This is a genomic window from Corynebacterium ulcerans (assembly GCF_900187135.1).
GTDB lineage: Bacteria > Actinomycetota > Actinomycetes > Mycobacteriales > Mycobacteriaceae > Corynebacterium > Corynebacterium ulcerans.
This window is the reverse complement of the sequence record NZ_LT906443.1, coordinates 1,211,099-1,326,441: the sequence shown is the minus strand read 5'-3', so window position 1 is coordinate 1,326,441 and position 115,343 is coordinate 1,211,099. Positions and strand designations below refer to the sequence as shown.

Below are 115,343 nucleotides of genomic sequence, written 5' to 3'. Positions count from 1 at the left end.
AGAAGTACTGCAAAAATACAGGGAAAAAAGACCCTGTTGATGATGAGTGCTCGCTCGACCTCTCCATGAAGAACCCTAAGGTGGTCATTGCTCCAGAGGGGTCCTACATGGAAGCCACTGTGCGCTCGAAGCAATACACCACGGGCCAGTACTTCTCCCCTGAAGGGCCTGTCCGAATTGCAAACCTGTATACGTCGGGAGCGCAATTTACGGATAGCGAGGGCAAAATCAGCTGGTCTGATATCGCTACTGCGCTGACTCCCGACGGTGTGAAAATGTTCTCTGATTTTTATAACGAGAATGAAGGCCTAGACCCTCTTGGTTTCACTTACAAAGGCAAGGGTGTGCGCCCGGCCGGTGATCAAGGTGGTCTGCGAACCGCGGCCCAAAAATGGACAGCACCAAAGGACTACGATCACATCTCCCGCCCATTCCTCTACGGCGAGAAGATCGTGGTTGTGACTGCTGAATACGGAGTGACGCTTCTCGACGCAGAACTGCGACCCATAGCTACAAAAGAACTACCCATAGATAAGCTGGCCACGGTCGCTTTTAATGACGCGACGGGCGAGCTCTTCTACGCAGCATCGGAGGGTGCCTCTGATGCGAAGACACTCATGAAAGTCGCTGTCTCTGGAGACGCGATTGGTGAGCCTATCAGCGTGGGAACCGTTTCTGAGCCTATTCGGGGAATCGGCGTGGATCCAGATTCCGGCAAGTTCTTTGCAATTAGTGCTGAAGCAGGCGACGACTCAGCCAGGGACAATGGTGGTCATCTCACCATTTTTGATAAGTCTGAGAAACAGCGCTCGATAGCTCTTCCGAAGACGGAAAAAATTCTTGGGGCGAAGGTTGTCGATGGCGAGTCGGTGTACGCCAAGATCTTTAATATTGATGACTTTGCCGAAGTTGCGAAGATGAACGATGGAACCTTTATCTTCCATCCAGGTGCTGCCATAGTTCTGAACGAAGAAGACAGCGTTGCTACCAAGGGCTTCCTCTTCTCTATTGATCTGAATGCCTCCGATGAAGAAGCTTTCAAGTACATGAAGGGGTCTCAGTACCTAGAGCGTACGGCTCTTTTTGGGGTGTCTACTGATGGCGAAACTATCCTGCGATCTACCCACTTTGGCCGAGGTGGCGCACAAATGTTGAAGTACGCCAACCGGGATGTTTCTGTAGTGACAGAATCCATACAGCTTTCTGGAGGAGAGCTTTGGGCAGGTTCAGTTTTCCATGACGGAAAAATTGTTCAGTTAGACGGCAAGAACGGCAATCTGAACTGGCTCGATCCCGCAGATTTGAAAGTAGAAAAGTCGCTTCCCATCACTAATGGCAGAGAGACGTCCAACCGGCGACACGGTGACTTTTTAATCAACAAAAACGGTGACGTTTATGTGCAGACCTTGGATGAATCGACTGGCGATCTCAAGGAATATTACGTGCTCACTCGTATGACAGACATGTCCAAACCGCCTGCGGCTAAGCCTGACAATGAAAACCGCCTTAAAGAAATCGAGCGGCTTGAGTCAGACAAAACAAAGCCTTCAACCAGCGGGAAAGCTGAGCAAATAGGAAAGATCATCGGCATTGTCCTGGGAGTCTTGGGTGGACTTTCCGTTCTTTCTTTCTTCTTCCAAAACCATATTCGTAGCTTCTTGGGTCTCTAAAGGATATAAACATGAAAAACAACCGCATACTTTCTCTCACCATCAGCGCTTTGGCTACAGCTTCTGTGTTCACTGCATCTTCGCTGGCAGCGACGTCGCCATTAGTCACTGCGGTGGCTAGTGCACAGACGCACGATGCGATGCCTGGGAACTACATGATTAATAAAGCTGAGGACGGTTCTCAGTACCTTCCCGAGTTAAATTCTCTGGTTTCCGTGGCAAAGGTTCGCCATTTGTATCACGCAGCATCGGGGGACCAAAAATTTGAGGATTATAAAAATGCTACCGATGAAATGAGAAGGGCTCACGAAGAATCTGAGAATGCCTGCTATCTGGCAAAAGCACGGGTGGCACTAGCGATACTTAAAGTAGAGGGCAATACAGAAGCTAGAGCTCTGGATTTAACTCGTGTAGGCATTGAGCTGCAAGAATCTGAGAAAGCTCTTCCTGTTCTCAAGAAAATGGAAGAGAAGTACCGGAAAGATGCTCTGTTTGCTGAATCGACAAACCCAGATAAATCCAAGATCAGCAATACTCATAAGATTGCAACGAATGGTGTAGATGGTCTTGAGCGAGTGATCAAAAAGCTAAAAGCTCAGAAAGAAACGTACGAGTTTGATGCATATTCCATCTTGAATTGGAATGTCCAAGATCGTTTTATTGAAAATATTAAATCAGGGCATCATATGGGAGAAGCAGAGGATCAGCTCGTTGCTTCTAAGCTTGACAAGCCTGAAGACATTAAAAAAGACGAAATTCTCAAGGTAGCTCAGGAGAATAAGGCAAAGTTAGTTGCGCTCAACGGCCCTTTAGCAGAGGCAGAACCAAAGCCTCAAGAAAAGCCAGAGACGCCCAAAGAAGATGCGAAGCCGGCTCCCGAGAAGCCTAAAGCAGACGCAGAGAAGCCTAAAGCAGAATCGGATAAGCCCAAGGTAGATACAGAGAATAAGGCTCCTGAGACGAAGGATCAGGATAAGGATAAGGTTCCGCCTGCTAAGTCACCGCAGATTTCTTGGTCTCCCACCACGTGGCCTGCATGGTTGAAGGCGATTGTGTCTTTGGGTGGCGTGGGCTTGCTTGCTGGTTTGGTGCATATACTGTTGCCGTTCTTGCCTCGTTAAAGGCACCCCAAAACCTGAGCCAAAGGTTCACTAGGATGCTGTAAATGCAGCAATGCCGTTGTGATTAGAACAGTCACAACGGCATTATGCGTAGGGCGATGATTATCGCAAAGAGCTGAATAGCTGTTCAGCTGCTGCTTCGTCCCACAGGACCACGCTTCCTACGTCGTAGTTGGCAAATCCTGAGTAAGGGACAGTGACGGTGTCTACTCCTTCACGCATCGCTAGGGCGACGCGGAAAAGATGCCAGACGTGGTCATTACTGCCTACGGTGAAGCTTCCTGCCACGCTGGTTATGGTGGGGAAGAACCGGAATGGATTGGCAAAGGTGCTGGTGGACGTGAGTTTATTAACCAGTGCGGCGAAAAATTCTCGTTGGCGTTGTACGCGATCAAGATCGCCTAGGGGAGTAGCACGCGTGCGGACATATCCGAGGGCTGTTGGACCGTTGACTTTCTGGCATCCAGCATTAATGGAAAGTGCCGCTAGGGGGTCTGTGATGGGTTCTGCCGGGCAGACTTCGATGCCGCCAACCGCATCGACAACGTTGGCTAATCCGCCCATGCCGATTTCTGCGTAGTGGTCCACGCGCAGTCCGGTGGCTCCTTCGACAGTTTGGGTGAGCAGCGGTGCGCCACCATAGGTGAAAGCCGCATTGATTTTATCCATTCCATACCCAGGAATACTGACGTAGGAGTCGCGGGGGAGGGACAGCAGAGTTGCTTTGCCGCTGGTGGGTATGTGGAGCAGCATGATGGTGTCGGTTCGCATGGAGCCGAGGTCGCCGCCGGTGCCTAGTCGTTGGGCGTCGGCTTCGCTGAGTCCTGTGCGGGAATCTGAGCCGACGAGTAGCCAGTTTGTTCCAGCAGTGTTAGCGACGCGATTCGCGGGGCGGGCATCGGTGCGGTTGAGCTTGGTATCCATCCAGAGCGTGCCGGCGACACTGAGGACCATAACGATAACTACTAGCCACGTTAAGCTGGACAAACAACCACGTGGGCGCAGAATCCGCCGGCGACGTCGGGGTGCTTTGGGCTGCTGGATAGCGGCCTGGTGGCGTTCAAAGTGGCGGTTGGGTTGGAAATTCTGGGATTGGTGCCCACGGGGGTCGGCGTAGCCCTGGGATAGTTGTTGCTGCCGCAGCTGCTGTTGTTCGTGTTCCGACGGGAAATATTGTTGGGGGCGCTGCGGTTGCGCGGGGGCGTCGAAACGCGTTGCCTCCGGCTGGGGAGCCTGAGCGTTACGACGCGGCCGTCGTTGCGGTGCGCTCCTACCTCGGCGGCGTACGGGGCGCCCGTAGCGATCGAGCAGGGGATTTCCTTGGGAGTCGCGCATGAACTCGTCACGCGATCCGTGTCCTGCCTGTGGCTCCTGTGGGTTCATGAGAATAAGCGTAGTAAGCCAAAGCCGATTGCGGCTAACTCATCGCAGATTTAAAGGCCCAAGAACTGCAGATTTCCACCGATGAGGGAGTAACCGACAAAGGCGACGGCGTCAATAAGGAAGTGCCCGACGATGAGCGGCCAGACGTGTCGTGGGCGCCATCTGAGGTAGAACCACGTGAAGAGGAACCCCATAATCATATTGCCGACTCCTGCGGAAAAGCCCTGGTAGAGATGATAAGAGCCGCGCAATAAGGAGGACGTCAGGAGGATAAAGCCGGTCGATTTACCGAGTTGTTGCAGTCGCGTGCTCAGCCATCCGACCACTACGATTTCCTCTGCAAAGGCGTTGGCAAACGAATAAAGCAGCAAAATGGGAATCGCCCACCAGATGTCGAGCGAACTCGGAATAACCTGCTTGGATAATCCCAGGTGTACCGCCGTGACGTAGAAGGCAAGGCCAGGTACTCCGATAGCAAGCGCAAGCACAGCTCCCCATCCGACCTCTGTGAGCCATGTCTTTGCAGATGTGAGTCGAAGCAGCGGGCCAGGAATGCGGCGCTCGGGGGCATTGGCAGCCAGGAGGAATAAGGAGAGTAACCCCCACGCGATGAGAGTTCCTGCGCCACACAGCTGCAGCGCGAGGTCGAGCCAGGGGGAATCTGCCCGGGAAGAATTAAGAGTGGTGCTCTGCTCGTTGAGGGCTATGGGGGAGAGGGTGGCGTCGATAAGCCTTAAAAGCGAACGCAATCCGGACATGCCGAACGTGATAGCAAGAACCAACCAGATCTCTACGTGAATGCGGCGACTCATAATGCCTCCGCCACGCCAAAAAGCTCTGACACGGTCGCGCGGATGGCGCCGAGCTGAATTCCCACCCCACGGTGCGGCACCGAGAGCGCGGCGCCACCAGACATGTTGAACATGGTTCCCCACGGGGTCCAACGGGTCTGCGCTGCAAAATCTTCCTCCGGCGTCATCGCGGAGAAATGCCCCACGGGTGGTGGATCAAACGCCAGGGTGGGGGTGAGTACGACGTCGATGTCCCAAGCATCGAGCAGAAGCTTGTCGACGCCCACGAAAGTCCGCATAGCCTCCGCCTTCCGGGATAGAGACACACGGCGCCCGCAATCGCGTAGCCACTCCACGATCGGAGACGCCGGCCCATGAATTTTTGTAGATTTTAGCGCCAGAATGTCATGAAAAGCCGCAAACGGCTCGTCGCCATAAGGCCTGCTCACTGCGCTTACCGTATGGCCAGCAGCGGACAGCCGCGCGGCTGCATCCTCTACTGCGGCAAGAATATGGGGTGCAACATCTACCTCTGCATGGACAGGTTGCGTGAGCACACCAATGCGCAACGGGCGTTGTAGTGGACGGATGTTATGGAGGTAGGCGGCGTCGGCAAGCGTACGGGTGAGGAATCCCTGCGTCACCGGGTTGGCTCGCGACGCATCGTGGGGTGGCTTGAAGCCCACGATCCCGGTGCACGCCGCCGGAACGCGGATCGAACCACCACCATCAGAAGCATGAGCGGCTCGCACCAATCCACGAGCGACCATTACCGCGGCGCCTCCTGAAGAACCACCGGGCGTATGACCATGAAAAACTGGGGCAGCTAATCCCACAGGTTCTGTGTACGCAGTGAGTCCCAGCTCTGGAACCAGCGATTTACCAGGGACTATCGCACCCTGCGCCATATATCTGGCTATAAAGGGATCGGTTTCCGCCGCCATAACTCTGCGATGGATCGAGCCATAACTGGTAGGCATGCCTGCCACATCGGAGAGATCCTTGGCCGGGATGATCCACCCGGAGAGCCGCTGCGGTGGTAGGGGCGCGCGCATGTCTGCCTGACGATGTGCCGCATCAGCATCGAAATGAGCGAAGCCATGCTCTTGCGCGGATAAGCCGGCTACCTGCGTTGCGAGTGCGTCGATTCGCTCATGAATTGCCATGACGAACACACTACTAGGCAGATAAACTAGCGCTCATGAAGATCGCCTATTTAGGCCCTGAGGGCACATTCACCGAGGCCGCACTATGGAAACTCGCAGAGCGGCAGGATTTTGTGGATGTTCGGGCGATTCCTATGCGCAGTCCGCGCGAGGCTGTGGATGCGGTTCGTGCCGGTGAAGCAGAATACGCATGCGTAGCCATAGAAAATTCCGTCGACGGTGCTGTGACCCCCACCTTTGACGCGCTCGCAGTGGCCGACGACGTGCAGATTTTTGAAGAAATCGACCTTCCCATCGCCTTTGCCATCATGGGACTCGCAGACATAGACCTCTCCACGGTAAAGACCATAGCCACGCATCCGGTGGCCTACCAGCAAGTCAAAGGTTGGCTTGCGCGGCATGCCCCGCACGCAGAATTTGTAGCTGCCACCTCCAACGCTGCCGCGGCACAGCTGGTATCCGAAGGAAAAGCAGATCTTGCCGCCGCTCCGTTACGCGCAGCCGAGGTTTATGGTCTTTCCGTGATCAGCGACAACGTTGCTGATGTGGCCGGTGCTCGCACCCGGTTTGTTCTGATTGGTCAACCTGCGCGATCAACGCCACGAACCGGCACAGACCGCACGGCGATCATGTTTATCCTGAAAAACGAGCCAGGGAGCTTGGTAGCAGCGCTCTCCGAATTTGCTTTGCGAGGAGTCGACCTATCGCGCATTGAATCTCGTCCCATTGAAAGCGGTCTTGGCTATTACCGTTTCCACGTGGACGTTAACGGACATATCGACGACGCCCCCGTCGCAGAAGCACTGCGCGCCCTCTACCTGCGTTGTTCCGTACTCCAGTTCCTAGGATCCTGGCCTGCGCACCAAGCCAATCCGAGGGAAGCCGCCCTCTCCGCTGATACTGAACTCATCGATCAAGCTGCTCAGTGGGTAATCAGCATTAAGGAAGGGCGTCTCTAGAGGATGGGAACCATGGGCCGAATTATTCTGATGCGCCATGCGCGCACTTTTGCTAACGCTGCTCGCATATTTGATACGCGGCCACCAGGGGCGGAACTGACTGTTCTGGGCCGGCTCCAAGCCGCAGAAGCGGGCGTGCATTTGGCCCAGATCACCCAGAATCTTGGCGGGGTGGTGTCTTCTGTCGCAATCCGCACTCAGCAGACAGCTGTTGCCGTGGTCAAGGCGTATGAGGAAACCTTGGGGCTTCCGGCGGATACCTACCCCATCGACGTGGATCCTCACCTGCGGGAAGTCTTTTCAGGGGCTTTAGAAGGAAGCTCAGCCCCTGAGGCGCATGAGGCATATGTCCGTGCTCTCGACGCCTGGATGAGCGGGGACCTTCACGCCGCAATGCCGGAAGGGGAAACTGCGCATGAGGTGATTACCCGGATGCGTCCGCCCTTAGAAAGCCTTGCGGCGTTATGCCGGGAGACAGGAAAAGACTATCTCGCTGTGAGCCACGGGGCTGCGATCCGTATTGCCACTCGATATTCTTCCGACGTGCCTGAAAGCGTGGCTCAGAATACCTACGTGGGGAATACCTCTCTTATGGTCATTGAACCTCGAGGAGAATTTGGTCAATGGCATTGCGAGATGTGGGGCAGCACGCTTCTGGATCAGCCATGAAATAAGGATGAGCCTGCATTTCCATAGACATTAGCCGCTCAGAGGTCTCCACATCATGCTTATGTCTATGGAAATGCAGGCTAGGCCCGGCTAGACCGGTCTAGGCATAGCCCAATCGATGCAGATCTTCTTCTTCGAGCCCAAAATAGTGGCCGATCTCGTGCATAACGGTGATACGAACCTGTTCTACAAGTTCTTCCTCGGAGGAACAGTACTTTTTGAGGGCTTCTCTATAAATAGTGATGGTGTCGGGGAGGAACCCGGCGTGATCAAAACTGCGCTCGGTGAGTGCCACACCGTGGTAGAGGCCGAGGATATAGGGGGAGTCCTCGGCATAATCTTCGATGAGGATGGCAAGGTTGGTGATGTGTTCAGTGATGGACTCGGGGATAGCAGATAACGCTTGGTCTACGAGTTCTTCAAAGTGCTCATCGCTGATCTGAATCATTAGCGTGCCGGTTCTGGGTGAGGGCCAATGAGAGCCTCTGGATTCACGATAGGTGCGCGTACCGGACGGGAAGCCGGGGGTTGACCGTTAATAGTGAAACCGGTTTTAGCGCTGCCGGCGAGTGTGGCAAATTTACGATCCTGCCCAAAGACCAGCGCGCAGTTAACACTGCGGGAGCCGCCCGCCCACGAGTTTTCGGGGAGAGTTGTCCAGAAGGGTTGCAGCGTGGAGAAGTAGAGAGGGTCGTCACCTCCCAAGTAGTCTTGGGCTGCTTGAGTACACACTTGCTGGAGATGTTTGTCTTGTTGCTCAAGGGAGGGGGTTCCCTCTGGGAAGACCGGCTGCAAATCTACGATGGAGGTGATTTCCAGCTGGTGCTCGGCACCACAATCGACGACTCGGGTGGCGCTGGCGGCGTCGACAAGCACACATTCATTGGGGCGGAATATGCGGGATTGGTCTTGCTCAGCGGCGCGGCCAGATGTCGGGATGAGAGCGCCTTTGTCATCAGTTGCCTGAATACCGCAGAGCAAGGTCCTATCGCCCTTTGACCAGGCATCTTGCGGTGGCAAGATCGAGGCAACCGAATACTTGCCCATCTGGTCGAAGGTGCCTTTCAAATATTGGATCGTGGGGTTAAGACATAACTCCTCACGCAGCTGAGCTTGGCGGGTGAGATCTGGCATGGGGGCTTCGTCGCCAAACTCAGATGCCGGGTAAGCCCGGAGGTCTTCGCGAGAAGAGACCTCAAAGCGGTGCTCGCCTGCGCAGTCGGCCTGCTCAAAGTTAGTGATCTTTCCCGCGCCGTCTTTCCATGTGAGGCATGACCCCGAGTCAGCAGTGGTAAAAGACGCCGCAGACGCTTTGCTGTCAGAGGAAGGACGTGACTGAGACTGCTTGGACGAGCCCTCATTCTGGGAAGAAAAAGAGTACGCGCCGACGCCTGCTGTGGAGACCAAAGCTCCGACAAGCAGGATACGAACTGCTGTAGCACTGCGCCAAGATTGAGTCATAGTGACCTCAGTCTACTTACTTACTTTGAAATAAAGGTCCGCAACGCAAATCTATCTGTGCGATAAAGGGAGGAACACCACTCGATGGGATGGTTGCCTGCACTGGCATGACGCTCAACTTTGAGAAGAGGTTCTCCCACTTCAACGTCGAGAATTCGGGCTGTTTCAGCTGTCGCGGCGACCGCTGTGGTGATTTGTTCCGCGCCGGTAATGGAAATGTTGTAAGAATTTTCCAGAATCTGATAAACGGACTTATACACGTCGTTTTCTAGTAAATCTGGCGCGAAGTTTGAGTTGTACCATGCGTCGTTGAGACAGAAAGGTTTGCCGTTTCCTAGGCGGAGACGCACGAGGTGGGTATGCGGCGTAGTGGCGTCTGTACGGAAGAACTCTTGGACCACAGAATTGGGTGCGGACCAAGCGGACGCCAAAATCTTGCTGGAAGGCTCAATACGCCGCGCAGACATCTCATCTGTAAAAGAAGCGAGTTGTAGGCGAGTGACCATAGGAGATTGCGCCACAAAGGTGCCTTTGCCTCGGCTACGGCGGAGCTGGCCGGTGGCTACGAGGTCGCCGATGGCACGTCTTACGGTGATCCTGCTGACCCCATAGGCCTCTTCTAAAACGCGCTCACCAGGCAGCATGTCGCCAGGTTTGAGCTCGGTGCGGCAGAGTTCTTCAAGTATTTCCCTGAGCTGTTGATGCTTTGGCGTGCTGGTTCCGTCAGTTAGGGTTCTGGCGGGCAACCCCAATCGAGTGTCGACCATAGGTATCAGTGTAGCCGTGCTGGTCATAACCAGCCATGATTTTGGTCATGTTGTGACCTACTAGTTAATGGAAGGCGGTAAGGTCGGATGTGTGATTGATCTGAAATTCCTCCGCGAGAACCCCGATATTGTCCGCGAATCCCAGCGTATCCGCGGCGAAGACCCTGAATTGGTAGACAAGCTTCTGGTTGCCGATGAAGAACGACGTGCTGCAATCCAGGTTGCAGATGAGCTGCGTTCCGAGCACAAGGCTTTTGGCAAGAAGATTGGCCAGGCCGCTCCGGAAGAGCGCGCCGCCCTGCTTGAAGGCTCAAATGAGTTGAAGGCAAAGGTAAAAGAAGCTGAGGAAGCGCAGTCTGCCTCAGAGTCAAAGGTAGACGAGCTCCAAATGCTCTTTAGCAATGTGGTCACCGACGCCCCTGCTGGTGGAGAAGATGACTTCATTGTTTTGGAACATGTTGGTGAGCCGCGCACCTTTGACTTTGAACCCAAAGACCACCTTGAGCTTGGTGAGTCCCTGGGGCTGATCGATACCAAGCGTGGCACGAAGGTAGGCGGCGCCCGTTTCTACTACCTCACCGGCGATGGCGCATTCTTGCAGCTGGGGATGCTCAACCTTGCTGCTCAGAAGGCCCGCGACAACGGCTTCCAGCTGATGATTCCACCAGTGTTGGTACGACCCGAGATCATGCAGGGAACCGGCTTCCTGGGTGCTCACTCCGATGAGATCTACTATCTTGAGCGCGATGATCTTTACCTAGTAGGAACCTCTGAGGTGGCCTTGGCTGGCTACCACAAGGATGAAATCATTGACCTCAACAAAGGTCCGATTAAGTACGCTGGTTGGTCTTCCTGCTTCCGTCGTGAGGCCGGCTCCTATGGCAAAGATACCCGCGGTATCCTGCGCGTTCACCAGTTTGACAAGCTTGAGATGTTCGTTTTCTGCAAGCCAGAAGACGCTGTCGAGCAACACCAAGCGCTCCTTAAGATGGAACGCGACATGCTCGCAGCCGTGGAGGTTCCATACCGCGTTATCGACGTCGCCGGAGGCGACCTAGGCTCCTCTGCAGCTCGTAAGTTTGATACTGAGGCATGGATCCCTACCCAGAACACCTACCGTGAGCTGACATCTACCTCAAACTGCACCACGTTCCAGGCACGGCGCCTACAGACTCGCTACCGTGATGAGTCCGGAAAAGCTCAGACGTGTGCCACCCTTAACGGAACTCTTGCCACCACGCGTTGGTTGGTTGCAATCCTTGAGAACAACCAGCAAGCAGATGGCTCAGTTATCGTTCCTGAAGCTCTGCGCCCATTCGTGGGTAAGGACGTTTTGGAGCCAATCAAGTAAGAGGTATTTGGGTAAACCATGAACACCGGATGGGAAAAGCAGGGCATTTGCTGGGTGCCAAAGGGCTTGCATAAAGTCCCGAGGCATCCAGAGAGCCGAGAGTGGTTTTACGGCCGAATCGTGGCAAAGCTCGTAAAAGGCCTTCTCCGCGCCCAAGCTATCGAACTCACGGTAGAGGGCTCGGAACATGTTCCAGCTCAGGGATCGGCGCTGTTGGCGATCAATCACACAGGCTATTACGACTTCATCTTTAGCGGCGCTGCGGCCAATCTTCGTGGTGGGCGACTGACCCGATTCATGGCTAAGAAGGAAATCTTCGATGTACCTGTAGTGGGCACACTGGTGCGGATGATGAAGCACATTCCGGTTAACCGTGCTGCAGGTGCAGGGGCTCTTGATGAGGCAATTAAGCATCTTCAACAAGGGCAACTTGTGGGCATTTTCCCAGAGGCCACGATCTCTCGGAGTTTTGAGGTCAAAGAGCTAAAGAGCGGTGCCGTGCGTATCGCTCAGCAAGCGGACGCCCCCCTCATTCCCGTCGCGGTCTGGGGTAGTCAACGCGTATGGACTAAGGGGCTGAAGCGTGACATCGGGCGCAGCCACATTCCCGTGTGGATTCGGATCGGTGAACCAGTGTCGCTCGAAGGCACCGTAGAAGAAGCTACGCAACGCCTCCGCGAAGCGATGATCGAGCTACTCGACGGAGTACGCACGGAATATGAAAAGGCCTATGGGCCCTTTGCTGGCGGTGAGTCATGGCGTCCTGCGTCCATGGGAGGTTCTGCGCCTACCGTGGAAGAAGCTGAACGTATCGACGCAGAACAGCGGCGTATTCGCGCTGAGAAAAAGGCTAAGAAACAGAAATAAGAGATTTTTAGCGCTTGACGCCCATGGCAGTAGCTTATCGACGCTACCGTCGTGGGCGTCATCTTTATGCTGCCCCCGTAGGCGTCTCTGCCCTAGACATTTGTCACGTCAGGACGGGACAATGATAGGTGACGTATTCACTTTCCCCTGGAACCGGAGGACCGCATTGTGACGTGGGAACCCAAGCTCATCGTGAGCGACGTAGACGGAACGTTCCTCGATTCTCGGGAGCGAGTGTCGCTGGAGCTACGCGAGGTTGTTGAGCGCGCCGGGGCTCAGGGAGTCTTCTTTGCTTTGGCTACTGGGCGTCCTCCACGGTGGATTTACCATGTGTTGGATCAGCTGAGCGTTCGGCCTATTTGCGTGTGTGCCAATGGCGCTGTTCTTTATGATTCGGCGAGCGATCGTGTTCTGCGCGCGCATACGCTCAGCCCCGAGGTTCTGCGTACTGTGGTCAGCGCAGTGAGGGAAAATCTTGATTGTGGAATTGCCGTTGAACGTTCGGGGGCTTCTGCCTTTGACCACCCTGCGGAACTGTTCGCGGTGACACCGGGCTATGTCCATGCGTGGGAGAGCGATGAGCACGGGATGGAGACAGAGAATGAACTCTTGTCGCGCCCTGCTATGAAGCTTCTTTTGCGTAACGACGCCCTCACCGCCAACGAAATGTACGCGCTGGCTGCGCCAGCTATCCCCGAAGAGCTAGCGCATGTCACCTTTTCTATTGACCATGGGCTTTTAGAAGTTTCTGCGCCAGGCGTGAACAAAGCGGCGGGACTGCAGGACCTGGCTGAGCTGCTGGGTGTGGACCCCGCGGATGCAGTGGCCTTTGGTGATATGCCTAATGACGTGGAAATGTTGCAGTGGGCGGGGCACGGTGTGGCTATGGGCAACGCTCACGAGGCGCTTAAGCAGGTCGCAGATGAGATAACCACGAGCAACAATGATGCCGGTGTGGCGAGGATCCTTCAACGTTGGTTCTAGAAGAAAACGACGGGGACAAGCCGTGAGTAGCTTGTCCCCGTCGTTAAGCATTTTCTTTAAGACGCACCTGGAGCACTAGTTTGTGTGAATATTTACTGCTCCGGTAGCTGGGTTGAACGTGATGTAGCCGTGCTGGAAATCTACGCGGTATTCCTCGCCAGACTGGTACTGCGTTCCGGTGGGAAGACCCAGAGGGCCGGCGTCGAAGCCCTGTTGAGCCCACGCATCGCCGATCGCACCCCACAGGGCGTTTGTGCCGGTAGACGGGGTGGAGACAATGATGCCGTTGTCAAAGAGGGCGTATTCAACCTCTTCTCCGGTCTTGGAGGCATAGGTTGCTACGCCGGAGCGGGGATTGCCTAATACCGGGCCAAAGACAGTTTTAATGTCATTCCATGCACGCGTGATCTGAGAGTTGCTGAGCAGGTCAACCACGCGAGTGATGATCGGCGGGATTTGTGAAAGCTTCAGTCCGTTGATCACCGGTACATTGCCTATGGTGCCCAGGTTTCCAGGGATGAGTCCTTGGGTGGAGGCAATGGTTGCAGCGAGGAGCAACAAGGAACCGCCTGCGGCCACAGCAGAATTAAGATCCTTAGGCATCGACGATCCAGCTAATTTGTTTACTAGCTCGGCGATGTTTGCGATTTGAGCATTCGGCTGAGCAGGTGCTGGATGATGAGGCGCCGGTGCATCCCCACGTGGTGGGGTGTTTTGTATTCCGCCAGATTGAGCGGTGCCTCTTTTGATGGAATCGTACTTCTGCTTGGCGGTTGTTCGGATGTTGCCCATTTGAGCGTAGGCGTGCTGGCCTGGGCATGCGGTGTTACCAACGTCGCGGTGAGCGAAGATATTCGGCAGATTTACAGCTTGGCCCTTGGGGTAAGGGGTGTAGCTGGTTCCCTCGGAGTAATGCGTTCCGGAGCCGGTGGGGTCGATGCCTGCGACGGCTGAGCGCCAACCTGCGAGCTCTCCGACAGATTTGATCATTGCCGGTGTCGTAGGAGCGGTGTCGTAGTTACCCAGCATGGAGATAGCCCAGGTATTTTCGTTGAATCCGCCAGCGTGAGCACCCCATACGTTGCGGTTAAGTCCACCGTAGCGTCCCTCATACAGGTTGCCGTACTTGTCCGCTAGTGACTGGTATCCCACGTCGCACCATCCCAAGGTCTGAGCGTGGTACTGGTAGATGCCTCGGACAATTCCGGGTGCTTGCGACTCGGTGTAGTTGTTGGAGCCCGCGGTGTGGTGAATCGTAATGCCTTTGACGCCGTCAAAGTAGCTTGGCTGCTGGCATCGGATGGACTCATTAGCGCCCCAGCCCTTGCGGGAAATAACGCGGGGCATGCCATCGGAATCGGCGGTCATTTGGATGCCGTTTTCTGGCAGCTGAGATTCGCCGCCCTCGATAAAGACGACATCGAATTCTGAGACATCGTTGGTAGCCGTGATATTTGTTGTCTCTGCTACGGGTTTGATGTCACCAAAGTTGGAGGGCAAAGGTGCCATGCCATGCACTTCTGGGTTCTCAACGGGAGCCGCTGGCTGGGCATCTGCTGCTGGTTGCTCGGCTGCCGGCTGAGGTGCTGCCTCAGCATTTGGTGGTGTTGCTGGAGCGCCGCCGGTGATATCCACACCGGACATAGAGACTTGGATCGTATTGGTTGGCTCGATGTAGATCAGGTCGGTGCCGCGTTTTTCTGTGTCGCCTGCGCCGTAATCGAGCGGCTCGGTGTCGTACCACTCGGACCAGGTTCCGTCGGCACGCTGAGCGCGGACGAAAGCTGCGATGTCCTTTTCGCCGTTCCATGTGATCGCAAACTGGGAGAATGGCTGGTCGCGGTGGAACTGCTTGACGGTGCGGGCACCTGTCTCGCCTTGGGCGGAAATGGCTGCGTCGTTAACGGTGACGCTCTGGCCAGAGGCGAGGCTGTCTGTGCTCACGCTGGCTTCGATGGGGTCGATACCGGTGTTATCGGTATGCAAGATCTGGTTGGCGCCAATGCCAACGACTGCGGAGGCCAAAAGTGCCACTGCAGAGACGATGGCAGTGACTGGCCGAGTCGGTGTGGGGACTAGGCGACGTCGTTGCTGCACGATAGTGAACTCCCTAATGAGGTGCGTCTGGGAATGTTGCGAACTGTTGAGAAAATGCAAAATCCCTGTTCACTCTAGTGCACTTATGTGAAAGTTGGAACACTTGTGATAGGTGTGGCGGAATTTTTATCAAGGAATTGTGCAAAAAGAGAGTCATATGCGCTGCCTGGACTGAACAAATGGCTAGACAAAACCCGAATGAAATGCGCCGTATTCCGAAGCTTTCATTGTGGAAAACTTCACGGGAACTCAAAAAAATAGCTCTTAACTAAAGCGATAAAACAGCAGCTAGTGGCGGGTAAAAATGATTTTTCTTTCGTGTGTGGACCGTATCGTGAACCCCAGCACATTGCCGGCGCTGGGTCTTCTAGATAGGGCACGGTAGTCACGTCCCTATCTCATAAAAGGAAGTCCCTCGGGTACGGAGATAGCTTCACGTACCCCAAAAGAAAAAAAGAAGGCAGCACGTCCATAATGATGTCGCACAAGAACTCGTTAGCTCGCACTATAGGAAGCGCCCTTTGTGGGATTGCTATCGCTGCAGCAGCATTAGTTGGCTGCAGTTCTAACGACGGCGGAACCACATCGAACAACATACACAATGCGGATGCATCGCAGAATTTTCCCGTCACTGTGAAATCAGGAGTTTCCGGCGAAGGCGAGAGCGTCACCTTGGAACAAGAACCCACAAGGATCGTGAGTTTGTCGCCGACGGCCACTGAAGTTCTCTATGCGATCGGCGCTGGAGAGCGTGTGGTTGCGGTAGATAAACACTCCACTTATCCAGCGGGAACCCCTATCGTGGAAGGGCTATCAGGATTTAAGCCCAACCTTGAGGCAGTAGTATCCCACGACCCGGATCTTGTGGTGGTCTCGCGGGAAGACGACACCTTTGTGGCTGGGCTAAACGCGGCAGAGATCCCCGTGTTGGTGCTGCCTGCTGCAAAGAAAATCGACGATGCGTACTCACAGATTGAAAGGCTAGGGGCAGCTACTGGCCATATTGCAGACGCTACCCTGCGGGTTTCGGAGATGCAGTCCGATATTGAGGCAGCGGTGAAAACCGTGCCAGAGTCCATTACGAGTGCCCGTCTCTCTTATTATCACGAGATCAGCAGCAAGCTCTATGCTGCGGCCGATAGCTCGTTTATCGGTCAGGTCTATGCACTTTTTGGTATGAAGTCCATCGCGTCGGGCACAAAAGACTACCCGCAGCTCACAAACGAGGCTGTTATCGACGCCAACCCGGACGTTATCTTCCAAGCCAACCAAGGATCGGAAAAGATCACTCCGCAGGATCTGGCTGCTCGGCCTGGTTGGAACACAATCAAGGCTATAAAACACGACGCGATAGTGCAGCTCGACCAGGATCTGGCTGCTCGTTGGGGCACTCGGTTGCCGCTGCTGGTCAAGCAGATTGCAGAACAACTCGTGGCGCTTCCGCAGGAAGCACGTGCCCATGAGCCTGCATCGTCGACGGTCCACTAGCGTCCTAGCCCATGAGAGAGCGAAACGTAACGCTATTTTCAGCGATCATAGTGTTGAGCATGATCGTGCTGGGATGCGTGGTTATCGCCGCGGCTCTTGTGGGCGCGGTCGGCATCGGGCCTGACGATGTTCTCCGTGAGCTTCTTGGCGGACACGTGTTGAGCGAACGTCATCGTGCGATAGTGCTCAACGTTCGGTTGCCCAGGATCGTGCTGGCCGTGATTGTGGGAGCCATGCTTTCTATAGCGGGTGCTGCATACCAGGCGGTGTTTCATAATCCCCTCGCAGATCCCTATCTTTTGGGAGTAAGCGCTGGTGCGGGCCTTGGAGTCACTCTGGCAGTGGTCTTTGGGGCCACCATAGGCTTTAGTCTTGGTGGCGCGGGAATCATTGGTGCGGCTTTTATGGGTGGCGTAGCTGCGGTTGCTGTGACGTGCGTTTGCGCTGGCGTGGTGGGCGGCCAGGCAACGTCGAGCGACGCTACGACCGTTGTTCTCGCAGGAGTAGCAGTGGCGGCATGTGCGTCTGCGGCGCAGACTTTTGTGCAGCAGCGCAACATAGACACCATTCAACGTATCTACGCGTGGATGCTGGGAAGCCTTAATACAGCTGGCTGGTCAACGGTGGGATTGGTGATACTGCCAGTGGCGGCATGCGTGGTACTGCTGTGCTTGAGTGTTCGTCTGCTCGACGTGATGACTTTGGGCGATGAGGAAGCAGCAGCATTGGGCGTGCACCCGCAACGCGCACGGTTAATGCTGGTAGGAGTGGCCACGCTGGGAACCTCTGTGGTTGTCGCAGTATCCGGTCTCATCGGGTTTGTGGGAATTATTGTTCCGCATGCGGTTCGCTTGGTGGTGGGGCCTGCCCACCGGCGTCTTATCCCGGTCAGTGTGATCTGGGGAGGTATTTTTCTTCTTGCCGCTGATACCGCGGGGAGAACCGCGATGGCCCCGGCAGAACTGCCAGTGGGCGTGGTCACGGCTTTCGTCGGAGCGCCTTTCTTCCTTGTCGTACTCCACCGCCATCGTCGCGGAAGGTCGTAGCATGCTTGACGTACGCAACCTCAGTGTTTCTTATGCCAGGGTGCAGCGGGCGGCCTTGGAACACGTGAGTGTGTCGTGTTCTAGAGGACGATGGCTGTCCCTCGTTGGGCCTAACGGGTGCGGAAAATCTACGTTGCTGAGCGTGATCGCGGGGGTGCGTCGGCAAGCATCGGGTGACGTGTACGTGGATGGTGCGTCTGTGCGAGGCCGGAACCGGAAAGAATGGGCACGCACGGTAGCTCTTATGCCACAACACCCCACGCTCCCTGAGGGGATGGGCGTGATCGACTACATCAAGCTTGGTCGTTATCCTCATCGCACCAGCAACAATGAGCTGATAGAGCGCACTATTCGTGACCTCGATCTGGAGTCCTTTGTGACTTCGCGTGTGACTGAGTTATCGGGAGGGGAGCTGCAGCGGGTGGCCTTAGCGCGTGCTTTAGTGCAAGAGCCTGACGTCTTGCTTCTCGACGAACCCACGTCAGCCCTGGACATTGGACATGCTCAAGAAGTGCTTGAGCTTGTCGACGCGCTCCGCATCACCCGACGGCTTACCGTCGTTGCAGCCATGCATGATCTGACGTTGGCAGCGGAGTACAGCGACGAGGTGGCGTTGCTGGATCAAGGTCGAATAGTCGCGCACGGAACACCAGCGGAAGTGCTGACCGAAGAAACTATAGAAAATATCTATGAGGCCACTGTAGACGTGACCTCTATTGGCGGGACGCCGGCCGTGATTCCGCGAAGACCATGCTTTCGTCTGGAAGAATCGCCCTAAGCTGCGGCTTTATATTTGAAGTTAGCTGTTATGAGATTCATGTGCGCTTAAACAAGTAACCCGGATGTTCATAATGTGCAAAACTCCGATAGGCTTTTGCATCATGAAGGAATTTGATCTCATTGTCGTAGGCTCAGGTCTCTTTGGCCTCACCATTGCAGAGCGCGCCGCCAGCCAGCTCAACAAAAAGGTGCTCATTGTTGAACGCCGCAGTCACATGGGTGGAAACGCCTATTCTGAAGCAGAACCTGAGACTGGCATCGAGATCCACAAATACGGTGCACATCTCTTCCACACTTCTAACAAGCGCGTGTGGGAGTACGTCAATCAATTCACGGATTTCACCGGCTACCAGCACCGCGTGTTTGCCATGCACAAGGGCACCGCATACCAGTTCCCCATGGGTTTGGGTTTGATCAACCAGTTCTTTGGCAAGTACTACTCGCCAGACGAAGCTCGCGCGTTGATTGCCGAGCAGGCTTCTGAGATCGATTCCGATAAAGCAGCGAACCTGGAAGAGAAGGCGATTTCCCTCATCGGTCGTCCGCTCTATGAGGCGTTTATCCGCGATTACACGGCTAAACAGTGGCAGACGGATCCCAAGGAACTTCCTGCCGGAAACATCACTCGTTTGCCTGTCCGCTATACCTTTGACAACCGCTACTTCAACGATGATTACGAGGGTCTGCCTGTCGACGGTTATGCCGCATGGTTGGAGCGCATGGCAGACAGCGAGAACATCGAGATCCTTTTGGACACGGATTGGTTTGAAGTCCGCGATGAGATTCGTGCTGCAAGCCCCGATGCGCCCGTGGTTTACACGGGGCCACTGGATCGCTACTTTGATTTCGCGGAAGGCGATCTGGGCTGGCGCACCCTCGATTTTGAGACCGAAGTTCTAGAAACTGGTGATTTCCAAGGCACACCGGTGATGAACTACAACGATGCTGAGTTCCCTTACACCCGCATCCACGAGTTCCGTCACTTCCACCCAGAGCGTGCTAAACAGTATCCTTCAGACAAAACCGTGATTATGAAGGAATTCTCTCGCTTTGCAGAGGAAGGCGACGAGCCTTATTACCCGATCAACACTCCTGAGGACCGGGCAAAGCTTGAGGCATATCGCAAACTAGCTGCAGCGGAAGCACGGGATAACAAGGTCCTGTTTGGTGGGCGCCTAGGAACCTACCAGTACCTGGATATGCACATGGCCATCGGTGCTGCTCTGAGCATGTTTGATAACAAACTCGTCCCTTACTTCAATGAGGGACAGCCGCTTGAACAAGAGCGCGGACACTAGACGACCATAAAAATTGGAGCCGTAAGGTGTACTAAATTGTGCGCCTTACGGCTCTTTTATGCTTTTCGACGTGCACAACCCACAAACACGCTCAACATACGCGTGTGTGCCATGTGCTTAGGGGGGAACCGAGAAGACCTTGGGGGTACACAACTGTGGGGAGCTTGTCATAAAGCGCTTCGGTTGAGATGAGAAATTTTTCACATTCTCACTGAATGCAGCTACCTACGGTGCAGTAGGAAATGATTGTAGGCCTGGGAAAACTTCACTAACTAGGCAATACGCTTGTTGGTGTTGTGGGATTTTTTGAGAAAAGCACCCCCGCCGCTAGCTAATATGGATGGTAATCCTATGCTTTGTATTCCCTCATGTACTGGCGGGCGTCGAGTAGCTCAAGCATTGTCATGCGCTACCAACCTCGCATGAAAGGAACAGAAATGAACCTTGGATGGCTAGCTGCGCCTCCTGCGGCACCTCGTCGTAGCGAGGAGGAGGTTGCGCGGCTTTACCCACGCCTGCGGTTGCAGGTATTTATGGGTATTTTCATCGGATACGCGGGTTTTTATCTGATCCGCAACAACATCTCGCTTATCGCGCCGCTGCTGATCAGCGACACTGGCATTGACAAAGTAGGCATTGGTCTTATCGCTAATGCCGTTCTTTTTGCCTACGGCCTGTCCAAGTTCTTCTCTGCGATGATCTCGGATCAATCCAATGCCCGGTACTTTATGCCCTTGGGTCTTGCGTTGTCTGCGCTGGTCAACCTGGGCATTGCTTTTGTGCCGTGGCTCTCGGCTTCGGTTGGGGTGTTTGCCATCGCAATGTTTATCAATGGCTGGGTGCAGGGCATGGGGTGGCCACCGGCAGGTCGCGTGCTCGTTTATTGGTACTCCACCAATGAGCGCGGCTGGAAGACCTCGTTGTGGAATACGGCGCACAATGTTGGCGGTGCCGCATTGCCGTTCCTCGTTGGTATCGGTTTGGCGCACATGAGCAATTCTTGGCAAGTAGCGTTTTGGCTTCCGGCGCTGGTAGCACTGCTCGTTGCGGCTCTTGGCTTTATCCTGATTCGGGATACGCCGCAGTCGCAGGGCCTGCCACCTATCGAGGAATACCGCGATGATCCAGCGAAAGTGGAAGTTGACCTTCAAGACGGCTTGACCACTTTCCAACGCATCCGCAAGCATGTGTTGACCAACCGCACCATCGTGATGCTCGCCGTGGCAAACGTCTTTGTCTATGCGCTTCGTTATGGCGTTCTCAACTGGATCACCGTGTTCCTGCACGAGAAGCATCATGCAGAAATTGGTGCAGGACTTACCGGCTTTGCAGCCTTTGAGCTCGCCGGCATCCTGGGAACAATCCTCTGTGGCTGGATGTCCGACAAGATCTTCAAGGGGTATCGTTCGGGCGTTGGCATGCTGTTTACAGTTCTCGTAGCCGTGTGCATATTCGTGTACTGGCAGCTTCCTGTGGGGGCGCCGATGTGGATGCTGATTCTGCTGGTTGGCCTTATTGGCGGCTTAATCTACGGTCCGGTGATGTTGATTGGCCTGCAGGCCATTGACCTCTCCCCGCACAACGTTGCTGGCACAGCTGCAGGTTTCACCGGTTTGTTCGGCTACTTGCTGGGAGCCACCCTGGCATCAAGTGGCGTGGGCTTCCTCGTACAGCACTACGGTTGGGACGTTACCTTCATCGTGTTCGTAGCGTTCTCCGTTGTTACCGTGATTCTCTTCGCCGTGGTCGGACGCGATGAGCGTGAGCTTATGCGCAGCCACAATGAAAAAGCACAGTCGCGTGCTTAACCACTAAAGCGGGTCCTGCCGGGCCCGCTTTTTCACTACCCATCTGCCGCTATTTATTTGGAGGAACCGTAATAATGCGTTTAGTTGGAAAATACACAAAGTCTGCAAGTGCGCTTGTGCTTTCAGGAGCTCTAGTTCTCACAGCATGTGGTACGTCGCAGGAATCTGATAAGGGGGCGTCGAGTAGCTCTGCTGCGGCGACAAAGGAATCAGCCGTGGTAAACCCAGTGGTTAAGCACCTAGATATGCAAGCACATCGGGGCGGGCGCGGGGAGCATACTGAGGAGTCGCTCACTGCTTTTGAACATGCGCTTTCGCTTGGCGTAAGTACTCTGGAATTTGACATTGTGATGTCCAAAGATGGGGTTCCCGTGGTCTGGCATGACCCGGATGTTCAGGAAGAGAAATGCCGCGACACTGAGCCTGCCACCCCCAATGACCCGCAGTTTCCGTATGTGGGCAAGTTGCTCCATGACCTCACCTGGGATCAGCTGAGCACTCTGCGCTGCGACAAAAAGTTGGATAAATTCCCCAACGCGGAACCGGCTAAAGATAATCAGATGATCCGGTTGGAAAGGGTCTTCCAGCTCACTCAAGAGCGTGGCGCAGATGTGATGTACAACATCGAAACCAAAATTGAGGCGGACCATCCGGAGAAGTCGGCCAGCCCACAAGAATTTGTCGACGCCATCCTCAACGCCTCAGATAAAGCTGGCGTGACAGACAAAGTAATGCTCCAAAGCTTTGATTGGCGCTCACTTCCGTTGGCAAAGAAACACAATCCCAAGATCCGTACCGTAGCGCTTTACGATGAAACCACATGGCTTGAGGGCTCCCCATGGCTCGGCGACATCGACTACAAGTCCGTCAATGGCGACGCGCTCGAAGCAGTAAAGAAACTCGGCGCAGACATCGTAAGTCCTGGTTATGCAGTCCCATACGGCAAGACTGTCGCAGATGCAGACTACAAGCCCGTAACCACTCCTGAGTATGTGAAGAAGGCCCATGATCTGGGGCTCAAAGTGGTTCCATGGACAGTCAATGACAAAGCTACGATGAAATCCCAGATTGAAGCCGGTATCGACGGCATCATCACTGACTATCCCACCACCTTGCGTGAACTCGCAGAAGAAATGAAACTCGATCTTCCAGCGAAGTATCCAGCGAAATAGGTGAGAGGTTATTTGAAGGCGTGCTCCAAGTCGGAGCACGCCTTATTTTTATGTGTTGGGTGAGTGATTATTGTCGCTTTTGTCGTTTTTGAGAACGCTAGAAATCGCGACCTGGGGGTCTATTGGGAGAACCTTTGCTAGCGTTCTCAAAAACGACAAATCAGCTGAAGGCCGACAAGTCCGCGCCCTTGCTTTCCTTTATGGTGCCGTAGGCTCGCTGGGGTGGACGCGTACCTTTTAGATTTTGTAATTCAGCAGCGCAATGAGGCTGTGACGCCGTGGGTGGTGGCATTGACCACGGCGACGCGACCGGCGTTTGTTATGGTTGCGGCGCTGGTAGCGTCGGCAATGCTTGTTCTTAGACACCGCGCAATGCCGTTGTTTCCCGCGGTGGCGATGGGGCTTGCGTGGGTGAGCAGCAGTGCGTTGAAGTATGTGTGCGGCCGAGAACGCCCAGGTAGGGAGCTACAGCTTCTTTATGAGTACAACCCGTCATTCCCCTCGGGCCATGCGACGGCAGCCTTCGCTGCGGCTATGGTCTTCACGCTTCTGTGTCGTCGATGGTGGGTGCTCACCGCATGGATCGTGGCGGCAGCAGTGGGTCTGAGCAGGCTGTATGTGGGCGTGCATTGGCCTAGCGACGTGCTGGCAGGCGCGCTACTGGGCTCTATGGTTGTAGCCGCCACCTTCGCAGTGATGCGGAAAGTGGCGGCGAAGAGAGCACGCTAGAAGCTTCCCGACGAGCCCGCGCCGGAGAAGCCGCCGGAGTATGTGGCGGTGGACGAGGAACTAGAGGCATTGGCGGCGCTGACTGCGTCGTTATGCCAGGAGCTCATGAGAACGAACGGCACGTAGTTGCCGTAGCCAGGGTGCCAATCGCTAGCGCCGAGACTTGGGGTGTGATTGTTCTCAAGGTCGGCTTGGGAGAATTGCTTCTGGGCCAACGCTTGAGTCACTGCCCCGTATTCGGAGATGATGAGCGCGTATTCATCCATAAAGTTCGCTGCAGAAGGATTAGTGATGAGTGCCTGGCAACGGGTGCTGAGCTCGCCGATGCGCGCTTGGATGGCGGCGTCGTTAGCCTCAACCTGGGCTTTGACTATATCTTCGTGTAAGGCTGTGAGCTCCTTTAATCGCACATCGGTGTTGCCTTTTTCCATTCGGAAGAGAGTGTCGATGTTGTTCTCAGCGTTGCGGAGCTGGGTGACGCTAGCGGCGGCTGTAGCTAGTTCTTTGCGCCGCGCATAAATAGCTTTCGCATCGGCGTTTTCCGGAAGCTGCATCATGGCGTCGTGCTGAGCCAGGAAACCATTCTTAATGTCATCCCACTCGCGGCGCAGAGTGGCATCAGCGATGGGGGAGGTAAGGGAATGTGCACGAATATCGATGCTGTCTAAGTTGTTAGCAAGATGCGTGTAGTTGGTGGCTACCGTTTGGTAATCCTCCATTGCACGCTTCCGGTTCCGTTTGCGGTAATAGAAGGAGAAAAACCCCACTATCGCAGCAAAAACTGCGCCAGCAGCGGCGAAGAGGCCGCCGAATATCTTGCTGCTGTTGTCGGTAGCGTTCGGATCATACTTAGCCACAGTCGTGGCACCTGTGAGCAAACCACCTACCCAGTCGCCGTTTTTAAAGGACTTCTGCATAGAATCGGAATAACGCGTGGAATGCTTGGTGTATCCGAGAGGTCCCTTGAGATCTTCACCCACGTAGGTGCCCATTTTTCGGAGATTAACATCCACGGTGAACAACACGTGTCCGTCAGCCCATTTGTTTCCTTCTTGATTAATGAGTTCTCTGTGCTGGTGTAGACCAAAGTCCTTCACCCAATCGTCATAAGGCGTGGTGGCGGTAGCACTGATGACGTAGTCGACGTTGGGAACTTGGGTAGGGAAATTCAAGGCCCGGGTTTTCTCGGTAAGCTCGGCTTCTTCCTCGGGGGATAAGACGTTGTCTTGATCATAAATCGTCACGTTCAGGGGAGCGTCGGCACGCGCGGTTGCTAGCACTCCGGAAGGCAGCAAGAGCAGCGACAATACTACTGCCGTAATCAAGCTCGAAAACTTCATGACAACACGCATACGCGCACCTTTCAGCAAACGTTGATGACGATACTGCCGAGTATAAAGCCTTTTTGCGTGCTTGTTAGGTCATGGAGTTACCCCGAGAAGCATAAGGAGACTACAGTACAACGGGTTCACAAACGTGAGAAGGAACCGACTGAGAAATCCGGATGGTGCGCGCGTTATTTAAAGAAGGGCGTACTCAGTAGCATTATGCTAGACCGGGTGAACTGTGCCCTTCGAGAGCGGGGCAACATCAAAACTTTTAGAAAGGTTTGGCGTCAATGAGCGCTGATAAGAGCACGGCTACTAAGGCAGTGGAAAAGCTGCAGCGATTCCTGCTACCGCGAGCAGGCGAGCCTTATGACGTGCGGATGTTGTACCTCATCGAGGCAGAACACAACACTGCGCGTGCGACGTGGGAGGACCGCGGTTCGGTCTCGCTTGCTGCCGGCAACGAGCTGAGCTTCTTGACGTATTTCAACGCATTCCCCGCAAGCTATTGGCGCCGCTGGTCTCAGCTGGATTCTGTGATCCTCAAGGTTGAGGTCGCCGGCACCGCACGCGTAGACGTGTACCGCTCCAAGATCGACGGCGCCCGCATCGCTGTGGAAGGCCAAGTGGTCACTGACGGAACCGCTGAATTTGAGCTTTCTTTGCAGCCTTTCGAGGACGGCGGCTGGCTGTGGTTCGACCTCACCGCAGAGACCGACACCACCGTTCTAGAAGCTGGTTGGTACGCAGCGCAGGCGCCGGGCCCCCAGACGCTTCCCGACGGAACCCAGGTGGGACCTTTCGAGCCGCGCGTGACCGTGGGTATCCCCACCTTTAACCGTCCAGCAGACGCAGTGGCGGCGCTAGAAGCCCTGGCCTCTGACCCAGAGGTGGATGCGGTCATCGATACGATGATCATGCCGGATCAAGGCACCAAGCACCCTGCTGATGAACCAGGTTACAAAGCAGCAACTGAGCACTTCGGAGAGCGTTTCTTTGAGTTCCGCCAGGGCAACCTCGGCGGCTCGGGTGGCTATTCCCGCATCATGTATGAGGCGCTCGGTGGCGTGGACGGAACCGGTGAGGCTGGCGCCAAGAAGAGCCCTTACATCCTGTACATGGATGATGACATCGCCATTGAGCCCGATTCAGTGCTGCGTGCTCTTCAGGTGGCTCGTTATGCTAAGTCTCCGATGCTGGTTGGCGGCCAGATGCTTAACCTTCAGGAGCGTAGCCACCTGCACACGATGGGCGAGGTCATCGGGCGCCACGACTTTATGTGGACCTCCGCGCCCCACGTGCACTACGACCATGACTTTGCCAAGCATCCGCTTTCAGATCGCGGAAAACCAGGCGACAAGCCAGATATGCCCAACTCCGTTGACCTGCACCGTCGTATTGACGCAGAGTTCAACGGCTGGTGGATGTGCATGATTCCGCGCGTTGTCGCAGAAGAAATCGGACAGCCACTGCCGCTGTTTATCAAGTGGGATGACGCTGAATTCGGCCTTCGCGCCGGGCGTCATGGCTATCCGACGGCCACCTGGCCAGGCATCGCGATCTGGCACATGGCATGGTCTGACAAGGACGATGCGATTGACTGGCAGGCTTATTTCCACCTGCGCAATCGCCTCGTCGTGGCTGCTAACTATCACGACGGCCCTGTCGAGGGCATCATCAAGTCGATGCAAAAGGCCACGATTAAGCACCTGATGTGCCTGGAGTACTCGACCGTGGCTATCCAAAACGAAGCCATGAAGGACTTCCTCGCTGGCCCGGATCAGCTCTTTGACATCCTAGAGTCTTCGTTGCCCCGTATCGCGGCGATTCGTAAGACCTACTCGGATGCTGTTGTGTTGCCCACCGCTGCGGACCTGCCTAAGCCCACTGGTATCCCCGGTGTTCCAATCCGAGATATCGGAGGCCGTTTGGCGCCGATCAAGAAGGCCGTGTGGCTGGCTAAGGGACTCAAGCACTCGCTGTCCAAGGAAAACAAAGATCATCACGAGGTTCCGCAGGCAAATCTTTCTCCCATCGAGGCGCGCTGGTTTAGCCTCTCTCGTCTTGACGGTGCCACGGTGACCACTGCTGATGGTCGCGGAGTGGTGTACCGCAAGCGTGACCTGGAACAGGCAAAGGAACTGCTTAAGGAGTCGCGTCGTCTGCAAAAGGAAGTTGCAGAGAACTTTGATCGACTGCGTAGCGAATACCGCGCCGCCCACACGCGCCTGACCAGCCGCGAGGCATGGTCCGAGATTTTTGCAGGTGGTGTGGATGAGTAAAGTGGAATCAGACGTTCTCGTTGGAATTCAATCGCTTTTAGCTTCTCGACGCGGCGTTCTGCCCACCGCACGCGCGCTTAGCCATTTCGGTGAGCACGCTCTGGGGTGGATGGGATTGGCCGCCCTGGGGGCTTGCGTGGATAAGGGAAGGCGCCGGCAGTGGATACATGTTGGTGTGTCTGCCTTTGTAAGCCATGCTGCTAGCGTTGTGATCAAGCGCATTGTGCGGCGGAAGCGCCCTCATGATGAGCGGATCACTATTGGGGTGGGAACGCCCTCTAAGCTGAGCTTTCCTAGTTCACATGCGACGTCGACAAGCGCTGCTTTGGTGAGTCTTGCTAAGCTCACGCGCAGTCCTCTCCCGCTGCTCGGTATCCCTGTGATGATGACATCGCGTATGGTGCTCGGAGTGCATTACCCAACCGACGTGACCGTCGGCGCGCTTCTCGGCGCAGCTACCGCGCAAGCAGTATCGCGAATGGATAAGAAGGAAAAGTAAGTGACCGAGCAAAACAAGAGCTTCCTTGAGCCTGAGCCCCACACACGTGGCGTGGAGGACAATAAGAAGCGTCGTCCGCCGAAGAACCTCCCTGACGCGATGATCAAAGCGCTGCGTCCTAAGCAATGGGTGAAGAATGTTCTGGTTCTTGCAGCACCTGCTGCGGCTGGAACGGAAGCGCTCTTCGCGCCTCGTACCCTCGTGGACATTCTTATCGCTTTTGTTGCTTTTTGTATGTCGGCATCTGCGATTTATCTAATTAATGATGCCCGCGATGTTGAGGCAGACAGGCAGCATCCGACCAAGCGTTTTAGGCCGATTGCTGCTGGTGTCTTGCCCATCAACCTGGCTTATGCCATGGCGGTATTCCTGATGTTTGCGGCTGTGTTCATCAGCTATTTTGCTTCCTCAGGCCATGGGCTTGTCATTGTGGTAGTGGTCTATATCGCGCTGCAGTTGGGTTATTGCTTTGGTTGGAAGCACCAACCGGTGATCGATATTGCCCTGGTTTCCTCGGGCTTTATGTTGCGGGCCATGGCTGGAGGCGTAGCAGCCGGTATCAACCTTTCGCAGTGGTTCTTGCTGGTTGCGGCGTTTGGTTCGTTGTTCATGGCATCAGGTAAGCGTTATGCGGAAATTCTGCTGGCCCAGAAGTCGGGTGCGAAGATCCGCAAGTCACTTGAGGGATACACACCCACGTATCTTCGCTTTGTATGGACGCTTTCTGCGACCGCTGTGGTGATTGCGTATTCGCTGTGGGGCTTTGAAATGGCTGCGTTGTCTTCCGGAACTGCTTCAGTGTGGTACCAGGTATCGATGGTTCCGTTTACCGTTGCTATCTTGCGCTACGCAGCGGACGTTGACCGTGGTGATGGTGGCGCGCCTGATGAACTTGCGCTGTCAGATCGCGCTTTGCAGGTTCTTGCTATTGCCTGGGTAGTGTGCATCGGCATTGCGGTGTACATAGTCCCGGCGTTGTAGGTTTATTCGACCTACGTGCAAACCACCACAGGACAGTTTTCTAGAGCTGTTCAGTGGTGGTTTTAATGGTGAACGGGAAAATTGTGAGAACAAAGACTAATGGTGCACCATGCATCACTCGGATTCACAATAGCCCCGTCTTCAGTGTTAGCATGAGCAATCATGAATAAGGCTCGGTCGTTGTCAGTGACCACTGCGTTTGTGTCTACCACGGCTATCGCGGTGATTGCATTTGTAGGAGGCTGGCGACGCCGGTGGATTAGCGATGATGGTCTGATCGTTTTGCGGACCGTTCGCAATCTTCTTGCTGGTAACGGGCCAGTGTTCAACGCCGGTGAGCGAGTAGAAGCCAACACCTCCACTCTGTGGCAGTACCTCATTTTTGCGGTTGCCAAAGTAACGGGTGGAGACCTTGCCATTATCGCATTGTGGCTTGCTCTGCTCCTGACCACAGCTGCGCTTGCTATAGCTGCGCTTGCAACTGCGCGCCTCCATATGGAGCGCAATGCACTGATTCTTCCCTTTGGTGCTCTCATCTATATCGCGCTGCCTCCCGCGCGAGACTTTGCTACATCTGGGCTGGAGTGGGGGCTGTCGCTTTTCTGGCTTGCGCTGCTGTGGTGGTTTGTTGTTGCTTGGGTCAATGTTGTTCGCCTGCCGGCAACAGAAGCGCGCGCCGGCCAGCGAGTAGATCGGGCATTCCAAGCAACGCTCTTCTTAGCTTTCTGGTGTGGCCTGAGCTGGCTCATACGCCCAGAGATGGCGCTTTATGGTGGCGTGGTCGGGCTGGTTATTTTTATTAATGCTGAGACGTGGCGTCGGCGCGGACTTATTCTCTTGGTCGCTCTTCCGTTCCCATTGGGATACGAGATCTTCCGGATGGGTTACTACGGCCTGATTGTTCCACAAACCGCTGTGGCCAAGTCCGCAAAGCTCAGTGATTGGGCAAGTGGTTGGATGTATTTGAGGGACTTTAATGACCCTTATGGAATGATCATCGCTGCGTTGCTTGTGCTCGCCGTGGGGTACACGGTGTTTGTTCATGGTGGATTTTTCCAGGGTCCGTGGGGGATCAGTGCGCAGTCTGACGCTGCATTGACTCAGAAGTTTGCCGCCATGCGCTCAGAGCTGCGGACAGCGCGCGTGATAGTCGTGGTGTTGTTGGGTTGTGCCTTTTTGCATGTTCTTTATGTGACTCGCGTTGGCGGCGACTTTATGCATGGCAGGATGCTGCTGCTTCCACTATTTGTACTGTTACTGCCTGTTATTGTTATTCCGATTCGAGCCACGAGTGAGGGGAAGCTTCACGAGCTGGCTAGCTTTGGGATTTTCTGTGGTGCGGTGACCTGGTCCTTCTTAGTGGTGGCTGGCGGTCATAGCTATGAACGTCCCGGAAGTGGGGATGCCCAGAAGGAAATCGGCATCGTGGATGAGCGGGCGTATTGGACGCAGTCGATGGGACGTGAGCCTAATAACGCACCAAAGACAGCAGAGGACTTCCTTGAGGTGCCAGTGATGCGAACATTCAAGGAACGTCTGGCGCAGGCTCAGGCAAACAATGACGCGCTCATGCTCGACTTTGTGATTGATGACAAACAAGAGCTCTATGATTGGCAGCCAATCCCTCGGGATAACTCCGCCAAGGAAAAAGACATTCCGCTTACCATTACTCGCATTAATCTGGGCATGACCTCAATGAATGCTCCTTTGGACGTACGCGTTGTGGACTCGGTGGGCCTATCCAACCCGTTAGGTGCACGCCAGCCACGTATTGAGGGCTCGCGGGTCGGTCACAATAAGCATCTTCCTTTGTCCTGGCAGGCTGCGGATTCCGCGGCCAAGCTCGACGACCTGCCTGTGTGGGTTGATAGCCCTGAGGCGATGAGTGTGCGGAAGATCCTGTACACAGAAGAGGTGGCCGAGTTCATTGCCACTTATCGGGAACCGATGAGCGTCTCGCGATTCTTTAAAAATATTGCTTTTGCACTAGGCCAAGGACGTTCGCTGGAACTTAACCCAGATCCTGCCCACTATGGGGCTACCGTAGACCCAGCGGCTCGTATTTCGTGGCCGGTTAGTGCCCGTACTGACTAGTCACGCTTTGCCTTGATTGCATATATCCCCCGCAAAAGTGGGTAGTAAAGAGTGCTGGTAAGGCAGGGAACTTTCTAAAAACTAAGTTCCAACTATGAAAAAGAGCATAAGCGAGTTAATCTAGCTTGGATTATATCGGTTCTGTAACGGCCCGGACGTCCTGCGCGATACGTAAGCAGGAATGAGACGGGGCGTTTGCGTGCACATAATAACTGCGACGCCGCATACTTAGTTCGAGGAGATTTATGACGATCGCGTCCCGATTGAAAAAGGTGGGCAAGAAAGCCACCGCCACACTTACGGCTGTGGCTACGGCAGCAGCCCTGACCGTTGTAGGCACAGGCGTTGCCTCCGCAGGCCCTCGCGACTGGCTGCGACCAGATGCGACCGGCCACTGTGAGTGGGATGCTGCAAACTACTGGGTACAGCGTTGCGACGTTGCCTCCCCGGCTATGGGGCATAACGTTACAGTGCAGATTCAGCCTGCAGGTCGTGGCGGCAACGCTGCGCTCTATCTGCTCGATGGTGCACGTGCTTCCGATGCGGCTAACGCTTGGACTTTTGATGCTTCCGCACAGACCATGTTCGTGGATAACAACATTACCTTGGTCATGCCTGTCGGTGGTGCCGGCAGCTTCTACACTGACTGGGCAGCGCCGTCCGGAATCGGTTCTGTTGGACAAGTCTTCAAATGGGAGACCTTCCTTACTCAAGAGCTTCCTGCGTACCTCGAAGCGCATTTTGGTGTTGCTCGCAATAACAACTCCATTGGCGGCCTCTCCATGGGTGCTACTGCCGCAATGAACCTTGCTGCTTTGCACCCAGAGCAGTTCCGTCAGGTGCTGAGCTACTCCGGTTACCTCGCGATGACCGCTCCTGGCATGTACAGCCTGCTGGGTCTGGCTCTCCTTGAAGTTGGTGGACTGAGCATTAACTCCATGTACGGCAGCTTCTTCAGCCCGCGTCGTGTTCAGCTCGATCCTCTGTTTAACATGCGTGGCCTTGATGGTAAGGACGTCTATGTTTCTGCTGCTAGCGGCGCATGGGGTGGTCCGGACATCGAAAATTATTCTTTCAAGGACCGTGTCAATGGCTCTATCCTTGAGGTCGCATCCCGCCTTTCCACCAAGATTTGGGAAGCTAAGGCAAAGGGCTTTGGCTTGAACTACACTGCGGACTACCCAGCTGTTGGTATCCACAACTGGTTGCAGTGGAACTACCAGTTGGCTATCACCAAGGAACGCATCCTGAACGTGATGAACGCCTGGTAAACTTCGCGCACTGTGTTGTGCATCCCCAGAGGGCTTTGTACCTCTGGGGATTTTTATGCTCTTGCTGCGCCTGGCCATTACATTGGTCTACGACTGTCCTCATTGTTCATTACTGTTTTCTGCTTCCAAGGTGATCGCATGTGCCCTATGTCTGAGAAGTCTCAGCCATTCTTGACTCCACTTGGGTGGTTGCTGGCGCTCTTTGCAGGGTGGGCTGCGTGGTGGCAAGGTTCGCGCAATTCTCAACCTGATGACTGGGGAAGCTTGTGGGTCGGTGGACAGATTGTTGCGGATGGGCATGTGGATAGCCTTTATTCCATTGATCCCACAGATTTTGGCAATCCTATAGGGCCGGTGTGGGCAGCGTATGCGGAGCAAGTGAGTGACCTTGCTCCTTTTGTGCATCCCTTTGTTCACAACCCGCTGGTAGCCTATGCGCTGGCGCCGGCAACGCATCTGATGAGCTTTGCCACGAGTGCTTCGGTGCTGTTAGTGCTGAGCGGTGTATCGGTGGTCTTATTCAGTGCCGGTTGCATTAATTTATGGACGCGGCGGACTCCTCAGATAGTCCCTCTTGTTGTTTTGTCGGTGGCAGTGTGGGTGTCTGCGGCGACACAACTCAGCTTTTGGATCGGGCAGACCACCCCGATCATTATGATGCTAATTGCTGTAGGCCTTTCTATGAGCGTGCGCCGACCGTGGTTATCGGGACTGCTTTTATCGATTGCTGTTCTGATTAAACTCACGCCTGTGCTCATTGTGGTGATAATGCTGAGCTTTGCGGGGCGCAGGCGTGCCGGTGCGTGGGCTGCGGGTCTAAGTCTGCTTTGGGGTGCGCTTACGCTAGCGGTGGCACCATGGTCTGTTATTAGCGCATGGTGGCAGGCTTTGGGGTGGCTGGGGTCAAAGACGTTGGTTTCTGCGATCAATCAGTCGTTGGCATCGCTCTTGGCGTGGGGTCAACAGCCAGAGGGGAGCATCGTTGCCGTTATCGACGAGGCTCCCGCAGCCGTGATGTGGTGGAGCATGGGGATAGTGCTGGTTACTGTTGCCTTTTTCCTGGTGAGCCTGATCAAACTGAAGGATTTTCGGTTTGAGATTTGTGCGGTTATCGCATTTGTCGGCGTCACAGCATTATCGGGAATCGTATGGACTCACTATACGATGGTGGCATTTTTGGTTGTGACGGGATTAGTGGCACTGTCTGATAGGTCCTCCTGGTGGCCAGTACTAGGAGTTCTTCCTGCTGTCTTACTATTCCCACCGTTCGGAGAGGCATTCGTTTCTGTGGAAAGAACGCCTAATTCCCTCATGTGGGCGGGCTTTCTGTCGCTGATTCTCCCGATGATTGCGTTGGCTGGGATTGGGCTGGGGGCGCGTCCGGAGATTCGCGCTGACAGGAAAATTCGGTGGAGTTCTCTGGTGGAAGCGGTGGTGGAAACGACGGGTGGGCGCGGATAAGCAACGGCTTGGGCACCCTGATATTGGTGTGAAAATAGCGTATTAGAGCTAAAGAAGAGCAGAAAGTGCCGGTGTGTCACTGGCCAAAGTCTCAAGTTGAACTTAAACTTGAGAAACGACCTTGTGGCTCTATTGTCTTCGTGCCCACACACGATACGCCAGAGTCACTGCGGCGAGAACAAGTCAATAACTCGGTTGCATCGAGGCGTCTGTAACGGCGATCGGGGTAAGCGCAGATAGTATTAGGGAATTTCCGGAGGCGGGGAACCTCCGGAGATGCCCCGTCTGCATCATGCTTGCCTTTGGCATGTCGTGGTTGGCGCTGAAACACAATCAACCGTAACTACTAGAAGGACAAAGACTCTATGCGCGACACCGCATCCCGTCTCAGTAAACGTGGTTCCCTCTGGATCGCTGCGGCTGCTGTACCTGCTGCTTTGGCAGTAGGCGCTGCAGTTATCGTTCCAGCCACGACGACGGCTCAGAGCTCCCACATTGGTGGGCTTATCGACGACCAAACTGGCTATCTCAAAAACGAGGGAGTTCGCCGGACTCCGATTCGTACCGACCACCCGAAGATCGAAGGCCTGCCAGAGGGCGTGTCTATCGACCGTGTCGAGTGGATCACCAACCGCCGCATAGCGCTGTTTATCAAGTCGGCTGCGATGCCCGGCAACCCCATCCAGGTTCAGGTTCTTCTAGCCCGCGACTGGCATCAGGATCCCAACCGTACCTTCCCGTCTGTGTGGGCGCTTGACGGCCTGCGCGCTGTGGAAAACGAGAGCGGCTGGACTATCAACACCAATATTGAGCAGTTCTACGCAGACAAGAACGTCAACGTAGTCATGCCAGTTGGCGGCGAGTCCTCCTTCTACTCAGATTGGCAACGAGAGAACAACGGTAAGCACTACAAGTGGGAGACCTTCCTTACTCAGGAACTCGTGCCTGTGTTGTCTCATGGCTACCGCACCAATGACTCCCGCGCTGTTGTCGGCCTTTCCATGGGTGGAACCGCCGCAGTTAACTTGGCTGAGCGTCGCCCTGACCTGTTCAAGTTTGTTGGATCCTTCTCGGGTTACCTAGACACCACCTCTATCGGTATGCCTACGGCGATCCGAGCAGCACAGCAGGATGCTGGCGGATATGACACCACTGCGATGTGGGGACCGGACGGCTCTCAAGACTGGATTGACCACGATCCTAAGCTGGGCATCGAGGCCCTCAAAGGCATTAAGACCTATGTCTCTGCTGGCTCTGGACGCGATGACTATGGTCAGCCCGGTTCGGTTGCTAAGAACCAGGGAACCTATGCCGGCATTGGCCTTGAAGTTATCTCCCGCATGACTACCCAGACCTTTGTGGATTATGCCAAGCGCGCAGGAGTGGACGTAGTATCGCACTTCCGTCCTTCCGGCGTCCATGATTGGCCTTACTGGCAGTTTGAAATGACCCAGGCATGGCCGTACATGGCTGATGCACTTGGGCTTTCTTCTGAAGACCGCGGCGCATCCTGTGCAGCTATCGGTGCCATTGCTGAGGCAACCAAGGGCGGACAGGTGGGAGCCTGCGTAAATAACGAGTACGACATCGCTGGTGGCAAGGCTGAAGATTTTGTCGATGGCCGCGCTTACTGGTCGCCAGCAACTGGGGCGCATGCACTCAGTGGCCGCGTCGGGGCTCGTTATTCTGAGATTGGTGGCCCTAACTCTTGGTTGGGCTTCCCGGTTTCCAGTGACTTTAAGATCAAGGACAACGTCGTAGTTGCACTTTTTGAGCGAGGAAACATCTATTGGTCTCCAGAACGCGGCGCTTTTGAGGTTCCTAAGGACCTCGTGGATAAGTGGGGCGAGCTGAAATGGGAGAACGGATCTCTGGGATATCCGGTAGAGGATGCGAAGGAAATCAATGGCGGCCTGGTTCAGAAGTTCCAGGGCGGCTACGTTACCCGCGATAAAGACCATAAGAACCACTGGGTCCGTGGCGAGATCGCCAAGAAGTATGGCGAAATGGACACCGCGAAGTCCAAGCTGGGCTTCCCGACCTCCGACGAATACCTCATCCCAGGTGGTGCTTTCCAGCAGTTTGAGCACGGTAACATCTACTGGTCCGCAACAACTGGTGCGCACGTGATCTACAAGGGTGCGATCTTTGACGCTTGGGGTGCTAAGAAGTGGGAACAGGGAGAATATGGTTGGCCGACCTCTGACCAGACATCGATCCCCGCTGGCGGCGAAGAAATTTCCTTCCAACACGGCAAGATCAGTGAAATAAACGGACGCGTAGTGGAGGACCGTCGATAATGCGTAGCAACCGCCTCCTTGTTGGAGCTCTTCTGGCTTCCGTCGGCGTAACTCTTGCCGCCTGTGGCGGGGGAGCTACCGTTGAGGATTCTGGCACGAACACGAGTATCGCCCCGCTGACGCGGGAGGCTAAATCCTCTGAGTCTACGTCGGCTAAGAGCTCGGCTTCTGAGACAACGTCTGCGCAAGATTCGGGCTCTGCCCCGAATGGTGGCGGGCGCGTCGACGAGCCCTTCAAGGATGGCGCGGGCCAGGAAATTACCGCTAAACCGACTCCAGGAGAATCCTTCTCTGCAAAAGAAAAAGCATTTTTGGATTCCTTAACCAAGAGCGGCGTGAACATTGCTGGGGTAGAAAACCAGATGATCGGCGCTGCCGGAGTTGTATGCCAAGGAAATAGCCAATCGTTGAGTCCTGCCACTGTTCAGGCAGTTGCAGGGCAGCTTTTAGAGCAGCAACGATCAAAGCTTTCCTTTGACGAGCTGACCAAGCTCATTGATTCTTCGGCCCGATCCGCGTACTGCTAGAGCTTATGAAAAAACTGCTCACGGTCATAGCGACCATCGTGGTGTTGATGCTGATTCTTATGGGCATCGTTCGGTGGATGAACAATACGGATAACAACCCTCTCGATCCCGGTGATAAGGGTGCTGCACCCAAACCGGGAGAGACATCCGAGCCTGTTCAGCCCGATCATTGCCCAGCTGTGGAGTTTATTGCTGCACCAGGTACGTGGGAGTCGGCTAAGGATGATGATCCCATCAATCCAATGGCCAATCCCGCATCGTTTATGTTGTCGATTTCTCGACCGTTGCAAGAACAGTATTCTGCTGATCATGTCAAAGTCTGGACTCTGCCGTATACGGCACAGTTTAGGAACATTAATGCTCAGCATGAGTTGAGCTACGACGCGTCAAGGCAAGAAGGAACGTCCACTCTTGAGGGTGAGTTGATTCGTACCCACCAGGAGTGTCCGCTGACAGACTTCATCCTCGCTGGTTTCTCCCAGGGGGCAGTGATTGCTGGAGACATTGCTAACAAGATTGGTACCGGGCAGGGAGTTATTCCTGCCGAGCGTGTGAGGGGTGTCGCCCTCATCGCCGATGGTAGAAGGCAGCCAGGTGTGGGCCAGGCTGTAGGAAATCCGGTAGGCGGAGTTGGTGCAGAAGTTGCCCTCCAGCCACTCAATCTTGTAGTTCAGCCCATTGTTCCGGGAGCTACCATGCGTGGTCCACGTGCGAATGGCTTCGGTGAGCTGGATGCAAAGACTTTTGAGATCTGTGCACCAGACGACACGATTTGCGATGCTCCAGCGGATGTTGGAAACGCATTGGCGCGGGCTCAAGCACTGGTGGAGGCAAACGGCGTTCATGCGCTTTATGCCACCAATCCCCACGTGATCCCTGGAACTACTGCCAACCAATGGACAGTAGAATGGGCAAAAGGCCTGATCGGCTAAACGAGAATTATGAAAAAAGCTGGAAACTTTACAGGGGTTTCCAGCTTTTGCTTTTGAGGAGTAAGGGGCGGTGAGCTTTGGTGCCTACTGAGTGCGTCGTCGTGCTGCATGGCACGAGGATTGGTAGCCTATACCTGAAGATTTCCCCTAGATATCTACTTTTTTGATTATTGTGTAACACTTTCGCAATCAAAACTAATAGAGTAGATGGAACATTAAGCACTTTCGGTGCGGACGGACGGCTCTGCAATGGCCCCGCGCCAGGAACCCCTCAAGGAGACTTATGGATCTGAATCAGGCTATGCGCCAGTTCTTTGACGAGAAGGGCGAGATTAACCTTCGGCCCGAGCTGACCCTCGCTGGCCTTGGCGAGGTTCTCTTCCAAGCTGATGCTGCAATGGGTGGAGCTGACCGCCACTGCATCCGCTTCTGGGATTTCTCTTCCTCTCGGGAAGGCGAGGCCCGCGACTTTAACCGAACTGAGGTTAACACCCGAATTAAAGTTGTCGCAGCACGTCTTCAGCAAGTAGGCAGCATCGGCGACCGCGTGGCAATTTTGGCTAACAACAGCCCGGAGTACCTCTTTGGCTTCCTTGGCTCGCTCTACGCCGGTATGGTTCCAGTTCCGCTGTATGACCCCACAGAGCCGGGGCACGCAGACCACCTCACTGCAGTCATGGGAGACGCCAAGCCGACCATCGTGTTGACCAATAACACGTCCGCTACGGCTGTTCGTCGTTTCTTTGCGGAGATCCCAGGCGCAGAACGCCCACGCATCATTTCTATTGACTCCTTGCCTGATTCCGGCGCGCAGAGCTTTGTTAATCCGTTGCTCACCGAGGAGGGGCAGGCTTTCGCTGCAGCATTGAAGACGGCGCCGGTCGATCTTCCTGCATTCTTGCAGTACACCTCGGGATCCACACGCACTCCCGCGGGCGTTATGCTGACTAACCGTTCCATCTTGACCAACGTCTTGCAGATTTTTACGGCCATTCAGCTTAAGACACCACTGCGTCTTGTTTCTTGGCTTCCACTGCACCATGACATGGGCATCATCTTGGCCGCGTTTGTGACCTTGCTAGGCCTGGAGTTTGAGCTGATGGCTCCACGCGACTTCATCCAGCAGCCGTCACGCTGGGTAAACCAGCTTAAGCGCCGAGAAGGCGACAATGCGGTGTACACCGTCGTTCCTAACTTCGCACTGGAGTTGGCTGCTCGTTATGCTGCTCCTGAGGCCGGCTCGGATGCGGATTTCTCAAAGGTTGATGGTCTGATCGTAGGCTCCGAGCCTGTCACAGAAAAGGCAGTGAACGCCTTTGTGGAAGCATTTGGCCCCTTTGGCCTTAATCGTTCCGCAATCCGTCCTTCCTACGGTCTGGCAGAGGCTTCCCTCCTGGTGACCACGCCGCAGACTCCAGAACGCCCGAGCATTGCGTACTTTGATCGTGATGAACTCGCTGCAAACAAGGCCGTACGCGTTGATTCCGATTCTCCTGCAGCAGTGTCCATGATGGGCTGTGGCCAGGCAGTTGCTCCGCAGAAGCTTGTGATCGTAGACCCCGAGACCAAGCAGGAGCTTGCCGACGGCTCCATCGGTGAGATCTGGGTTCATGGAGATAACGTGGCTGCTGGTTACCTAGACCGCGATGCGGACACGGCGGAAACCTTCCGCAACACGTTGGCGGGCCGCTTGGCTGAGAACTCTCGTGCAGAGGGTGCTCCTGAGGACGACCGCTGGATGGCTACCGGCGACCTTGGCACGATGGTTGATGGAGATCTGTTTATTACGGGTCGTCTCAAGGACCTGGTCATTATCGCTGGACGTAACCACTATCCGCAGGATATTGAGTACACCGTGGATCACGCTTCTGAGCATATTCGTCCGGCAGCCGTCGCTGCTTTTGCTATTGAAGGCGACGACGTAGAGAAGCTGATCATCCTGGCTGAGCGTGACCTTGAGCGCGACGCTTCCGGTGATGCTGAAGCTATAGAGGCAATCCGTGCAGCAGTGACCGAGTCTCATGGCGTGGTGCCTACCGACATTCGTGTGGTTGCCCCTGGTGAGATTCTTCGTTCATCCTCCGGAAAGATCGCACGCCGCGTGAACAAGAAGGCATACCTAGAGCAGTAGTTGCTTGTGGAAAGAGAGGGGCGTCGAAAAGCTTAGTGCTCGACGGCCCCTCTTGTGCTTTGTAGTGCAGCTTTGTCGAATTGCACCGGATGAAACACTTGGTGCCTCAGTGACGATATAGAATAGAACGACTGTCGTAGGTAAATCTTATCGGCACCCCTCCCTTAGAGGTGCCGATATTTCGCCGATCACTGAGAAGGTTTTATACGTATGGATTCTCGCCAGGGTGCCAAAAATGCGATGACCACCGAGCAACTGCGAGCGTGGTTGCGAGACTGGGTTATTGCTACCACTGGGCTACCGGCCGAAGAGATCACAGATGACAAGCCGATGCAGTCTTTCGGTCTGTCATCTCGTGATGTTGTGCTGCTGTCCGGCGAGTTGGAGAACCTCCTTGGTGTTCAGCTTGATGCAACAATTGCCTATGAATATCCGACTATCACGGCGTTGTCTAAGCGCTTGGTAGAGGGCGCTCCTCGCGAGCAATCTGCACGTTTGCAGAAGCTCACTCGCACCTCGAACACCCCAGGTAACCACGACATTGCGATCGTGGGCATGGCGGCTCGTTACCCAGGTGCGCACAATATCGATGAGATGTGGTCCATGCTCGTTGAGGGGCGTGACGGCATCACCGATCTTCCCATCGGACGTTGGTCGGAATACGCAGCCGATGAGGTTACGACCAAAAAGATGGCTGACATCGATTTCCGGGGCGGTTACCTGGACGATATTTCCAGCTTTGACGCCGAGTTTTTTGGGCTGTCACCGTTAGAGACCGTGAACATTGACCCGCAGCAGCGCATCATGCTTGAGCTGACGTGGGAGGCATTGGAGCACGCGCACATTGCGCCCTCCAGCCTGCGCGGGGAGCCGGTAGGCGTGTTCGTTGGTTCTTCCAGCAACGACTACGGCATGCTGATCAGCGCCGATCCCTCCGAGTCTCATCCTTATGCGCTCACGGGAACTGCCAGCTCGATTATTCCTAACCGCATCTCCTATGCGTTTGACTTCCGTGGCCCATCGGTCAACGTGGACACTGCGTGTTCCTCCTCGTTGGTGTCTGTGCACCAAGCTGTTCGTGCGCTGCGTGAGGGAGAAGCCTCCGTCGCTGTGGCTGGCGGTGTGAACATCCTCGCTGCGCCTTTTGTGTCCACAGGCTTTGGCGAGTTGGGCGTTTTTAGCCCCACCGGAAAGATCCATGCTTTCTCCGATGACGCAGACGGCTTTGTGCGTTCCGACGGCGCCGGCGTACTCATTTTGAAGCGCGTCCAGGACGCCATTACGGACGGCGACACTATCCTCGCCGTGATCAAGGGTTCCGCAGTCAACTCTGACGGGCACTCCAATGGCCTAACTGCACCCAACCCTGACGCGCAGGTAGATGTCCTCCATCGCGCATATAATGATGCCGGCGTGGACCCCGCGACTGTGGACTATGTAGAGGCACACGGCACCGGCACGATCCTCGGTGATCCCATTGAGGCCACCTCTCTGGGCAAGGTTTTGGGCCCCGGACGTGATTTTGCCACGCCCACGTTGCTCGGTTCAGCTAAGACAAACTTCGGGCACACCGAGTCTGCTGCGGGCGCTGCAGGTCTGATCAAGGTCGTGCTTTCTATGACTAACGACGTGCTGCCGCCGTCGCTCAACTACACGGCGCCGAACCGCTATGTTGACTTTGATGCGGAGCACCTTGAGGTCATCGAAGATCCTCGCGAATGGCCACAGTACTCAGGTCACAAGATCGCAGGCGTGTCCGGATTCGGCTTTGGTGGCACCAACGCTCACGTGGTTGTGTCCTCCTTCGAGCCTGAGGAATACACCACTCAGCACCAGCCCACCCCGCAGCTTATAGATCCTGAGAACCCGCATGCGGTCACCCTTGAGGTATCGGGGCTGTTGCCGTCGCGACGCAGGGAGGTCGCTGCACAGCTTGCAGACTTCTTGGAAGGCCGTGCAGATGAGGACCTGATTAAAGTTGCGCGTAGCGTGGCTAAGCGTAACCATGGGCGCTCTCGTGCCGTGGTCCACGCGGATACCACTGCTGATGCTGTGAAGCGTCTGCGTCAGGTTGCGGAAGGCAAGATCAGTGCCGGTATCGCCGCCGCAGATTCGCCGGCTACCGTTGGCCCCGTTTTTGTGTACTCCGGTTTCGGTTCCCAGCATCGCAAGATGGTGAAGAACCTGGTGGCTATGTCCTCCGAGTTCCGGGCGCGACTGGAAGAACTTAATCAGCTGGTAGCTTTTGAATCGGGCTGGTCCATCCTGGACATCGTTGCTGACGATGAACAGACCTATGACACGGAAACCGCGCAGGTGGCTATCACCGCAATCCAGATCGCGCTGACCGATCTTCTGGCTTCCTACGGGGCGCGTCCGGCCGCCGTGATGGGCATGTCTATGGGCGAGATCGCTGCGGCCTATGCAGCCGGCGGGCTTAGCGCTGAGGATGCTATGCGCATTGCTTGCCACCGCTCCAGACTCATGGGTGAGGGCGAGAAGTCTCTTCCTGAGGACGAGCTCGGCGCGATGGCCGTGGTGGAGTTCTCTGTAGAGGCACTCGACGAGTTTATTGCCACCCACCCAGACTTCGCAGGTATTGAGCCTGCCGTTTATGCAGGACCAGGCATGACCACAGTGGGCGGCCCACGAGAAGCAGTGGTGCGCCTTGTGGAGAAGCTGGAGTCGGAAGAGAAATTCGCTCGACTTCTTAACGTTAAGGGTGCTGGTCATACGAGTGCCGTCGAACCGCTCCTTGGCGAACTCGCCGCGGAGACCTCAGACATCACTCCGTTGCCGATCACCATTCCGCTGTTTAGCTCCGTGGATCGGGGAGTCACATACCCTGTGGGATCTGTGGTGCACGACTCGGACTATTGGCTGCGCTGTACCCGTCAGGCTGTATGGTTCCAGGATGCCACTGAGCAGGCATTTGCGGCAGGGCATACGATGCTGGTGGAAATTTCGCCAAACCCGGTTGCCTTGATGGGCATGATGAACACGGCGTTTAGTGTAGGCAGAGGCGACGCTCAACTCCTGTTCGCGCTCAAGCGCAAGGTGAGCGAGGCCGAGTCGATCCGGGACCTCCTAGGCAAGATGTATGTCCAGGGTGCCCCGATAGATTTCAGCCGTCTCTACGGGGAAGGCGAAACTATTCACGCTCCCCATATCCCGTGGAAGCGCCAACGGTATTGGACCGCTGCACGCCCGTCATCGGGCAACCATGCAGCATTGCCTGGCACAAAGGTGACTCTGCCCAAGGGGGCGGTGGCTTTCTCCACCACGGCTGACCTCGTTCCTTCCGCAGCAGCACTACTGGAAGCCGCCGTTGAGGCTGTTCTTCCAGGCGCCACGCTTATCGCCGTCGAGGAGACGGGCACGTTGCCGCCGTCGGGTGATCTGACCACTGTGGTCACCCGCAATATCGGTGGCGTGAGCGTCGAGATTCACCGCGTTATGGGTGACACCACCGTTGCCGTTGCAGAGGGTTTTGCCACCGCTGTGGCACTAGCAGCTGATTCTTTTGAGACTCCTGCGCCGCTGACTCAGGATATTCCGGTAAAGCAGCCGGAACAGCCTTCTGATTTTGTGGGCGAGTCCCTGCGCTGGGATCCCACGAGCGGGGAAACCGTGGAGCAGCGGATGCGCGCTATCGTCTCCGAGGCAATGGGGTATGACGTGGAAGATCTTCCGCTTGAACTTCCTCTTATTGACTTGGGCCTGGACTCCTTGATGGGTATGCGCATCAAGAACCGCATTGAGTATGACTTCCAGATTCCACCGTTGCAGGTGCAGGCGCTTCGCGACGCTTCCGCGGCCGAGGTAGTCACCCTGGTAGAAGGATTGGTTGCGGCCAAACCAGCTGGCGACGGTACTGCGTCCGCGGTCACCGCCGACGCAGAGAGCACGCCGTCGCCGGTACCCACTGTTGTAGAGAAGAGCGAACCTCGTGACGGTGCTAAAGGCGTCGGAGTGGCTCCGCGTGACGCGTCGGAACGCCTCGTCTTTGCTACCTGGGCGGGAATCACAGGTGCTGCTGCAGCGGGAGTGACCAGCGAGCTTCCATCAATCACCGAGGAACAGGCCAAGGACATTGCTGAGCGCCTCACCGAGCGCGGTGGCATTGAAGTGACTACAGAGCAGGTTTTTGCAGCTGAGACTCTAGAGCCGCTGGCCAACATTGTCCGCGAGGGACTGGAAACCGACGTGGAAGGCAACATCCGCGTGCTGCGCGCGCGTCCGGAAGGCTCGACCGCCCCGGCCGTGTTCATGTTCCACCCGGCCGGAGGATCTTCGGTTGTGTACCAACCACTGATGCGACGACTTCCGGCAGAGGTACCCGTTTATGGTGTGGAGCGCCTTGAGGGTGCTTTGGAGGACCGTGCTGCTCAATACCTCGATGAGATTAAGCGCTACTCAGATGGGCTTCCTGTCATTTTGGGTGGTTGGAGCTTTGGTGGAGCGCTGGCCTATGAGGTTGCTCATCAGCTACAAGGCAGTGGCGTAGAGATCGCCACGATTGCTCTCCTGGATACGGTTCAGCCAAAGAACCCCGCGCCAGACACAATGGAAGAGACCAAGAAGCGGTGGGAACGGTACTCGGCGTTTGCCAAGAAGACCTACGGCCTTGACTTCCCGGTTCCCTATGAGCTCTTGGAAACCGCTGGTGAAGACGCTCTTCTGACCATGATGAGTGAGTTCTTGGCCAACACAGATGCCTCTGAGCACGGCCTTTCTGCTGGTGTGCTAGAACACCAGCGCGCCTCCTTTGTGGATAACCGAATTCTGGACAAGATGGATATGCAGCGTTGGGCTGGTGTGAAGGCTCCTGTGATCCTGTTCCGCGCAGAACGTATGCACGATGGGGCGATTGAACTTGAGCCGGCGTACGCTGAGATTAATCAGGATGGTGGTTGGTCGGCTATCGTGGAGCAGTTGGACATTGTGCAACTGCGCGGTGATCACCTTGCGGTGGTCGATGAGCCGGAAATCGCTACGGTGGGCCTTGAGCTGACCAAGCGAATTGCAGAACTGCACAGTAAATAATCCCCAAGCAGGTGACTGACTAAGTGAGCATGAAGACAACTGCGGAAAAGCTAGCTGACCTACGCGCGCGCCTTGAGAAGGCTCAAGACCCGGGCAGCGAGCGTGCCCGAGCGAAGCGCGACGAGGCAGGTTTTACGACCCCCCGTCAGCGTATTCAGCGACTCCTTGATGACGGCTCTTTCGTAGAAATCGGCGCACTTGGCCGTACCCCCGACGAAAAAGATGCTCCTTACGGTGACGGCGTGGTTACCGGATACGGGCGTATCGACGGCCGTCCCGTGGCCATTTACGCACACGATAAGACGGTATATGGCGGTTCCGTGGGCGTGACCTTTGGTCGTAAGGTCTGTGAGGTCATGGACATGGCCATCAAAATTGGTTGCCCGGTGATCGGCATTCAGGATTCTGGCGGCGCTCGTATCCAAGATGCCGTGACCTCGCTAGCCATGTATTCGGAGATTTCCCGCAGGCAGCTTCCGCTGTCTGGCCGTAGCCCGCAGATCTCCATCATGATGGGTAAGTCCGCCGGCGGTGCCGTATACGCTCCGGTGACCACTGACTTTGTGGTGGCTGTCGATGGGCGTGCAGAGCTCTACGTTACTGGCCCTGCCGTGATCAAGGAGGTCACTGGCGAGGACATTAGCTCCCATGATCTGGGCTCGGCTCGTCAGCAGGAACTCAACGGCAACGTCTCCTATGTCGCTGCCGATGAGGAGGATGCATTCAATTATGTCCATGATCTTTTGCAGCACCTTCCGTTGACATGTCAGGATCCCAACCCTGAGTATTGGGCCCCCGCGGACGAGGATCTCACCGGCGACGAAGCCTTGGATACCTTCATGCCGGATGACACCAACGCCGGCTATGACATGCACGATCTGCTCAAGCGTCTTTTTGACTCCGATGATTTCCTTGAGGTGCAGCCGAACTTCGCGCCTAACTTGATCACGGGTTTTGCGCGTATCGATGGCAAATCTGTGGGTGTGGTGGCCAACCAGCCACTAGAGTTTGCCGGCTGCATCGACGCTGATGCGGCCGACAAGGGTGCTCGTTTTATCCGCATTTGCGACGCCTACAACATCCCTGTTCTGTTCGTGGTCGATACCCCCGGCTACCTACCAGGCGTGGACCAGGAGAAAGCCGGACTGATCCACCGTGGTGCCAAACTAGCCTTTGCTCTGGTGGAAGCTACGGTTCCTAAGATCTCGTTGATCGTGCGCAAGGCTTATGGCGGAGCGTATGCGGTGATGGGGTCCAAGAACCTCACTGGTGACATCAACCTGGCATGGCCAACCGCTCAGATCGCTGTGATGGGCGCTGCGGCGGCGTCCGTGATGATCCAGGGCAAGCAGCTGGCCATGATCGAGGATGAGACTCAGCGGACGTACATGAAGAAGGTCTTCATGGATTTCTACGACGAGAACATGACCAGCCCCTATGTCGCTGCTGAACGTGGCTATATTGACGCGATGATCCAGCCTCATGAGACTCGTATTGCTTTGCGACGCGCACTGCGTCAGCTAGAAACTAAAGATCTGCACGATCTGCCTAAGAAGCACACCATTTCTCCTATGTAGTGCGACTGGGCACTCTATGGCACGTGAAAATCCCCTGGCTCTAGAACCAGGGGATTTTCACGTATTAGCTACTGCGCTGCGCGTATTCTTCTGCCTTTTTATCCAGCCAGCGTCCTGTTACCTTGCCAAAGAGAATGGCGGCGATCGCCATGGCCAGAACAGCTCCGCCGAGCACCCAGGAAATATCGTTGATCCAGGTATGTGCAGCTTTGCCTAAAAGTCCAACCATAAGGGTGACAGTTCCCGCCCAGGCTATAGCTCCCGCAACGTTGGCAAAAAAGAAGTGACTATAGGGCATACGCGTTACGCCTGAGAGTGGTCCTGCGAGAATGCGAAGCAGCGCTATGAAACGGCCGCCGAGGACGACAGGAACTCCTTTAGTACGCATAAGGTGTTCCGCGTAACGCATTCTGTTGGGTGATAAATGGCGAGGGAAGCGCTTTTCTAACCAAGAGGTGAGGTGATGTCCGTAGCGATGCCCTAGGGAATAACCTATGTTATCGCCGATCACTGCCCCGATGCATGCTGCAGCAAAGACCCACTGCAGATGAATATTCGCGGTGTGAGTGGTGGATAGGAGAGACGCGGCGATTACTGCGGTTTCACCGGGGATGGGGATTCCGATGCTTTCAATCAACACTCCGAATCCTACGATTGCATACACAATTACTGGGCTAAGCCCCGTAAGAAAAGTCTCCACTGTCATTGTGTTTAGGTTAGTCGAATACGCTGACAAGAGAGAGCTGTGTGAGTGATGAGTTCCCCCTTAAGCCCCTGGGGGTGGCATACGAATATCATGTATGCCACCCCCAGGCGATATTGAAGACCTACGCGTTTGGGGTGAAAGCGTCTTTAATACCGTCTGTTGGCACGTTGAAGTGCGTTGCGACCTTCTGCATAATGGCCAGCCATTCCGCGGAGAGCTTGAGATTGCTTATGGCGCTTTGTACCTTCTGGGCGGCCTGGATAAAGGCTTCTTCCTTGGATGTTTGGGCGTCGGAGTACTGCTCAGTCAGTGTGTCCAGCATATCCGTGATGTGCTTTTTAGCTATGGTGGCGTCTTCGCGAGTGGCGTCGATTGCTTCCCGAAGCTGCTCTTCGGAGTGCTTTCTATCGGCGCTTTGGATGAAAGACTCAATCTCACCCTCACCTGGGGTGTAGTTGTTGAGTACTTCCCTCCCCTCATGCTGGATATAAGCAACGGCCCCGCCCTGGGAAGTGATCTTGGTGAGCAGCTCTGTTGCCTCTTGGAGCTTTTCCTCGTGGGTCTTGGGGGCTTCTTCGGCGTCTTGCGCGGCGGTCACCGCGTTCACAAGGCCAGCATCTGCTGCTAGTGCAGGGGCGGCGGGGGCGATAATGGCTGTGGCGAGGATGCCGCTGACGATAAGGGAAATCCGGCGTGAAGACGTAGACATAGAAGACCTCTTTGCTGTGTTGTTCTGGATGTTGTGTTGAATCAAGATTCATTTCCAAAGCCGCACAGGGCCCTGGTAGCGGAACCTAAAGTATGCGATTACTTCCAGAAGTTAACATAACAAAAAGTATACGTTAAGGGAATACTTATTTTCTGGGGATTTGGTTAACCCTTTACCTTTGTACTGTGTAGCTTGCCAGCCACAACACGCCAGCCTAAGAGCAAGATTCCGCTCATCACTGTAGCGACGATCATGAAGGACCAATGGGGAACCTGACCGTGACGGATACCCCATACAGTGAGGCCGGCTGCTGCCGTAGCGACCCAAACGATAGCGCCATTACCGAGGGCCAGAGGGTTGCGGGCGCGTATGAGAAGCCAGCCCAAGGCTGTGCCGATGAGGAATGGCCACCAGGTATCGAGGATTTGGAGTATGCCCAGGCCGCCATGCGCAGCGCGGGCGAAGATGGCGAATGCGAGGACGGCGATAACGTCGTACCAGAAGTACTTCATGAGGTTGCGGTCTCCTTATAAGGTTCGTTGTCCTGATCACCATAGCTTGCGCGTATCCCGCCACGGGCGACGGTGATGAAGTAGATGATCCAGCCGATGGCTGTGATGAGCGCAAAGGACACAATGCGGTAGACAAAGACTGCGCCAAAGGCTGTGGACACGGTCATACCCACCGCCACGAGGCTCGCTGTCATGGCGGCCTCGACGGGGCCCACACCTGCCGGGGTGATCTGCGCAGTGCCCACGATTTTTGCGGTGACAAAGGCGAGAGTCACACCCAGGAATGAGGGGATCTCGCCGACGCGTTCCAACCCGGGGAGATTGCCCGTAACGGCCCAGATGCACAGCCAGAGGCTGGCGACGTCGAAAAGCCAGTTGGAGAGCGAGAGTAATGAAACCACGCGAAAACGACTAGGAGTGAGGCGTACGGCGTCGAGTTGGGAGATCTGCCCCTTGATGGTGGGGATCCAGCGTTCGGGGTCCTTGCGCATGAGGCGGTTAAAGGCGCGGACGATGCCGGTGGCGTAGCGGCTGGTCGTGCGTGGATTATTGGTTGCTGCGTAGAGCAAGACGGAGACGCCGATCATAACGCTAGCGGTTCCTAGCAGGGGCCATATGCTGAACTGGGCCCCCATGAATAAGACGCCGACAATTCCCAAGGCCACCAGCCAGAGCGTGGACAGAGCGCCGGAGACTACGATAAACCACGAGCTCACGAGGATACTCACGCCCCAGTTACGCATGGTTTTGAATTGATACACCGTGGAAATCGCTGCGCCTCCTGGGAACGTGCCCGACCAGGAGTTAGCGATGAACACCAGCTGAGTGGTGTGCAGCAGGCTGACCTTGGAGCCGCCAGCTCGGAGGAGCTGCCGCATGACTTCGGCCATCGCGATCAAAGAGATAAGAACTGCGACAACGGACAGAACGAGCCCAGTGTTGTTTGCCTCTAGCACCTCGCGGTATCCCTCGGCGAGGAACGGCATTTTATCGCGTAGCAAGAAGGCGGCGATCGCAAGGATCACCAGCGGTCCTAAAAACCGCACCCACTTGTTATGCCACCATCGGGCTCTAATGTTCTTCACGCAGACGCTTCACCAGCTCAGAGAAGGGGACGAGCTCGTTATCCTCGGAGGCAATACGTCCGGATCGACCTGCGGTCCGGGGATCCACCACTGTTGTGTCGGACACGAGGGTTTCGCGTCGCGAGTGATGGAGTTTGCGCTTCGGGGTATGTGAGCCTTGCCCCTCCACTGTATCGGCGGCTCCTGAATCGTGCGTTGTAGCAGCAGTGCTGCCCCATGTGCGCTTTGGGTTAAAAGCAGGTGCTGCAGCGTGCGGAGGAGTGCGCGGAGGCGCAGGTCGCGGAGGTATAGGCCGTGGGGAAGTGGGTTGCTGGGGAGCGGGCTGCTGCTGAGCAGGGCGAGGTGGGTAAGGGTGTTCCTTCACTGGGGCCATGGTGCTCGTGTCGTCCATATAGGCGGATACTGGGACGCGAGGTTGCACGGGCTCGACGCGCCTCACAGGCGTATCGACGCTCTCCACCAGTGGAGAAGCAACAGGTAGTGGTTCAGGGGCAGAGTTATGGCCCATGGCTTCGGAGGCTCGCTTGACCCATCGGGGCGCCCACCAGTTGTCTTCACGCAGCAGGTGCATGACCGCGGGAACTAGAAGCATGCGGATGATGGTGGCGTCGAAAAGCAACGCTACGACCATGCCAAACGCGATGTACTTCATCATCACGATCTCGGAGAACCCAAACGCACCACAGACCACGATCATGATCAGCGCGGCAGCCGTAATAATGCCGCCGGTGTGGGCAGTGCCGTACTTGATGGCTTCGTCGGTGGACTCACCGTTGTCGCGTGCCTCCACCATGCGGGAGACCAAGAACACCTCGTAGTCCGTGGATAGGCCGTAGACAATCGCCATGATGAGAACCAAGACGGGACTCATCAATGGGCCGGCGGAGAAGTTAAAGAGGCTGGAGCCGATGCCGTCGACGAACATTGCGGTGAGAATGCCCAGGGTGGCGCCCATGCCCAGGATCGTCATGATGATGGCTTTTGCCGGCAGGATCATCGAGCCGAACACCAGAGACATCAAAATGAATGTGGCTAGCACGATGTAGATTGCCATCCACGGCAGCTTGCCAAAGAGCGCCTCAATGGATTCAACCTCCATTGCCGGGGTGCCGCCGATGTGCACGCTGACGCCTTCAGGAACCTCGATTGCTCGGAGCTGTTTTACCACTGACTCGTTGTCTTTGCGCTCGGCGATGCCAGCAGAAAGAACGGTGGTGCCTTCTTTAGTAGCGGTCGACGGCTTAAACCTATCGGTGAGGCCCGTGATCGCGTTTGCCTGTTGGTATACCTTGATCAGCTGATCGTTAGTGGCATTAGAAACTACCAGCTTGATGGGTTCTGTACGGAAGGCAGGGAACTCTTGGTCAAAGGTGGACTGAGCCTTACGGACATCGCTGTTAGGCGGCAGGTATGTCTCATTGATTCCGCCGAACGTGATTCCCGCGAGCGGAACCGTCAACGCGATCAAAAGGAAGACGAGAGAGACAACGACGGTTTTGGAACGCTTCATGGCCCAGGCGGGTAGCTTGTACCACCAGGTATCGGAAAGCGTGCGAGCGCTGCGATTAGTTCGGCGCAATGTCCACTTGTCGATCTTTGTCCCCAGCATCGCAAAGATCGAGGGCAGTACCGTGATGGACAGTAAAGCAGCAAGACCGACGGCGCTGATGGCGCCGTAGGCTACCGACTTAAGGAAGGCCTGCGGGAAGACCAACAGTCCGGAAAGGGCCACGGCCACCATGGCTGCAGAGAAGACCACGGTCTTTCCAGCGGTAGACGTGGTTATGCGCACCGCGTCACGGATATCTCGGCCCTGGTCCATCTCCTCACGGAAGCGAGACACCATGAAAAGCCCGTAGTCAATGGCTAAGCCCAAACCAAGCAGCGTGACCACGGATTGTGCGAACACATTCACTTGAGCGAAACCGGCGAGAATGGACAGCACGCCAAGGGAACCCAAAATGGAGAGAATGCCCACGATGAGAGGCATAAAGGCGGCTACTACTGAGCCGAAAACAAACAGCAGCAAAATAGCCACGAGCGGAAGTGCTACCACTTCCGCACGTTTGATATCGCCCGCCATACCGGAATCCAAGGCATCAGCGACCGCAGTAGCTCCGGCTACTTGGACAGTCACACCGTCAAATTTCGGCTTCAGATTTCCTTTGATCGCTCGGAAATCTTTCAAGGTTTGCTCGTGGTCACCTTTGAGGGAGACCGCGGCAAAGGCCGTTTTCCCGTCCTTGGATAGCAACTGAGCATTGCGGTTATCAAAGTACGATGTGACGTCCGCGATCTGGTCGGGATGCAAAGCTTTGAGGTCGCCCAGATACTGCTTGATCTCATCGAAGTTCTTGTTCTTAGCTATTCCGTCTTCAGAAGAGAAGAGGAGCACAACGTCGCCGGAGTTGTCGCGACCAAAGACTTCTTGCTCAATATTGGCAGCCTGAGTCGAGGAAGAACCGGGATCATCCCAGCCTTCTTGGCTCATGCGTTCGGCAAGGCGGATGCCAAAGATACCGTAGATCGCCACGATAAACACGACGATTGCTACGGGCACCACGCGACGGTGGCGGTAAGCGAAGTCTCCCCAGCGTGAGAACATGTGTATTGATCCTAGCGATTAGACAATAAGGCAGTAAGTGGGCGGAATGGCTGTAGCCATGCGCCTTCGTCGGGAAGCTTGTCCAGGCTGACACGAGGTAGCGGGTCACGGAATACTCCGGGCACTTCCTCTAAGTCTACGAACGTCAATGCTTCATCGGCTACTGCCCAAGCTGCGTGTTCGTGGAATCCTAGGACGGTGACGGCGACTCCCTCGGCGGCTAGCTCATCGAGGAGGTCTTTAAAATTCTGTCCGTCTGCGCTGGCTACCACTAAGCCTTTGAGCTTGCCGGCCTGGTGACGTAGGCGAATATGGGCGAGCATGTCCGGATCTACGTCGGTTTCCTCGGACAGCTTGGGCTTGGCAAACACCGCGAATCCGATGTTGCGCAATGCTTCAACCCAAGGGCGAACATTATCTGCGCCACCGGGGGTGATGTTGGCAAAGACGGTTGCCTCAGCCTCGACCTTGATGCCGGTGGTATGGCTGAGTTCGCCTGCTTTGGCTAGCAGCCACTTACCTACGGCGTCGAAACGCGGACGGTGGGCCGCATTAGGGCGTCCGCCAAGGATGGCGCCCAGTCCCATGTCTAGATTGGGGGCATCCCACACCAGAAGAAGCTCGTTATCGGGTGCTACGGGGATGTGGAGAGGGATATCAAAGGAAGTCATTTATTTCTTCCTCCACAGGAATTCCGTGATGGTGTGATCCTTGTCCAGGCCCTTACCTTCAAATTTGGTGATGACCTGGCGATCTGTGAGCTGTGGACACTCAGGCCACGGCCAGCCCATGTACTCCAGCATGGGTTCTACATGGACAAGCTCGGTAATCCACTCGGCATAGTCAGCGTGATCGGTGGCTACATGGAGAACACCGCCAGGCTTAAGACGGGTGGCAATCAGGTTAAGCACGCCCGACTGGATGATGCGACGTTTATGGTGACGCGCTTTGGGCCAGGGATCCGGGAAATAGATACGGACTCCGTCGAGGGAGGATTCGCCGAACATGCGGGTGAGAACTTCCACCCCGTCGCCCCGGACCATGCGAATGTTATTGATGTCGTTGCGGACGATCGCGCCGAGGAGCTTGGCAAGACCAGGTTTATAGAGCTCGACGGCAATAACATTGGTGTCGGCCTCAAGCGGCGCCATCGCGGCGGTAGAGGTTCCGGTTCCAGATCCGATTTCTAAGATCGTGCGGGCATCGTCACGCCCGAACCATTCCGTGACGTTTATACGCTCGTCGGACAGGACTGTGCCCAGCTTGGGCCAGTATTCCTCCCACATACTCTCTTGATTATCGGTGAGCGTTCCGCGACGGAAACTGACGGATCCGAGACGGGGATAATCAAGGTCGTTGTTGAACTGGTTATTGAAATCGGTTTGCAAAGGACGCCCGGAGGGGAGGTCTCCGAGCGCATTTTGAGAATTATCAGAATTAGACATCCCTGCTATTTTGCCCCTCCGCTGGAATTTGTTCAATGTGTAAGCCCCAGCGCAGGGTAAAAAATAGTGAATTAAAGTGAAAAATGTGACCAAAGTGGTTGCTGGGGGAGCGATTTTTAGCTGATATTCCCCTATGCGTTGCCTAGACGTCAGACCTCTTTGTGTTGCCTGGGGTGCGGGGGTGTGGAGATTTTCCGGGGGAGGTGGATGTGTAGCGCGGGCTCATGACGGGCGTTGAGAGTTTGATGATGGTCCCTGTTTTGCATGTGGCGTTGTGCACATTACTGGTTGGTAAAACTGCAGCGCGTGCGATTATTTGCAGCACCCTATGAATATTTTGCACACTTTTGCCCCCGAAAGGGGTGGGTGTGTGAGGGGGAATTTTCAAAGATTTTCCCTCGGTCTGGTGCGAATATCGGGGGTGGAGCTGCGAATGGGCGCTTTTTGTGATGCGCATCTCTGGGTTAGTGTTCCTTTCCTCGCGCCTTAATGGCTACTGTGTGGTGAGGAAGAACAGTCAATTGACACGCGCAACTATGTCAGGAGAAGCGATGTCCACCGTGTCCATTAAGGGCCTTAAGGGTGAAGCCCCTACAAAGAATGAAGTATTGCTGAATTGGATTGCGGAGAATGTAGAGCTTTTCCAGCCGGAGCAAGTCGTCTTTGCAGACGGCTCTCAAGAAGAGTGGGATCGACTTACCTCGGAGCTTGTTGAATCAGGCACGCTTATTCGCCTCAACGATGAGAAGCGCCCAAATAGCTTCCTTGCACGTTCCAACCCTGCGGACGTTGCACGCGTTGAGTCTCGTACCTTTATCTGCACCTCCACTCCGGAGGGCGCCGGCCCAACCAATAACTGGGCCGATCCGGTAGAGATGAAAGCCGAGATGACGGAACAATACCGTGGTGCCATGAAGGGGCGCACCATGTACGTCGTTCCGTTCTGCATGGGGCCTATCGACGACCCCGCTCCCAAGCTTGGCGTCCAGCTCACGGATTCTGCCTATGTGGTGCTTTCCATGCGCGTGATGACCCGCATGGGTGCTGAGGCACTCGCCAAGATTGGCGACAACGGTTCTTTCGTTCCGTGTCTCCACTCTGTGGGCGCGCCATTAGAGCCGGGCCAGGAAGATGTTGCGTGGCCTTGCAATGAAACCAAGTACATTACGCAGTTCCCGGAGACCAAGGAGATCTGGTCCTTTGGATCCGGTTACGGCGGAAACGCCATCTTGGCCAAGAAGTGCTACGCACTGCGTATTGCTTCTGTCATGGCTAAGGAAGAAGGCTGGATGGCTGAGCACATGCTCATCCTCAAGCTCACCTCTCCAGAAGACAAGGTCTATTACATTGCCGCCGCCTTCCCATCGGCATGTGGCAAGACCAACCTGGCGATGCTGCAGCCGACCATCGAAGGATGGAAGGCCGAGGTCGTTGGCGATGATATCGCATGGCTGCGCTTTGGCGAGGACGGACGCCTTTACGCCATCAACCCGGAGAACGGATTCTTTGGTGTGGCACCGGGAACCAACTATTCCTCTAACCCCAACGCCATGAAGACCATGGAGCCGGGCAACACCCTGTTCACCAACGTTGCGCTTACCGACGACGGCGACATCTGGTGGGAGGAACTGGAAAACCAGCCGGAGCACCTTATCGACTGGAAGGGCAACGACTGGACCCCGGAGAGCGATCAGCCTTCCAGCCACCCGAACTCTCGTTACTGTGTGCCACTAGAGCAGTGCCCCGTTGCCGCCGCAGAGTTCAACAACCCAGAAGGCGTTCCGATCTCCGCGATCCTTTTCGGTGGACGTCGCCCAGACACGGTGCCGCTGGTGTCTCAGGCTCACGATTGGAACCACGCCACCATGATCGGTGCGCTGCTATCCTCCGGCCAGACGGCCGCTGCCGAGGGCACCGTGGGCGCTTTGCGTCACGACCCCATGGCTATGCTGCCGTTCATCGGCTACAACGCTGCTGATTACTTGCAGCACTGGGTCGACATGGGCAAGAAGGGCGGCGACAAGATGCCGGCTGTCTTCCTCGTGAACTGGTTCCGCCGTGGCGACGATGGCCGCTTCCTGTGGCCTGGCTTCGGAGACAACAGCCGTGTTCTCAAGTGGATTGTGGACCGCATTGAAGGCCGCGTAGAAGCCGATGAGACCATCGCTGGCTACACCGCACGCGTAGAGGACCTCGACCTTACTGGTCTGGACACCCCGATTGAAGACGTCAAGGAGGCACTCTCTGCCCCTGCCGCTCAATGGAAGGGCGACCTTGAGGATAACGAGCAGTACCTTGAGTTCCTTGGCTCCAAGGGATCCGCAGTGCCTGCAGAAGTGCTTGAGCAGTTTGAGGCTCTGAAGCAGCGCGTGGCTGCCGCAGAATAACACGCTCTGTTAAAGCCGGAGTTCCCCTTTACCTTTAAGGGAGCTCCGGCTTTTTCAGAACTACCACGAGGTTACTCACAAGAAATTCACGGAGGATCGGGATCCGTACTAGCCACCATGCCCAGCGCGGGTGGTAACGCGGAAAAGCCAGAACCAGCTGCGCGTTGGATACACTACGAGCCCAGCGCAATCCCGCGGCGCACGAGACGTTAAATAAGGATGTCCCAAAAACATTTTTGGGTAGATGCCCGTGGCGGCGGCTGTAATAATCCCGGGCGAAATCGCCGCCAATATAGTGTTGCCATAGGCCGGTTTCGTGCCCGCCAAAGGGCCCGAGCCACACGGTATAACTGAGGATTGTTAGACCACCTGGCCGTGTTACTCGCAGCATTTCTTCACCCATGCGCCAAGGGTCAGCGATGTGTTCAGCCACGTTAGAGGAATACACAACGTCAAAAGCACCTGGACTAAAAGGCAAGGCAGTTCCGCTAGCGCGGACAGCATTCGCGATGCTAATACCTGCAGCTGACATTTCCCCAGCGTCGGGTTCAACGCTGACGTAATGAATCCCGCGACTCTCAAACTCGTTAGCAAAATATCCGGGACCACCCCCAACGTCTAAGACACTGCCTATGGGCGATTGAGTGTCTCTGCACAGACTTGTTATGAGATGCGCCGTGTCTGCTGCGAGTGGGGCATAGAATTTATCAGGCGCGGTTTGCTCATGACGAAAACTCCTCAGAAGGGTGAGGGATCGACGCAGGGTGGCAAGTTTTGCAGTATGCTGTGGTGGTTTCGCCATGGAGTTTATCTTTTCATGCTCTAGGGTGGGTTGTGATATGAAGATTCTCTTATTATGTTGGCGTGATACGACGCATCCGCAAGGTGGCGGGAGTGAACGTTACCTCGAACGGGTTGCGGAATATTGTGCACGCCACGGACACGAGGTCATCTTCCGTACATCTTCGTATACAGATGCTCCCCGCCGCAGCATGCGCGAGGGCGTGAGGTTTTCTCGCAGCGGCGGCAAGTTTGGGGTGTATCCTAAAGCCGCATTGGGGATGATTGCTGGACGCTTGGGGTTGGGCACTATGCGTGGAGTTGACGTTGTAGTGGATACCCAAAACGGAATTCCCTTCTTTGCTGCACTGTTTTCTGGCAAGCCCACCATCTTGCTCACTCACCATTGCCATCGTGAGCAATGGCCGGTGGCAGGAAAGCTCCTGGCCAAGATCGGCTGGTTTTTGGAATCTCAAGTATCGCCGTGGTTGCATCAGTCGCTGCGCTATGTCACGGTCTCTCAACCCAGCAAGGATGAACTCGTCGGGCTCGGAGTGCATCCCGAACGTGTGGACATCATTCGTAATGGGGTGGATCATCCACCCACGCATATGCGATTGGAAGACGATGGCCTACTGCACCTGGTCACACTTTCGCGCCTGGTGCCTCACAAACAGATTGAAGACGCCATCGAGGTGGTGCGCTCGCTTGACGGCGTAGTGTTAGACATCATCGGTTCTGGTTGGTGGGGACAACAATTACGGGATAAAGCAGCGGATATTGCAGATCGGGTTGTGTTCCACGGACAGGTCTCCGAGGAATACAAGCACGCCCTGTTGGACCGTGCAGCGATACACCTCATGCCTTCCCGCAAGGAGGGTTGGGGGCTGGCGGTGATTGAGGCGGCTCAGCATCGGGTGCCAACGATCGGTTATCGCTCCTCGGGCGGGCTTGTAGACTCCGTCCGGGAAGGTGGCGTGCTGGTCGGGGATCGGGAAGAGTTTGTTGCGGAGACCCGCCGGTTGTTGGCGGACTCGGATCGTCGAGAAGCTTTAGGTGCGCTTGCTTATGAAGCGGCACAGAGCTACTCCTGGGACGATACTGGCCGCCGCTTCCTCGATCTCATGGAACGCGTCGCCCATGCCCCGGCAACGCCCACGCCTCCCGCCAGCCACAACGAGGCAAGCGATACACCCACCCAGTAATTACGCCCGCGGTGGGTGGTGCCGCCGATCTCCGTGATGATTTCCGCGCCGGAGCTTGTCGACGTCACCACCGCCCCAATACCGCGTTCCTTAAGACACTCGGTACAGCCGCGGCGCCATTCCTGCACCGCAGCCACATACCGAGGGGAAAGCTCGTCTACCAGCGTGCCATCTACCACCAGGCCTCCTGCTTCCACACTCGACTGAGCTTTGATCCTCGGATCCACCATGGTTCGCCCGCGGTAGGTCACCAGCCCCCGAGAATCCGGGAAGAGCACGTCCCCCTCGGAGCTTGGCCAGGGGCGCTCGGCTACCGGGGCGAGCTGTTTGAGAGCCACCGGGGCATCAGGAACCTGCAGAATCACAAGAAAGAGAGTGATAAGAGCAAGCGGTCGGTATCGCATCCTGCCCGCTCCCGTCACCAGCGCTGGGATAAGCAGCATGATGAGTTTGTGAGAATCGCGAAAAAGGCTTGCGCCGGGTACATGGGTGAGCAACCACCCGCCAGCCGGAGTATTCAGCACGAGGCAGGCCACCACTGCTGCGGCACCAAGCAGCTGCCACCTCCGGGGAGCTTTCCAGAATGTGAGCACGCCTAGCGCTATCCCAAACACAGCAAAGCCTGCAGCCCGTGAAGGCGGCACCGCCTCAGCATTCCATATGCCGCCTAACCCCATAAGAGCGCCTAGTGTGCCAGTCCAGGTTTCTGCGCGGGCGAGAAACGCCGTTGTGGAAGACGCTGGCACAGTGACAAGGCTAGGAATGAGCCACGGAAGACTGGCAGCCGCACCGGCCAACACGACAGGGAGCTTAGAACGAGCGGCAACTAGCCCCGTGATCGTTGCCACGACCGCCCCTGTGGGGGTCAAAGAACTCAGCCACATCGCCGCAATCCGCCCCCGCGTCGAGGCTGTGATCACCATCGGCAATAACCATGCGGCGATCACCAGAGACCATTGTCCTTGTAATAACCGCTCCACCACAAACGGATTCCACAGGGTAAGCGTTATCGCGGCAGCCCGTGACCATGCAGTGCTGCCCAACCGGGCCGCCCCGATAGCCCCGGCGACAGCAGAAGCCAGCAACAGCAGCCGCACTACCCATGTAGCTGGAATCACGTGGCCCAACAGCGCAAGCACTCCGTCTTGGGGCGCATTGCGTGCCGGCAGGTCACCAAAACCCACGGCGCCTGCGGTCAGTGCCGGGTGATTGAGTACCACCATGTCGCGTAACCCCAGCATTCCGGACCACCCGGAAGGCAGCCACAAGGCCCACATGAGCAGAGTGAGCAGCATCGCAGTCCATGCGACGAGCAGATACGACGAAGAACGCGCGCCGGGGGCAGACATGCTAAGGCGTTGACGAAGCGTCATGGGGGCGTCGTACAGCAAGCCAAAGACCTACCGCAAGCAGCGCAAAACCAAGCATTTTTGCAACGAATCCGCCGATGCGCAGCCGATGCAAAGTATCCACTGTCGGCTGAGCTTCATCGTGGGCATGTTCTTGAGTCGTGGCATCCCACTGAAGTTTGGTCTTTAAAATTGTGCGCATGGGATCCTGGCCCCGCTGCGCGGTAGCGTCTGCGTCTTGCTGGTCGGTGGCGTAGAACATGAACACGTCTTCGCTCTGATTAACCACTACACCGCTCTTGGGCTCTACCCACAGGGTGCGCTTGACGGTGTAATAAGGGGTGAGCTTGACCGTGCCGGGACGGCCCTCGCCATAGAACTTGGATGCGGGGGCCGTGATCTGCATCTTGCGTATCTGGTCTTGCTGTTCCTGGCTGAGATCGCTCGTGGTGGCTTCCATCGAGGGCTCATCGGAGATGTCCTCGGGCTGGGTGAAAGATCGTGTCGCGGCTTTGACCAAGTCCGTGGCGGGAATGTCTTGAGTAAACCTGTAGATCCCGTTATCTTCCTCCACATAATCCAGTGGCCAGGGTTTTTGTGCGATGGGGTCAAAGAATTGATACGAGCGGCGTTCTGTATTGAACGGGTAAAAGTATTGGAGTCCGTCGCGGGCAAAATCTCCGGTATCAAAGCTCAAATTAAGGCTTGGTGCGGTGACCTTCATATGCGAAGCAAAATCCAAGACCGGATAGGTGGAATGCCTGATAAGGCGCAGTTTGTCGTCGATATCGATGATGGATTTTTTGGTGTCGGTGCGTATGAGGTTTTCCGTGACGTGGAGGTCGACTTCGTCGCGGACATCGGTTTTGACCGTTTTGATCTCTCGATGCAATTGGGTGGTGGTGTTAACCACAAAGCAGCTTTGTGGAGCGTTGGCGGGGCAAGGGGCCTCAGGGTCGTAGAGAGTGGTGGCCGCAGGGGTAGTGGTGATCTGTCGGGTGGTGTTGACCGGAATAGGCTTGATTCTGCTGATCATAAGTGCAGGCCCAGCTGCTGCAATGATAAAGAGAACGGCTGCCGCCACAAAGGCAATGATAGGGGCACGCCGTGCATGCTTTTGGGAACGCACAAATAGGGTATTTCGTGTGTCCATGCCAGCAGCATCCACACCGGTGTCTTTGCTGTCCATCACCCTGACGACTCTCTACTTTCCGCTAGGATCCCTTAAAGTGTCTCCATCGTACCCACCGCGCACGCGAAACTTCCTCCCCCAACTCGAGGGGCTACGAGGTGTGGCTGCCGTCGGGGTGCTCCTCACACACACGGCTTTTCAAACAGGGATGAGCCAATCGGGAATCGCAGGGGCGATACTTGCGCGTTTTGACTTCTTTGTCGCAGTATTTTTTGGTCTTTCAGCATTCTTGCTCTGGCGTGGCGATCATTCGGGCTCCCCACTCTCGTATTTCCGCCGCCGCGCCTTCCGCATTCTCCCAGCTTATTGGGTGTGCGTCCTGCTTGTTTTTGCGTTCTTGCCAGATTCTTTTGGCACGGGGTGGCGCACAATTTTAGCGACCCTGACTTTCACCCAGGTGTATCCAGCCCACAGTCTTGCCGGTGGTTTGACACACCTTTGGTCGCTGAGTGTGGAAGTAGCGTTTTACCTCTTCTTGCCGGTGCTGGTGTGGGCGCTGCGGGGGGTGTCGAAAAGCAAGCGCTTACTGTGCTTCTTCGGGATGTTTGCGGCGGGGATTGGGTGGGCTGCGGTGCCGTGGCCCCTCGATCTAGCCGGCGGAATCAACTTTCAGATTTTCCCGCCCTCCTATGCGCCTTGGTTTGTCGTTGGTCTTATCGCAGCTGAGCTGGAGGGGACACGAATAACCGCGTGGAAAGGTTTTAATCTCACGTGGCTGTGGTGGGCGCTAGCTCTTGGCGTGGCGTGGGTGGCGGGGCAACCATGGTTTGGTCCGCAGGGTTTGACGCATCCCACGCCCGGAGAATTTGTGCGAAAAATCCTGGCAGGGGCGCTTTTTGGGGCGCTAATATTGCTGCCTTATGTCTGGGGGACAGGGAGCACGCGGGCATCGCTTCTCAGTAGTCGGCCCCTGCTTACTTTGGGACGGTGGAGCTACTCGCTGTTTCTTTGGCACCTCCCGGTGTTGTCGATGGTCTTCCCGCTGCTGGGGATCGCGCCGTTTTCTGGGCATTTCATTCTTGTTACCGCAGTCTGCTTTGTGGGAAGCGTCATTGTGGCAGCTGCGAGTTTTACGTTGGTGGAAAAGAATGCCCGTTGGGCGCGATAGTGTCGTTTTTGAGAACGCTAGAAAATGCATCCTGGGGTTTTATGTGCGCCACAAGTGCTAGCGTTCCCCAAAACGACAATCCTTGCTGAGCAACGGGCATAGTAACGCCAGGCAACACAGAACGTCAGTAAAAGGCACAAGATCAAAGTAGTGGGCGCTGGGCCAGGGGGTGCGCGCGAGCCAGAGCACGGTGATCGCCATCATTGCGCCGATGATGATGGTGGGTGTGATGGTGGTAAAACGCCGGATAGCCCAGAGGCTGGGAAGCATCAGCAGCCCCCACCATCCCACGATGCAGCAGACCGCCGCCGTACCAACAAGGGGAAGGATGAGCGCAGGCCAGGGCCTGACAGGAGGCTCGGTGCCGCGTCTTCGACGGATGATCGCTAGGACGCACCCGGCCGCGATCACCACCGCGAGCACCCCGCCGCCGAGCAGCCCACGACGATAGGTGGCGTCGGCGCGCATGCTGAGCGTTACGGTGCCGTGGGCGCCTGCCGGAATGATAAAGCTTTGCGACGCCGCGTTAAACTCCGCCGGACGCAGTTCCGTGCCATCGCTCAACGTTGCCGTGAGTCCTTTGTTGGCGGCGCGGGTGGTTACGAGGATTCTGTCGTGGTCGGCGGGAGGAAGACTTTCTCCACGGGCGATATCGCGCAGATTACTCCTCGGTGAGTAGCCCGGTTCGCTGAGGCGGACCCAGTTGGAGCGAGTGCGGATCTCATGGTGACCAGCAGTGAGCACGATGTCGTCGCCGCAGGTGTAAGGGGTGTCGTCGATATGCGTGGGTTGATGGCAGTCGGACTGGGACAGTCGAACTGTGAGGTCTTTAGGGAGGCTAAAACTCCTGATGATCACGCCGGTATCCACCGCAACCTTTTGGAACAGAAACTCTCGGACGCTCGCGGGGGCTTCCGGTACCGTGACCATCCGCCGGATTGGTGCGTCTTCGATGGCGGCCTCGGCAATGCCTACTTTTCCGGATTGCGTTGTGGTTGGACGTTGTGGCCCCAGGGTGATGCGCACGGCGTCGGTGGGGCCGCCGGGCACTTTGATGGTGGTGGGAATTCCAGGTTTGAGCTTGACCTTTGTGTGGGCTCCCGCGCTGCTTATAGTGACCTCTGTGGGAGCGCCAGTGGTGGTGAGACTCAGTGTCGGATTATCGGAGTGCGCTCGTAGTTCTAGCCATTGCCCTTCTTGCGTCCCTGGGGCGGGAAACCATGCGGTGTCTGGGTCGCCATCGACGGCGGCGGTCAGGGAACGCTCGGGGTGTGCGCCGCCGAAGGCGGTGGCATCCGAGGCAGACGAGGATGCCGCTACGCTGCCGCCGGTCTCTACGACGCGCGTATAAGAGCCTTGCGACGGATAGTCGAGCGCTGCGCCCTTAGCATCATGGGCTTCGTCAGCGGAGGCGAGCGGGGCGGAGATCGCAGACTCTATGGTGCCAAAGTTGCGAGCCGTCAACATGGGCGTATCGGTGACTATCTCTGCGCCTTCATGAGTGAGTTCGTAGAGGCCGCGGGGTAGCAGCGGGAGGATCTCGCCGCCACCTGCAAGCTTTGTGGGGGTAGGGGCGGCCGTTTGTGCGTCGGCAAGCATCATGTTGCGCTGGGGGGCAAACACGACCACATCGACCTCGCCAAAGGTGCGGACCTCTGCAGCAGGGAACAACCGCTGGACTTTGCTTAAGGTGAGCGCTGTCCCGGTGGCGCCCACGACGGAGTCGTCAAGATCATGTCGGAGTACCAGCGCGCCGACGCCGAGACGTTCGAGCTGGGCTGGTAGCTCGCTCAACTCGCCTTCGTCAATAGCCGCAAGCGTCCCATCGAGCGTGCGGATTGCCTCTGGAGGAACAAGGGGCACGGCATCGCGAACAAGCCACGGAACAGACAACAACGGCTGCAGCGGCTCATCCCTGGTCCATCCCCAGTCCTGGCGAGCAAAACTGGCCGCGGGCAGTATCAAGGTGCGGGTGCCCGAGGCTTTCTCATTGAGAAAATCAGCAGCCTCCGACCAATACGAGGGGACCTGGCTATACGCGCCCGAGGGAAGTAAGCGTCCCGACCACGCAGGAGAAACTGCTGCCGCCGCAACGAGCATGACGAGGGCATAGACCGCTACGCGCGGGCGGGGAACATCACGAGTACAGCGAATCTGAATAGCGTGGGCAACGCCTATGAGCAGTGGGATTCGTAAAAGCGGGTCAAACTTATGCACGTTGCGCAGTGCGGCGCCGGGGCCGTCGAGAAACTCAGGTACTAAATGCGCCCCGCACACAACAATCACGCCCACAAAGAGCAACGCAATCCAGAATGAACGAAACCTCAGGCCGGGGCGGCATAGGCCGATCAGCCCGATGGCTGCGATGGCCAGCGTTACCACGACAAAATAGGGGCTGGTGGCAAGCGCATGGCCGGCTTCTCGCTCGGTTTCTACGAAAGGCGTCCACGACGTGGTGCCGCGTAAGGCTTCGGCTGTGTTGAGCCAGCGCGTGGTGACAAAGGAGCTCTCGATAAAGTCAGTAAAAGGAGTCGAATACGTACCGAGGACGGCCAGCGGCACCAACCACCACACGCTCACTGCAACGCAACCGACAGACCAGACAGCAAAGAACCGCCAGCGTCGCAACCACAACAATAACAGCGCGGCGGGAACACACGCGGCCACCGTGGCCGTCGCATTCACCGCCCCCATGCCTATCACTGCCAGTAACGATGCTGCTACACCGGGGAAGCCCTGTACGGGAGGCCGTCGGCTAGCGTGGGGAGTGCCAGCCACCGTGCCAACCACCGGGATCAGCGGCCACAATACCCAGGGTGCCAGCGCCACCGGCCAGGCCTCTGAGGAAATAGCGGTCAAGGTGGTCAGAATTCGAGGAGAAAGTGCATACAACGCGGCTGCTAACGCACGCGAGCCGCTGGAGCTGACCCCTAATCTGCGGGTAAGTAGCAAAAAGCCCGAAAAAGCCAAGCCCAGAAGCAAGGTCCACCACAGGCGTTGGGCTATCCAATCCGGGAGTGGGGAGGCAAGAAGAAAAAAGGCCCCCTGCGGGAAGAGGTAACCGTAGGCCTGATTTTGCAGCTGCCCCATGGGGAAAATATCCGTCCATGGATGAAGCGCTGCGCTAAGAAAATGCGCCGGGTTTGCAACGAGGTCGTGTTTTGTATCTGCAGCAGTTAACCCCCACGGCTGTGAAAAACTAATCAGAGCAGCACATATCCAGCCGGAAAGATGAGGCCGGCGAGCGAAGAACAACAAGAGTAGCGTCACGCGCGCCACGAGGAAGTCGGCTATGTTCCTAGCCTTTGTCGCCTTTATGTGTGAAGAGGATGCCAAAGCCGGGTCTACTGACGTGAGCCATACTCCGGGTCACCGAGGACCGAAGAATCGGCGTTCGCGGCACCGTTGGCTGGCCCAGAATCGACGAGCGACACACCGATTACAGCCACAATGCCCACCGCGATACCGATAACGGCGCTGGCTATGGTGGGGCCGAGGGTGCGGCGGTTAAGGGAATCGGATTCAAAAGCCATACATATAACAATACCGTGGTTTACTGGATGGGCAATGCACATAAAACGACTTCTCGCCGCCGCCCTCCTCGGTGCGCTCGCCGCATGCAGTGACGCCGGAACCGATACGGATCCCGCCAGCACCGAGGTCACTACTGCGTCCACCACTGCGTCCGCAACGCAGGAAACCAGTGCGCCCCCAAGCGCAAAGACGCAGCCTCACGACGTCCGCGCTCAAGCCGCGAGCCTCATGATGGTGGGAGTAAGTAATTACGACGACGCCCTCTCTGCCTTAAACCAAGGCGCTGGAGGCATCTTCATCGGCTCAGGTACAGATCCCAACCTCCTTACCGCGCTGGGTAGAAACATCGAGGCATTGCGTAAGGCCGTGGGGCGCGATTTCTCTGTCTCCATCGACTTTGAAGGCGGGCGGGTTCTCCGACACCAAGGAATCCTAGGGACCTTCCCCTCACCTCAAGTGATGGCGCAAACCATGAACCCTGAGCAGGTTCGAGGCATGGCTAAAACGATGGGCGACTCACTGTTCGCACACGGGGTGACGGTGAACTTTGCGCCAGTTGCGGACATAGACGCTGGACTCGATGTCGTGGGCGATCGCGCCTTTAGTGCGGACCCCAATATTGATGCGGAGTATGCGGTAGCCTTTGCTCAAGGAATGCTAGACGCAGGGGTCCGGCCAGTGTTTAAGCATTTCCCTGGGCATGGACGCGCCAGTGGCGACTCCCACACTGGCCAGGTGTTTACCCCGCCATTGGGAGACTTAGAGAACATTGATTTGGTGCCCTATAGCCGGATTAATGTCCCCGGTGCTGGCGTGATGCTTGGGCACATGGTGGTTCCCGACCTAGGCTCACCCAAGAATGGTCTTCCCTCCACCCTTAATCCAGCCGCTTATCAGCTGCTACGCACTGGTTCTTATCGCGGTGGGCATCCTTTCGATGGTGTGGTCTATACCGACGATCTTGCCATGGGTGCGATCACAGGGATTATGCCTGTTCCCCAGGCTGTGGTGGCGTCGTTGCAAGCAGGTGCCGATCAAGCGTTGTGGGTGACCACCGCTGGGCTCAAAGAGGCTATCGACGCTACCGTTGCGGCCGTGGAAACGGGCGCATATCCCAGAGCCCAGTTTGAAGCCTCTGTACGCCGGGTTGGTGTTCTTTGATCTCTTTGGGAAGAGTTAAGTAAAAAATTATTATCGTGCGATTATCGTGTGATGAAAATCCATAAAAACAGGATCAGTAAAGGTTATAAGGGGTTCGTAGCCACGAGAATGGCGGTACGAAAAAATTGCACAGCGGAGCTTTAGGGTTCTTGGAATAGTCGCTAACACCCCGTGTCCACTAAGTTGGTGTGAGTGAGTTCAAAGAAGGCAGCTAAGTTCGGCGCAGGCGTGGTTCTGGGCATCGCTTTGCTCGGCGGCGTCGGGTACGGCACGGACTATGTGATCAACCAAGGATCTGTCCCCCGGGGGACAAGCGTTGGCGGAATCAACATCGGCGGGATGGACAAAGATGAAGCCATCTCGACACTAAAAAAGGGTTTGGCGTTGAGCGCCCAAGTGCAGATCACTGCGGGAGAGCAACACTCCAGTCTCTCGCCTGAAGCTTCAGGGCTTGGGGTGGACTGGGAGAAAACAATCGACGGGGCAGGCGCGCAATCTGCCAACCCGTTTACCCGCTTGGCTAGCTTCTTTACCACTCATGAGATCAACATTGTCTCCACTGTCGATGAGGCTAAGTTGACCCCGCAGTTGGACCGAGTAGAAAAAGAACTAACTCCCGCACCTCAGGACGCCAGCTTGGATATCCACGGTGGCAAGGTCAACTCACACGCATCTGTGAATGGGCAGAGCCTGAGCCGTCAGGAGCTCAACAGTGCAGTCGTCTCGGATTGGCTCAAACCCGACGGTGTGAATGTGAAGGTGAACACCACCAAGCCGGCTATTGGCGAATCTGCGCTGAAGAAAGCAGAGGAGACAGCCAACGCTGCGCTTCAAGGCCCCTTGGTGCTGCATGGGCGCGATAACATCGACGGCTTCATTCCCGTGGAACGGCTGGCTGAGGTCCTCACCTTTGTTCCAGACAACGATTCGCTGCGACCGGACATTAACGTAGAAGCAGCTAAGGGAATTTTCCTGGAGAACCTCGGGGTGACTGAGGTGAAAAGGCAAAACGCTAACATCATCTTCCGCGGTGGAACCAAGACTGTCACCCCTAGCGTGGATGGCATCACCATTGACTGGGAGAAGACCCTAGAAAACTTCCATGAGCGTGTGACTTCCAAAGACAAACGAACCTTCGACGCTGTCTACATTGATGAACCCGCGACCTTTACCACTGAACAGGCGGAACGGGCCACTTTTGACGAGGTCGTAGGCGAATTCACCACGGGCGGCTACTCGCAAGCCTCGGGAGTGAACATTGCTCGTGTTGCAGAAATGGTCAACGGGGCAATTGTCGCGCCGGGAGATACATTCTCCTTGAACGGATACACGGGGCCGCGCGGGCGCGCACAAGGTTTTGTGGAATCCGGCGTCATTCTCAACGGACGAGCAGACAAGGCGGTAGGCGGTGGCATTAGTCAGTTTGCCACTACCTTGTACAACGCCTCCTACTTTGCCGGGATGCAAGACGTAGCACACACCAATCACAGCTTCTACATCTCGCGCTATCCCGCGGGACGCGAGGCCACGGTCTATGAAGGTGCTATCGATCTGCAGTTTAAGAACACCTCCCCATATCCCGTCAGAATCGTGACCTCTGCAGGTGGCGGCAACGTGACCGTTAAACTCACGGGAGTAAAGACCGTCAACGTGGAATCCATCAACGGAGGGCGCTGGAATTACACCCCGCCGAGGCCGATCCGACTCTCTGGTCCGGATTGCACGCCTTCCGGCGGTGCCCAAGGTTTCACCACATCGGATACCCGGATTGTGCGCGATCTTAGCGGTAACCAAATTTCGCGGGAAACCACGACCACCGTCTACGATCCGTCACCGATCGTGACTTGTTCTTAAGCGGTATGAAAGCGCGCGGCCAGCAGGTCGCGCGCTTTTTGCATGGAATGGCACTATGGGGACCTCTAGAAGAAGCGGTGGGGCTCTGAGGGGTTAGGGGAGCTAGTGCTTTCAAAGCGGCGAGGAAATCTGGTTGATTTAAGGCCAGACGCGTCGGCTGCGTGACCGCTATATGTAGCGCATAGGCGTTAAGGGGGTAAAGGTATCAATATTTTACATTTTGAATAAAATGCTTTTTTAGTGCATGTTATCTCTAATTGATAAGTTTGTGGGGGTAGTGTATATAACTACGAACGACGTTCGGAGTTAGGGTGGCCTTGCCATAATTTTTCCTGTTGAAAGTTCCTTATGTCTTATAAAACCCACCTCAGTACCCGAGATTTAATAAATGCAGGTATCTTTTCCGCCCTTTACTTTGTCACTACATTTCTTTTCGGAATGACGGGCTTTATAGGTCCTGCTTTTATGCTGCTCGGTTTTGCCCTCAGCACAATTATGGGCGGCGTCGTCTTGGCTCTTTATGCGGCAAAAACACCAAAATTTGGTGCTTTTGCCTTGGTCGGAATGGTAAACGGCCTCATGTTCATGATGACCGGACACTATGTGTGGTCGTTCATAGGATGCGTGGCTTTGGGATTTCTCGCGGACCTTCTCCTTCAAAAAACGTCAATGCCGCTGGACACAAGCTATCCCTTTGCTTATGCAGTTTTTTCGGTCTGGATTGTTATGCCTTTTGTTCCGTTGATCCTGAACACTGACGCCTATTACGTGGATATCGCATCTCAGATGGGGCCTGAGTATGCGGAAGCAATGGCACGTATTTTTCAACCCTGGACGATAGTCGGAGTGGGTATTGCCGCGCTCGTACTCGGATACATCGGTGGCGTTATAGGAATTCGAGTGCACCGTAAGTATTTTGAAAGCTCGGGTTTGTTGTGATTCTCAAGCAATGCGATCCGCGCACAGTAATTGTTGCTGTTGTTGTGATCAATATGTCGGTGCTCAGTTCTGCTTCCACAGCGACTCTTTTCCTATGCGCAGGATGCGCTGCGCTGGCGCTCTCTCTAGTGCGGATCCGATATGGTTTATGGTCCGTTGCATTTTTTCTAGGATTCTATTTGGCATACCGTGGAATCCTTAGTCTGCCAAGTGCAAACACTGCAATAGCTTTTCTAGCAGCAACGTTGATGTGGTTTAGCCGCTTCTCCGTCAGCGTATCAGTAGGGTTGTTTGCCTTAGCTACACTGACGCCTTCGAATCTTACTTCGGCATTGCGACGCTTAAAGTTGCCGCAGTGGTTGACCATCCCGCCTGTAGTATTCCTGCGGATTGTGCCCGTTATTCTCGCGGAGGCTCGGGCGATTTATGACGCCATGCAGCTACGAGGGTTAAGGCCGGGAGTATGGTCCTGGATCCGTCGACCTGTTCAATCCTCAGGGATGTTTATGATTCCATTACTTGGCGCAGTAATGAGGGTCGGAGATGAGCTGGCTGCTGCGGCGCTCATACGAGGACTGGGCGGTGAATCATATCCGACTACTGTCACTACATTGCGGTTTCGAGTGGTTGATGCGGGGATATTATCGCTTCTTCTCGTGACTGTTAGCTCCTTGTGGTGGTCAGCATGACCCAACGCGCTGGTATCGAGATAAAGAACCTTAGCTTTGAATATGCTATGGGACCGCATGCGCTCCGGGGTTGTCTGCATGACATTACCTATGAGATAAAACCTGGAACCACTGTGTTGCTTACGGGAGACTCCGGGGCAGGGAAAAGTACTTTTCTGCGACTCATCAGTGGTCTAGCTCCTCATTTTTATCCCGGCGAACTGAACGGAATCCTGCAACTTAGCACTTTGACGGAAAAGTTTGTGCCTTCGGAACAACCGCTATCGCGAGCTATTGAATATAGTGCGAGTGTTTTTCAGAACCCTCGCACACAGTTTTTTACTGAACATGTAGATTCTGAACTAGCGTTTGGTCTGGAGAACTTAGGGGTTTCTCCGTATGCGATCCACAGCCGCGTAGATCGTGCGGTTGAGCTTATGGAAATTTCGGACCTCCGGGGGCGCCGATTGCAAGAGCTTTCTGGCGGACAACTACAAAAATTGGCATGTGCTTGCGCCCTTACAACGCCCGGCGACATCGTGCTTTTCGACGAGCCAACGTCAAATCTATCCCCGAAGGCAATAGAAACATTGCGTTCGTGCATAACCCGGCTTCGTGCACTGGGAATGACGCTTGTTATTGCAGAGCATCGTGTGGGGTGCATGAAAGGCCTGGTAGATGAAGTTCTGTATCTGAGAGACGGGAGAATACAGAAAAGCTTTTCGGCTGAAGACTTCTATGCTCTACATGACACTGAGAGAAAACATTTGGGGTTGAGGTCCTTTGAACCGGTACCGATAACGGATTTTCCTTCCTCGGATAGAGACGATCTCAGACTGGAAAATATCCGCTTCTCCTACGGCGATAATGCTGTGTTGAGCATTGATCATGTGGGTTTTGCTGCGGGTGAAGTGACGGTAGTGGTGGGCCCAAATGGTAGTGGGAAAACTACGCTTGCCCGTGTTATATGCGGTTTAGAAAAACCTGGTCGAGGGGCCCGAATTTCTTTAAACGGTCGCTCATTGTCTGCAGTGGCACGGCAACGAACTTGTTATCTGGTGATGCAAGACGTAGGTCGCCAACTTTTTGCTGCCACAGTGGAAGAAGAAGTGACCCTAGGACTTTCTCCGACGGCACGTAGTTATGTGGATATTCCTTTGCTCTTGAAGCAATCGGGTTTAAGCGGATACGAAAAGTGCCACCCGCAGGCTTTGTCTGGTGGACAGCAACAACGGTTAGTGATTACTACCGCTCGTGCGCAAAAGTCCAAGGTTTACATTTTCGACGAACCCACCTCTGGAGTGGGATGGCGTCATCTCAAAGAAATTGCTCTTCACCTGCGTAGTCTCGCCGCACAAGGTGCCGTAGTCATAGTGATCACACACGATGCGGAACTCATTGAAGAATCTGCAACTCGACTGGTGAATATGGAGAACATAAACAAAATAACTCATACATCGTGGGAAGAAGTGAAGGCTAATGACAACTAATGCGGTAGCAGAAGTTTCGCCGAAAGATAAGCTTAAAAATGGGCAGAAGGCATTGCGAAAATTGCTCAAGCCTGTTCGAGCCCAGCTCTATTGTGCGCAATTTATTGCGTTTTGTTCTGCGCTATTGTCTGTAGCTCCTTATATAGCGTTGGTGGCTTTGGAAGATGCGTTTGCACAAGGCAACGTGGGCTTAATAAAAGAGACTGTGAAATGGTTGATCGTTGCTTTTTTAAGCCAACTTTCTTTGTACTTCATAGCCCTTCTTATTTCGCATCTTGCAGATGCGAAACTGGTCAGCCTTAACCGGCAACGCATTATCCGTGCGATTGGACGTGCACCACTAGCGTGGTGTGGCCAAACAAATTCTGGAAAAGTACGCAAGGCGATAGAAGACGACACCATAACTCTGCATTCGCTGACCGCTCATGCTCCGGTGGATACGGTCACCGCGATTGCGACCCCTCTGGCGCTCCTACTTTATGTTTTTAGCATTGACTGGCGTCTGGGGATCCTTGCTGTTGCGACGGTACCTGTCTACCTCGCCATACAGGCGTATTCGATGAAAGGCATGGGAGACAAAACGGCAGAAATGGACACGTATTTAGGTGATGTTTCTGCTACCGCAGTTGAGTTTGCAGAGGGGATCGCCGTAGTGAAAGCCTTTGGGACCGTGGGGAAAGCGCATCGGCGTTATCAAGAAGCTGCGGATAGATTTTCTGCTTTTTACTACGCGTGGGTGAGGCCGTTATTAAAGGTCAGCGCTGTATCCGATTCAGTCATTGCGATTCCATTGCTGTTACTCATCAACGTTGGTGGTGGCTCAATACTTTTGGCAGTTGGTGAGGTCACAGTAGCAGAAGTACTGATAAGCAGCCTGGTTGCGTTTGTTATCCCAGGGACTATCCAAACCATGGGAATGATGATGTGGTCCTACCAACTCGCTGGTAACGCGGCACTTCGACTCGATGCCGTGATGTCCTTGCAAGCGGTGTCGGAAGGGAACCGGAGCGTCGAGAAGCGTAATCCCACAGTGGAATTTGAACATGTGAGTTTTGCTTACTCAGGAGTTCCAGTAATAAAAAACTTTAGTGCGACGCTTGCGCCTGGAACGATAACAGCGCTGGTTGGACCGTCCGGTGCCGGAAAATCAACTGTGGCAACTATGCTGGCGCGGTTTCAAGATCCCGATGCTGGGCGCATCATGATTGACGGCATAAATCTGCGCGAGCTTAGCTTCAGTTCACTTTATTCCACGGTTTCATTTGTGTTGCAGGACCCCCACATACTGCGCATGAGCATACGAGACAATATTGCTTTGTATAGGACGGATGCCACGGATGAAGAGATTTGGGAGGCGGCCCGAGTAGCCCACATAGCGGCCGATATCCGGGCCTTACCTCAGGGGATGGACACCATCGTGGGAGAAGATACGTCCTTATCCGGCGGCCAGCAGCAGCGAATTTCGATTGCTCGGGCAGTACTTTCGCAGGCCCCGATTTTGATTTTGGACGAGGCAACAGCGGCTACTGATCCCGATTGTGAGGCTGAGATCCAGTCGGCGCTTAGCACTTTGGTCATCGGAAAAACAGTTCTTGTTATTGCACACAAACCAGAATCGATCCGTGGAGTCGATCAAATAATTCATCTGACACCGGTTACAGAGATCCCACAGGAGGCCATCAATGTTTGATCCACTACTTTTACGGAGATTGGGGGAGCTACAAAGTGCGGATGGAAGAAAGCGCCGGCTTTATTATCTGATCCTCGTGACCTTTGTCGGGCTTTTCGACGGCTTTGCCGTGCTCATCCTGCTACCTGTTATTACGGCGCTTACTCGTGGTGAGTCGATCAGCAGCTGGCTCAGCATCTTGGTCGCTATCTCCGTCGTTTCGTTTGCGTTGAGGTATTTCTCGGCCATGGTGGGCTATCAATCTGCATTGGACTTTTTGAAGACAGGGCATTCTATTATCGGCGATAAACTTGCGACGCTGCCCCTGGGATGGTTTACACCAGCGCGAACGGGAGGAATATCGCGACTGGTTTCCGACCGATTCATGGTTGCCACAGAGACCCTGGCACACCTGCTGGGTACTTTTTTCCGCGAAGCAGCGGCATTAGCCGTCTTGCTCGTGGGCAGTTGGTTTTTTGATCCCCTTTTAGGGTTAGCACTTGTTATTATCGCACCATGCGCCCTCGCCGTGATGAAGCTGGCGAGCGTAATTCGGGGAAAAGCCTCCCAGCAAGCCCTACCTTCGGGGCGAGAACTTTCAGCGAGGATTGTTGAATACGTCCGGCATCAACCTGTGCTTCGAGCTACTGGAAGATCACACAATTTCATGCCCCTAACTCAGGCATTAGAACGTGATCGGTCTGTCCGATTTCGTGAACTATGGCAGTCAACGGGCGCACTTCTGCTGAATGGAATAGTGGTCCAATTCTTTGTAGTAGCGCTCATCAGCGTCAGCGCGCATTTATTTGTTGAAGGATCTCTTAGCGGCTTAGAAGCTATTGCGATTATCGGAATTACTTTGCGATTTACTCGATGCTTAGAACAAATGGGCACTGCTTTTGTTGGGCTAGATGTTGGTCGAGTTGCAGTGGCTGAAGCTGAGCCCATTGTAGGGTCTCCTGCATTACCTGAACCAGTTTCTCCGGTGTCAGGGGATGGATCTGGACGCGTTGAATTTCATAACGTCACCTTTGGCTACACGGAAAAACCAGTGGTCAACGACATTAGTTTTGTTGTAGAACCAGGGACTGTTACCGCAATAGTGGGACCATCGGGTTCCGGTAAAACAACTCTTGTGCGTTTAGCGTCTCGGTTCTGGGATGTTAACTGTGGTGCTGTGTTGATAGATGGTGTAGACGTCAGGGATTTGGGCACCACACAGCTCATGTCCAAGCTTTCCATGGTGTTCCAAGATGTCTATCTTTTTGATGACACTTTATTAGCCAATATTCGGGTTGGTCGCCCTGAAGCATCGGAAGAGGAGATTCGCAAAGCCGCAGAACTTGCCGGAGTGACCTCGATCGCTGAGCGTTTGGGCTGGGAAACACCGGTAGGGGAGGGCGGTGCTTTGCTTTCCGGGGGCGAACGCCAAAGAGTCTCAGTGGCACGGGCATTGCTTAAACAGGCTCCGATCGTGCTTTTCGACGAAGCCACGTCTGCCTTGGACCAGGAAAATGAGGAAAATATTCTGATTTCCGTAGAGAAATTACGTGAGCGTTCCACATTTATTGTTATTGCACACAAATTAGATACGATTCGCTCGGCGGACCAAATAATCGTTTTGGATGAGTCGGGTCGCATCTGCCAGAAAGGCACGCATGCCCAACTCTACGCAGAACCTGGATTGTATCGCCGCTTTTGGGAGCGTCGTAAGGCTGCAAAAGGCTGGGCGCTAAGCTAGGTTTATGACACCCCCAGGCTTAAAAACCGGCCCGAAGCCACGCTTTAATGAGCAGGATGCGATCAACGCTGCATTATCTATTGGCCTGGAAACTTTTACTTTGGCTCAAGTGGCAAAGAAGCTGGGGGTGGGTACTTCTTCGTTGTACCGCGTTATCTCGTCTCGGGATGATCTGGTGGCTGATTGTTTAAAATATATTGCCAAAGAATCTCTCTTAGAAGATTCAGATTGCATGTGGGATCAGCTTTTTTTAAAACAAGTAGATCTTTTATGGGAACTGTTTGAACGTTATCCGGGGCTCGATCACGCCCTTATCACCATGCCGACGGCTACTCGATATTTCCAGGAATTCTTTGAAAAATTTACGGGACAACTACGCAGGGCTGGTTTTCCAGGGGACAAGAAGCGAATGGAATTTGCCATCGATTTTATATTTGACACGGTGGTATCCACGCATTATCAAATAGTGGCGGTACGCAGGCATTACAAGGAGATAGAGGTGGAAGAGGAGCGGGCGTTCTTTTTACCTGAGCCGTCGTGGATTGAAAGAGGCTGGATGGATAAAAAAATCCATTTTATTTTGGATGGTTTAGGCAAAGGCTTAGATCTCACAAATTCGTAGGGTTACCCACGAGATAAAAGGGGACGAACATCACGGTCAGGAAGCGCTGCATGTGTTCTTACGCGGGCGTAGTGTGGGCTCAAAGTTCGAGGCTCACGCGAGATCCTAGGAGGAAATATATGGCTTATAAGACCACAAACCCCTATACCGGTGAAGTGCTCAAAGAGTTCCCTACGGCCACTCCAGAGGACATTCAACACGGCATTGCTTGTGCGGATGAAACTTTTAAAGAGTGGAGTCTCAGGCCCGTCTCGGAGCGGGTGGAGGTGTTGGCCAAAGCCGCAGAGATTCTGGAGTCCAAGAAGCGCGAGTACGCGGAAGTCCTGACATTGGAGATGGGCAAGCTTCTGGCAGAAGCCGAGGCAGAAGTAGATATCTGCATAAACATGCTGCGCTATTACGTGGAGAACGGTGAAGCACAGCTAGCTCCGCGCTATTTGCCTGCGCAGGGGTTTGGTGCGCAAGACGTACAGATAGTGAACGAGCCTTTGGGTGTTCTTTATGCTGTGGAACCTTGGAATTTCCCTTACTACCAGGTTATTCGCATTGGTGCTCCGCAGTTCACCGCGGGTAACACTATCATCCTCAAGCATGCATCTAATGTGCCTCAGTCGGCGTTGAAGATGGTTGAGCTTTTCCGTGAAGCAGGTGCTCCTGAAGGGCTTTTGGTAAACGTATTTGCAGGTCACGACGCTACAGAGACGATCATTTCCGATCCCCGAGTCCGTGGAGTAGCACTCACCGGCTCAGAAGCCGCAGGCGCAGCGGTTTCCGCTATCGCTGCGAAGCATGTGAAAAAGTCCACTCTGGAGTTAGGCGGTGCGGATGCTTTCATCGTGCTCAATGATGCCCAGCTGGATAAAGCTGTCGAGTGGGCTGTCTTTGGTCGGCATTGGAATGCCGGGCAGGTGTGCTGTTCCTCCAAGCGCATCATCGTTGAAGAGGGGCTTTATGACGCCTTCCTTAACCAATACAAAGCCAAAGTTGCAGAACTAAAAGCCGGGGACCCCATGGACCCCGAGACTCAGCTGGCGCCTCTATCTTCTCAGCAGGCAGCCGACGACCTTGGAAAGCTAGTAGAAAAGGCGCGAAGCGAAGGCGCAACAGTAGAGGAGCTAGGCGTAGTAATACCCGAGCATGGTTCTTTCTTCCCCCCGATGATTCTTACCGATATTCCCCTTGATTCCGATACCGCGCATGCTGAATTCTTTGGGCCGGTGTCGCAGATCTATCGCGCTCGGGATGTAGATCATGCTGTTGAGATTGCCAATTCTTCTCCCTTTGGACTTGGCGGATCCGTGTTTACAGAGGATAAAGATAAAGCTCATGCCGTTGCGCGCCGTCTAGACACTGGCATGGTCTACATCAATCAACCCACTGGAGTGAAAGCAGATATCCCCTTTGGCGGAACCAAACGCTCCGGCTTTGGCCGTGAACTCACTGATTTAGGTTTGCACGAATTTGTGAATCAGAAAGTGGTGGTGGTCACCGATATTGATGGCGATTTTTAAAATGTAAAGTTTAGTGGTTGGATATAGAAAATACCGTAAGAGGCTTATTGAGGGAGCTTCTTACGGTATTTTTGTGCAGAATTTAAAAGCGGTGTTCCCACCCCGTGGAGTTCTGTGCTTTTATTGTCGTTTTTGAGAACACTAGGAGGGGTGTGCTCGATAAAACACCAGGTTGGTTTTGCTAGCGTTCTCAAAAACGACAAAACCTTGGGGCCTTACAACCCGAACCTGCATTTCCATAGACAAAGGGGCCTTTTGTGGTCTGATGTGGGGCTTTTGTCTATGGAAATGCAGGCGTTAAGTGGGGGATGCTGACAAAACACAAAAGGAGCCGGAACATGGTGCGCATCATGTTCCGGCTCAAAAAATGGAGCCGATGACGGGAATCGAACCCGCGTATTCAGCTTGGGAAGCTGATGTTCTACCATTGAACTACATCGGCAATGCTGCTTAAGCAACGAGAGTTAGTTTAGCACGAATAGTCGGGGGTGTTACCAAAAGGGGCGTCGAAGCACGTAGACTAGTTCCGTGCTTTATTCAGACCACGATATTCGAGCCACAATTGACGCTGGTGAGCTCAGCATTGAGCCTTTTGATCCAGAGTTGATCCAACCATCGTCCATTGATGTCCGCATGGACCGTTTCTTCCGGGTCTTTAACAATTCCAAGTACACCCACATTGATCCAATGCTGCAGCAGGACGAGTTGACTAGTCTGGTGGAAGTACCGGAGGGGGAGCCGTTTGTTCTGCACCCTGGGGAATTTGTCCTGGGTGCGACCTTGGAAAAGTTCACGCTTCCTGCTCATATCGCGGGTCGCTTGGAGGGGAAGTCGTCGCTGGGACGCCTAGGTCTGTTAACACACTCGACTGCTGGTTTTATTGATCCGGGATTCTCAGGGCACATCACGTTGGAGCTGTCCAATGTGGCTAATCTTCCTATCACCCTGTGGCCGGGGATGAAGGTGGGCCAGCTGGCGTTGTTTAAGATGACTTCTCCAGCAGAAATGCCTTATGGCACGGGTGCTTTGGGCTCTAAGTACCAAGGGCAGCGTGGTCCTACTCCCTCGAAGGCGTATTTGAACTTCCGTAACTAGTCAGATGCAGCTTTCCGTCATCGGGACGGGTTATCTTGGTGCGACTCATGCTGCCTGTATGGCCGAACTGGGCCATGAGGTCGTAGGGGTTGATATCGACGCGGCAAAAGTAGCTGCGTTGCGTGCCGGAAACCCGCCCTTTTTTGAGCCAGGCCTCGCCGAGCTACTGGCGCGCCATAATGGGCGTGGACTGGATTTCACGACCGATATTTCTCACGCCGCTCAGAGTGCGAGCGTGCATTTTATTACGGTGGGAACGCCAGGATCGCTGGCGTCGGCAAGCATTGATACAGGGTTTGTTGAGTCGGCGCTGCGGTCTCTGGTGCCGTTACTGCGTGGAACGCATCTCATCGTGGGGAAATCGACAGTGCCGGTGGGCACGGCCGCACGGCTGGAGCGGCTGTGCAGGGAGTTGAGCCACCCGGATGCTGACGTGGAACTCGCGTGGAATCCCGAGTTTCTGAGGGAAGGTCATGCTGTCGGGGACACGCTAAGGCCGGACCGTATCGTGCTGGGATCTCGCCCCGAGGGGCGCGCTGTTGCGATTCTGCGGGACGTGTATGCGGAGGCGTTGGCTGGTGGCACTCCTTTGATTGTCACGGATTTTGCGTCGGCGGAGCTATCCAAGTTGGCAGCTAATGCTTTTTTGGCTACCAAGGTGAGTTTTATTAACGCGATCGCAGAGGTGTGTGAGGCGCAGGGCGGGGACGTGGTTGCGGTTGCGCAGACGATGGGTTGTGATGCGCGTATTGGTGCGGAGTTTTTGGGTTCTGGCCTCGGGTTTGGCGGGGGTTGCCTGCCCAAGGACGTGAGAGGATTCGCTGCCACGGCAAGCGACATGGGTGCCGCGGGGGCTGCTGAGCTGCTGTGGGGTGTGGAGAAACTCAATAGACAGCTACCCAGGGCTTATGCTGATGCGCTTAATCACATGCTTGGGGATTTGTGTGATGCCCAGGTAGCGTTTTTGGGCTGTGCTTTCAAACCAGGGTCGGATGACGTAAGGGAGTCGCCGGCGTTGGCTTTGGCGCAGCAGCTTGCGCATAAAGGCGCATGTGTGCGCGTCTACGATCCGCAGGCGATGTGCACTGCCCGCAGCGTGGCGCCAGAACTCGACTACGTGGAATCTGTTGCGCAGGCGCTTATCGACGCCGACGCGATCGTCCTCGCCACAGAATGGCCGGAGTTTGTCTCCCTGGATCCGCGTTTTGCCGAGGGGCTGGTTCGGAAGAAGAACATCCTTGATGCCAGAAATGTTGTGGATAAGCTGCGCTGGTCTGGCTGGACGCTGTACCAGCGGGGTCGGAGGGTCTAAGCTCACTAGGTGCACGTGAAGGAGGTGCATCATGGCGAAACCCGACAGGCGGATGTGGAAGATGAGTCCAGAGAGACTGGAACAACATCTGCAGCTGAAAAACCGGGCGCGAACAATCCCTGACAAGCGTAAAGAGAAGAATAAGAAGGCCTGCCGTCGTGATGGATGGCAGGCCTTCGGGCGTATCAGGGGGTGGACTGAAGCACATGTGCGTTAGAATTTCTTAATGCGCATGGTGTACCTCGGAAAGATACTGTTGGCTCTCGGTGGGGTGGCATACGCCTCTTTTATTACGGAAGCCATCTATGGTTATCCTCTGAACCCCAAATATGCGTACCTTTCAGAATATGCAGCAGCGGATAGCCCCTTGCGCTGGATTTTTGCCGGTAGTGATGTGCTTTCTGCCGTACTCGTCACTGCCGGAGTACTTTGCTTTGTTTCTGTCGGTGCGCTGCGTGATCGGTGGACATGGCACCAGAAGACGATCTTGGGGGGTCTGCTTGTGGCTAGCGCGGCGACAATCTTGGATGTTTTGTTTCCGCTTCCTTGCGCAGAGTCGCTTCCCACCTGTCCCGTACAGTCGCATCTTAACGCCCATGTTTTTGCCTCAAGCTTGGCGGTTTCGGGACACGGGGCAATCGGCATAGCGGCAATCATTTTCGTATGGAAGGAACTTTCCTCTCCGAGGAAGTGGGCCCTCATCCCTGCGGTCGCCGGGGTTGGTTTTATAGCCTCAACTGTGGCTTTGCTTTTTGCGACGGCAATCCAGGCGCCTACGGGATACGAGCAACGAGGCCAAGCAATTTTTGCCTGCATACTCATCATCACATCTTCGATTATTCTGCTTAAGCATGTGGATCGTTCTGCCAGGGTGGGCATGCCCAACAGATAATTACGAAGAGCTCGTTTCGGGGTTTGACGCCAAAATCCTCGACAGCTGGGAGAAACCGTTGAGCTCTTCCATCGCTGATCTGCGCGAGCATTTACAGCCCGGCGAAAAGATCAACATCTTTGGCCATTCTGTCGGAGGTTTGGTCGCCATGGAGTGGGCCTGGCTGTATCCCAAGGAAGTCGATCGGCTGGTCCTTGCCGACCCCTCCGAACCTGTGCACGTGCGCAGAAGGCTGGTCCCAGAATGGCTTAAAGAAGGAACGAGTGCCGCCCTGGGCGAGCTCTTCCCCCTGGGGCATAAACTCACCCAAGTGGCTAGCGGTGAGTCCAATGGCAGATTCTCGGAGTTGTATCGTCGCTTTGGGGGGAAAGATAATGCACGTTTTCTCTTTGATGAATTCCTCAAAGTGGAGGCACGGCAGCGTCGTTTAGCTACTGCCTTTGAGGGAAAGAACCCTGCACCGATGGCAAAAACCACGCTGCTGGTGGGCGCGGGCCTGGGTTGGCAGCGTGGCTTTTTGGAGTCGCAACGAAAGCTAGGGGAACAGCTCCGCGCAGAAACTGTGTTCCTACGCGGCGAGAATCATATGTTCCCCGTTAACAGCCCCGAGCTGATCCGTCCGTATCTGGTTTAACAAAGGGGAAGGAGAGCACCTCACGGATGTTTTGGCCGGTGAGGAACATGACCAGGCGGTCGATTCCGATTCCGAGACCACCAGTGGGCGGCATGCCAAACTGCAGGGCTTTGAGGAAGTTCTCATCCAACTCCATGGCTTCGGCATCGCCACCGGCGGCGCGCAGGGACTGGTCGGAAAGTCGAGCGTGCTGCTCCAGCGGATCCGCGAGCTCTGTGTAGGCGGTGCCTAGCTCCATTCCGCAGGCCACGAGGTCCCAACGCTGGGCGATGCGCGGCTGATCTGGATCTGCCATGGTGAGAGGAGAGGTTTCTACTGGGAAGCCCGCGTAGAAGGTGGGGAAGACGGTGTTTGGCTCGATGAGTTCGTCGTAAAGCTCGTTGACCAGATCGCCCACGGTGGCTGCGGTGATGTTATATTTTTCTGCGATGTCTGCGTATTCGGAGACATCCGCGTCCGGAGAAATATGCGTGCCGACGGCCTCGGACACCGCATCATAAACAGGCACGACGGGCCAGGATCCGCTCAGATCAAGGACCTGGCCGTCCGCTGTAGTTACTTCTGGTTTTCCATAGACTGCGATCGCTGCGGAACGAATGAGGTCTTCCGTAAGAATCCGCATGGTGTCCCAGTTTCCATAAGACTGGTAGGCCTCCAGCGACGTGAACTCGGGATTGTGGGTGGCGTCCACGCCCTCGTTGCGGAAGTTTCTTCCTATCTCAAAGACACGAGGAATGCCGCCGACCACGAGACGCTTGAGATACAGCTCGGGCGCAATCCTCAGCGTGAGATTTTGGTCGTATGCGCGGATATGAGTTCTGAAGGGGCGGGCATTTGCTCCACCGTGGATCGTCTGCAGAATAGGTGTTTCGGCTTCCATGTACCCCTGTTCCTGCAGTACAGAACGCACTGCGCTCACAGCCTTGGAACGAGCCATGAAAATGTCCGTGGCTTTTTGATTAAGCGCAAAGTCCATGTGGCGGAATTTAGCCCGCAAGTGAGGATTGCTGAGCGGTACGCGCGGCATCGGAGTAAGTGACTTAGCTGCCATATCCCAGGAAGAAACCAGCAGAGAGCGCGTTCCATTGCGAGACGTTCCCAACTGACCTGTCGCGGAAATCAGATCACCACGACTGACCAAGCGTTTAAACAAACGCAGCGTCTGCTCTGTGGTGCGTTCAATCACCAGCTGGAGCTTTGTGTGTTCCTCAACCAGATCTGCAAAGAGCACTCCACCATGATCGCGGATAAACGTGACCCTACCGGTGACCGAGATCGGGGCCTCCGAATCGCCTGATGCAAGCAGCTCTTTGATCGACGTAGTCCGAGGTACTGCTGGTGGATAAGGCTGCATGTTGAGGGCCTCGAGCTCCTCCAGCTTTGTCTTGCGCATGCGCTCCTGAGTTGACAGCGCTGGCGGTTCGATGGCCGGCATGAGGGCTGCGGCTTCAAGAGCCACGATTTCCTCGGGATCTCCCACAGGAGCCCCATGTTCCTTCATCCACGGCAGGAATCCCTCACCACTAGCAAAGGCAATGAGGACGCGGGCAGTGTGGAAGCCATTATCGATGCACAGGAAACGTGACTGCCACTGGGGGTGATATTTGATGTTGGACTGATACAGCGACTGAATCTGCCACCAACGCGAGGAAAGAAGAAGTAGCTTGAGCAACAACCGCTCCCTCAAAGAAGCAGCCACATAGGCGCCACGGTCAAGAGCCTCGCGGAAAGTAACAAAGTTCAGCGAGAACTTGGTTACTCCAAGGCTGCCAGCTTCCTGCGCGAGACCCGTCACCATAAACTCGGTGACGCCGCCGATCGCATCAGGGTTTCGACGCATAACGTCCAGGGAGAGACCTCGGCGTCCCCATGGGACAAAGGAAAGCAACCCCATGACGTTGTCCTCGGCATCGTGAGCCGTGACGAGCACCGTGCGTGAGTCCCGAGGGTCACCGATACGGCCGGAAGCCATCGTGAATCCGCGTTCGTTGCCACGCCGCCAAGTCTCAGCGAGTTGAGACAAACGCTGTAGTTCTTCGGCTGGGATTTGCGATTGACGCTGTACCCGGACGGTATATCCGGCCTTGCGCGGTCCTGCGATTTCCTTGCGTACTTCCGGCATGTTCTTGAGGTGGAAATTCTCTGCGTCCACCACTGCTTCATCGCCAAGGGCGATAACGCTCATGCCTGCTGCTGAGTATGCTTTTGCTCCGGCCTCCGAAACAGAAGCAGCACCTAGGACCCAACCATTCTTACGGCTATGCTGGCGCCACGCTTCCACTGCAGCGGGCCAGGATTCTGGGTCACCGATAGGGTCTCCGGCAGCAAGACATACGCCGTCTATAACGCGGAAGGACACGGCAGCTTTTTCATCCGGGGACGTGATCAAACTGCGATCATAGCGAGTGGAGAAATACGCCAGCGAGTCTTGAGATGGGGGATTGAGCAGTAGCTTACGCGCCAGGAGCTGTTCCTCAGCAGTCGCAGCATCGTGTTTGCGCGATCCAAAGAGAATGGCAAGAGCCGCAAAAAGTGCCACAGAGGAAAGAATGCCGCCGATAACGCGAATAAAGTGAGGGCTGTGCAAGTCTGTTGGGAAAGGTGGTTCTGTAGGACTGAGCCCGATGGCCGTAAAGAAGGACCATGCTGCTGCCGCACCACTGTTTTGGTGCTCTTGCAGAACTAGAACACCCCACATCACAGCAAACGAGATGATCAAGCCAACGATTAATGTGCTGAGTGCGCGTGCCCAAGAGCCGACAACCCTGGCAGGGAAGTCCTTGATTGCCCGGTAACCGCAGACAAGATAGAACAGAGAAAAAAGCGTAGAAACCGCAAACGCGATAATCGTGTATTGAGGAGCATCGCCGGTAATCTCGGGATCATTGAAGAACCCGAAGGCGAAGAAAATGATGCCTGACAGTAAATCAGGTACTTGGAAGCCTAAGAGGTAAAACAGCAATGCCCCTCGATGCCCGCGCAGCATTCCTGAGGTAAGCAATACCATCAAAATGGTAATGAAGAGAGTAGGTGCACTAGGGAAACCGAATAACGAGAAAATAAAACCAAGATTTATGGTGAGATCATGGTTTATATGTTTCAGTACCAATCCAATGAGTAGCCAGATCGTGGCTAACTGCGTTGTAAAGAGGATTACTCGGGTTTCCCAGCGTTTCTGCATGCAATCGATAATATGCAACATAGAGCGGAATGCCCACCCGCACTCGGGAAAATGAATGCTACGTGCGATCCTTGTGCTCAGGGACTGTGAGGGCCGCTATAGCTGTGGTTAATGGCACCGCGAGGGTGAGCGTCAAAGCACCAATTCCAGAGCGCAGCAGCTCCGTGGCCATGATATCGCTGGTCAGGGTCTGTAGGAATGGACGATGAGCTGCAAACAAAAGAAGCAGCAACGGTAAGGAAGCTCCCGTGTAGGACAAGACCAAGGTGTAGACCATAGATGAAATATGGTCACGCCCCACCTTCATTGCGCCTAGGAAGAGCCTCCACCAGGACGCGTCGTTGTCCAGCTCTGCTAGCTCGTTGACGGTGGAAGACTGTGCAATGGTGACATCATTGAGCACACCTAGAGCGCCGATAATAAAGCCGCAGAGCATCAAACCAGTGACAGATACATCTGGTAAATACAACAGAATTTGTAGGTTACCTTCATCGCCCAAGCCGCGGAGCTGGTTATTGTCGATTGCTACATTGGCTAGCAGTGCTGCAAGCAGTAGTGCAAGGAGCGTCCCGCCTAATGCAGATGCGGATTTCCAGTTAAACCCGTGGACCAGGAACACAACGAGGAACAAAATAACAGCACCGCTGAATATGGCTATCCCGGTAGGAGAAGTACCCAAAAGGAGCGCAGGGAGAGTAAAGGCGATCACGACCACCATGGTGATCACTAACCCAATTAGGGATCGCAAACCACGGAGTGCCGCAAAAAGAATGATTGCTCCTGCAATAAGGATTCCCCATAGCGTTAGCGGAAGCGCGCGTTGATAATCGCTGAAAGAATAGTGGACGGACCCATCGTTGGATTGAGCTTGCAGTAAGCGAATCTGATCACCTGTGGCTAGCGTTGCTTCACCAGGTTGCCCTGAATTGATAATAAGAGTTCGCTTTCCGGCGTCATCGCCCTCAGTTATCTCAGCGATATACCAAGTACACGAGGTATCCGAACCGGGCACTATGCGTGGTGACGTAGTAAATACTGTTCCAGATTCTGGGGCGGTACAACTTCCTTTTGATTCCGCAACAATCTCGCCATTTACTTGGTTCTGTCCAAGACTGAACGTCTTGTAAAACTCGGGGGCAATATTGGGTTCACCGCTCGGCCATAGTTTGGCTACTCCAATAACGGTAGCTATTGCCCAGACAATAAGGAAGATAAGCAGAAGGCGTCGCCACAGCTCAAGGCGCGAAGACCCTGTATAGAGCGCTGCTAGCTTAGGTATCGCGCCGATGCTGATACGCGAGCGGCTACTTGCACGGGAATGATGATGCGACGGGGGACGGGCTACTGTGTGGGAGCGGTTTCCCGATGGGGGACGTTTACGTGCTTGAGGACGGTCGCTGATGTGGGAACGACTGCTTGACTGGGAACGACGACGCGGCGCAGGCTGAGTACTGCGAGCGGAGTGTCCGCCTTGTCGTACGCCTTGACGCTGCGGTGATGTCCGCTGTGAACGTGAAGGATTTGTTCCTTGGCTCATGCTATGTCTTCCCACTGTCGCTCATCCCTTACTGCTTATAACTAGAGAGGAAGTTGCCTAAGCGATCCATCGCTACGGCAAGGTCAGCTGCCCAGGGGAGTGTGACAACACGGAAATGGTCGGGTTTGGGCCAGTTGAAGCCCGTGCCTTGAACCATGAGAATCTTTTCTGCGCGAAGCAGATCGAGCATGAGCTGCGCGTCATCGTGGATGTCGTAATAGTCCAGATCAATTTTGGGGAATGCATACAGTGCACCCATGGGTTTTACACAGCTGACGCCGGGTATCTGATTGAGTTTCTCCCACGCGACGTTGCGTTGCTCCAACAAACGACCGCCTTCAGCAGTGAGATCGTAGATGGATTGTCGTCCGCCCAACGCCACCTGAATTGCATGCTGCGCCGGCACGTTGGAGCACAGGCGAGTTCCAGAGAGCAGGTCTATTCCCTCGATAAAACCGCGTGCATAGTGTTTAGGGCCTGTGATAACCATCCACCCAGCACGGTATCCGGCGACGCGATAGGCCTTGGACAAGCCGTTATACGTGATGCACAGCAGGTCGGGGGCGAGTGCAGCGATGCTGGTATGGACGGCGCCATCATAAAGGATTCGGTCATAGATCTCATCGGCCAGAATGAGCAGATCATGTTCCCTGGCCACCTGGACGATATTTCGGAGGACCTCAGGAGAATAGACAGCGCCCGTGGGGTTATTAGGATTGATGACCACGATGGCTTTGGTCTTTTCGGTGATCTTTGAGCGAATATCCTCGATGGAGGGGTTCCAGTCGTCATCTTCGTCGCAGAGATAATGCACTGGTGTGCCGCCGGATAACGAGGTCGCGGCCGTCCACAGAGGATAATCTGGCATAGGGATGAGGACCTCATCACCGTTATCCAGCAAAGCCTGCATGGTCATCATGATGAGCTCGGAAACGCCGTTGCCTAGATATACGTCATCTACGTCGAATGCCGGGAAACCAGGTATGACCTCATAGCGCGTGACGATGGCGCGCCGGGCGGGAATGATGCCTTTCGACGTGGAATAGCCTTGCGACGTTGAAAGTGCCGCGATCATGTCACGCATAATGACATCGGGGGCTTCAAAACCAAAGATTGCTGGATTGCCCGTGTTGAGCTTCAAGATGGTGTGTCCATCAAGCTCCATTTTTTCGGCTAATGCAGTCACCGGTCCACGGATTTCATACAGAACGTTTTTGAGCTTATCCGACTGGTCAAAGACGCGACGTTTACGTCGCGTCGGATTGCTGGCGGAGCCCATAAGTATCGATTCGGGAGCGGTGTCTTTTTTAGTCACCCGCCTAATGTTGCCACTTTTCTGAGGCAATTAACAGGCCGTTGGTGCTGCGCGGGGTGGTTCCCTAATGTTAAGGACACATCAATGGGAGACACCGGTGCTGCTAGAGCACAGAAGTATGGCGGAACGCGGAAAACGTATCTTTCGCGGGACTTGGGAACAAAGTGAGCCGTCGCGCCGTTAAACCCACAATGCGGTTATTGGAGACGATGATTGGCTGCCTTGTTTCTTTAAATTCTTATAGAGAATTACGGAAAACGTAGGTCCGTTATGCGTTTAATGGGCGGGTTTTCCTTGAAAAGTGGTCAAGAACACTAGTCCAAGTCTCCAAAATTTTGTGCGATACGTAACAGTGAAAATCTTTGTGTTCGTTCGCCAACAGGAAATATTAAAAAATAATAGTAAATCAACCGTTTGATGGATAAAAAGCCGAGATGAAGTTTTTCCAAAAGCGAACAGGTGTTTGAATTTTTTAAATCTCCATGTTGTGGGTTCAATTTGCGTTTGTCGTGGGGCTGAAAGAAGGGGGGGAGCTAATGGTTGTTTTTTCGCTGCCATTAGTCCGATATGGGTTAATACGGGGTCAATCTAATCGTTCGCGCTTATAGAGTGACTTAGTTCATAGTCCGTTTTTTCTGTTATCTACGCAATACCCCCTGAAGGGGGCGGTTTACGGGGTTATTTTCATGCAGTTTAAATTCATTTCTGCAGTTAAGGGGCGTTGCGTTAGTTGCATAGCGGGGGTGGTTTCTGAGATCTCAGTGAGATTAGTGCGAACTGTGAATTTATCGGTAGCATCCGAAACGTGAATGCGACCAAATCACTAAATCAGACCCTGCCGGTCAAAAAAGTTGGACACGGCAAAGCAGTCCTGATTATTGCCCTGGGCACCGCGTGCCTAGCCTTTACCCCGATCTGGGTCAAGGCTTCGAACATGGATCCGGCAACTCAGGCATTCCTACGCGTTTTGATTGGCTTCCTCGTTCTGTTGCCGATCGGCCTGTGGGAAATCAAAAACAAGCAAGCCCTTCCTAAGAAGGGGGTGGCGATGTCTATCGCCGCTGGTTTGTTCCTCGGTGTGGACTTCACCGCTTGGAACTACTCCATCTTCTACGTTGGCGCTGGTATCGCTGCGATTCTTCTGAACCTTCAGGTTATCGTTGTGCCGATGCTTACCGCGATCTTTGACAAGTACAAGATTCCACCGGTATTCCTCATTCTCGTTCCCATCATGTTTGTGGGCGTTTTGCTCACCGGTGGTGTTCTTGAGTCTGCAGAAGCTACGGGTCCTGCCACAATCTATGGCATTAAGACCTCTACTCTGGGCACCATGCTCGGCCTTACCTCCGGTATCTGCTACTCCTTCTACCTTTACTTCTCTCGTAAAGCAGGAACCACGGCTCCTCGTAAGGACCTTTACGTTCAGCCAATGATGTACACCATGGCAGCACAGATGGTTGCTCCGTTCACCTGGGCACACATCGGCTCCCCACGTGGCGGCCTGGACTTCACCCACGGCGTTTTGGTCAACGGACAGCTCCCAATGGTTGATCCTGAGAACACTGTTGGCGATCCGCTTACCATGATGAACTGGATCTCCCTGATCTCTCTCGCAATCCTGGGCCAGGCTATCGCATGGACCTTCGTTCAGTGGGGCACCGTGTGGTTGGATCCGACCCTGTCTGCAGGTATCCTCCTGCTCTCCCCTGTGAGCTCCGTTGTTATCGCATGGCCTTTGTTCGGTGAGATCCCATCCATCCTGCAGTTCGTCGGTATCCTTATGATTCTGGGAACAGTGATGTATCAGAATGGGCTGTTTGACAAGTTCTTTGGGAATAAGAAGAAAACAGCGGCGCCAGCGGCGCCAGGGGACAACATAGAAGAGCAACTCGTAAGAGAAGGGTTAGCGCCAGGACGTAGTCCTGATGATGCGAAACCCCTGCCAGATGATCGCCCCTAACTAAAACCCTCGAGCCGGCACATGAGGTTGCCTCACGTGCCGGCTTCCCTTGAGATAAGGGTGTTTTTGCGCGAGCGTGCAGCACCCGAAAAGAAGAAGTTCCATTATCGCTGTAAAGTAGAGGAACTTTTCATAATCCAACTTTCCTATGGAGGATTCTCATGCACCTCACCCAACGTGAACAAGATAAGCTCATGATTGTTGTGGCTGCTGATGTGGCTCGACGTCGTAAAGAGCGCGGCCTTAAGCTCAACCACCCAGAAGCAGTTGCGCTTATCACTGCTGAGCTCTTGGAAGGGGCCCGCGACGGTAAAACCGTGGCCCAGCTTATGTGCGAGGGCGTGACTATCTTGACTCGCGATGAAGTCATGGAAGGCGTACCGGAGATGATCTCCGATGTTCAGGTAGAAGCCACCTTCCCCGATGGAACCAAGCTGGTTACCGTCCACAAACCGATTCGCTAATGGCGCTGAAGCTTTAAAGGAGACACAACATGATCCCTGGTGAGTACTTCATCTCTGATACTGCCCCCATCATCATGAATGAAGGCCGCGAAGCCATCACCATCGTGGTAACTAACAAGGGCGACCGTCCAGTACAGGTTGGTTCGCACTTCCACTTCGCTGAGGCGAACTCCGAGCTGGAATTCGACCGCGATGCAGCTATGGGCAAGCGCCTCGACATCCCGGCTGGTACCGCCGTGCGCCTCGAACCGGGCGACTCGCGCACCGTTAACCTCATCGATTTCGCTGGTACGCGCGAAGTCTACGGGTTTAACAACAAAGTCAACGGAAAACTTGACTAACCTGCGCAGGCATTCAAAAACAACCCCACAAACAGCGCACATTAAGGTTTAGAGGAGCAAAGCACAATGTCTTTTGAAATGAGTCGGCGCCAGTACGCAGAACTGAACGGTCCGACCACTGGCGACGGAATCCGTTTGGCTGATACAGAGCTCATCGCCGTTGTCGAGAAAGATCTTACCCAGTACGGCGACGAGGTTTCCTTCGGCGGCGGAAAGGTTATCCGCGATGGCATGGGTCAAAACTCGCGCGTCGAGGCAGATCAGGTCCCAGACCTGGTTATCACGAACACCATTATCGTGGACTACACCGGTATTTACTCTGCTGATATTGCTGTGAAAGACGGCAGGATCATGAAGATCGGTAAAGCCGGCAACCCCGATATTATGGACAACATCGACATCATCGTCGGTGTTGGAACTGAGGTTATCGGTGGCGAAGGCAAGATTGTCACCGCTGGTGCTATTGATACGCACATCCACTTCATTTCCCCAGAACAGGTGGAAGCAGCACTAGATAACGGTACGACCACCCTTATCGGTGGCGGAACAGGTCCAGTGGACTCTACCAATGCTACGACCGTTACCGCAGGTGCTGGCAACATCACCAAGATGATCGAGGCTTCTCGCGACTTCTCCGTGAACGTCGGTTTCTTGGGCAAGGGCCACGCCTCCAACACCGAGCGTCTGCGTGAGCAGATTCGTGCAGGTGCTATCGGTCTAAAGATCCACGAGGACTGGGGCGCTACCGCTAACACCATCGACAACGCACTGACCGTTGCTGATGAGATGGACATTCAGGTTGCTATCCACACCGATACCCTGAACGAGGGCGGCTTTGCTGATAACACCATTGCGGCTTTCAAAGACCGCGTTATCCACACCTTCCACACCGAAGGCGCTGGCGGCGGACACGCTCCGGACATCCTGAAGGTAGCTGGTCTTCCTAACGTTCTTCCGGCATCCACCAACCCAACTCTTCCGTTCACCGTGAACACGATGGATGAGCACCTTGACATGATCATGGTGTGCCACCACCTCAACTCTGACCTCCCTGAGGACATTGCATTCGCTGATTCACGTATCCGTAAGGAAACCATTGCGGCGGAAGACGTCCTGCACGATATGGGCGTTTTGGCAATCACCTCTTCTGACTCTCAGGCCATGGGCCGCGTCGGCGAGGTTGTCCTGCGTACCTGGCAGGTTGCTCACCGTATGAAGCAGCAGCGTGGACCGCTTGAGGGCGATACCGCTACCAACGATAACGAGCGCATCAAGCGTTACATTGCTAAGTACACCATCAACCCAGCTATTGCTTCCGGTGTTGCAGATACCATTGGTTCTGTTGAAGAAGGCAAGCTAGCTGACCTGGTTGTTTGGGATCCTGCTTACTTCGGTGTGAAGCCAAGCATCGTGATCAAGTCCGGCATCATCGCTCGCTCCATCATGGGCGACGCTAACGCTTCGATCCCGACCCCACAGCCACGTACTATGCGTTACTCCTATGGTGCTCGCGGTGCAGCTGCTGGTCGTACCTCGGTTACCTTCCTCCCCACGGCAGCTTTCGAGGCTGGCGTACCGGAGAAGCTTGGTATTGATCGTAAGTTCGTTGAAGCAAAGAACATGCGCGAGATCTCCAAGGCTGATCTGAAGCACAACAATGCAACCCCAGATATCAAGGTTGATCCAGAGACCTACGAGTTGACGGTTGACGGCGAGAAAGTCACTTCTGAGGCTGCTACAGAGCTGCCGATGACTCAGCGTTACTTCCTGTTCTAGTATTGATCCGGATAGTCACCGGAATGTCCTACTGTATGTGGACAATTCGCTGGGATTAGGAAATGAGGCGGAGCCGGTGTGAGTACACTGGTTCCGCCTTTTTTAACGAACTTCGCAGAAAGCATTTAAAAATGATTATTACTGAGATACAGGGCAACCTCAATGACCTGGAATCAGCAGAGCGTGATGCATTGGAATTGGATGCAGTCATCTTTGATAATGAGTCACGCCTAAAGCGTGTGCAGCGTGTGACCACGGAAAGTGGCGCAGAGCATGCATTGCGTTTGGGCAATGAACTCCGTGAGATCAAGGATGGCGATATCCTGGCCAAAGAAGACAACAAGGTGATTGTGGCTCGAATCGCTGCCACCGATGTCTTGGTTATCACCCCTCGCGATATTCGAGAGGCCTTGGCTGTCGCTCATACTCTGGGCAATCGGCACCTGCAGGCTCAGTTCTTTGACCAGGACAGTGCCTTTGGTAAGCCTGCTATGGTAGTGCGATTTGACCACACGGTAGAGCACTATCTGGAGCACGTGGGCGTGGAATACACGCGAGGCGACCATGTTATGCCTGAGGCATTCCGTCATGCAGAGCATAGCCACTAGTGCCCGGACCGAGTTAGTTATCTGGCATCTTACTGACTCGGCCTTACCTACTGGAGGATTCGCGCATTCTGCAGGTCTAGAGACTTTCATCCAAGCAGATGAAGTCCACGATCCGGATTCTTATAAGCACTGGTTGCATGGTTATCTGCGGCAGGCCAGCTTTGCCGAGGCTCTAGCGGTGCGTTTCGCCGTTGAACTGGTACAGGCTGAACTGGAGTTTGCGGAGGCACAGGCTTCTTTGAAAGAGCTGGATCAGTTGGTTCACGCTTGCCAAACCCCTAAACAAGTGCGTACTTCCATGAATTCCATGGGAAAGCGCATGTCCAAGGTCGCAGCTACCATTTCTCCTGATCAACCTATGGTGGCTGAGTACTGCCGTGCCGTAGCTGCGGGAGAGATGCGCGGAAACCCTGCTATCGCTGCTGGTTTGGTCCTTGGTTCGGAGGGCGTTTCTCCGGAGAGAGCTGTCATGGCGTATCTCATGCAGATGGCTAATTCCATGACTCAGAATGCTATCCGTGCGATTCCACTAGGACAGGATGCTGGACAGCGGGTGCTAGTAAGCGCTTATGACGCTGTCGTGCAGGCTGCAGAGATGACCATGTCTCACGGAGTAGCAGATTTGGGTGTAGTCGCCCCACGGCTAGAAGTTGCGCAGATGCAGCATGAGATGCTGCGTAGCCGCATGTTTATGTCTTAAAAAGAAGATTGAAGGAAAGTTCTACGATGAGTGTTATTAAAATTGGTGTTGGCGGTCCAGTCGGGTCGGGTAAAACTGCATTAATTGAGCGAATCACCCGTGCACTGGATGGCGAGATCTCCATGGCTGCCATTACTAATGATATCTACACCACCGAGGACGCAAAGATCCTCGCGCGTGAAGGCCTTCTGCCAGAGGATCGCATTATTGGTGTGGAAACCGGTGGTTGCCCACATACGGCTATCCGTGAAGATACGTCGATGAATGATGCGGCTTTTGAAGAGCTTGTTAAGCGTCATCCTGATCTTGAGTTGGTCTTCATGGAGTCGGGTGGAGATAACCTGTCTGCAACCTTCAGCCCTGAGCTCGTGGATTTCTCTATCTACATCATTGACGTTGCTCAAGGTGAGAAGATTCCGCGCAAGGCTGGTCAGGGCATGATCAAGTCTGATTTGTTTGTGATCAACAAGACGGATCTCGCTCCCCACGTGGGCGCAGACCTGAAGGTGATGGAAGATGATTCCAAGGTCTTCCGTGGTAATAAGCCTTTTGTGCTCACAAACCTTAAGACGGATGAGGGCCTGGACAAGGTCATCGATTGGATCCGTCATGATGTGTTAATGCTTGACCTGGCGGATTAAATGTGGGACGTAGCTAAAGGAATTTTTGAGCACGATCCGCCTCATGAGGACATGGGTGTGCTTGAGCTGGGTGTTGGACTCAGCGGCGGAAAGTCGATTGCGAAGACCCAGTACCATACTCGGGCACTTAAGATCGTTCGCCCTCACTATCTTGATGATTCGGGACAGGTGTATTACATCATCGTTAACCCGGGTGGCGGATACGTGGGTGGCGATGCATATCGACTCAAACTTGGAGTGGAATCCGGCGCTTCGATGCTGCTGACTGATCAGTCGGCTGCCAAGGTTTACCGCACGCCTGGTGACTTTGTAGTCCAGAATATTGAGATAAAAGTAGATGCTGGTGGCGTTCTGGAGTATGTCCCTGATCAGTTAATTTTGTATCGGGATGCAGATTTCCGTCAGCAGATTACTGCGGATGTTCACCCAGAAGGCTCGCTGTTTATCTCTGATGTAATTACCCCTGGTTGGTCGCCCGAGGGTGAGAACTTCTTGTATAAGCAGGCCCATATCCGCTCTGTGGTTCGGATGGACGGCGAAGTCGTTTTGGTGGACAACCTGCGGATTAACCCATTGGAATCAGAGTTTGCTCAAGATGCTGACCTGATGATGGGTGGTAAAACGCATGTTGCGACTGCTATTTGCTTTGATCCGAACATTGATTCTGAGTTCATTGAAGCGGTGCGGGAGCGCGTTTCTGCGCATGCTGCGGAAAACTCGGATGTGGTTGCTGCAATTTCTGAGTGCGATAAGCCTGGATTTGTGCTTAGGGCCTTGGGCAATCGCACCGAAGAATTGATGGAGCTCATCCTAGATGTAGCGCATGTTGTCCGTAATAGGACGCGAGGGCAAGGGCCTATTAACTTGCGCCAGTATTAAGAGCGAGAGTGGAGCGAAAACGCTGCACATGAGTTTGTGATACTCAAAAGCAAAGGATGTTTGGCGGGTGACATGTATGTCGCCCGCCAAACTCATGTGTATGAACTGTTCAACTTGCACTGTCAATCAACTAATTGATAATCTTTGGCGCAGATGGCTGAGGTGTAAGCCGAGGCTGTCACGCTATCGCAAAATTTGATACTCAATGCTGGAACTTGACTGGTCTCAAGGGTGATTAAGGTCGCATTTACTCTCCCTGCGCTAAGGAAAGTGCGGTTTTGGGCGAAAAGGTTTGTTTTGGCGGGCGCGTTCGCTGCTGTTGTGGTGGCGGATGCGTGCCCGGCATTCTTTGGTGAGGGCCGCCCTGGTCAGGCGCATACAATCAATTGCCCTTGCCGGAAGGCTGCTGGGTCTGCGTAGCCATGCCCTTGCTTTATAGGTTTAAAGTATGGGTTTATTAGGTGAACCTGGGGGTGGGTAGGGGTGAATGTGAAAAATACCTGCTTGAGCTGTATTTTTAGCGGGATGTAGGATTCTTTGCGGAGAAAAACGCGGGAGAAAAGTGTTTTTTCTCAATGCCTACGTGGAGCTCGTGAATAAAAGGTATGGTTACAGTCAATTGATTGTATGAGAATCGGCGGGGGTCGATTCTTCCTGACCAAGGACTAAAATTCATGATGAGCTTTTTCTCCTGCCACCGCAGGGCATTGATTTCAACCAGCGTGGTAGTCGCAGCAGGCCTCACCCTTTCTGCTTGCTCGAACACCAGCGACAACAAGACGGATTCTTCAGCTAAAGCCAACCAGGCTGTCAGTGTGGAAAACTGTGGCGTCAAGGTAAGCCTTTCGGAGCCTGCCCACCGTTTGGTCAGTGTGGAACAAGGAACCACGGAAACGCTGTTGGCTTTCGATGTGCAAAAGGACATCGTGGGCGTTGGACACACCAAAGATCACTACTGGAAGCGCTATGAGGATCGGGCAAAGAACCTCCCCGTGATTTCGGATTCCATTCCTAATGCTGAGGCTATTCGTGGCGTCGACCCAGATCTGGTTCTTTCTCCATTTGAATCCGTGTGGACTGAGTCGGGTACGGGAACGCGCGAAGAATACTCCAAGCTGGGCGTGGGCACATTCACCACGAACGTAGAGTGCGCTAAGCCTGATGAGGATCCGTACACGGTCTTGGAGCGCGACTACGAGCAGCTTGGAACCCTGTTGGGTAAAGAGGCTCGCGGCAAGGAGCTGATCGAAGAGCAGCGTGCCGCTGTCAAGGCTGCCAAGGAAGCCAATGGCAACTCTCATAAGTCTGTTGGATACTTGTATTCGATCTTTGATAATGCGCCGTATGTAGCGGGCAACTATGGCATTCCCAGTGCTATCAGCGCGGCAACGGGAAGCACCAATGTGTTTGCTGGCATCGATGAGGCGTGGCCCCAGATTTCTTGGGAGGCTTTCGCAGATGCAGACCCAGATGTGATCGTTTTGGTGGACTTGCCTGGCCGCGGTTCTCCCGGCGACTTGGCTACTGAGAAGATCGAAGCCCTCAAGTCCAACCCTGCTACTCGCAACATGAAGGCCGTTCAGGGTGACAAGTTCATTGTGGTCCCAGGCGCTGGTTTGAGCCCAGGTGCGAGGTCGATTGAGCCTCTAGAGATCGTCAGCAAAAAGCTGGCAGAAATGAAGTAATCATTACTACTTCAGACGTGGATCTTGATTCGGGATTAACCACACAAACGGTTGCGCCAGGAATCGATTCTGCACCTCAGAAACGCCGGTTTCGTCCGGCGTTTCCGTTGGTGGTTATGGGCGGAATAATACTGCTCATCGCCCTTTCGATTGGTTCGGTGTTCGTGGGAACGGCGTCGTTAAGCTGGAATGAAGTGATGGGGGCGTTCGGATTCGCCGGATACGATACTCCCAGTTTGTTAAGGCAATCGATCCTTTTTGAACTGCGTATTCCTCGCATCTTGATGGGGATAGTGGTGGGGGCGGGTCTTGCCGTCGCCGGCGCATGTTTGCAAACTGTCACGCATAATCCGCTAGCGGAACCGTATCTCCTAGGCATCAGCGGTGGCGCGTCTGTGGGCGCAGTTGTTGTTCTGGTTATCGGAACTCAAGGTGTGTTGGGGCTTACGGCTGGCGCTGCGCTGGGCGGGCTGGGATCCTTTGTGGTCCTGTTGATGCTGCTGCGGGGCTCGGGCTTCCAATCCCAACAGGTGGTTCTAGCAGGCGTGTTGGTCGGGCAGTTCGCTCAGGCCGTGACATTCCTGATCATGATGGGCAAGGGTGACGCTGATTCTATTCAGGCCGTGATGGCATGGCTTATGGGTGCGTTGGGTGCTTCGCGTCAAGACGGGCTATTGGTTACAGCCATTGTGTGCATGACGGCGATCGCTGCTTTGTGGGCGCTGTCGCGTCATTTAGATACGTTGAGGCTTGGCGACGCCACTGCGCACACTATGGGCGTTCCCGTAGTGCTGACGCGGGGAGCTGTCCTGGTCATCGTTGCCCTTATGACGTCCGCTACGGTCGCCTCTGTGGGTGCCATCGGGTTCGTAGGCCTTATCGTTCCCCATGCGGTTCGTCTGGTGGTAGGCAGCGCTCACGTGCGGGTAATCCCTATAAGCGCCTTAGTAGGGGCGATTCTACTGGTAGTGGCAGATGCGATTGCTCGTTCCTTGTTTAAGGGCCAAGAACTCCCTGTAGGAATTATTACTGCTCTCATTGGTGTTCCGATCTTCTTCCTCTTATGGAAGAAAGGAAAGAAATAGCCTTGATACATCTCAGAAATGTCAGTATTAGTTACGACGATACCGCCGCAGTGCATCGTGTCACCGCGACGCTGCAACCAGGCACGATCACGGCATTGGTTGGCCCTAATGGCAGCGGAAAGTCCACGTTGTTAAACGCGGTGGCGGGAGTGGTCCCTTTTACTGGTGACGTGGTTTTTGACGATAAGCCTCTCGCTCGTATGTCGGCTCGGCAACGAGTGGAGACCGTGGCTTATGTTCCCCAAGTAGCCACGCTCAACGGGGATATGACGGTGGTCGATTTCGTGGGACTGGGTGCTGTTGCTGGTCGAGGAATTTTCCATCGTAGGACTAAGCAGGATCATGACCGTGTTTCTCATGCCTTGGAACTACTTGGGCTGGAATACCTAGCTGAACGCCAGTGGAGCGAGCTATCGGGTGGGCAGCAGCAGCGCGTCTCTATCGCGCGCGGCCTCGCACAGGGGGCACGCGTGCTGCTTCTCGACGAGCCAACTAACCACCTGGACATCGAACATCAGCTGACTTTGCTGCAGGTGCTGCACCGCCTGGTCACTCAAGAAGGGCTGACTGTAGTGGCGGTTATGCACGATTTGGGCCTGGTGGCACGATATGCTGATACTGCCCTTATCCTGCACTCTGGACGTTGTGTCGCAGAGGGGCCGGTAGACACTGTTTTATCGTCACGCAATATTGCTGAGTTTTTCAACGTAGAAGCAGAGATTCTCCGTTCTCCCGAAGGCGCCGCTGCCTTGTTGGCGGCCGCCCCGAGATAAAGAGGTACACCGTATGTATGACCTTTTGGAACAAGCCGATGACTGGTCTGGTTATTTTAAACTCATGGGGGATCGGACCCGGCTACGCATTCTTGTAGTTTTGCACTATGCAGGGCCGAGGGCCACCACAGTCACCGAGATCGCTGAGGCCGCAGGAGTGCGGGTCCCTACTGCGTCAGGAGCGCTCCGCGCCATGGAACACATGGGCGCAATTAAGGGGGAACGCTTTGGACGTGAGGTGCGGTATTCGCTTGTCGACGAACGCATCCACGGGGTACTTCACGATATCGGAATGCGTCACGGCAAGGATAAACACCGGCACTAGCCGTTCTTCTTCCCCCGGAATCGCTTAAGCGCGTCAGTTGCGAGTTCTGTGGCAATGCTGTTGAGCTCGTCTTGCTTGCGTTTACGCTCTGCACGGGCGAGTGCTCGTTGCTGTGCATTATGCGTCTCGATGGCAAAGACTTGTTGCTGCTGGAGCATCCGGGCTTGCTTCATCCGCTGGCGGTCCAGCTTCATCCGGCTGGGCGCATGCCAGGATTCTGGTCCGAGCTTCATCACATACAACATGATGAAGATGGCTGGGACCAGCATTATCCACGCGCCAGTTTCCGTGAGCGCAGTGAGCGTGACTGCGGTGATCCCGGTGAGTCCGAGAATTCCACCGCGGATATTGCGTCCGGTGGAGTAAGCATTATCGATTTCGTTAGTCGAATATGTGTCGGGGAAATGGGTTCCTTGCACATTCGTAGCTGGTAGGAAGTTAGCGGGAGAGGCGGTCTCCTTAGGCGAGCGTGCAGCGGGGAGATCGTCGAAAAGCAAAGAAATATCAGATCGGGTAACTGCTTGAGTGACCTGTTTAAGGCGTTCATCATATTCTTCAAACGAGAGTCGACCGGCAGAGAAGTGCACCCCAAGGTCATCCATCGCTTGTGAGCGCTCGGCATCGCCGATGCGGTAATCGGGTTGATATGGGTTCGTCATCGCACTCAGGCCACCTATCTGCGCTTGTAGACTATGCTCCCGGTCGAAGCAGAAGCGCTTGCCCCGACCACATAAGACAAACGTATAGCACTGCTAAAAAGTTCCATCTTTGCGGGGGATGCTCTACTGCTCCTTGGAATTATTCTCAGGATACGCTGATTGCTTTCCCGGAGGCGTGGCTGCAGGTGGTGCAGCCGCGGGTGGTGCTGGTGGCACGGCTACCGGGGGCACAGCGCTTGGTGGAACAGGGATAGGCGGTGCTGCAACTGGCGGCACCGCCGCTGGGGGAGCTGCTGCTGGAGGAACTGGTGCCGGTGGTGTGGCGGCAGGCGGAACAGCTACCGGCGGAACAGCGCTAGGCGGCATCGGTATAGGCGGCACAGTCGGAGTAGGCACCTGTGGGGGTTGTGGCATCGGCGGGGTTCCACCTGGTGGGGTGGAGATAGTCGGTGCCGGAATAGACGGCGGTTGTGGCGCGGCCGGAGGCGCTGCGGTGGGTTGAGCTGTGGGAGGCTCCGGCGTGGCCGCAGGCTTCTTCTTTGGTTGGCGGACGGGTGGATCCAGGAATACCCGGTCCTTGGGTTCGGGGAGCTGGCCATCGATAAGCACGGAATCGCGGAGCATCAGTGCTACGTCGTGGACCTTGGGTGCTTCTTGTGCGTCGGCAACGGATTTAACGCCAGTACTGAGCATGGAGTTACAGAAGGGGCAGCCCACGGCGATTTCTTGAGCGCCAGTCTTGATGGCCTCGGCCGCACGGTTTTCATTGATGCGGGTGCCGAGCTTTTCTTCCATAAACATCCGGGCGCCGCCGGCACCGCAGCAGAATCCCTCGTTTTTGGTTCTCTCCATCTCCGTGAGTTCCATCCCCGTTGCACTAAGAAGTTCACGGGGTGGGTCGAAGATTTTATTGTGACGGCCCAGGAAGCATGGGTCGTGATATGTGATGGGCTTGCGATCTTCAGGCCGGCGCGGAACCGGAGTGAGGAGTTTTTCACGTACCAGGCGGTTGAGTAGTTGGGTGTGATGGAAGACATCAAAGTGTCCGTCAAAGTCCGGGTACTCGTTGCGCAGCGTGTTAAAGCAGTGCGGGCACGTGGTGATAATTTTGCGACTGCCCTGTGGAACCCCATCAAAAACATTATTGAGGGTATCCACGTTCTCTACGGCGAGCATCTGGAAGAGGAACTCGTTACCGGCGCGGCGCGCGGGATCGCCGGTACAGGTTTCACCTTTGGACAGCACCGCGAATTTAACCCCAGCGACGTGCAGTAGCTCAACGACGGCGCGCGTTGTTTTCTTGCCGTCCTCGTCAAAGACGCCTGCGCAGCCTACCCAGAAGAGGTACTCAGTGTCGGAGAAGTCTGTAACATCCTCGCCTAATACGGGCACCTCGATGCCGTCGCGGCGGGCCTCGTCAATCCACGTCTTCCGCTCGATGGAGTTTCTTCCCCACGGGTTGCCTTTAGTCTCAAGGTTTTTAAACATCCCCGTCAGCTCAGAGGGGAAGTCAGACTCTGCGAGGACCTGGAAGCGCCGAAGATTAGCTACGTGATCGATGTGTTCTATGTCTACGGGACATTGCTCGACGCATGCACCGCAGTTAGTGCAGGACCACAAAACATCGGGGGAAATCACATGTGATTCTCCCACTAACTTGAGCACGTCGACGTGAGCGTGTGAATCATCCGTGGCAAAGGCGGTGGGGTCTTGTAAATAGGAGGAATGGGTGACTGCTGCGTCACGAATATCAGTGACAAAGAGCTTCGGGCTGAGAGGCTTTTCGGTGTGCCAGGCGGGGCACTGCTCTTGGCATCGGCCGCATTCGGTGCACGTGGTGGCGTCGAGAAGCATCTTCCAGGGTGCGTCTACAAGGCTGCCTACGCCGAGGCTATCCTCTTCTTCCACGTTGTCCATCGTGAGCTGTTTCGCTCCCGAATACATCGGCTGCAGTTTGCCTAACGCCGGGCTACCGTCAGAATGACGTTGGAAGAAGATGTTGAAGAATGCCAGGAATCTGTGCCATGCCACACCCCATGTCAGGTTGTGAGCAACGACGATAAGCCACACCATGCCGCTGAGTAGCTTTACCAGGGCAAAGGCGCTGACCAGAACTGGACTGCTGGGGAGGAGCTTGGCTAGGTAAATCGTGGAAAAATCCGCCCAGGCGGAGCCGTCTCCAAACGTGGCGATCTTGGCGGCTTTCACCAGAACCATGCCGAGGCCCTCGATAAAGACAACAGCCTCCACAAAGTAGGCCGCCTTGGCGTTGGAGCCATAAAAACGGGAAAAACGGCTGCGTATGCCTGCGTTGAGACGGATCACGATGAGGAAAAGAATTCCAAAGACAGTGCCCAGGGCCAAGATTTCCTCTACAAGATGGTAAGCACGCCAATGTGAGAGGAAAGGCCAGCCGCCTGCTGGGTTAAAGGTTTGGATGTATGCCTCGAACCAGACGATAGAGCCAAAGAGGAACCCCAACATGACAAACCAATGTGCAATAGCTACGACTGGTTTGCGCATGAGTTCGGTGTGGAAGAAGACTTCCTTGCATGTTTGCCAAGCTCTGCGCACGGGGTTATTCATGCGGCCTGGGGACGGTTGCCCAGAAGTAATGAAGGAATAGAGACGCCATGCCGCGCGGAGGAAGAAGAACCACGCGGGTAGCGATAAGACGATGCCGAAAACGCCCAGCACGATAGTGGTGGGCGTGACTGCACTGGCTGCTGCAAGCGGCATGCGGTAAATCACGATCCTTGAGAGGGAAACAGCTAAAACGGGATGAGTACTGCTCTCTACCTTAAAGTAATCGCTGGCGCAGGCCGATAACTAGCAAGCGGTGGCTTGCATTAGTTAATCAGAAGCAGATGGGTGCTCCTTGAGCCGTATGGATTGCGCGCTGCCAAGCGTCCAAGTCGCGACCCGTGGACAGTGAGGAGGCATCAGCCCACAGGGTGTACACGATTCCGCGTTCCCGGAGAGCCTCAACTAAATCTTTTCGGCCGAGTGATTTTCTCACGTAAGAGTAGTCGCTGGGTGAAGATATTGCTGCTAAGACTGCATTGCGGACATCAGCTGCATCGGCGAAATCGGCGATAATGACCGAATCGTAATAGTCCTCCAAGCGGGTCTCCGCTAGAACATCAGGATGGATATTCCCGATAACACGGATAGAAGATCCAGAACCTGAGCTGTGAGGGGACCGTGGCGCTTGGATGAAGGGACTGATCCCGGCGGGAACGGGGGAGTCGTTAATAAGGTCGACGTGGATTACGTGTGGACATTGCAGGAGCAGATCGGAGGCATAGAGACCAGTTGCGTTAGCACCGACGACGGCGATGCGGAATGTGGAGGACATTGCTGGTTACCTTTCTGCTCGTGCTGTGCCTTATGACGTAACGACCTGCCATTACTTTGGATGGAACACATGTAGACAGGTTGGTACTGAATTTTAACACCGGATTGTCTAGAAGGGGAGGGGAAGGTGTGCCGTGGGGGATGGTTATCGCAGTAAACGCTGTTGGGGTTAACTTTCTGTTTACCTTGATCATGTTGGCTACTCGGAGGAATGACTGACTCGAGAAAGTAGAGCGACAATGGCGGACAGCACTATGCTGACCACACCATCCACTGAGGGTGCCGGTTCAGATCGATGGTGGCACCTTACTTTTGGTGGACTCTTGGCGATTACGCTGATTGTTTTCACCCTGTGGTCATTCGGCTACGTGGGCGATACTGCAAATAAAGGCATTTTGATCACCACGATATTGTTTGGTGTTTTCATGGCCTTCAACATTGGCGGTAATGACGTAGCTAATTCCTTTGGCACCTCTGTGGGGGCGGGAACCCTCACCATGAAGCAAGCTCTGGTTATTGCAGCCATTTTTGAGGTTTCTGGTGCGGTTCTTGCGGGTGGCGAGGTTACCGATACGGTGAAATCTGGGATCGTGGACCTTGACGCCATTGATCTAAGCCCGCACCATTTTGCTTTTATTATGATGGCATCTCTTCTGGGGGCGGCTGTGTGGTTGCTGCTGGCTACCCGCATGGGATGGCCGGTGTCTACTACCCACTCGATCATTGGTGGCATTGTTGGAGCCTCCCTCGTGCTGGGCTTTACGCAGGGCCTCGGCGGCTGGGAAATGGTGCAATGGGGAGAAATTGGTCAGATCGCGTTGTCATGGGTTCTCTCTCCCGTGTTGGGAGGGTTGGCTGCGTGGCTATTGTTCGGGTTCATTAAAAAGCACATTTTGGTCTATAACGAAGACGCGGACGAGCAATTGCGGCAAATTAAGTCTGACCGCATTGAGCTGCACAAGTCTTTCAAGGCGTCGTTTGAACGCTTGAATGAGATTCAGCAGCTCGCGTATACCAATGCCATGACGCGCGACGCTGCGTTGATCCAGGAGCGCGATTTTGATCCTAGCGAACTGGAATCCGAGTATTATCGCGATCTCTATCGTATTAACCACCGCCGCGATAACCTCAACACTCATCAAGCCCTGGAAAACTGGGTTCCCTTGCTTGCTGCAGGTGGAGCGGCTCTGATTGGTGCGATGATGCTCTTTAAGGGATTGAAAAACCTTAATTTGCACATCAGCACCTTGGGGAACATCCTGATTCTCGGGATGATCTCTGCCGTCGTGTGGATGGCAGTGTTGATCTTTTCTCGGACCCTTAAACAGCAAGAACTCTCGCGGGCAACGTTTGTCATCTTCTCCTGGATGCAAGTCTTTACGGCATCGGCGTTTGCTTTCTCTCACGGCTCCAATGACATTGCGAATGCTATTGGCCCGTTCTCTGCAGTGTTGGATGTTTTACGGACCGACAGCATTAATGGCAGAGCGGCAGTCCCTACTGCGCTGATGATTACATGTGGCATCGCTTTGATCGCAGGGCTATGGTTCATTGGCCGTTATGTGATTCATACGGTGGGATCAGGGCTTACAGAGATGCATCCAGCCTCTGGCTTTTCGGCTGAGCTTGCTGCGGCTGCAGTTGTGATGGGCTCCTCTGTTCTTGGGCTTCCTGTGTCTTCTACGCATATCTTGATCGGTGCGATTCTAGGTATTGGCATTGTGAACAAAGCTGCCAACTGGCGATTGATGAAGCCCATTGCGATGGCGTGGGTCATTACGCTCCCGGCAGCCGCTTTTGTCTCGGGTATGGCCGTCCTTGCTTTGAACGCTATTTGGGGTTAGAGAGGAGCTTGGGGTTCAGTACCATCACAGCTGTGTTAGGTGTGGCGGTGGAAAATGTAAGTTTTCCATTAAGTTAGATTTATGAAAACGGCACCGGCTTGAATAGGTGTCAACTTTATCGCCTCAGAAATACTTGCAAAACGGAATCATTTAGGGGGCGTGTAACCCTAAAATGAGTGAGCTAACTGGGGTGAAAAACACATTGTGTCTCTTTTCACTAAAACTAAAGTTGGTGGTAGGGGCATATAATGGGGCTCAGGTTCATCAAGACTGAGTTCATGATATTGAAATTCAATTGTCTTCTTGATAGTTCTTTCTAAGTAATACCTAACCCTTCATTCTTAGGAAAGATCTTTCTATGCGACGTTCCCCCTCGTTCCTTGCGCTGTGTTCCAAGCGCAGTGGAGCAGCACTATTGTCCATGGCCCTTGCCGGAAGCGTTCTTGTTGCTTGCGGCGACCCCAGCCACAAAGAAGCGAGCGGTGAGGAAGGGTACCCGTCTCGGATTGTGCTAGCTGATCGTGAAGCCGGCGATGGCTTCCATCCGGCCACTGGATATGGTCAAACTGGCGTAAGCCCGGTGTATGACGGCCTGTTGCGTCCAGAATCAGCTGGTCCAGATCGAATCCCGAACTTTGTTCCAGCGTTGGCCTCCGCAATGCCTGAGCACAACGCTGATGCAACTGAGTGGACAGTGAAGCTGCGTGAGGGAGTGAAGTTCAGCGATGGCTCGGACTTTGATGCTCAAGACGTGAAAGCCTCCTACGACATGGCCCGCAATATTGATGCGGGATCGCAGATTGTTGCTCGCTATGAAGTCATCAAAGAGGTAGAGGTCAAGGATCCTCACACCGTGGTGTTCAAGCTGAATCACCCACTTGCTGAGATGAATTCTCGGTTGCTGTACGCGATCGCTCCTTCGGAGAAGCTGAAGGAAGATGGGCCTATCACCAAGGCAGAACTGAATACCAAGCCAGTAGGTACCGGCGCTTATAAGCTGGTAGAAAACCGTGGCGATGAGGTCGTATTCAAAGCTAATGAGGATTACTGGGGTGGGGCACCTCAGGTGAAAGAAATCGTAGTGACCACTGCTTCCGATGATGCAGCGCGTGCACAACGTGTCGCGGCCGGAGAGGTCGACGGCGCTGCCATTCCGCCGGCACAGGTCAACTCGGTGAAGGGCAAAGACGGCATTGAGGTTGTTTCTACCAAGACGGCTGACTGGCGTGGAATTTCCTTCCCTAAGGTCCCGGAACTGCAAGACGTCAAGGTCCGCCAGGCCCTTAACTTTGCCGTGGATCGTCAGGCATTCGTGGATGGGCCGCTGGGCGGCTACGGCACAACTCTGGAGACTCTGATCTCGCCACTGTACGGCGACGCACACGACTCATCGAAGACTTTCGGCTACGACGTAGCCAAAGCAGAGAAGCTTCTCGACGAAGCCGGCTGGAAGAAGAATGCCGCAGGCATGCGTGAGAAGGACGGCAAGCCCTTCCACATCACTCTCTACTACGCATCTAGCGATACCACGCGTCGCGACATCGCTATTGAGTTTGCTTCCCAGATGAAGAAGCTTGGTTTGGATTTTGAGACCAAGGCTGGAACGTGGGACGAAATCGGACCGGCTTTGGGCAAGGCAGCAGCAGTGCTTGGCGGCGGTTCGGCTCCTTATGACGTCACCATCATGGCGTACGAGTACCTGCATACCCGCACACCTTCTACCAGCAAGTGGGCTAACCCCGGCGATTACGGCTCTGAAGAGCTGAACAAGCTTCTCGACGAAGCCCGCAGCGAGGTGGATACCACTAAGCGCAACAAGCTGTGGCAGAAAGCTCAGGCAATGTACATGGACGATCCGTCGGCTCTCTGCCTGCTCAACCTTGAGCACGTTTACGCAAGCAAGCGTAACGAGTGGAAGAAGCCAGAAAACCTACTCGAGCCTCACATTCATGGTGTCACCTGGGGACCATGGTGGCGTGTCGCCGAGTGGACCAAGTAAGCCGCCCCATCTTTGACGTATAGCTCCGTGCGTTTGGCACCGGAGCTATACGCATTCTCTACGGAAGGATCTTTTTCAGTGTTGTTGCCTGGAAGAAGAGACAACCTCGACGGTATAGGTGTGATGGTGGGGCTGCGCCTGCTTGTTATCGCATGTACTACGGTCGTAGTTACGTTCATTATGTTTGCTTTGGCGGCATTGTCGCCGTTTGATCCGCTCGCTCATTATTTGGGCGCTGAATATGGCGATTACACCGATGACGAGCGTGCACGAATTGCAGCGTCGTTGGGAGTGGATAGGCCTTGGTGGCAGCAGTGGCTGCAATGGTGGGCTGATGTTCTGCGGGGCGACCTTGGCTGGTCGCGTGTTTACAATAAGTCGGTCGCAGATGTGATCTGGGAGCGGCTTCCGTGGACGATTGTGTTGTCTTCAGTTGGCCTGCTCCTCATGCTCGTGATCGCTGCGATTCTGGGTGTTTGGGCTGCTCGTCGTCCTGGGGGCTCGGTAGACCGCTCTGTTAACGCGATCGGCGTTTTCGTGGCGGCTACTCCGTCATATATTTATGCGCTCGGTGCTGTTCTCTTTTTTGGAGTGTTTTTGCACGTCATTCCTGTGGGTGGAGCGTCACGCGTTGGCGATGTTCCGTCGCTGTTGACAGTGGGGCCGTACTTGATTGCGCCCGCTATAGTGTTAGCGGTTTCGCAACTGTCCTGGCCGTTGCTGACCATGCAGCAGTCCACGCTTGAGGCATCGCAATCCCCAGCGGTCGCCAATGCACGCTTACGGGGACTAAGTGAGAAAACTATTCTTGTGCGCCACGTGCTTCCGTTGTCGCTGATGCCCTTGATTACATTGATTGGCGCGCGCTTGGGCGAGCTAGTTGTGGGCGCCGTGATCGTGGAGACCGTGTTCTCTTGGCCGGGATTGGCTCAGGCGACCGTGGAATCTGCGATTGCAGTTGATTTCCCTCTGTTGGCCTTCACCACGGCTGCCACCACGGTCGTCGTAATGCTAGGTTCGCTGGCCAGCGACGTTTCTTACATGATTATCGACCCGAGGGTGAGCGATGTCTAAACAAGCTAAATCTCCCGTGGCAATGCACGTACAAAAATGGGCTAAGTACCATCGAATCAGCATTTCCGTCTTTATCGGAGTGGTCTTGTACGGCTTGCTGATCCCCGTCTTTTTTGATGCCGGGAACCCGAGTTTTTCTAAAGCGCTGAAGCCTCCAAGCTCTACTAACTTTTTTGGCACCGACCACTTTGGTTTTGACCTCTTTGTTCGTACAGCGGAGAGTTTGCGGGTATCGCTTGTCATTGGTTCGCTGTCTGCGCTAGTAGCTACAGCGCTCGGCGTAATAGTCGGATTGATTGCTGCTGCAGTGGGCGGACGTACAGACCGGATAATCATGCGACTCAATGATGCGGTGAACTCTATTCCGCACTTGATTCTTTCAGTGGTTATCGTTGCCTTGTTCCGTGGCTCACTTATTGCAATTGTGCTTTCTATTGCGCTAACGCACTGGTCACCGGTTGCTCGCATTGTTCGTTCTTCTGTGCTTGCAGTACGAACCTCGGATTATGTGGATGCGTCGTATGCCGCTGGCGGTCCCTTCAAGTGGGTGCTTATTAAGCATCTAGCTCCTGCAGCTGCTGGTCAGGCTGTGGTTGCCATGATCATGCTGATGCCCCACGCTGTGTGGCACGAGTCTGCGCTGTCATTCTTGGGATTGGGCATCCAAGCAGATGAGCCGTCGTTAGGCACCCTTATGGACCTAGCCCGCGAGGACATTATGCGGGGTGCTTGGTGGGCATTAGTGTTCCCTGCAGCCGTATTGCTGGCCACGACGCTTTCTGCCGTGTCGCTGGCACGAAAGGTTCCTGAGGTTGTCACTGACCTTGATGTCACTGAAGCCGAGGAACAGATAGAGACCGACGTGGTGGCTCCGAGCACGGGCATGGAAGTTCACAATGTGAGCGTTGTGGTACACGGAAAAGACGCCTCGCAACAGCGTATTCTCAAAGACGCGTCGCTTCATGTGGAACCCGGTTCTATCCATGGTTTGATTGGTGCCTCAGGCTCTGGCAAGACCACCTTGGGTAAATCAATTGTGGGAATTGCGCCGCAGTATTCCAAGTTGATAGGGCGCGTGAGTGTCGCAGGGAAACCGCTGGCATGGGGAGAGAAAGACTTTTCTAAGATCCGAGGAACAGTAGTTGGCTTTGTTCCGCAATCCGCAGCGCAGTCTTTCACACCAGTGCGCCGATTGGGCACTCAGCTGCAAGAGATTATCGATCGCCACCAGGGGAAAAATACTGTTCCGGAGCTATTGCGTACTGTTCATCTTCCGGAGGAGACTGCGGAATTCTTCCCGCATCAGCTTTCTGGCGGTATGGCGCAGCGAGCAGCCATTGCAGCCGCTTTGGCTGGCAACCCTACCTACCTCATCGCCGATGAGCCGACCAGCGCATTGGATCCGCAGCTTACCTCCGATATTTTGGCTCTGTTCAAAGAAATTGCGGACTCTCAAGGCGTAGGAATCTTGGTGATCAGCCACGACATAGAAGACCTACGGGAATCCGAGATCTGCGATACCGTCTCCGTGATGAGGAATGGCGAGATCATGGAAACCGGCCCTGCCCGTAAGGTTCTGAACACACCAGATCATGCGTACACACGTGCGCTGTTGGCGGCACTGCCTAGCGGCGGATTAAAAGTTACGGAAGGACTTGAACGTGGATAACACACAGAACCTTCGCGCATCCGCGGTAACTGTTGAATTTACTAAGAACTCACCCGTTCTAGAGAACGTAAGTATTGAGATTGTCCCAGGTCAGATGATCGGTTTGGTGGGGCTTTCTGGATCAGGCAAGACAACGCTGGCTCGGCTACTAGCCGGAAAGATGAGCCCGACCCTGGGGAAGGTGCTCATGGATTCTCAAGAAGTTTCTACGCGGCGAGGCCACCGTAATCCGGATATTGTCACCATCAATCAGTCACCTCGAGACGCGTGTTCTCCGCGGTGGAAGATTAAAGACATCATCGCAGAGCCACTACGTATCGCTGGCAAACTCGATGAAGATGCTATTGCAGTACGCGTGAACGAATGCGCTGATGAGGCGCTTGTCGACGCCACGCTGCTGGACAGGCTGCCTCATCAAGTCAGTGATGGCCAGTTGCAGCGTGCTTGCATTGCTCGTGCATTGGCGCAGGCACCTCGATTCCTTATTTGCGATGAACCGACGTCAATGCTGGACCCACTAGCTACGGCTGCTGTGGTGTCCTTGTTGCGTCGACAAGCTGATAGCGGAGTGGGAGTGCTGCTTATATCCCACGATCATCGCTTACTCGCAGCATGTGCAGATACCGTGCTTGAGATGGATCAATTGAAACAATCGTAACTAATAAAAATGTGGCCCTGGAAAACCCAGGGCCACATTTTTTAGTCGTCTGTGGGGTTTGAAGGAGCTTCTTCCTTCTTAATGGTCACATTTGATGTTTTTCTCAAACTTAGTTTGGTGAGTTGTTCCTTGAGATTGCCCCAAGCCTGCTCGCCATTAATGGGAGGACTTGCTTCTTCGGCCGTGGCTAGCTCGATTTCGTCGAGAGTTATTTCTCCTGCACGCAGCGCCACTAGCTCAGAGTGATAGCGGATAAGAACAGCCAAGGTAGCTGCTACTGGGACGGCCAAGAAAGCGCCCACAACGCTAAACAGTGCGGAACCAATGGTCACAGAAAGCAAGACCACTGCCGCATGGAGATTCATAGCCCTGGACTGTAATACGGGTTGCAGAATGTGGCCTTCGATCTGCTGCACAGCGATGATGAGGATGAGCGCAAAGATAGCGTTAGAAACACCATTGCTGACCAAGGCGATGACCACAGCAAGTGCTCCTGCGGTGAAAGCTCCCACGATAGGGATAAAACCGCCAAAGAAGGTCAGGACTGCCAGGACTAGCGCAAGCGGAACCTTGAGGATGAGCAAACCGATTCCGATGAGGACTGCATCGACCAAAGAGACGATAGCCTGCGCCCTGATAAAACCGGCGAGAGCATTCCAAATACGAGTGAGGACCTCGGTGAGATGCCATCCTACGTTAGGGCCGGTGAGCCTACGCACCATAGGTAGGAAGCGGGTGCCGTCCTTGAGGAAGAAGAAGGACAGGATAAGCATCAGAATAATTGTGATAAGGATCGATGATGCTGTGGTAAGCCCGGAGAACACACCGTTGGCGATGTTGCGCGAGTGCTCTTGGAGGGTCTGTGTCAGGCTTTGGATATAGCCGTCAACCTTCGATGTATCCAAGTTGAGTGGACCCTGTTCAGCCCATTGCAGCACGCGATTAATGCCTTCGGTGGCGCGATCGACGAGATCTTTCGACTGAGAACTCACGCTCGGGGCCATTGCCGCAAAGATGCCTCCGATGGCGCCAAAGAATCCGATAGCCACGATGATGACTGCGGCCGCTGGCGGTACCTTCCGAGCTCGCAGCCACCTCACCGGCGGCCACAGAACCGTGCACAGCAATAACGCAAGGATGACGGGCAGCACGCCTTGCCATACGGTTGCTAGGCCGCGCCATGCCATAACACTGGCTATGACCACGATAATGAAACGGAGCGCCCAGCCGGAAGCCCACCGTGCGTCGGCGCCAAGAATGATCGCGCGGTCTTTACGAGGAGTCTCGCTAGCTGGGATGGTGAGTGGTTCTGATTCCTCGACAGCAGAGTTTAAAAGATCGGAGATGTCACGATCTTGTGCCGTATTAGCAGTCGGGGAGCTGGGGTTCTTATGTGTATCCATCAGAAATAAGGATGCCACAGCTGTGGAGATTTAAGAATCGTTGGAACAAAAATACATCCCCCAAGTAAAGTTTTCCTCTTTATAGGGGGATACGGTGGGAATAAAAGGTTGTGAATATTACCCGTCTAGCCACGACGTCGATAAGCATTTAACTCATTAAAAGCTTTTATTATAAATAAATTTAATTAAAAAGAGTAGCATGCCATTGTTACGAGTCTCGGAACTTGTGACGTGTACGACAGTTCCTGACCCCCTCATGAAGGACATGTTTGGTTTGCATTGCCGCCGCTTGTGGGGCTGTGAGCGTGACGATCAAAGCAAGCAGGAGAGAAGGTGCCTTCTATGAAGGAAAACCTAAGCAGAACGTCCAGCAGATCTGTCATGATTTCCCTGGTTCTGGTGATTGCAGGAGTGATCACGCTTCTTTATCCAGTGGCTGCAGCCTATATCTATAACGCATCCCACGCGCGGGAGGCTCAAAAATATATCGAGTCGCAAAAAGGTATGTCTGACGCAGATAGAGAGCGATGGATTGCCCAAGCTCAAAGCTATAACGAGCGACTAGCGCATATCCCAATATTAGATCCGTGGCTGTCGCGGGTTTCTAAAGATAGTGGATTGTATCGCGAGTATTTGGCCCAGCTTAACGCTCCGGGCACGGACGACGCGGTTATGTCGGTAGTCTCTATTCCCTCAATCAATACGACGCTTCCGGTGTTTCATGGGACCGACGATGATGTTTTAGATAAGGGCTTGGGGCATATCTACGGATCATCGTTGCCGGTGGGAGGGGACGACACCCATGCGGTTATTACCGGACACTCAGGGCTGGCAGAGGCCACGATGTTTGACAACCTGGAAAAAATGCAGGTTGGAGACATGATCTATGTAGACACCGTGGGCAAAGTCCTCACCTACAAAGTGACCAACACAGAGGTTGTGTTGCCTGATGAGATTGAGAGTTTAAGGGTACAAAACGGAAAAGACTTGCTCACCCTGATCACATGCACCCCGTACGCGATTAACACGCATCGGTTACTTGTGCATGCGGAACGTGTGGAGACGGGGGAAGAAAATCTGCCGCAGTCTAGCGGGGGATGGGAAAGCTGGATGCTATGGAGAATCCTGGCCTCGATTGCGATCCTGGCTGTGGTTTTAGCGATTTACCTGCGCAGACGGTCTAAAAATAATGAGATACGAGAGAGCTTAAGCTGATGCTGAAACAAAAGAAACTAGTGCTTATACGACTGGCCATGGCTGCCGTGATGGGGATGACGATCTTGTACTCCTCACCGGTAGCTTCCGCCCGTCCCGCAGTATCTGCGGATTCTGTTCAAGCATCGACCATCGATCCCACTCGTACCGCAAGCCTGACCATTGAATTTAAAAATTCTCCGACTGCCAGCGGAACACTATCCGGGATCCCCGTGCGTATTGCTCGCATCAGCAACATCGATCTGACCACCCAAGAAGGCTGGCTGGCTGCATCCAAACTGTCTGTTTCCGAGGCCCTTCAGCAGCCAGAAGCTCAGTCCTGGCAGGCGAAGACAGACAATGCGGGGCGCGTACGCTTTGATAACCTCCCCATTGGATTGTATAAAGTCCAACCCGTCGCGGGCTCTGACCATGGTTTTGAGCCTTTTATTGTTCCGTTGCCGTCTTCTGCCCAGACAGGTGAGTGGAACTACGATCTCGTGGTTCATCCCAAACCTAAGCACAAAGAGGATAACGACCCTACGAAGCCATGGTGGGATTCAACGCTTCCTCCTCTTCCGCCAAAGACACCACAGCCTCCGCAACCGGCTACTAGTGCTCCATCGGTGCCCAACCCACAGCCGGATAAACCGGACAAGAAAAATCCAACGAACTCACCGTTAGCGCGAACAGGCGCATCAGTCATAGGCGTTGTGCTCTTGGGCGTTCTTTTAGCAGCCCTGGGATTTGGCGCAGTGATGTGGAATAAGAAAAACAACCGAGGGGATGACGAGTAATCATGATCGTTACTGTAAAAAAACAGCTCCAGCGAGCGACGCGCCACATGGTGGCCGTTGCAGCGGTGTTGGTCATCATGGTTGCTGCACTGGGATTTCCCTTCACTGAGGTGACGCCCCCGGCGCAAGCCCAGACAGCGCCAGCGCAACCTCAGAATCCTGACCTTGACCTTAATAAATGCGGCGCCTCTGTCGCCTTTGTTGTAGACCTTTCCAACTCTCTGAGTCCAACAGACCTGGAAAACCAGAAGAAGACGCTGCGGGAAATGGTGAACTCCTTGGAGGGTGCGCCTTACACGTTTAGCCTCTATACCTTTGCTACCTCAGCTCCCGCATATGGTGAGGGCAATCAAAACCTGAAGTCAATGTCCTTGCGCGATCCCGAACAGGTGAAGAAATTTAGGGATCGGATTGACTCGCTCTTCCTACCTGGTACCAAGTTTGGTGCCACGAACTGGGAACAGGGCATGAAGCAAGTGGCAGATGACATTGACGCTGGCACTCGTTATGACACCGTGTACTTCATCACCGACGGAAAGCCGACCTTTGATAGCAACGGTAAGAACTATGAAGGAAACACCACTGAGCTTTCAGAAATTGACAACGCCGTAAAACAAAAAGAGCGGTTTGTTAAGAGTAAAACGCAGTTCATTCCCATTGGCGTGGGATCCGCCATCCAGGATCAGTCGTGGCAGGAGATTCGTGCTCCGTATTATTACGAGGGAGGATACATATATTGGAATATTGATAGGTATTACACCTCGCAACAAATGCTGAGGATGATCGCTCCGGATCCCAGCAAGGTGATTATCTCACCCGATTACGCGACCCTTCCCTCTGAGCTGCAAAAGAATTTTGTTACCGGTTGCCTGCTGGTGAACAAGGAAATTGTGGATGGTGATGGCAAACGCATCGAACCAGGAGCAAATTGGCATTTTGCTCTAGAAAGCGGATCTTCAGACAAGAAAGACCTTGTCACCAATGCCCGAGGCGTGGCTGCTATTGCCGTGTCTGATTTCAGCCAGGGTAATCCTAAGGTAAAGGTCGTCGAGCAGCTGCAGGAAAAATTCCAGTTGCTTACAGAAGGCGATAAAGCTATTACCTGCCAAGCTTTCCAAGCCGGTGGCACTCCGCAAAAGGTACAAACGTCTACCGTTACTAATGGCGTGGAATTGACCCTCGATCCGGCGAAAATTACCTCTTGTACCTTCTCCAACGTGCCCAAGGTTCCGGTGGAGATAGGCAAGGACGTAGTCACCCCTCATTCGGTGTTGTCGCCCACGGTCAGTGGACGGAAATTTGATTTCAACTACACCTGTACGTATCAGGGCAAGGTAGTAGCAAAGAAAGAAGAAAAAGGTCTGCTTTCCGGTGATCGTCGACAGATCGGTAACCTGCCGCTCGGCACAAAGTGCGTGGTGGAAGAGTCCCAGCCGCAGGTCGATGAGAAGCTTTATACGCTCAAGACGACGTGGGCGACCGATAACGTGGAATCGGCAAACGCAGACGGCCGCAAGATTGAATTCGTTGTGGGGAAGAAAGCCTATGACGATAATGGCAGGGTCTCAGCAGTAGCTACCAACACCTACGAACCGGTCATGCGGACGTTCAAGCTTTCCAAGCAGGTTGTGAATCGCGAGAAGATCCCGGCCTCGTTGTTGCCCAAGAGCTACCCGGTGAAGTACACGTGTCGCTATGTCCCGGATCGCACGCAGCGGCCGGAAACCGGTGGTAATGCGCAGCCTTTATACGTGGCAAACGGTGAGGTTAATATCCCACTCGATGGCGAGGCCACTATTGGTCCGCTGCCCGTGGGCACCGAGTGTGCCTTCATTGAGGAAGGAACCCCTGCGAACCCGATTGCCATCGAGGGATACGATCTCAAACCATCGTGGCAATCAAACGTGTGTGTGAGCGAGGCAGACGACGTTTCCTCTCTGAAGAATTGCCAGGGCAACTACTTCTGGTTGGATCCCAATAATGCTACTGATCCGCAAGCCAAAGCGGTCAATAAATACGAGCCGAAGCTTGGATCGATCATTATCGAGAAGAAACTAAGCGGAAAAGACGCTGACTTGGGGCGTGAACGCGAGTTCATCTTCGATGCGGTCTGTCGCCGGGAAGGCATAGAGGTTTTCAAAAAAGAAAACATCAAGGTCGCGGGCGGACAGGCTTTGCGTATCGACGGCGTGCCGGTGGCTTCCACCTGTACCGTGAGCGAGCGCGACGTTGCGGTAGAAAATGCCACGGTGAACAAGGCTGCCGATGTACAAGTGACGGTTGGCCCGGCTAATGAAACGCCGCGTAAAGCGCTGATGACTAATGAGTTTGTGAGGGACCAAGGTCCCATCACGGTGAAAAAATCCGTCGATGTAAGCGGAGTGCTGGACGAAGCAAAGCGCGCAGAGCTCCAAGGCGCTTCCTTCACGGTGAAAGCGCAGTGTGTTGTTCCAGCGGAAACTACTCCGCGTTCCGTTGAGGTCATGCTGACCGATGGGGAAACGAAGACCTTGGGCACCTTCCCCGTGGGAACGCAATGTTCCCTCACGGAGGACTATGATGTGCCAGACGGAGTAGAGCTGGATAAGAGTTTCAGCACCAACGTGGCCACAGTGGAGTCGAAAGCGGGAACGTCGGTAGACGTCAAGAACGTATTTTCTACCCCGAACGGTGACCTCACCGTATCCAAGAAGGTCGCTGTGTTGAAGGAAGACGTGGATGACTTAGACAACTACGTGCCCAAGACCTTTAGTTTCGCGTTGACCTGTACCGATGGCACTAATAAGACCTTCTCCCTCGGCGCTGAGGCGGAAGAAGTGATCAGCGGTATCAAGGTAGGCGCTGAGTGCACGTTGACGGAGAATGCTACGCAGCACTCGCAAGAGGTTAGTGAGACAACGTCCATGGAGGGCGTCGATAAGAGCGTAACCGGCAAAGTAATGACATTTACCATGCCGGAAGTTGGGCAAGCAGCTACTGTTGACGTTCGCAATGAGTACAAGCCTGCCCTGGCAAAGCTGACCCTGAACAAGAAGGTCAACGCGACGTATCAGGGCAATGGGCAGCAAGTCCCAGACAACATCATCCAGGGGCTGTTTGCAGATACTAAGTTCCAATTCACGTACACCTGTAGTCGCGGTGGCAAGGAGCTGCTCCAAAGCACTGCGCAGATCGGCAT

88 protein-coding genes, 1 tRNA gene and 3 pseudogenes (2 of these 92 running past the window's edge) are annotated in these 115,343 nt (G+C 54.7%); 64 read left to right on the top strand and 28 right to left on the bottom strand.

Annotated features, from left to right (window positions below; all coding sequences use genetic code 11):
- Window positions 1–1,670 carry the 3' portion of an HtaA domain-containing protein gene (locus tag CKV68_RS05915; protein ID WP_095075793.1) on the top strand. The gene continues 331 nt to the left of window position 1, outside the view, so the window shows 1,670 of its 2,001 coding nt (coding positions 332–2,001); its start codon lies off the left edge, out of view; it ends in the stop codon at window positions 1,668–1,670.
- Between the two features lie 11 nt (window positions 1,671–1,681).
- Window positions 1,682–2,791, top strand: a complete 1,110-nt coding sequence (locus CKV68_RS05910; RefSeq protein WP_095075792.1) for a hypothetical protein — start codon at window positions 1,682–1,684, stop codon at window positions 2,789–2,791.
- A gap of 102 nt (window positions 2,792–2,893) precedes the next feature.
- On the opposite strand, the gene CKV68_RS05905 is transcribed toward CKV68_RS05910, so the two are convergent.
- Genes CKV68_RS05905 through CKV68_RS05895 form a run of 3 tightly spaced genes read right to left on the bottom strand, consistent with a single transcriptional unit; the run spans window position 2,894 to window position 6,131 of the window.
- Window positions 2,894–4,174 carry an LCP family protein gene (locus CKV68_RS05905; RefSeq protein WP_095075791.1) on the bottom strand — a complete coding sequence of 427 codons (1,281 nt, stop codon included), beginning with the start codon at window positions 4,172–4,174 and terminating at the stop codon, window positions 2,894–2,896.
- Between the two features lie 50 nt (window positions 4,175–4,224).
- Window positions 4,225–4,986 carry a CPBP family intramembrane glutamic endopeptidase gene (locus CKV68_RS05900; RefSeq protein WP_095075790.1) on the bottom strand — a complete coding sequence of 254 codons (762 nt, stop codon included), beginning with the start codon at window positions 4,984–4,986 and terminating at the stop codon, window positions 4,225–4,227.
- A complete protein-coding gene (locus CKV68_RS05895; RefSeq protein WP_095076250.1) occupies window positions 4,983–6,131 on the bottom strand; it encodes an amidase in 1,149 nt (382 codons plus the stop codon). The genes CKV68_RS05900 and CKV68_RS05895 overlap by 4 nt, the downstream gene beginning before the upstream one ends.
- 35 nt (window positions 6,132–6,166) lie before the next feature.
- Between CKV68_RS05895 and pheA the strand changes: the two genes are divergently transcribed.
- Window positions 6,167–7,090: a prephenate dehydratase gene (gene pheA / locus CKV68_RS05890; RefSeq protein WP_029975175.1), complete on the top strand. Its 924-nt coding sequence runs from the start codon at window positions 6,167–6,169 to the stop codon at window positions 7,088–7,090.
- 3 nt (window positions 7,091–7,093) lie between these two features.
- A complete protein-coding gene (locus CKV68_RS05885) occupies window positions 7,094–7,759 on the top strand; it encodes a histidine phosphatase family protein (RefSeq protein ID WP_013912554.1) in 666 nt (221 codons plus the stop codon).
- 100 nt (window positions 7,760–7,859) lie between these two features.
- Here CKV68_RS05885 and CKV68_RS05880 read toward each other — a convergent pair whose 3' ends face one another.
- Genes CKV68_RS05880 through CKV68_RS05870 form a run of 3 tightly spaced genes read right to left on the bottom strand, consistent with a single transcriptional unit; the run spans window position 7,860 to window position 10,014 of the window.
- Window positions 7,860–8,207, bottom strand: a complete 348-nt coding sequence (locus tag CKV68_RS05880; RefSeq protein ID WP_013912553.1) for a metallopeptidase family protein — start codon at window positions 8,205–8,207, stop codon at window positions 7,860–7,862.
- The gene (locus CKV68_RS05875; RefSeq protein WP_013912552.1) at window positions 8,207–9,220 is read right to left on the bottom strand and encodes a septum formation family protein; all 1,014 of its coding nucleotides are present in this window, start codon (window positions 9,218–9,220) and stop codon (window positions 8,207–8,209) included. Before CKV68_RS05875 ends, CKV68_RS05880 begins: the two co-directional genes overlap by 1 nt.
- 20 nt (window positions 9,221–9,240) lie before the next feature.
- Window positions 9,241–10,014, bottom strand: coding sequence for a GntR family transcriptional regulator (locus CKV68_RS05870; protein ID WP_013912551.1), 774 nt, complete (start codon window positions 10,012–10,014; stop codon window positions 9,241–9,243).
- 64 nt (window positions 10,015–10,078) lie between these two features.
- Here CKV68_RS05870 and serS point away from each other — a divergent pair, with 64 nt between their 5' ends.
- The 3 genes from serS to CKV68_RS05855 all read left to right on the top strand — a co-directional run bounded on the left by serS (window position 10,079) and on the right by CKV68_RS05855 (window position 13,189).
- The gene (serS, locus tag CKV68_RS05865; RefSeq protein WP_095075789.1) at window positions 10,079–11,338 is read left to right on the top strand and encodes a serine--tRNA ligase; all 1,260 of its coding nucleotides are present in this window, start codon (window positions 10,079–10,081) and stop codon (window positions 11,336–11,338) included.
- An 18-nt stretch (window positions 11,339–11,356) separates the two neighbouring features.
- Window positions 11,357–12,205 carry a lysophospholipid acyltransferase family protein gene (locus CKV68_RS05860; RefSeq protein WP_095075788.1) on the top strand — a complete coding sequence of 283 codons (849 nt, stop codon included), beginning with the start codon at window positions 11,357–11,359 and terminating at the stop codon, window positions 12,203–12,205.
- Between the two features lie 147 nt (window positions 12,206–12,352).
- The gene (locus CKV68_RS05855; protein ID WP_095075787.1) at window positions 12,353–13,189 is read left to right on the top strand and encodes an HAD family hydrolase; all 837 of its coding nucleotides are present in this window, start codon (window positions 12,353–12,355) and stop codon (window positions 13,187–13,189) included.
- Window positions 13,190–13,264: 75 nt separating this feature from the next.
- Here the strand turns inward: CKV68_RS05855 and CKV68_RS05850 are convergent, their stop codons facing one another.
- A complete protein-coding gene (locus CKV68_RS05850; protein ID WP_023636477.1) occupies window positions 13,265–15,286 on the bottom strand; it encodes an N-acetylmuramoyl-L-alanine amidase in 2,022 nt (673 codons plus the stop codon).
- Window positions 15,287–15,760: 474 nt separating this feature from the next.
- Here CKV68_RS05850 and CKV68_RS05845 point away from each other — a divergent pair, with 474 nt between their 5' ends.
- The 7 genes from CKV68_RS05845 (at window position 15,761) to CKV68_RS05815 (ending at window position 23,607) form a co-directional block, all read left to right on the top strand.
- Window positions 15,761–16,774 carry an ABC transporter substrate-binding protein gene (locus tag CKV68_RS05845; RefSeq protein ID WP_095075786.1) on the top strand — a complete coding sequence of 338 codons (1,014 nt, stop codon included), beginning with the start codon at window positions 15,761–15,763 and terminating at the stop codon, window positions 16,772–16,774.
- Between the two features lie 11 nt (window positions 16,775–16,785).
- The gene (locus tag CKV68_RS05840) at window positions 16,786–17,820 is read left to right on the top strand and encodes a FecCD family ABC transporter permease (protein ID WP_038622556.1); all 1,035 of its coding nucleotides are present in this window, start codon (window positions 16,786–16,788) and stop codon (window positions 17,818–17,820) included.
- Between the two features lies 1 nt (window position 17,821).
- Window positions 17,822–18,598, top strand: a complete 777-nt coding sequence (locus tag CKV68_RS05835; RefSeq protein WP_095075785.1) for an ABC transporter ATP-binding protein — start codon at window positions 17,822–17,824, stop codon at window positions 18,596–18,598.
- A gap of 103 nt (window positions 18,599–18,701) precedes the next feature.
- Complete coding sequence (glf, locus tag CKV68_RS05830; RefSeq protein WP_029975167.1) at window positions 18,702–19,898, top strand: UDP-galactopyranose mutase; 1,197 nt, start codon at window positions 18,702–18,704, stop codon at window positions 19,896–19,898.
- Window positions 19,899–20,335: 437 nt separating this feature from the next.
- A complete protein-coding gene (locus CKV68_RS05825; protein ID WP_013912542.1) occupies window positions 20,336–21,706 on the top strand; it encodes an MFS transporter in 1,371 nt (456 codons plus the stop codon).
- 74 nt (window positions 21,707–21,780) lie between these two features.
- Window positions 21,781–22,878: a glycerophosphodiester phosphodiesterase gene (locus CKV68_RS05820; protein ID WP_023636473.1), complete on the top strand. Its 1,098-nt coding sequence runs from the start codon at window positions 21,781–21,783 to the stop codon at window positions 22,876–22,878.
- A 222-nt stretch (window positions 22,879–23,100) separates the two neighbouring features.
- Window positions 23,101–23,607 carry a phosphatase PAP2 family protein gene (locus CKV68_RS05815; protein ID WP_029975165.1) on the top strand — a complete coding sequence of 169 codons (507 nt, stop codon included), beginning with the start codon at window positions 23,101–23,103 and terminating at the stop codon, window positions 23,605–23,607.
- On the opposite strand, the gene CKV68_RS05810 is transcribed toward CKV68_RS05815, so the two are convergent.
- Complete coding sequence (locus CKV68_RS05810) at window positions 23,604–24,959, bottom strand: DUF5129 domain-containing protein (RefSeq protein ID WP_095075784.1); 1,356 nt, start codon at window positions 24,957–24,959, stop codon at window positions 23,604–23,606. The two genes, CKV68_RS05815 and CKV68_RS05810, sit on opposite strands and share 4 nt — an antisense overlap.
- A 266-nt stretch (window positions 24,960–25,225) precedes the next feature.
- Here CKV68_RS05810 and CKV68_RS05805 point away from each other — a divergent pair, with 266 nt between their 5' ends.
- From CKV68_RS05805 to CKV68_RS05750, 13 genes and pseudogenes are all read left to right on the top strand, one after another.
- Window positions 25,226–27,217 carry a glycosyltransferase gene (locus tag CKV68_RS05805; protein WP_014526375.1) on the top strand — a complete coding sequence of 664 codons (1,992 nt, stop codon included), beginning with the start codon at window positions 25,226–25,228 and terminating at the stop codon, window positions 27,215–27,217.
- Window positions 27,210–27,716 (top strand): phosphatase PAP2 family protein, encoded by a 507-nt coding sequence (locus CKV68_RS05800; RefSeq protein WP_013912536.1) that lies wholly within the window; start codon window positions 27,210–27,212, stop codon window positions 27,714–27,716. The genes CKV68_RS05805 and CKV68_RS05800 overlap by 8 nt, the downstream gene beginning before the upstream one ends.
- Window positions 27,717–28,697, top strand: a complete 981-nt coding sequence (locus CKV68_RS05795; RefSeq protein ID WP_023636467.1) for a decaprenyl-phosphate phosphoribosyltransferase — start codon at window positions 27,717–27,719, stop codon at window positions 28,695–28,697. It abuts the gene before it with no gap.
- Between the two features lie 162 nt (window positions 28,698–28,859).
- The gene (gene zomB, locus CKV68_RS05790) at window positions 28,860–30,791 is read left to right on the top strand and encodes a flagellar motor control protein ZomB (protein WP_095075783.1); all 1,932 of its coding nucleotides are present in this window, start codon (window positions 28,860–28,862) and stop codon (window positions 30,789–30,791) included.
- A 245-nt stretch (window positions 30,792–31,036) separates the two neighbouring features.
- A complete protein-coding gene (locus tag CKV68_RS05785; protein WP_013912533.1) occupies window positions 31,037–32,062 on the top strand; it encodes an alpha/beta hydrolase in 1,026 nt (341 codons plus the stop codon).
- Between the two features lie 138 nt (window positions 32,063–32,200).
- Window positions 32,201–33,523, top strand: coding sequence for a glycosyltransferase family 87 protein (locus CKV68_RS05780; RefSeq protein WP_095075782.1), 1,323 nt, complete (start codon window positions 32,201–32,203; stop codon window positions 33,521–33,523).
- A gap of 365 nt (window positions 33,524–33,888) precedes the next feature.
- Window positions 33,889–35,823, top strand: a complete 1,935-nt coding sequence (locus CKV68_RS05775) for an alpha/beta hydrolase-fold protein (protein ID WP_038619530.1) — start codon at window positions 33,889–33,891, stop codon at window positions 35,821–35,823.
- Window positions 35,823–36,350 carry a DUF732 domain-containing protein gene (locus tag CKV68_RS05770; RefSeq protein ID WP_013912530.1) on the top strand — a complete coding sequence of 176 codons (528 nt, stop codon included), beginning with the start codon at window positions 35,823–35,825 and terminating at the stop codon, window positions 36,348–36,350. The genes CKV68_RS05775 and CKV68_RS05770 overlap by 1 nt, the downstream gene beginning before the upstream one ends.
- A gap of 5 nt (window positions 36,351–36,355) precedes the next feature.
- Entirely contained in the window at window positions 36,356–37,282 is a 927-nt protein-coding gene (locus tag CKV68_RS05765; RefSeq protein WP_014836898.1) for a cutinase family protein, read from the top strand.
- Window positions 37,283–37,565: 283 nt separating this feature from the next.
- Window positions 37,566–39,413 (top strand): FadD32-like long-chain-fatty-acid--AMP ligase, encoded by a 1,848-nt coding sequence (locus CKV68_RS05760; RefSeq protein ID WP_038619526.1) that lies wholly within the window; start codon window positions 37,566–37,568, stop codon window positions 39,411–39,413.
- 210 nt (window positions 39,414–39,623) lie between these two features.
- A pseudogene (locus tag CKV68_RS05755) lies at window positions 39,624–43,272 on the top strand (beta-ketoacyl synthase N-terminal-like domain-containing protein); the annotation flags it as partial.
- A 107-nt stretch (window positions 43,273–43,379) separates the two neighbouring features.
- A pseudogene (locus CKV68_RS11490) lies at window positions 43,380–44,459 on the top strand (alpha/beta fold hydrolase); the annotation flags it as partial.
- 29 nt (window positions 44,460–44,488) lie between these two features.
- Window positions 44,489–46,036, top strand: coding sequence for an acyl-CoA carboxylase subunit beta (locus CKV68_RS05750; protein WP_095075780.1), 1,548 nt, complete (start codon window positions 44,489–44,491; stop codon window positions 46,034–46,036).
- Between the two features lie 64 nt (window positions 46,037–46,100).
- Here the strand turns inward: CKV68_RS05750 and CKV68_RS05745 are convergent, their stop codons facing one another.
- The 7 genes from CKV68_RS05745 to trmB form a co-directional block, all read right to left on the bottom strand.
- A complete protein-coding gene (locus tag CKV68_RS05745) occupies window positions 46,101–46,742 on the bottom strand; it encodes a DedA family protein (RefSeq protein WP_095076248.1) in 642 nt (213 codons plus the stop codon).
- A 121-nt stretch (window positions 46,743–46,863) separates the two neighbouring features.
- The gene (locus CKV68_RS05740; RefSeq protein WP_095075779.1) at window positions 46,864–47,451 is read right to left on the bottom strand and encodes a hypothetical protein; all 588 of its coding nucleotides are present in this window, start codon (window positions 47,449–47,451) and stop codon (window positions 46,864–46,866) included.
- Between the two features lie 164 nt (window positions 47,452–47,615).
- Entirely contained in the window at window positions 47,616–47,963 is a 348-nt protein-coding gene (locus tag CKV68_RS05735; protein WP_029975150.1) for a DUF3054 domain-containing protein, read from the bottom strand.
- Window positions 47,960–48,988 (bottom strand): lysylphosphatidylglycerol synthase transmembrane domain-containing protein, encoded by a 1,029-nt coding sequence (locus CKV68_RS05730; protein ID WP_231910473.1) that lies wholly within the window; start codon window positions 48,986–48,988, stop codon window positions 47,960–47,962. The genes CKV68_RS05735 and CKV68_RS05730 overlap by 4 nt, the downstream gene beginning before the upstream one ends.
- Before the next feature lie 46 nt (window positions 48,989–49,034).
- Window positions 49,035–51,653: an MMPL family transporter gene (locus tag CKV68_RS05725; protein ID WP_095075777.1), complete on the bottom strand. Its 2,619-nt coding sequence runs from the start codon at window positions 51,651–51,653 to the stop codon at window positions 49,035–49,037.
- An 11-nt stretch (window positions 51,654–51,664) separates the two neighbouring features.
- Window positions 51,665–52,324, bottom strand: a complete 660-nt coding sequence (locus tag CKV68_RS05720; RefSeq protein ID WP_013912520.1) for an NYN domain-containing protein — start codon at window positions 52,322–52,324, stop codon at window positions 51,665–51,667.
- Complete coding sequence (gene trmB / locus CKV68_RS05715; RefSeq protein ID WP_095075776.1) at window positions 52,325–53,098, bottom strand: tRNA (guanosine(46)-N7)-methyltransferase TrmB; 774 nt, start codon at window positions 53,096–53,098, stop codon at window positions 52,325–52,327.
- Window positions 53,099–53,649: 551 nt separating this feature from the next.
- On the opposite strand from trmB, the gene CKV68_RS05710 reads away from it, so the two are divergent.
- Window positions 53,650–55,485 (top strand): phosphoenolpyruvate carboxykinase (GTP), encoded by a 1,836-nt coding sequence (locus CKV68_RS05710; protein WP_013912518.1) that lies wholly within the window; start codon window positions 53,650–53,652, stop codon window positions 55,483–55,485.
- A 34-nt stretch (window positions 55,486–55,519) separates the two neighbouring features.
- On the opposite strand, the gene CKV68_RS05705 is transcribed toward CKV68_RS05710, so the two are convergent.
- Window positions 55,520–56,287, bottom strand: a complete 768-nt coding sequence (locus CKV68_RS05705; RefSeq protein WP_095075775.1) for a class I SAM-dependent methyltransferase — start codon at window positions 56,285–56,287, stop codon at window positions 55,520–55,522.
- Here CKV68_RS05705 and CKV68_RS11375 point away from each other — a divergent pair.
- Window positions 56,286–57,275, top strand: a pseudogene (locus CKV68_RS11375) (glycosyltransferase family 4 protein); the annotation flags it as partial. The gene CKV68_RS05705 and the pseudogene CKV68_RS11375 overlap by 2 nt on opposite strands.
- A gap of 74 nt (window positions 57,276–57,349) precedes the next feature.
- Here the strand turns inward: CKV68_RS11375 and CKV68_RS11485 are convergent.
- Both CKV68_RS11485 and CKV68_RS05690 read right to left on the bottom strand, forming a co-directional pair.
- Entirely contained in the window at window positions 57,350–58,819 is a 1,470-nt protein-coding gene (locus CKV68_RS11485) for a hypothetical protein (protein WP_145955127.1), read from the bottom strand.
- A 1-nt stretch (window position 58,820) separates the two neighbouring features.
- The gene (locus CKV68_RS05690) at window positions 58,821–60,008 is read right to left on the bottom strand and encodes a PorA family protein (protein ID WP_038619501.1); all 1,188 of its coding nucleotides are present in this window, start codon (window positions 60,006–60,008) and stop codon (window positions 58,821–58,823) included.
- Window positions 60,009–60,048: 40 nt separating this feature from the next.
- On the opposite strand from CKV68_RS05690, the gene CKV68_RS05685 reads away from it, so the two are divergent.
- Entirely contained in the window at window positions 60,049–61,119 is a 1,071-nt protein-coding gene (locus tag CKV68_RS05685) for an acyltransferase family protein (protein WP_042891678.1), read from the top strand.
- Between the two features lie 57 nt (window positions 61,120–61,176).
- Here CKV68_RS05685 and CKV68_RS05680 read toward each other — a convergent pair whose 3' ends face one another.
- Complete coding sequence (locus tag CKV68_RS05680) at window positions 61,177–64,398, bottom strand: alpha-(1->3)-arabinofuranosyltransferase domain-containing protein (RefSeq protein WP_095075774.1); 3,222 nt, start codon at window positions 64,396–64,398, stop codon at window positions 61,177–61,179.
- 65 nt (window positions 64,399–64,463) lie between these two features.
- Window positions 64,464–64,652, bottom strand: a complete 189-nt coding sequence (locus CKV68_RS05675; protein ID WP_014836883.1) for a DUF2613 domain-containing protein — start codon at window positions 64,650–64,652, stop codon at window positions 64,464–64,466.
- Between the two features lie 34 nt (window positions 64,653–64,686).
- Between CKV68_RS05675 and CKV68_RS05670 the strand changes: the two genes are divergently transcribed.
- From CKV68_RS05670 to CKV68_RS05630, 9 genes are all read left to right on the top strand, one after another.
- Window positions 64,687–65,814, top strand: a complete 1,128-nt coding sequence (locus CKV68_RS05670) for a glycoside hydrolase family 3 N-terminal domain-containing protein (protein WP_095075773.1) — start codon at window positions 64,687–64,689, stop codon at window positions 65,812–65,814.
- A 192-nt stretch (window positions 65,815–66,006) separates the two neighbouring features.
- The gene (locus CKV68_RS05665) at window positions 66,007–67,668 is read left to right on the top strand and encodes a VanW family protein (RefSeq protein WP_014526355.1); all 1,662 of its coding nucleotides are present in this window, start codon (window positions 66,007–66,009) and stop codon (window positions 67,666–67,668) included.
- Between the two features lie 348 nt (window positions 67,669–68,016).
- A complete protein-coding gene (locus CKV68_RS05660; RefSeq protein WP_095075772.1) occupies window positions 68,017–68,607 on the top strand; it encodes an MptD family putative ECF transporter S component in 591 nt (196 codons plus the stop codon).
- Window positions 68,604–69,296: an energy-coupling factor transporter transmembrane component T family protein gene (locus CKV68_RS05655; protein ID WP_095075771.1), complete on the top strand. Its 693-nt coding sequence runs from the start codon at window positions 68,604–68,606 to the stop codon at window positions 69,294–69,296. The genes CKV68_RS05660 and CKV68_RS05655 overlap by 4 nt, the downstream gene beginning before the upstream one ends.
- On the top strand, window positions 69,293–70,765 hold the full coding sequence (locus CKV68_RS05650; RefSeq protein ID WP_095075770.1) for an ABC transporter ATP-binding protein: 1,473 nt from the start codon (window positions 69,293–69,295) through the stop codon (window positions 70,763–70,765). Before CKV68_RS05655 ends, CKV68_RS05650 begins: the two co-directional genes overlap by 4 nt.
- On the top strand, window positions 70,755–72,455 hold the full coding sequence (locus CKV68_RS05645; protein WP_095075769.1) for an ABC transporter ATP-binding protein: 1,701 nt from the start codon (window positions 70,755–70,757) through the stop codon (window positions 72,453–72,455). The genes CKV68_RS05650 and CKV68_RS05645 overlap by 11 nt, the downstream gene beginning before the upstream one ends.
- Window positions 72,448–74,175, top strand: a complete 1,728-nt coding sequence (locus CKV68_RS05640; RefSeq protein ID WP_095075768.1) for an ABC transporter ATP-binding protein — start codon at window positions 72,448–72,450, stop codon at window positions 74,173–74,175. Before CKV68_RS05645 ends, CKV68_RS05640 begins: the two co-directional genes overlap by 8 nt.
- 4 nt (window positions 74,176–74,179) lie before the next feature.
- Window positions 74,180–74,797, top strand: a complete 618-nt coding sequence (locus tag CKV68_RS05635) for a TetR/AcrR family transcriptional regulator (protein ID WP_095075767.1) — start codon at window positions 74,180–74,182, stop codon at window positions 74,795–74,797.
- A gap of 119 nt (window positions 74,798–74,916) precedes the next feature.
- Window positions 74,917–76,308, top strand: a complete 1,392-nt coding sequence (locus CKV68_RS05630; RefSeq protein ID WP_095075766.1) for an NAD-dependent succinate-semialdehyde dehydrogenase — start codon at window positions 74,917–74,919, stop codon at window positions 76,306–76,308.
- A 368-nt stretch (window positions 76,309–76,676) separates the two neighbouring features.
- On the opposite strand, the gene CKV68_RS05625 is transcribed toward CKV68_RS05630, so the two are convergent.
- Window positions 76,677–76,750 (bottom strand) — tRNA-Gly (locus tag CKV68_RS05625).
- A gap of 86 nt (window positions 76,751–76,836) precedes the next feature.
- On the opposite strand from CKV68_RS05625, the gene dcd reads away from it, so the two are divergent.
- From dcd to CKV68_RS05600, 5 genes are read left to right on the top strand one after another with little or no spacing between them, the layout of a single operon-like run.
- Complete coding sequence (gene dcd / locus CKV68_RS05620) at window positions 76,837–77,403, top strand: dCTP deaminase (protein WP_013912502.1); 567 nt, start codon at window positions 76,837–76,839, stop codon at window positions 77,401–77,403.
- A gap of 4 nt (window positions 77,404–77,407) precedes the next feature.
- A complete protein-coding gene (locus CKV68_RS05615) occupies window positions 77,408–78,715 on the top strand; it encodes a UDP-glucose dehydrogenase family protein (protein ID WP_095075765.1) in 1,308 nt (435 codons plus the stop codon).
- A gap of 31 nt (window positions 78,716–78,746) precedes the next feature.
- Window positions 78,747–78,932, top strand: coding sequence for a hypothetical protein (locus CKV68_RS05610; RefSeq protein WP_014836873.1), 186 nt, complete (start codon window positions 78,747–78,749; stop codon window positions 78,930–78,932).
- 9 nt (window positions 78,933–78,941) lie between these two features.
- Entirely contained in the window at window positions 78,942–79,607 is a 666-nt protein-coding gene (locus tag CKV68_RS05605; protein WP_095075764.1) for a DUF998 domain-containing protein, read from the top strand.
- Window positions 79,567–80,241 carry an alpha/beta fold hydrolase gene (locus CKV68_RS05600; RefSeq protein ID WP_231910413.1) on the top strand — a complete coding sequence of 225 codons (675 nt, stop codon included), beginning with the start codon at window positions 79,567–79,569 and terminating at the stop codon, window positions 80,239–80,241. The genes CKV68_RS05605 and CKV68_RS05600 overlap by 41 nt, the downstream gene beginning before the upstream one ends.
- Here CKV68_RS05600 and lysX read toward each other — a convergent pair.
- The 3 genes from lysX to CKV68_RS05585 are packed head-to-tail and all read right to left on the bottom strand — an operon-like array spanning window position 80,204 to window position 86,238.
- The gene (gene lysX, locus CKV68_RS05595) at window positions 80,204–83,443 is read right to left on the bottom strand and encodes a bifunctional lysylphosphatidylglycerol synthetase/lysine--tRNA ligase LysX (protein ID WP_095075763.1); all 3,240 of its coding nucleotides are present in this window, start codon (window positions 83,441–83,443) and stop codon (window positions 80,204–80,206) included. The two genes, CKV68_RS05600 and lysX, sit on opposite strands and share 38 nt — an antisense overlap.
- A gap of 37 nt (window positions 83,444–83,480) precedes the next feature.
- Window positions 83,481–84,959, bottom strand: a complete 1,479-nt coding sequence (locus tag CKV68_RS05590; RefSeq protein WP_038619474.1) for a YibE/F family protein — start codon at window positions 84,957–84,959, stop codon at window positions 83,481–83,483.
- A 28-nt stretch (window positions 84,960–84,987) separates the two neighbouring features.
- Entirely contained in the window at window positions 84,988–86,238 is a 1,251-nt protein-coding gene (locus tag CKV68_RS05585) for a pyridoxal phosphate-dependent aminotransferase (protein ID WP_048517540.1), read from the bottom strand.
- Between the two features lie 841 nt (window positions 86,239–87,079).
- Between CKV68_RS05585 and CKV68_RS05580 the strand changes: the two genes are divergently transcribed.
- The 12 genes from CKV68_RS05580 to CKV68_RS05525 all read left to right on the top strand — a co-directional run bounded on the left by CKV68_RS05580 (window position 87,080) and on the right by CKV68_RS05525 (window position 97,511).
- On the top strand, window positions 87,080–88,234 hold the full coding sequence (locus tag CKV68_RS05580) for a DMT family transporter (protein WP_014526342.1): 1,155 nt from the start codon (window positions 87,080–87,082) through the stop codon (window positions 88,232–88,234).
- Between the two features lie 161 nt (window positions 88,235–88,395).
- Complete coding sequence (locus CKV68_RS05575) at window positions 88,396–88,698, top strand: urease subunit gamma (protein ID WP_013912494.1); 303 nt, start codon at window positions 88,396–88,398, stop codon at window positions 88,696–88,698.
- A 29-nt stretch (window positions 88,699–88,727) separates the two neighbouring features.
- The gene (locus CKV68_RS05570; RefSeq protein ID WP_013912493.1) at window positions 88,728–89,039 is read left to right on the top strand and encodes an urease subunit beta; all 312 of its coding nucleotides are present in this window, start codon (window positions 88,728–88,730) and stop codon (window positions 89,037–89,039) included.
- Between the two features lie 66 nt (window positions 89,040–89,105).
- The gene (gene ureC, locus CKV68_RS05565) at window positions 89,106–90,815 is read left to right on the top strand and encodes an urease subunit alpha (protein ID WP_013912492.1); all 1,710 of its coding nucleotides are present in this window, start codon (window positions 89,106–89,108) and stop codon (window positions 90,813–90,815) included.
- Window positions 90,816–90,946: 131 nt separating this feature from the next.
- Window positions 90,947–91,423, top strand: coding sequence for an urease accessory protein UreE (locus tag CKV68_RS05560; protein ID WP_014836868.1), 477 nt, complete (start codon window positions 90,947–90,949; stop codon window positions 91,421–91,423).
- Window positions 91,404–92,123: an urease accessory protein UreF gene (locus tag CKV68_RS05555; protein ID WP_014836867.1), complete on the top strand. Its 720-nt coding sequence runs from the start codon at window positions 91,404–91,406 to the stop codon at window positions 92,121–92,123. Before CKV68_RS05560 ends, CKV68_RS05555 begins: the two co-directional genes overlap by 20 nt.
- Before the next feature lie 26 nt (window positions 92,124–92,149).
- Window positions 92,150–92,764, top strand: coding sequence for an urease accessory protein UreG (ureG, locus tag CKV68_RS05550; protein ID WP_013912489.1), 615 nt, complete (start codon window positions 92,150–92,152; stop codon window positions 92,762–92,764).
- Entirely contained in the window at window positions 92,765–93,643 is an 879-nt protein-coding gene (locus CKV68_RS05545; RefSeq protein WP_095075762.1) for an urease accessory protein UreD, read from the top strand.
- Window positions 93,644–94,317: 674 nt separating this feature from the next.
- The gene (locus CKV68_RS05540) at window positions 94,318–95,328 is read left to right on the top strand and encodes an ABC transporter substrate-binding protein (RefSeq protein WP_013912486.1); all 1,011 of its coding nucleotides are present in this window, start codon (window positions 94,318–94,320) and stop codon (window positions 95,326–95,328) included.
- 17 nt (window positions 95,329–95,345) lie between these two features.
- The gene (locus CKV68_RS05535) at window positions 95,346–96,413 is read left to right on the top strand and encodes a FecCD family ABC transporter permease (RefSeq protein ID WP_014836864.1); all 1,068 of its coding nucleotides are present in this window, start codon (window positions 95,346–95,348) and stop codon (window positions 96,411–96,413) included.
- 2 nt (window positions 96,414–96,415) lie between these two features.
- A complete protein-coding gene (locus CKV68_RS05530) occupies window positions 96,416–97,186 on the top strand; it encodes an ABC transporter ATP-binding protein (RefSeq protein WP_013912484.1) in 771 nt (256 codons plus the stop codon).
- Between the two features lie 13 nt (window positions 97,187–97,199).
- Window positions 97,200–97,511, top strand: a complete 312-nt coding sequence (locus CKV68_RS05525) for an ArsR/SmtB family transcription factor (RefSeq protein WP_013912483.1) — start codon at window positions 97,200–97,202, stop codon at window positions 97,509–97,511.
- Here the strand turns inward: CKV68_RS05525 and CKV68_RS05520 are convergent.
- From CKV68_RS05520 to CKV68_RS05510, 3 genes are all read right to left on the bottom strand, one after another.
- Window positions 97,508–98,170: a DUF1707 SHOCT-like domain-containing protein gene (locus CKV68_RS05520; RefSeq protein WP_095075761.1), complete on the bottom strand. Its 663-nt coding sequence runs from the start codon at window positions 98,168–98,170 to the stop codon at window positions 97,508–97,510. The two genes, CKV68_RS05525 and CKV68_RS05520, sit on opposite strands and share 4 nt — an antisense overlap.
- Before the next feature lie 123 nt (window positions 98,171–98,293).
- Complete coding sequence (locus CKV68_RS05515; RefSeq protein WP_095075760.1) at window positions 98,294–100,909, bottom strand: (Fe-S)-binding protein; 2,616 nt, start codon at window positions 100,907–100,909, stop codon at window positions 98,294–98,296.
- A 118-nt stretch (window positions 100,910–101,027) separates the two neighbouring features.
- The gene (locus CKV68_RS05510) at window positions 101,028–101,528 is read right to left on the bottom strand and encodes a hypothetical protein (RefSeq protein WP_013912480.1); all 501 of its coding nucleotides are present in this window, start codon (window positions 101,526–101,528) and stop codon (window positions 101,028–101,030) included.
- 238 nt (window positions 101,529–101,766) lie between these two features.
- Here CKV68_RS05510 and CKV68_RS05505 point away from each other — a divergent pair, with 238 nt between their 5' ends.
- The 5 genes from CKV68_RS05505 to CKV68_RS05485 all read left to right on the top strand — a co-directional run bounded on the left by CKV68_RS05505 (window position 101,767) and on the right by CKV68_RS05485 (window position 108,771).
- The gene (locus CKV68_RS05505; protein ID WP_095075759.1) at window positions 101,767–103,371 is read left to right on the top strand and encodes an inorganic phosphate transporter; all 1,605 of its coding nucleotides are present in this window, start codon (window positions 101,767–101,769) and stop codon (window positions 103,369–103,371) included.
- Between the two features lie 358 nt (window positions 103,372–103,729).
- Entirely contained in the window at window positions 103,730–105,370 is a 1,641-nt protein-coding gene (locus CKV68_RS05500; RefSeq protein ID WP_013912478.1) for an ABC transporter substrate-binding protein, read from the top strand.
- Window positions 105,371–105,493: 123 nt separating this feature from the next.
- Window positions 105,494–106,444, top strand: coding sequence for an ABC transporter permease (locus CKV68_RS05495; protein ID WP_167376980.1), 951 nt, complete (start codon window positions 105,494–105,496; stop codon window positions 106,442–106,444).
- Window positions 106,437–108,113 carry an ATP-binding cassette domain-containing protein gene (locus tag CKV68_RS05490; protein ID WP_013912476.1) on the top strand — a complete coding sequence of 559 codons (1,677 nt, stop codon included), beginning with the start codon at window positions 106,437–106,439 and terminating at the stop codon, window positions 108,111–108,113. The genes CKV68_RS05495 and CKV68_RS05490 overlap by 8 nt, the downstream gene beginning before the upstream one ends.
- On the top strand, window positions 108,106–108,771 hold the full coding sequence (locus CKV68_RS05485; RefSeq protein WP_095075757.1) for an ABC transporter ATP-binding protein: 666 nt from the start codon (window positions 108,106–108,108) through the stop codon (window positions 108,769–108,771). Before CKV68_RS05490 ends, CKV68_RS05485 begins: the two co-directional genes overlap by 8 nt.
- A 41-nt stretch (window positions 108,772–108,812) precedes the next feature.
- On the opposite strand, the gene CKV68_RS05480 is transcribed toward CKV68_RS05485, so the two are convergent.
- The gene (locus tag CKV68_RS05480; RefSeq protein ID WP_013912474.1) at window positions 108,813–110,174 is read right to left on the bottom strand and encodes an AI-2E family transporter; all 1,362 of its coding nucleotides are present in this window, start codon (window positions 110,172–110,174) and stop codon (window positions 108,813–108,815) included.
- 333 nt (window positions 110,175–110,507) lie between these two features.
- On the opposite strand from CKV68_RS05480, the gene CKV68_RS05475 reads away from it, so the two are divergent.
- The 3 genes in view from CKV68_RS05475 to CKV68_RS05465 are tightly spaced (at most 2 nt apart) and all read left to right on the top strand, a layout consistent with a single transcriptional unit that may run on beyond the window.
- Window positions 110,508–111,389, top strand: a complete 882-nt coding sequence (locus tag CKV68_RS05475; protein ID WP_029974247.1) for a class C sortase — start codon at window positions 110,508–110,510, stop codon at window positions 111,387–111,389.
- A complete protein-coding gene (locus tag CKV68_RS05470) occupies window positions 111,389–112,165 on the top strand; it encodes an isopeptide-forming domain-containing protein (protein WP_095075756.1) in 777 nt (258 codons plus the stop codon). Before CKV68_RS05475 ends, CKV68_RS05470 begins: the two co-directional genes overlap by 1 nt.
- A 2-nt stretch (window positions 112,166–112,167) precedes the next feature.
- Window positions 112,168–115,343: the 5' portion of a DUF5979 domain-containing protein gene (locus tag CKV68_RS05465; protein WP_095075755.1), read on the top strand. Its footprint extends 2,383 nt past the window's final position; 3,176 of the gene's 5,559 nt are visible here — the first part of the coding sequence; its start codon is at window positions 112,168–112,170; its stop codon lies off the right edge, out of view.

Coding starts and splice junctions, on each gene's coding strand:
- CKV68_RS05910 (WP_095075792.1), top strand. CDS start 1,682: ATGAAAAACAACCGCATACTTTCTCTCACCATCAGCGCTTTGGCTACA.
- CKV68_RS05905 (WP_095075791.1), bottom strand. CDS start 4,174: ATGAACCCACAGGAGCCACAGGCAGGACACGGATCGCGTGACGAGTTC.
- CKV68_RS05900 (WP_095075790.1), bottom strand. CDS start 4,986: ATGAGTCGCCGCATTCACGTAGAGATCTGGTTGGTTCTTGCTATCACG.
- CKV68_RS05895 (WP_095076250.1), bottom strand. CDS start 6,131: ATGGCAATTCATGAGCGAATCGACGCACTCGCAACGCAGGTAGCCGGC.
- pheA (WP_029975175.1), top strand. CDS start 6,167: ATGAAGATCGCCTATTTAGGCCCTGAGGGCACATTCACCGAGGCCGCA.
- CKV68_RS05885 (WP_013912554.1), top strand. CDS start 7,094: ATGGGAACCATGGGCCGAATTATTCTGATGCGCCATGCGCGCACTTTT.
- CKV68_RS05880 (WP_013912553.1), bottom strand. CDS start 8,207: ATGATTCAGATCAGCGATGAGCACTTTGAAGAACTCGTAGACCAAGCG.
- CKV68_RS05875 (WP_013912552.1), bottom strand. CDS start 9,220: ATGACTCAATCTTGGCGCAGTGCTACAGCAGTTCGTATCCTGCTTGTC.
- CKV68_RS05870 (WP_013912551.1), bottom strand. CDS start 10,014: ATGACCAGCACGGCTACACTGATACCTATGGTCGACACTCGATTGGGG.
- CKV68_RS05860 (WP_095075788.1), top strand. CDS start 11,357: ATGAACACCGGATGGGAAAAGCAGGGCATTTGCTGGGTGCCAAAGGGC.
- CKV68_RS05845 (WP_095075786.1), top strand. CDS start 15,761: ATGATGTCGCACAAGAACTCGTTAGCTCGCACTATAGGAAGCGCCCTT.
- CKV68_RS05840 (WP_038622556.1), top strand. CDS start 16,786: ATGAGAGAGCGAAACGTAACGCTATTTTCAGCGATCATAGTGTTGAGC.
- CKV68_RS05835 (WP_095075785.1), top strand. CDS start 17,822: ATGCTTGACGTACGCAACCTCAGTGTTTCTTATGCCAGGGTGCAGCGG.
- glf (WP_029975167.1), top strand. CDS start 18,702: ATGAAGGAATTTGATCTCATTGTCGTAGGCTCAGGTCTCTTTGGCCTC.
- CKV68_RS05825 (WP_013912542.1), top strand. CDS start 20,336: ATGAACCTTGGATGGCTAGCTGCGCCTCCTGCGGCACCTCGTCGTAGC.
- CKV68_RS05820 (WP_023636473.1), top strand. CDS start 21,781: ATGCGTTTAGTTGGAAAATACACAAAGTCTGCAAGTGCGCTTGTGCTT.
- CKV68_RS05810 (WP_095075784.1), bottom strand. CDS start 24,959: ATGCGTGTTGTCATGAAGTTTTCGAGCTTGATTACGGCAGTAGTATTG.
- CKV68_RS05805 (WP_014526375.1), top strand. CDS start 25,226: ATGAGCGCTGATAAGAGCACGGCTACTAAGGCAGTGGAAAAGCTGCAG.
- CKV68_RS05800 (WP_013912536.1), top strand. CDS start 27,210: ATGAGTAAAGTGGAATCAGACGTTCTCGTTGGAATTCAATCGCTTTTA.
- zomB (WP_095075783.1), top strand. CDS start 28,860: ATGAATAAGGCTCGGTCGTTGTCAGTGACCACTGCGTTTGTGTCTACC.
- CKV68_RS05785 (WP_013912533.1), top strand. CDS start 31,037: ATGACGATCGCGTCCCGATTGAAAAAGGTGGGCAAGAAAGCCACCGCC.
- CKV68_RS05780 (WP_095075782.1), top strand. CDS start 32,201: ATGTGCCCTATGTCTGAGAAGTCTCAGCCATTCTTGACTCCACTTGGG.
- CKV68_RS05775 (WP_038619530.1), top strand. CDS start 33,889: ATGCGCGACACCGCATCCCGTCTCAGTAAACGTGGTTCCCTCTGGATC.
- CKV68_RS05770 (WP_013912530.1), top strand. CDS start 35,823: ATGCGTAGCAACCGCCTCCTTGTTGGAGCTCTTCTGGCTTCCGTCGGC.
- CKV68_RS05765 (WP_014836898.1), top strand. CDS start 36,356: ATGAAAAAACTGCTCACGGTCATAGCGACCATCGTGGTGTTGATGCTG.
- CKV68_RS05760 (WP_038619526.1), top strand. CDS start 37,566: ATGGATCTGAATCAGGCTATGCGCCAGTTCTTTGACGAGAAGGGCGAG.
- CKV68_RS05750 (WP_095075780.1), top strand. CDS start 44,489: ATGAAGACAACTGCGGAAAAGCTAGCTGACCTACGCGCGCGCCTTGAG.
- CKV68_RS05745 (WP_095076248.1), bottom strand. CDS start 46,742: ATGACAGTGGAGACTTTTCTTACGGGGCTTAGCCCAGTAATTGTGTAT.
- CKV68_RS05740 (WP_095075779.1), bottom strand. CDS start 47,451: ATGTCTACGTCTTCACGCCGGATTTCCCTTATCGTCAGCGGCATCCTC.
- CKV68_RS05735 (WP_029975150.1), bottom strand. CDS start 47,963: ATGAAGTACTTCTGGTACGACGTTATCGCCGTCCTCGCATTCGCCATC.
- CKV68_RS05725 (WP_095075777.1), bottom strand. CDS start 51,653: ATGTTCTCACGCTGGGGAGACTTCGCTTACCGCCACCGTCGCGTGGTG.
- CKV68_RS05720 (WP_013912520.1), bottom strand. CDS start 52,324: ATGACTTCCTTTGATATCCCTCTCCACATCCCCGTAGCACCCGATAAC.
- trmB (WP_095075776.1), bottom strand. CDS start 53,098: ATGTCTAATTCTGATAATTCTCAAAATGCGCTCGGAGACCTCCCCTCC.
- CKV68_RS05710 (WP_013912518.1), top strand. CDS start 53,650: ATGTCCACCGTGTCCATTAAGGGCCTTAAGGGTGAAGCCCCTACAAAG.
- CKV68_RS05705 (WP_095075775.1), bottom strand. CDS start 56,287: ATGGCGAAACCACCACAGCATACTGCAAAACTTGCCACCCTGCGTCGA.
- CKV68_RS11485 (WP_145955127.1), bottom strand. CDS start 58,819: ATGTCTGCCCCCGGCGCGCGTTCTTCGTCGTATCTGCTCGTCGCATGG.
- CKV68_RS05690 (WP_038619501.1), bottom strand. CDS start 60,008: ATGGACAGCAAAGACACCGGTGTGGATGCTGCTGGCATGGACACACGA.
- CKV68_RS05675 (WP_014836883.1), bottom strand. CDS start 64,652: ATGGCTTTTGAATCCGATTCCCTTAACCGCCGCACCCTCGGCCCCACC.
- CKV68_RS05670 (WP_095075773.1), top strand. CDS start 64,687: ATGCACATAAAACGACTTCTCGCCGCCGCCCTCCTCGGTGCGCTCGCC.
- CKV68_RS05660 (WP_095075772.1), top strand. CDS start 68,017: ATGTCTTATAAAACCCACCTCAGTACCCGAGATTTAATAAATGCAGGT.
- CKV68_RS05650 (WP_095075770.1), top strand. CDS start 69,293: ATGACCCAACGCGCTGGTATCGAGATAAAGAACCTTAGCTTTGAATAT.
- CKV68_RS05645 (WP_095075769.1), top strand. CDS start 70,755: ATGACAACTAATGCGGTAGCAGAAGTTTCGCCGAAAGATAAGCTTAAA.
- CKV68_RS05640 (WP_095075768.1), top strand. CDS start 72,448: ATGTTTGATCCACTACTTTTACGGAGATTGGGGGAGCTACAAAGTGCG.
- CKV68_RS05635 (WP_095075767.1), top strand. CDS start 74,180: ATGACACCCCCAGGCTTAAAAACCGGCCCGAAGCCACGCTTTAATGAG.
- CKV68_RS05630 (WP_095075766.1), top strand. CDS start 74,917: ATGGCTTATAAGACCACAAACCCCTATACCGGTGAAGTGCTCAAAGAG.
- CKV68_RS05615 (WP_095075765.1), top strand. CDS start 77,408: ATGCAGCTTTCCGTCATCGGGACGGGTTATCTTGGTGCGACTCATGCT.
- CKV68_RS05610 (WP_014836873.1), top strand. CDS start 78,747: ATGGCGAAACCCGACAGGCGGATGTGGAAGATGAGTCCAGAGAGACTG.
- CKV68_RS05605 (WP_095075764.1), top strand. CDS start 78,942: ATGCGCATGGTGTACCTCGGAAAGATACTGTTGGCTCTCGGTGGGGTG.
- CKV68_RS05600 (WP_231910413.1), top strand. CDS start 79,567: ATGTGGATCGTTCTGCCAGGGTGGGCATGCCCAACAGATAATTACGAA.
- lysX (WP_095075763.1), bottom strand. CDS start 83,443: ATGTTGCATATTATCGATTGCATGCAGAAACGCTGGGAAACCCGAGTA.
- CKV68_RS05590 (WP_038619474.1), bottom strand. CDS start 84,959: ATGAGCCAAGGAACAAATCCTTCACGTTCACAGCGGACATCACCGCAG.
- CKV68_RS05585 (WP_048517540.1), bottom strand. CDS start 86,238: ATGGGCTCCGCCAGCAATCCGACGCGACGTAAACGTCGCGTCTTTGAC.
- CKV68_RS05575 (WP_013912494.1), top strand. CDS start 88,396: ATGCACCTCACCCAACGTGAACAAGATAAGCTCATGATTGTTGTGGCT.
- CKV68_RS05570 (WP_013912493.1), top strand. CDS start 88,728: ATGATCCCTGGTGAGTACTTCATCTCTGATACTGCCCCCATCATCATG.
- ureC (WP_013912492.1), top strand. CDS start 89,106: ATGTCTTTTGAAATGAGTCGGCGCCAGTACGCAGAACTGAACGGTCCG.
- CKV68_RS05560 (WP_014836868.1), top strand. CDS start 90,947: ATGATTATTACTGAGATACAGGGCAACCTCAATGACCTGGAATCAGCA.
- CKV68_RS05555 (WP_014836867.1), top strand. CDS start 91,404: ATGCAGAGCATAGCCACTAGTGCCCGGACCGAGTTAGTTATCTGGCAT.
- ureG (WP_013912489.1), top strand. CDS start 92,150: ATGAGTGTTATTAAAATTGGTGTTGGCGGTCCAGTCGGGTCGGGTAAA.
- CKV68_RS05545 (WP_095075762.1), top strand. CDS start 92,765: ATGTGGGACGTAGCTAAAGGAATTTTTGAGCACGATCCGCCTCATGAG.
- CKV68_RS05540 (WP_013912486.1), top strand. CDS start 94,318: ATGATGAGCTTTTTCTCCTGCCACCGCAGGGCATTGATTTCAACCAGC.
- CKV68_RS05525 (WP_013912483.1), top strand. CDS start 97,200: ATGTATGACCTTTTGGAACAAGCCGATGACTGGTCTGGTTATTTTAAA.
- CKV68_RS05520 (WP_095075761.1), bottom strand. CDS start 98,170: ATGACGAACCCATATCAACCCGATTACCGCATCGGCGATGCCGAGCGC.
- CKV68_RS05515 (WP_095075760.1), bottom strand. CDS start 100,909: ATGCCGCTTGCAGCAGCCAGTGCAGTCACGCCCACCACTATCGTGCTG.
- CKV68_RS05510 (WP_013912480.1), bottom strand. CDS start 101,528: ATGTCCTCCACATTCCGCATCGCCGTCGTCGGTGCTAACGCAACTGGT.
- CKV68_RS05505 (WP_095075759.1), top strand. CDS start 101,767: ATGGCGGACAGCACTATGCTGACCACACCATCCACTGAGGGTGCCGGT.
- CKV68_RS05500 (WP_013912478.1), top strand. CDS start 103,730: ATGCGACGTTCCCCCTCGTTCCTTGCGCTGTGTTCCAAGCGCAGTGGA.
- CKV68_RS05495 (WP_167376980.1), top strand. CDS start 105,494: ATGGTGGGGCTGCGCCTGCTTGTTATCGCATGTACTACGGTCGTAGTT.
- CKV68_RS05490 (WP_013912476.1), top strand. CDS start 106,437: ATGTCTAAACAAGCTAAATCTCCCGTGGCAATGCACGTACAAAAATGG.
- CKV68_RS05480 (WP_013912474.1), bottom strand. CDS start 110,174: ATGGATACACATAAGAACCCCAGCTCCCCGACTGCTAATACGGCACAA.
- CKV68_RS05470 (WP_095075756.1), top strand. CDS start 111,389: ATGCTGAAACAAAAGAAACTAGTGCTTATACGACTGGCCATGGCTGCC.